General features: G+C 61.8%; 103 protein-coding genes, 1 pseudogene and 1 riboswitch (2 of these 105 cut by a window edge). Of the genes and pseudogenes, 74 read left to right on the top strand and 30 right to left on the bottom strand.

Features of this window, described 5'->3' with window-relative positions; genetic code table 11:
- Positions 1 to 1209, top strand: partial view of a DNA-directed RNA polymerase subunit beta' gene (rpoC, locus tag O0879_RS26005; protein ID WP_034753138.1) — the final stretch only. Its footprint begins 3033 nt before the window's first position; 1209 of the gene's 4242 nt are visible here — the last part of the coding sequence; the start codon falls outside the window, past its left edge; the stop codon is at positions 1207 to 1209.
- A gap of 67 nt (positions 1210 to 1276) precedes the next feature.
- Here rpoC and O0879_RS26000 read toward each other — a convergent pair whose 3' ends face one another.
- Positions 1277 to 2722, bottom strand: coding sequence for an FAD-dependent oxidoreductase (locus tag O0879_RS26000; RefSeq protein ID WP_289919509.1), 1446 nt, complete (start codon positions 2720 to 2722; stop codon positions 1277 to 1279).
- Between the two features lie 80 nt (positions 2723 to 2802).
- Here O0879_RS26000 and O0879_RS25995 point away from each other — a divergent pair, with 80 nt between their 5' ends.
- The 3 genes from O0879_RS25995 to O0879_RS25985 all read left to right on the top strand — a co-directional run bounded on the left by O0879_RS25995 (position 2803) and on the right by O0879_RS25985 (position 5271).
- Positions 2803 to 3447, top strand: coding sequence for a TetR/AcrR family transcriptional regulator C-terminal domain-containing protein (locus O0879_RS25995; RefSeq protein ID WP_289919507.1), 645 nt, complete (start codon positions 2803 to 2805; stop codon positions 3445 to 3447).
- A 149-nt stretch (positions 3448 to 3596) separates the two neighbouring features.
- A complete protein-coding gene (locus O0879_RS25990; protein ID WP_289919504.1) occupies positions 3597 to 4355 on the top strand; it encodes an ArsR family transcriptional regulator in 759 nt (252 codons plus the stop codon).
- A gap of 76 nt (positions 4356 to 4431) precedes the next feature.
- Positions 4432 to 5271, top strand: a complete 840-nt coding sequence (locus O0879_RS25985; RefSeq protein WP_099668278.1) for an HDOD domain-containing protein — start codon at positions 4432 to 4434, stop codon at positions 5269 to 5271.
- A 73-nt stretch (positions 5272 to 5344) separates the two neighbouring features.
- On the opposite strand, the gene O0879_RS25980 is transcribed toward O0879_RS25985, so the two are convergent.
- From O0879_RS25980 to O0879_RS25965, 4 genes are all read right to left on the bottom strand, one after another.
- Positions 5345 to 7156: a DUF885 domain-containing protein gene (locus O0879_RS25980; RefSeq protein ID WP_289905827.1), complete on the bottom strand. Its 1812-nt coding sequence runs from the start codon at positions 7154 to 7156 to the stop codon at positions 5345 to 5347.
- A 260-nt stretch (positions 7157 to 7416) separates the two neighbouring features.
- On the bottom strand, positions 7417 to 8514 hold the full coding sequence (locus O0879_RS25975; protein ID WP_289919501.1) for a M48 family metallopeptidase: 1098 nt from the start codon (positions 8512 to 8514) through the stop codon (positions 7417 to 7419).
- Positions 8511 to 9677 carry an HPP family protein gene (locus O0879_RS25970; RefSeq protein WP_289919499.1) on the bottom strand — a complete coding sequence of 389 codons (1167 nt, stop codon included), beginning with the start codon at positions 9675 to 9677 and terminating at the stop codon, positions 8511 to 8513. The genes O0879_RS25975 and O0879_RS25970 overlap by 4 nt, the downstream gene beginning before the upstream one ends.
- Before the next feature lie 79 nt (positions 9678 to 9756).
- On the bottom strand, positions 9757 to 10047 hold the full coding sequence (locus O0879_RS25965; RefSeq protein WP_289919497.1) for a DUF3349 domain-containing protein: 291 nt from the start codon (positions 10045 to 10047) through the stop codon (positions 9757 to 9759).
- A gap of 154 nt (positions 10048 to 10201) precedes the next feature.
- On the opposite strand from O0879_RS25965, the gene O0879_RS25960 reads away from it, so the two are divergent.
- Entirely contained in the window at positions 10202 to 10714 is a 513-nt protein-coding gene (locus O0879_RS25960; RefSeq protein WP_289919495.1) for a thioredoxin family protein, read from the top strand.
- A 16-nt stretch (positions 10715 to 10730) separates the two neighbouring features.
- Here O0879_RS25960 and O0879_RS25955 read toward each other — a convergent pair whose 3' ends face one another.
- Both O0879_RS25955 and O0879_RS25950 read right to left on the bottom strand, forming a co-directional pair.
- Positions 10731 to 12731 carry a methyl-accepting chemotaxis protein gene (locus O0879_RS25955; RefSeq protein WP_289919493.1) on the bottom strand — a complete coding sequence of 667 codons (2001 nt, stop codon included), beginning with the start codon at positions 12729 to 12731 and terminating at the stop codon, positions 10731 to 10733.
- 189 nt (positions 12732 to 12920) lie between these two features.
- Entirely contained in the window at positions 12921 to 13418 is a 498-nt protein-coding gene (locus O0879_RS25950) for an Lrp/AsnC family transcriptional regulator (protein WP_289905822.1), read from the bottom strand.
- A gap of 154 nt (positions 13419 to 13572) precedes the next feature.
- Between O0879_RS25950 and O0879_RS25945 the strand changes: the two genes are divergently transcribed.
- Together O0879_RS25945 and O0879_RS25940 are read left to right on the top strand one after the other, a co-directional pair.
- Complete coding sequence (locus O0879_RS25945; protein WP_289919491.1) at positions 13573 to 15600, top strand: aminotransferase class V-fold PLP-dependent enzyme; 2028 nt, start codon at positions 13573 to 13575, stop codon at positions 15598 to 15600.
- Positions 15601 to 15942: 342 nt separating this feature from the next.
- Positions 15943 to 24633, top strand: a complete 8691-nt coding sequence (locus tag O0879_RS25940; RefSeq protein WP_354670200.1) for a glucoamylase family protein — start codon at positions 15943 to 15945, stop codon at positions 24631 to 24633.
- On the opposite strand, the gene O0879_RS25935 is transcribed toward O0879_RS25940, so the two are convergent.
- Together O0879_RS25935 and O0879_RS25930 are read right to left on the bottom strand one after the other, a co-directional pair.
- The gene (locus O0879_RS25935) at positions 24630 to 24845 is read right to left on the bottom strand and encodes a hypothetical protein (protein ID WP_289919489.1); all 216 of its coding nucleotides are present in this window, start codon (positions 24843 to 24845) and stop codon (positions 24630 to 24632) included. The two genes, O0879_RS25940 and O0879_RS25935, sit on opposite strands and share 4 nt — an antisense overlap.
- Positions 24846 to 24958: 113 nt before the next feature.
- Complete coding sequence (locus O0879_RS25930; protein ID WP_034753160.1) at positions 24959 to 25534, bottom strand: TMEM165/GDT1 family protein; 576 nt, start codon at positions 25532 to 25534, stop codon at positions 24959 to 24961.
- A gap of 9 nt (positions 25535 to 25543) precedes the next feature.
- Positions 25544 to 25725: riboswitch (yybP-ykoY riboswitch) on the bottom strand.
- 145 nt (positions 25726 to 25870) lie between these two features.
- On the opposite strand from O0879_RS25930, the gene O0879_RS25925 reads away from it, so the two are divergent.
- From O0879_RS25925 to O0879_RS25910, 4 genes are all read left to right on the top strand, one after another.
- Positions 25871 to 28264, top strand: coding sequence for a M1 family aminopeptidase (locus O0879_RS25925; RefSeq protein WP_289919488.1), 2394 nt, complete (start codon positions 25871 to 25873; stop codon positions 28262 to 28264).
- A 118-nt stretch (positions 28265 to 28382) separates the two neighbouring features.
- Positions 28383 to 30242 (top strand): M1 family metallopeptidase, encoded by a 1860-nt coding sequence (locus O0879_RS25920; protein WP_289919487.1) that lies wholly within the window; start codon positions 28383 to 28385, stop codon positions 30240 to 30242.
- Positions 30243 to 30264: 22 nt separating this feature from the next.
- Complete coding sequence (locus tag O0879_RS25915; protein WP_289919485.1) at positions 30265 to 31902, top strand: serine hydrolase; 1638 nt, start codon at positions 30265 to 30267, stop codon at positions 31900 to 31902.
- Between the two features lie 275 nt (positions 31903 to 32177).
- Positions 32178 to 32372: a hypothetical protein gene (locus O0879_RS25910; RefSeq protein ID WP_289905813.1), complete on the top strand. Its 195-nt coding sequence runs from the start codon at positions 32178 to 32180 to the stop codon at positions 32370 to 32372.
- Positions 32373 to 32428: 56 nt separating this feature from the next.
- Here the strand turns inward: O0879_RS25910 and O0879_RS25905 are convergent, their stop codons facing one another.
- Together O0879_RS25905 and O0879_RS25900 are read right to left on the bottom strand one after the other, a co-directional pair.
- Positions 32429 to 33256, bottom strand: a complete 828-nt coding sequence (locus O0879_RS25905) for a methyltransferase (RefSeq protein WP_289919517.1) — start codon at positions 33254 to 33256, stop codon at positions 32429 to 32431.
- Between the two features lie 88 nt (positions 33257 to 33344).
- A complete protein-coding gene (locus O0879_RS25900; protein ID WP_289919483.1) occupies positions 33345 to 34004 on the bottom strand; it encodes a pyridoxamine 5'-phosphate oxidase family protein in 660 nt (219 codons plus the stop codon).
- 108 nt (positions 34005 to 34112) lie between these two features.
- On the opposite strand from O0879_RS25900, the gene O0879_RS25895 reads away from it, so the two are divergent.
- Positions 34113 to 35585 (top strand): PLP-dependent aminotransferase family protein, encoded by a 1473-nt coding sequence (locus tag O0879_RS25895; protein WP_289919481.1) that lies wholly within the window; start codon positions 34113 to 34115, stop codon positions 35583 to 35585.
- A gap of 10 nt (positions 35586 to 35595) precedes the next feature.
- On the opposite strand, the gene O0879_RS25890 is transcribed toward O0879_RS25895, so the two are convergent.
- The 8 genes from O0879_RS25890 to O0879_RS25855 form a co-directional block, all read right to left on the bottom strand.
- Positions 35596 to 36375 carry a spermidine synthase gene (locus O0879_RS25890; RefSeq protein WP_289899536.1) on the bottom strand — a complete coding sequence of 260 codons (780 nt, stop codon included), beginning with the start codon at positions 36373 to 36375 and terminating at the stop codon, positions 35596 to 35598.
- Between the two features lie 59 nt (positions 36376 to 36434).
- Positions 36435 to 36959 carry an FxDxF family PEP-CTERM protein gene (locus O0879_RS25885; RefSeq protein ID WP_099665750.1) on the bottom strand — a complete coding sequence of 175 codons (525 nt, stop codon included), beginning with the start codon at positions 36957 to 36959 and terminating at the stop codon, positions 36435 to 36437.
- 238 nt (positions 36960 to 37197) lie between these two features.
- Complete coding sequence (locus O0879_RS25880; protein WP_289919479.1) at positions 37198 to 38514, bottom strand: ATP-binding protein; 1317 nt, start codon at positions 38512 to 38514, stop codon at positions 37198 to 37200.
- 14 nt (positions 38515 to 38528) lie between these two features.
- Positions 38529 to 39881 carry a sigma-54 dependent transcriptional regulator gene (locus O0879_RS25875; RefSeq protein ID WP_289919478.1) on the bottom strand — a complete coding sequence of 451 codons (1353 nt, stop codon included), beginning with the start codon at positions 39879 to 39881 and terminating at the stop codon, positions 38529 to 38531.
- Positions 39882 to 39909: 28 nt separating this feature from the next.
- The gene (locus tag O0879_RS25870; RefSeq protein ID WP_289919476.1) at positions 39910 to 41148 is read right to left on the bottom strand and encodes an FtsX-like permease family protein; all 1239 of its coding nucleotides are present in this window, start codon (positions 41146 to 41148) and stop codon (positions 39910 to 39912) included.
- 28 nt (positions 41149 to 41176) lie between these two features.
- Entirely contained in the window at positions 41177 to 42499 is a 1323-nt protein-coding gene (locus O0879_RS25865) for an ABC transporter permease (RefSeq protein ID WP_289919475.1), read from the bottom strand.
- Positions 42500 to 42507: 8 nt separating this feature from the next.
- On the bottom strand, positions 42508 to 43221 hold the full coding sequence (locus O0879_RS25860; protein ID WP_251349402.1) for an ABC transporter ATP-binding protein: 714 nt from the start codon (positions 43219 to 43221) through the stop codon (positions 42508 to 42510).
- A gap of 24 nt (positions 43222 to 43245) precedes the next feature.
- Positions 43246 to 44511 carry an efflux RND transporter periplasmic adaptor subunit gene (locus tag O0879_RS25855; protein WP_289919474.1) on the bottom strand — a complete coding sequence of 422 codons (1266 nt, stop codon included), beginning with the start codon at positions 44509 to 44511 and terminating at the stop codon, positions 43246 to 43248.
- Between the two features lie 244 nt (positions 44512 to 44755).
- Between O0879_RS25855 and O0879_RS25850 the strand changes: the two genes are divergently transcribed.
- Entirely contained in the window at positions 44756 to 46342 is a 1587-nt protein-coding gene (locus O0879_RS25850) for a DNA mismatch repair protein MutS (RefSeq protein WP_289919473.1), read from the top strand.
- A 9-nt stretch (positions 46343 to 46351) separates the two neighbouring features.
- On the opposite strand, the gene O0879_RS25845 is transcribed toward O0879_RS25850, so the two are convergent.
- Positions 46352 to 48277: a phosphoethanolamine transferase gene (locus O0879_RS25845; RefSeq protein WP_289919472.1), complete on the bottom strand. Its 1926-nt coding sequence runs from the start codon at positions 48275 to 48277 to the stop codon at positions 46352 to 46354.
- Between the two features lie 425 nt (positions 48278 to 48702).
- Here O0879_RS25845 and rpsL point away from each other — a divergent pair, with 425 nt between their 5' ends.
- The 6 genes from rpsL to O0879_RS25815 all read left to right on the top strand — a co-directional run bounded on the left by rpsL (position 48703) and on the right by O0879_RS25815 (position 54741).
- Positions 48703 to 49086, top strand: coding sequence for a 30S ribosomal protein S12 (rpsL, locus tag O0879_RS25840; RefSeq protein WP_010394376.1), 384 nt, complete (start codon positions 48703 to 48705; stop codon positions 49084 to 49086).
- 152 nt (positions 49087 to 49238) lie between these two features.
- Complete coding sequence (gene rpsG / locus O0879_RS25835; protein WP_010394377.1) at positions 49239 to 49709, top strand: 30S ribosomal protein S7; 471 nt, start codon at positions 49239 to 49241, stop codon at positions 49707 to 49709.
- A gap of 108 nt (positions 49710 to 49817) precedes the next feature.
- Entirely contained in the window at positions 49818 to 51923 is a 2106-nt protein-coding gene (fusA, locus tag O0879_RS25830) for an elongation factor G (protein WP_077398827.1), read from the top strand.
- 72 nt (positions 51924 to 51995) lie between these two features.
- Positions 51996 to 53186: an elongation factor Tu gene (tuf, locus tag O0879_RS25825; protein WP_077398776.1), complete on the top strand. Its 1191-nt coding sequence runs from the start codon at positions 51996 to 51998 to the stop codon at positions 53184 to 53186.
- A 178-nt stretch (positions 53187 to 53364) separates the two neighbouring features.
- Positions 53365 to 53682, top strand: a complete 318-nt coding sequence (rpsJ, locus tag O0879_RS25820; RefSeq protein WP_010394389.1) for a 30S ribosomal protein S10 — start codon at positions 53365 to 53367, stop codon at positions 53680 to 53682.
- A 213-nt stretch (positions 53683 to 53895) separates the two neighbouring features.
- On the top strand, positions 53896 to 54741 hold the full coding sequence (locus O0879_RS25815) for a DUF817 domain-containing protein (protein ID WP_289919471.1): 846 nt from the start codon (positions 53896 to 53898) through the stop codon (positions 54739 to 54741).
- Between the two features lie 46 nt (positions 54742 to 54787).
- On the opposite strand, the gene O0879_RS25810 is transcribed toward O0879_RS25815, so the two are convergent.
- Positions 54788 to 55336: a tetratricopeptide repeat protein gene (locus tag O0879_RS25810; RefSeq protein ID WP_289919470.1), complete on the bottom strand. Its 549-nt coding sequence runs from the start codon at positions 55334 to 55336 to the stop codon at positions 54788 to 54790.
- A gap of 175 nt (positions 55337 to 55511) precedes the next feature.
- Between O0879_RS25810 and creB the strand changes: the two genes are divergently transcribed.
- The 33 genes from creB to dsbD all read left to right on the top strand — a co-directional run bounded on the left by creB (position 55512) and on the right by dsbD (position 76181).
- The gene (gene creB, locus O0879_RS25805; RefSeq protein WP_289905797.1) at positions 55512 to 56237 is read left to right on the top strand and encodes a two-component system response regulator CreB; all 726 of its coding nucleotides are present in this window, start codon (positions 55512 to 55514) and stop codon (positions 56235 to 56237) included.
- Complete coding sequence (gene creC / locus O0879_RS25800; protein ID WP_289919469.1) at positions 56234 to 57655, top strand: two-component system sensor histidine kinase CreC; 1422 nt, start codon at positions 56234 to 56236, stop codon at positions 57653 to 57655. Before creB ends, creC begins: the two co-directional genes overlap by 4 nt.
- A gap of 86 nt (positions 57656 to 57741) precedes the next feature.
- On the top strand, positions 57742 to 59133 hold the full coding sequence (gene creD, locus O0879_RS25795) for a cell envelope integrity protein CreD (RefSeq protein WP_289919467.1): 1392 nt from the start codon (positions 57742 to 57744) through the stop codon (positions 59131 to 59133).
- 240 nt (positions 59134 to 59373) lie between these two features.
- Positions 59374 to 59562 (top strand): hypothetical protein, encoded by a 189-nt coding sequence (locus O0879_RS25790; protein ID WP_289919466.1) that lies wholly within the window; start codon positions 59374 to 59376, stop codon positions 59560 to 59562.
- Positions 59563 to 59928: 366 nt separating this feature from the next.
- Entirely contained in the window at positions 59929 to 60585 is a 657-nt protein-coding gene (gene rplC, locus O0879_RS25785; RefSeq protein ID WP_010394393.1) for a 50S ribosomal protein L3, read from the top strand.
- A 3-nt stretch (positions 60586 to 60588) separates the two neighbouring features.
- Positions 60589 to 61209 carry a 50S ribosomal protein L4 gene (gene rplD / locus O0879_RS25780; protein WP_034753197.1) on the top strand — a complete coding sequence of 207 codons (621 nt, stop codon included), beginning with the start codon at positions 60589 to 60591 and terminating at the stop codon, positions 61207 to 61209.
- Positions 61206 to 61523 carry a 50S ribosomal protein L23 gene (rplW, locus tag O0879_RS25775; protein WP_010394398.1) on the top strand — a complete coding sequence of 106 codons (318 nt, stop codon included), beginning with the start codon at positions 61206 to 61208 and terminating at the stop codon, positions 61521 to 61523. The genes rplD and rplW overlap by 4 nt, the downstream gene beginning before the upstream one ends.
- The gene (rplB, locus tag O0879_RS25770; protein WP_034753198.1) at positions 61523 to 62350 is read left to right on the top strand and encodes a 50S ribosomal protein L2; all 828 of its coding nucleotides are present in this window, start codon (positions 61523 to 61525) and stop codon (positions 62348 to 62350) included. The genes rplW and rplB overlap by 1 nt, the downstream gene beginning before the upstream one ends.
- A gap of 10 nt (positions 62351 to 62360) precedes the next feature.
- A complete protein-coding gene (gene rpsS, locus O0879_RS25765; protein WP_008444295.1) occupies positions 62361 to 62636 on the top strand; it encodes a 30S ribosomal protein S19 in 276 nt (91 codons plus the stop codon).
- On the top strand, positions 62633 to 62965 hold the full coding sequence (rplV, locus tag O0879_RS25760; RefSeq protein WP_170840583.1) for a 50S ribosomal protein L22: 333 nt from the start codon (positions 62633 to 62635) through the stop codon (positions 62963 to 62965). The genes rpsS and rplV overlap by 4 nt, the downstream gene beginning before the upstream one ends.
- A 9-nt stretch (positions 62966 to 62974) precedes the next feature.
- Positions 62975 to 63799 (top strand): 30S ribosomal protein S3, encoded by an 825-nt coding sequence (gene rpsC / locus O0879_RS25755; RefSeq protein ID WP_034753199.1) that lies wholly within the window; start codon positions 62975 to 62977, stop codon positions 63797 to 63799.
- 2 nt (positions 63800 to 63801) lie between these two features.
- Complete coding sequence (rplP, locus tag O0879_RS25750) at positions 63802 to 64221, top strand: 50S ribosomal protein L16 (RefSeq protein WP_034753201.1); 420 nt, start codon at positions 63802 to 63804, stop codon at positions 64219 to 64221.
- Positions 64222 to 64233: 12 nt separating this feature from the next.
- Positions 64234 to 64425, top strand: coding sequence for a 50S ribosomal protein L29 (rpmC, locus tag O0879_RS25745; RefSeq protein WP_010394412.1), 192 nt, complete (start codon positions 64234 to 64236; stop codon positions 64423 to 64425).
- Positions 64422 to 64694: a 30S ribosomal protein S17 gene (gene rpsQ / locus O0879_RS25740; protein ID WP_010394415.1), complete on the top strand. Its 273-nt coding sequence runs from the start codon at positions 64422 to 64424 to the stop codon at positions 64692 to 64694. Before rpmC ends, rpsQ begins: the two co-directional genes overlap by 4 nt.
- A 253-nt stretch (positions 64695 to 64947) precedes the next feature.
- Complete coding sequence (gene rplN, locus O0879_RS25735) at positions 64948 to 65316, top strand: 50S ribosomal protein L14 (protein WP_008444317.1); 369 nt, start codon at positions 64948 to 64950, stop codon at positions 65314 to 65316.
- Between the two features lie 9 nt (positions 65317 to 65325).
- Positions 65326 to 65640: a 50S ribosomal protein L24 gene (gene rplX / locus O0879_RS25730; protein WP_034753204.1), complete on the top strand. Its 315-nt coding sequence runs from the start codon at positions 65326 to 65328 to the stop codon at positions 65638 to 65640.
- A gap of 6 nt (positions 65641 to 65646) precedes the next feature.
- The gene (rplE, locus tag O0879_RS25725; protein WP_010394421.1) at positions 65647 to 66186 is read left to right on the top strand and encodes a 50S ribosomal protein L5; all 540 of its coding nucleotides are present in this window, start codon (positions 65647 to 65649) and stop codon (positions 66184 to 66186) included.
- 2 nt (positions 66187 to 66188) lie between these two features.
- The gene (gene rpsN, locus O0879_RS25720) at positions 66189 to 66494 is read left to right on the top strand and encodes a 30S ribosomal protein S14 (protein ID WP_010394423.1); all 306 of its coding nucleotides are present in this window, start codon (positions 66189 to 66191) and stop codon (positions 66492 to 66494) included.
- Positions 66495 to 66508: 14 nt separating this feature from the next.
- Complete coding sequence (gene rpsH, locus O0879_RS25715) at positions 66509 to 66904, top strand: 30S ribosomal protein S8 (RefSeq protein WP_034753208.1); 396 nt, start codon at positions 66509 to 66511, stop codon at positions 66902 to 66904.
- Positions 66905 to 66914: 10 nt separating this feature from the next.
- Positions 66915 to 67448 carry a 50S ribosomal protein L6 gene (gene rplF, locus O0879_RS25710; RefSeq protein ID WP_034778281.1) on the top strand — a complete coding sequence of 178 codons (534 nt, stop codon included), beginning with the start codon at positions 66915 to 66917 and terminating at the stop codon, positions 67446 to 67448.
- Between the two features lie 13 nt (positions 67449 to 67461).
- On the top strand, positions 67462 to 67824 hold the full coding sequence (rplR, locus tag O0879_RS25705) for a 50S ribosomal protein L18 (RefSeq protein WP_010394431.1): 363 nt from the start codon (positions 67462 to 67464) through the stop codon (positions 67822 to 67824).
- A gap of 9 nt (positions 67825 to 67833) precedes the next feature.
- Complete coding sequence (gene rpsE, locus O0879_RS25700) at positions 67834 to 68352, top strand: 30S ribosomal protein S5 (protein WP_010394433.1); 519 nt, start codon at positions 67834 to 67836, stop codon at positions 68350 to 68352.
- Positions 68353 to 68362: 10 nt separating this feature from the next.
- A complete protein-coding gene (gene rpmD / locus O0879_RS25695; protein WP_010394435.1) occupies positions 68363 to 68542 on the top strand; it encodes a 50S ribosomal protein L30 in 180 nt (59 codons plus the stop codon).
- A 30-nt stretch (positions 68543 to 68572) separates the two neighbouring features.
- Positions 68573 to 69004 carry a 50S ribosomal protein L15 gene (rplO, locus tag O0879_RS25690; RefSeq protein ID WP_034753211.1) on the top strand — a complete coding sequence of 144 codons (432 nt, stop codon included), beginning with the start codon at positions 68573 to 68575 and terminating at the stop codon, positions 69002 to 69004.
- A 32-nt stretch (positions 69005 to 69036) separates the two neighbouring features.
- Positions 69037 to 70371, top strand: a complete 1335-nt coding sequence (gene secY / locus O0879_RS25685) for a preprotein translocase subunit SecY (RefSeq protein ID WP_010394438.1) — start codon at positions 69037 to 69039, stop codon at positions 70369 to 70371.
- An 18-nt stretch (positions 70372 to 70389) separates the two neighbouring features.
- A complete protein-coding gene (gene infA / locus O0879_RS25680; RefSeq protein ID WP_005663428.1) occupies positions 70390 to 70608 on the top strand; it encodes a translation initiation factor IF-1 in 219 nt (72 codons plus the stop codon).
- Between the two features lie 42 nt (positions 70609 to 70650).
- Entirely contained in the window at positions 70651 to 70764 is a 114-nt protein-coding gene (gene rpmJ / locus O0879_RS25675; protein WP_010394471.1) for a 50S ribosomal protein L36, read from the top strand.
- Between the two features lie 14 nt (positions 70765 to 70778).
- Positions 70779 to 71144 carry a 30S ribosomal protein S13 gene (gene rpsM / locus O0879_RS25670; protein ID WP_046681666.1) on the top strand — a complete coding sequence of 122 codons (366 nt, stop codon included), beginning with the start codon at positions 70779 to 70781 and terminating at the stop codon, positions 71142 to 71144.
- Between the two features lie 17 nt (positions 71145 to 71161).
- Positions 71162 to 71566 (top strand): 30S ribosomal protein S11, encoded by a 405-nt coding sequence (gene rpsK / locus O0879_RS25665; RefSeq protein WP_010394475.1) that lies wholly within the window; start codon positions 71162 to 71164, stop codon positions 71564 to 71566.
- A 258-nt stretch (positions 71567 to 71824) separates the two neighbouring features.
- Positions 71825 to 72448: a 30S ribosomal protein S4 gene (gene rpsD, locus O0879_RS25660; RefSeq protein ID WP_010394478.1), complete on the top strand. Its 624-nt coding sequence runs from the start codon at positions 71825 to 71827 to the stop codon at positions 72446 to 72448.
- Between the two features lie 106 nt (positions 72449 to 72554).
- Complete coding sequence (rpoA, locus tag O0879_RS25655) at positions 72555 to 73532, top strand: DNA-directed RNA polymerase subunit alpha (protein ID WP_008444343.1); 978 nt, start codon at positions 72555 to 72557, stop codon at positions 73530 to 73532.
- Between the two features lie 133 nt (positions 73533 to 73665).
- Positions 73666 to 74058 carry a 50S ribosomal protein L17 gene (gene rplQ, locus O0879_RS25650; protein WP_034753219.1) on the top strand — a complete coding sequence of 131 codons (393 nt, stop codon included), beginning with the start codon at positions 73666 to 73668 and terminating at the stop codon, positions 74056 to 74058.
- Between the two features lie 248 nt (positions 74059 to 74306).
- The gene (gene dsbD / locus O0879_RS25645; RefSeq protein ID WP_289919515.1) at positions 74307 to 76181 is read left to right on the top strand and encodes a protein-disulfide reductase DsbD; all 1875 of its coding nucleotides are present in this window, start codon (positions 74307 to 74309) and stop codon (positions 76179 to 76181) included.
- Between the two features lie 71 nt (positions 76182 to 76252).
- Here dsbD and O0879_RS25640 read toward each other — a convergent pair whose 3' ends face one another.
- Positions 76253 to 76786 (bottom strand): Spy/CpxP family protein refolding chaperone, encoded by a 534-nt coding sequence (locus tag O0879_RS25640; RefSeq protein WP_289919464.1) that lies wholly within the window; start codon positions 76784 to 76786, stop codon positions 76253 to 76255.
- A gap of 186 nt (positions 76787 to 76972) precedes the next feature.
- Between O0879_RS25640 and O0879_RS25635 the strand changes: the two genes are divergently transcribed.
- The 5 genes from O0879_RS25635 to O0879_RS25615 all read left to right on the top strand — a co-directional run bounded on the left by O0879_RS25635 (position 76973) and on the right by O0879_RS25615 (position 84595).
- Positions 76973 to 77701 carry a response regulator gene (locus tag O0879_RS25635; protein ID WP_034753223.1) on the top strand — a complete coding sequence of 243 codons (729 nt, stop codon included), beginning with the start codon at positions 76973 to 76975 and terminating at the stop codon, positions 77699 to 77701.
- Complete coding sequence (locus O0879_RS25630; RefSeq protein WP_099665736.1) at positions 77698 to 79056, top strand: ATP-binding protein; 1359 nt, start codon at positions 77698 to 77700, stop codon at positions 79054 to 79056. Before O0879_RS25635 ends, O0879_RS25630 begins: the two co-directional genes overlap by 4 nt.
- Before the next feature lie 88 nt (positions 79057 to 79144).
- Positions 79145 to 80317 carry an efflux RND transporter periplasmic adaptor subunit gene (locus O0879_RS25625; RefSeq protein ID WP_251349392.1) on the top strand — a complete coding sequence of 391 codons (1173 nt, stop codon included), beginning with the start codon at positions 79145 to 79147 and terminating at the stop codon, positions 80315 to 80317.
- A complete protein-coding gene (locus O0879_RS25620) occupies positions 80314 to 83424 on the top strand; it encodes an efflux RND transporter permease subunit (protein WP_251349391.1) in 3111 nt (1036 codons plus the stop codon). Before O0879_RS25625 ends, O0879_RS25620 begins: the two co-directional genes overlap by 4 nt.
- A 271-nt stretch (positions 83425 to 83695) precedes the next feature.
- On the top strand, positions 83696 to 84595 hold the full coding sequence (locus tag O0879_RS25615) for a hypothetical protein (RefSeq protein ID WP_289919461.1): 900 nt from the start codon (positions 83696 to 83698) through the stop codon (positions 84593 to 84595).
- Positions 84596 to 84674: 79 nt separating this feature from the next.
- Here the strand turns inward: O0879_RS25615 and yihA are convergent, their stop codons facing one another.
- The gene (gene yihA, locus O0879_RS25610; RefSeq protein WP_077398853.1) at positions 84675 to 85412 is read right to left on the bottom strand and encodes a ribosome biogenesis GTP-binding protein YihA/YsxC; all 738 of its coding nucleotides are present in this window, start codon (positions 85410 to 85412) and stop codon (positions 84675 to 84677) included.
- Positions 85413 to 85598: 186 nt separating this feature from the next.
- Between yihA and O0879_RS25605 the strand changes: the two genes are divergently transcribed.
- The 5 genes from O0879_RS25605 to O0879_RS25585 all read left to right on the top strand — a co-directional run bounded on the left by O0879_RS25605 (position 85599) and on the right by O0879_RS25585 (position 91477).
- A complete protein-coding gene (locus O0879_RS25605; protein ID WP_077398855.1) occupies positions 85599 to 86270 on the top strand; it encodes a c-type cytochrome in 672 nt (223 codons plus the stop codon).
- Positions 86271 to 86454: 184 nt separating this feature from the next.
- The gene (locus tag O0879_RS25600; protein WP_289899523.1) at positions 86455 to 88551 is read left to right on the top strand and encodes a cytochrome c biogenesis protein ResB; all 2097 of its coding nucleotides are present in this window, start codon (positions 86455 to 86457) and stop codon (positions 88549 to 88551) included.
- 49 nt (positions 88552 to 88600) lie between these two features.
- Positions 88601 to 89752: a c-type cytochrome biogenesis protein CcsB gene (gene ccsB, locus O0879_RS25595; RefSeq protein ID WP_034753239.1), complete on the top strand. Its 1152-nt coding sequence runs from the start codon at positions 88601 to 88603 to the stop codon at positions 89750 to 89752.
- Between the two features lie 84 nt (positions 89753 to 89836).
- A complete protein-coding gene (gene msrP / locus O0879_RS25590) occupies positions 89837 to 90814 on the top strand; it encodes a protein-methionine-sulfoxide reductase catalytic subunit MsrP (RefSeq protein WP_289919459.1) in 978 nt (325 codons plus the stop codon).
- A 9-nt stretch (positions 90815 to 90823) separates the two neighbouring features.
- Positions 90824 to 91477: a protein-methionine-sulfoxide reductase heme-binding subunit MsrQ gene (locus O0879_RS25585; RefSeq protein ID WP_289919457.1), complete on the top strand. Its 654-nt coding sequence runs from the start codon at positions 90824 to 90826 to the stop codon at positions 91475 to 91477.
- On the opposite strand, the gene O0879_RS25580 is transcribed toward O0879_RS25585, so the two are convergent.
- The gene (locus O0879_RS25580) at positions 91474 to 91656 is read right to left on the bottom strand and encodes a lipoprotein (protein WP_143451401.1); all 183 of its coding nucleotides are present in this window, start codon (positions 91654 to 91656) and stop codon (positions 91474 to 91476) included. The genes O0879_RS25585 and O0879_RS25580 overlap by 4 nt on opposite strands.
- Positions 91657 to 91696: 40 nt before the next feature.
- On the opposite strand from O0879_RS25580, the gene cyaY reads away from it, so the two are divergent.
- Complete coding sequence (gene cyaY / locus O0879_RS25575; protein ID WP_251349386.1) at positions 91697 to 92026, top strand: iron donor protein CyaY; 330 nt, start codon at positions 91697 to 91699, stop codon at positions 92024 to 92026.
- 66 nt (positions 92027 to 92092) lie between these two features.
- On the opposite strand, the gene O0879_RS25570 is transcribed toward cyaY, so the two are convergent.
- Entirely contained in the window at positions 92093 to 94438 is a 2346-nt protein-coding gene (locus O0879_RS25570; protein ID WP_077398866.1) for a penicillin-binding protein 1A, read from the bottom strand.
- Positions 94439 to 94739: 301 nt separating this feature from the next.
- On the opposite strand from O0879_RS25570, the gene pilM reads away from it, so the two are divergent.
- From pilM to O0879_RS25520, 10 genes and pseudogenes are all read left to right on the top strand, one after another.
- Positions 94740 to 95372, top strand: coding sequence for a pilus assembly protein PilM (gene pilM / locus O0879_RS25565; RefSeq protein WP_289919453.1), 633 nt, complete (start codon positions 94740 to 94742; stop codon positions 95370 to 95372).
- Positions 95369 to 95917 carry a PilN domain-containing protein gene (locus O0879_RS25560; RefSeq protein ID WP_289919451.1) on the top strand — a complete coding sequence of 183 codons (549 nt, stop codon included), beginning with the start codon at positions 95369 to 95371 and terminating at the stop codon, positions 95915 to 95917. Before pilM ends, O0879_RS25560 begins: the two co-directional genes overlap by 4 nt.
- Positions 95918 to 95932: 15 nt before the next feature.
- Complete coding sequence (locus tag O0879_RS25555) at positions 95933 to 96964, top strand: pilus assembly protein PilP (protein ID WP_289919447.1); 1032 nt, start codon at positions 95933 to 95935, stop codon at positions 96962 to 96964.
- Positions 96965 to 97050: 86 nt separating this feature from the next.
- A pseudogene (locus O0879_RS25550) lies at positions 97051 to 98382 on the top strand (type IV pilus secretin PilQ family protein); the annotation flags it as partial.
- 55 nt (positions 98383 to 98437) lie between these two features.
- The gene (locus O0879_RS25545) at positions 98438 to 100675 is read left to right on the top strand and encodes an Ig-like domain-containing protein (protein ID WP_289919446.1); all 2238 of its coding nucleotides are present in this window, start codon (positions 98438 to 98440) and stop codon (positions 100673 to 100675) included.
- Between the two features lie 12 nt (positions 100676 to 100687).
- Entirely contained in the window at positions 100688 to 102334 is a 1647-nt protein-coding gene (aroKB, locus tag O0879_RS25540; protein WP_289919444.1) for a bifunctional shikimate kinase/3-dehydroquinate synthase AroKB, read from the top strand.
- A 1-nt stretch (position 102335) separates the two neighbouring features.
- Positions 102336 to 103484: a deoxyguanosinetriphosphate triphosphohydrolase gene (locus O0879_RS25535; protein ID WP_289919443.1), complete on the top strand. Its 1149-nt coding sequence runs from the start codon at positions 102336 to 102338 to the stop codon at positions 103482 to 103484.
- A 145-nt stretch (positions 103485 to 103629) separates the two neighbouring features.
- Positions 103630 to 104340, top strand: coding sequence for a sulfate reduction electron transfer complex DsrMKJOP subunit DsrO (gene dsrO, locus O0879_RS25530; RefSeq protein WP_289919440.1), 711 nt, complete (start codon positions 103630 to 103632; stop codon positions 104338 to 104340).
- Positions 104341 to 104343: 3 nt separating this feature from the next.
- Positions 104344 to 105456 (top strand): NrfD/PsrC family molybdoenzyme membrane anchor subunit, encoded by a 1113-nt coding sequence (gene nrfD, locus O0879_RS25525; protein ID WP_289919439.1) that lies wholly within the window; start codon positions 104344 to 104346, stop codon positions 105454 to 105456.
- A 10-nt stretch (positions 105457 to 105466) separates the two neighbouring features.
- Entirely contained in the window at positions 105467 to 108688 is a 3222-nt protein-coding gene (locus O0879_RS25520; RefSeq protein WP_289919437.1) for a molybdopterin dinucleotide binding domain-containing protein, read from the top strand.
- On the opposite strand, the gene O0879_RS25515 is transcribed toward O0879_RS25520, so the two are convergent.
- From O0879_RS25515 to mutM, 5 genes are read right to left on the bottom strand one after another with little or no spacing between them, the layout of a single operon-like run.
- Positions 108685 to 109308: a response regulator gene (locus tag O0879_RS25515; RefSeq protein ID WP_289919434.1), complete on the bottom strand. Its 624-nt coding sequence runs from the start codon at positions 109306 to 109308 to the stop codon at positions 108685 to 108687. The genes O0879_RS25520 and O0879_RS25515 overlap by 4 nt on opposite strands.
- Positions 109305 to 111098 (bottom strand): sensor histidine kinase, encoded by a 1794-nt coding sequence (locus O0879_RS25510; RefSeq protein ID WP_289919432.1) that lies wholly within the window; start codon positions 111096 to 111098, stop codon positions 109305 to 109307. The genes O0879_RS25515 and O0879_RS25510 overlap by 4 nt, the downstream gene beginning before the upstream one ends.
- Positions 111098 to 112261, bottom strand: a complete 1164-nt coding sequence (mutY, locus tag O0879_RS25505; RefSeq protein ID WP_289919431.1) for an A/G-specific adenine glycosylase — start codon at positions 112259 to 112261, stop codon at positions 111098 to 111100. Before mutY ends, O0879_RS25510 begins: the two co-directional genes overlap by 1 nt.
- A gap of 38 nt (positions 112262 to 112299) precedes the next feature.
- Complete coding sequence (locus O0879_RS25500) at positions 112300 to 114201, bottom strand: dynamin family protein (protein ID WP_289919428.1); 1902 nt, start codon at positions 114199 to 114201, stop codon at positions 112300 to 112302.
- Between the two features lie 22 nt (positions 114202 to 114223).
- Positions 114224 to 115060: a bifunctional DNA-formamidopyrimidine glycosylase/DNA-(apurinic or apyrimidinic site) lyase gene (mutM, locus tag O0879_RS25495; RefSeq protein WP_289919427.1), complete on the bottom strand. Its 837-nt coding sequence runs from the start codon at positions 115058 to 115060 to the stop codon at positions 114224 to 114226.
- 167 nt (positions 115061 to 115227) lie between these two features.
- Between mutM and O0879_RS25490 the strand changes: the two genes are divergently transcribed.
- A protein-coding gene (locus O0879_RS25490) for a tetratricopeptide repeat protein (RefSeq protein ID WP_289919425.1) crosses the window boundary here: on the top strand, positions 115228 to 115343 show its 5' end (the start). The gene runs 1669 nt beyond the window's last position; only the first 116 of its 1785 coding nucleotides appear in the window; the start codon lies at positions 115228 to 115230; its stop codon lies beyond the right edge, outside the window.

Raw genomic sequence — 115343 nt, 5'->3', positions numbered from 1 at the left:
GTCATCAAGGCCGGTACGGCCCTGGCAACGTGGGATCCGCTGACCCGTCCGATCATTACCGAATACGCCGGTCAAGTGCGTTTCGAGAACGTCGAAGAAGGCGTCACCGTAGCCCGTCAGGTCGACGAAGTGACCGGTCTGTCCACCCTGGTGGCGATCGATGCGAAACGTCGTGGTTCGCTGACGAAAACGCTGCGTCCGCAAGTCAAGCTGATCAACGACGCGAACGAAGAAGTCAAGATCGCCGGCACCGAACACTCGGTGGCGATCGGCTTCCAGGTCGGCGCGCTGATCATGGTCAAGGACGGTCAACAGGTATCGGTTGGTGAAGTGCTGGCACGTATTCCTACCGAATCGCAAAAAACGCGCGATATTACCGGTGGTCTGCCACGCGTTGCGGAACTGTTCGAAGCGCGCTCGCCGAAAGATGCCGGTATGCTGGCGGAAGTCACGGGTACGGTTGCGTTCGGTAAAGAAACCAAGGGCAAGCAGCGTCTGGAAATCACGGACATGGACGGCAACAAGCATGAGTTCTTGATCACCAAGGACAAACAAGTGCTGGTGCATGACGGCCAAGTCGTGAACAAGGGCGAGATGATCGTGGACGGCCCGGCCGATCCGCAAGACATCCTGCGCCTGCTGGGTATCGAAGCGCTGGCACGTTACATCGTTGACGAAGTGCAAGACGTGTACCGTTTGCAAGGCGTGAAGATCAATGACAAGCACATCGAAGTGATCGTGCGTCAGATGCTGCGCCGCGTTCAGATCGTCAATGCCGGCGACACCAACTACATCGTTGGCGAGCAGGTAGAGCGTTCGGAACTGCTGGACGAGAACGATCGCATGGCCGTTGAGAACAAGATTCCAGCGACCTACGAAAACGTCTTGTTGGGTATTACCAAGGCATCGCTGTCGACCGATTCGTTCATCTCGGCCGCATCGTTCCAGGAAACCACCCGCGTGCTGACCGAAGCGGCGATCATGGGCAAGCGCGATGGTCTGCGCGGCCTGAAAGAGAACGTCATCGTCGGCCGTCTGATTCCTGGCGGTACCGGCCTGGCCTTCCACCGCGCACGCAAAGAGAAAGAAGCGTGGGAAGTGGAAGAGCGTCAAGCGCTGCTGCTGGCCGAGAAAGCCTCGATGGCTGGCGAAGCTGCCGAAGCGCTGCAGGACATCGAAACCCAGCAACACCACGGCGACGAAGCGTAATCTGCGCTGCTAGCTGACAAGAACGGCACCTTCGGGTGCCGTTTTTTTTCGTCTTGAGATAAGTCAATCAGACCGCGTGGTCCGCATAGCCGTCGGGCCGGATCAGCAGGCTTTTGATGCCGGCCAGTGGTTGGCAGCCGGGTTTGATGGTCAGCGAAGTGAGCCAGGCCGCATCGAAACGGTACGGTTGTACAGCGTGCGCGGCATTGCCAACGACCAGCCGCAGCCATTTTCCCGCGTGCAGCAGTTCATGGATGCCCACGGCCGTGCCGTCGGCCAGGCGCAGCAGCCAGTCGGGCACGCGCCGGCCGATCCAGTCTGCGCTGCCGGCGCTCGCGTCAGAGCCCAGCGAGATGGGATAGCGCACGCCAAAGCCGGACAACTCGCTGGCCAGCGCGCGGTTGACGTCTGGCTGCGCCAGCATGTCGCTGATGGTGGCGCGCAGGGCCAGGGTGTGCGCGTCAAAACGCGTCAGCATGGCCGTTTGCGCGAGGGTATTGTGCTGCAACGACACGCCAACGGGATGGCGCTCCGCATGGTAGCTGTCGAGCAGGCTGTCCGGTGCATAACCCTTGAGCACGCCGGCCAGCTTCCAGCCCAGGTTCATGGCGTCCTGCATTCCCACGTTCATGCCCTGGCCGCCTGCCGGCATGTGGATGTGGGCGGCATCGCCGGCCAGGAAGACGCGTCCCTGGCGATAGCGTCGGGCCAACCGTGTTTCGTCGCTGAAGCGCGACAGCCAGCTGGCGTCATGCAGGCCGAAATCGTAGTCCGCGATGGCCGTGCTGGCCTGCGACAACTCCGCCGCGGTGGCCGCTTCCGCCGCCGCAACCTGGGGGCGGCGGGCATTCAGGGTGATGACGCGGTAGCGGTCTTGCCCCAGCGGCACGATCATCAGGCTACCCGCTGCGTTCGTCAGGGACAGCATGGGTGACGCGGGCGGATGGCGCAGCCGCACATCTCCCATGAGCATGCTGCAAGTGGCCGCCACGCCGTCGAAGGCGATGCCCGCCTGCTGGCGCACGAGGCTGCGAGCGCCATCGGTGCCGATCAGGTAACGGGCACGCAGGCAGAATGGGGCGCCGTCGTGCGTGCCGGCCACCGTGACGCCATCGTCATCCTGCTGTGTCTGTTCCACGAGCGCGCCGCGGACAATTGCCACGCCGTCTTCCAGCAATTGCTCTTCCAGCAGGCGTTCCGTCGTGTTTTGCGGCAGGAACAAGGTGTAGGGATGGGGCGTGTCGAAGCCGGAAAAGTCGAGCCGGGTATCGAGGCCCGCATAGTGACCGCTGGACAGGGAGGTGCCCAGCGCAACAAAGCGCTGGTCCAGGCCCCGCAAGCCCAGCATTTCCAGGGTGCGGCCATGGATGGTCAGCGCACGCGAATGCGCGCCGCGTTGCGGCCGCCGTTCCAGGATGGCCACGCGGATGCCGGCCAGGCGCAATTCGCAGGCCAGGGTCAGGCCGACGGGGCCGGCTCCGACGATGATGACTTCGATATCGCTATTGTGCATGTCGCCCTCAATCTAACGTTGTTAGTCTGTGCAAAATGGTAAACTAACGACGTTAGAGTTTCAAGGGAAATGACAGGAAAATGAAAATTCAACGCGAAGCCGTGGTGGCCAGGGCGCTCGAGCTGCTGGACGAAGTGGGTATCGAAGGCTTGACCATGCGCCGCCTGGCCGACGCGATGGGCATCAAGGCCGCTTCGCTGTACTGGCATTTCGCGAACAAGCAGGCTTTGCTTGATGGCATGGCCGACGTGCTGATCGAAGACGTGGCAAGGAGCATCGATGCGGATGCGGGCTGGGAAGCGCAGTTGCGCCAGGTGGCGGCGCAAATGCGCGCGGCGTTATCGGCCCGCCGCGATGGCGTGCGCGTCTTTGGCGGTACCTATGTGATATCGGAAAACGTGTTTCGCGTCGCCGAAGCGTTAATCGGTCCGATGCGTGCAGCCGGGGCATCGGAGAAACTGGCCAGCTGGAGCGCATTTACGCTGCTCTATTATGTACTCGGTTTTGTCATGGAAGCGCAAGGCACGGGACCGGGAAGCGCCGCGATGCATGCATTATCGAACCGGCGTGCCGATTTCACCGCCATGGCGGCCGATCATTATCCGCACGTGCTCGCATCCATGGATGCCATCTTTAATGCGCAAATCGACGATCGTTTTAATGCGGGGCTCGATTTGATTATGATCGGCTTGCGGGAAAAAATTAAAACGAATCAAGGTATATAATTAATCTGTCCGGCATCCATATATTTTGATGGCCGGGCATATTCAATCACCTCCTTTTTTCTCCGTATTTTTACTGTTGCCTTGTTCGCTTTGTAGTGAGCGCTCACATTGATTTTCCTGCTCGGCGCCGTTGTGGGCTGTACCGTGGCGTGTCCGGCGATACCGAGTACTGCCAGCACGGCCGCCATTGGTCGCGGCCGGCACACGTGTTGCGCAAATGTCCGGGCATGGCGGGCCACGCCAATTATCAGTTTATTCATGCTAAGATTTGGCGCATGATTGCCCAAGCCCTGTTTACTCCCGCCCAGCAGAAATTGCTGGGATTGCTGTTTGTCCGCGTGAATGAAGGCTTTCACTTGAACGAGATCATGCGTTTGACCGGCCTTGGCAGCGCGTCGGCGCAACGGGAGCTGCGCCGCTTGCATGAGTCCGGCCTGATCACGTCGGAGCGGATCGGCAATGTGCGGCGCTTCTGGCCCAACAAGGAAAGCCTCGTGTATCCGGAATTGAGCGGACTGGTGCAGAAAACTTTCGGCATCGTTGGCGTCCTCAGCATGACTCTGGCGCCCTTGCGTGCCCAGTTGCACTTGGCATTCGTGTCGGGTGCCACGGCGAAGGGACAGGACATGCCTGGCAGCGCCATCGATTTGCTGCTGGTGGGCGAAGAAGCCAATTATGGCGATCTGTTGACGGGATTGGCGCCGGCCGAGCGAACCTTGAGGCGTAAAATCAATCCCAACTTATATACGCTGGCCGATTATCGCCGGCGTCTGCGTGAAGGCCAGCCATTTCTGCTGCAGGTATTACAGCAGCCGAAGTTGTTTGTCATCGGCGATGAATCGCAATTGCATGCGCTGGCATTGCCAGATTCTTCCATGCAGGCGAATGACACGCCATCTGTATTCTAAAGGCCGGGCCTGGTATTCAGTTTCTGACATATGAAATTTGGGGATGGAAAAATATCTGAGGCGGATTGATCGTATGATGAATAAACTACAGGCTTTCGGTTTAATTGTTTCCCAGGCAGTACGGGGAGAATTAACGTTTCCCACGAGTGTGAATTCCGCATTGCAATTGCAATTGGCCCTGGCTGAACCGGATTGCCATATCGACCATGCGATCAAGCTGGTTCTGGGCGAACCCTTGCTGGCGGCGCGCACGGTCGCGCTGGCCAACTCGGCCGTGTACAGCCGCGGCGATGCAGCGCCCGTGACCAGCGTGCGCGCCGCCGTGATGCGTATGGGGTACCGCAATCTGTACGCGCTGGTGGCGGCCATGGTGGTGCGCCAGTTCGGCAGCAAGATCATCGACCCCGTCCTGCGCCAGAAGGCGACCCAGCTGTGGGAGCACACGGCCCACGTGGCGGCGCTGGCGCACGTGCTGGCCCGCCGCGTGACGCACGTCGATGCCGACACGGCGCTGTTCGCCGGTATCGTGCATGAGGTGGGAGGTTTTTATTTGCTGTCGCGTGCCGACGAGTTCCCCGGCTTGCTCGACGATGATACGGATCACTGGATGGAGTCCGCCGAAGAGATCATTTCCCGCGAAGTCATGAAGAAGCTGCTGATCCCGCTGGCCGTGAGCGAAGCCATCGAAGGCTTGCGCGATGGCTTGCTGTCCATCCCGCCCGACTCCCTGCTCGATACTTTGTTGTTGGCCAAGCAACTGTCGCCCGTGCCGTCGCCCTTGCAGCTGACGTACGTGGAAATGCTCACGCCCTCCGATTCCGTCATCGATTTCATTATCGACAACGAGACCCTGCAAAGCATCCTGGCCGAATCGGCCGAGGAAGTACACTCGATGAGCGCCGCGCTGCTGGTGTAGCTGGAAACGCCCGCGGCGAAAAAAAACGGCAGCGCCATCGAGGTGCTGCCGTTTTGTTTTCAGGCGCCGCCGCTTACTTCTGCTGCGCGATCCAACGGTCGACCTTGGCTTCCAGCAGCTTCAGGGGCAGGGTGCCGTCGCCGAGTACCACTTCGTGGAACTTCGGCAGGCTGAACTTGTCGCCCAGCGCTTGCTGCGCGCGCTGGCGTAGTTCGACGATTTTCAGCGAACCGATCTTGTAGCCCAGCGCCTGGCCCGGCCACGCCATGTAGCGTTCCGTTTCGCTTTTCGCCACGGCGTCGTAACCGAGGGTGTCGCGCATGTACTTGATCGTCTGCTCGCGCGTCCAGCCCTTGGTGTGCAAGCCCGTGTCGACCACCAGGCGCACAGCGCGCAGCATCTCGTCGTTCAAGTGGCCGAAATACTGGGCCGGATCGTCGAACAGGCCCATTTCCTTGCCCAGGGTTTCCGCATACAGGGCCCAGCCTTCCGTGAAGGCATTGTTGCCGCCGAAACGGCGGAAGTTCGGCAAGTCCATCTCTTGCACCAGCGCCAGGTGGAAATGGTGGCCTGGCTTGCCTTCGTGCAGGAACAGCGTGGTCATGCCTGTGTCGCCATACAGTTTCGGATCCGTGACGACGGACCAGAACACGCCCGGGCGCGAACCGTCGGCGGCCGGCGCCGTGTAGTGGTCGGCGGCCGTGTCGCGGCTCAGTTCAGGTTCCAGGCGCAAGTCCAGCGGCGCCTTCGGCACCAGGGTGAACAGGGCTGGCAATTTGCTGTCCAGCAGCACGTTCAGCTTGCGGTAGACGTCGAGCACTTCCTGCTCCGTCTTGAACGGGCGGTATTTCGCCTGTTCCGACACCCACACGGGCAAGCCGGCAGCCGGGCCGTTGTAGCCCATCTTCGGGCCCACGATCGCGTATTGTTCCTGGATGCGCGCTACTTCCTTCAAGCCGATGGCGTGGATTTGCTCCGGCTTCAAATCCGTGGTGGTGCTGCTGGCCACGCGCGCCTGGTACCAGCTGGCGCCATCGGGCAGGGCGCTCCAGCCGCTGCTCGTGCGGCCGGCCGGCAGGTAATCGCGTTCCATGAAGGTGGACAGGCGCTGCAGCGCAGGCATCAGCTTGGCCTCGATGATGACGGTGTAGGTTTGCGTCAGGCGCGCCTTGTCCGCGTCGGAAAAGCTGGCCGGCAAGTTCTTGATGGGCGTGTAATAGACGCTGTCCTGCGGCGTGGCGCTGACGAGTTTCTTGAATTGCGGCAAGGCCGATTCCGTCAGCGCCTTCGGCAGCACGATGCCTTTTTGCATACCGACTTTCATATTGGCGATGGCCTGGTCTATCCAGCCCGGCAATTGGCCAATACGGCTCAGGTAAGCGTCATACTCCTTGACCGTGGTCAAAGGCTGCGATGCCTCTCCGCCCGCATAATTGGCCAGAGTGACGGGCATGCTGTCCATCTGGTTCAGGGGCAACAGGTATTCGGGGAAGCGCTCGAAGCTCAGCGCCGTGGCCAGTTCATAGTCGAGGATATCGTAATTGATCTGGTCCTGGTGCGACAGCTGCGCGCGGGCAATGCTGCGCAGGGTCTTCTGGTACTGGCGGTACAGGGCGAATTGTTTTGCGCGCGCGGCGGGCACGATGGCTGAACCGATCTGGTCGTCGAAACGGTTGTCGCCGCTCTCGGTGGCATTGATCGGTTCGAAACGGGCCAGCGCATCGTAGTATTGGTCGGCCAGCACTTTCAGCTGCTGCTTCGCTTTGGGCGCGCTGACGGCCACGGTTTTGGCTGCGGGCTGGGCCGCTTGCGCCATGGGCGCATGGGCGAGCAACAGGGAGATGGCCAGGGTGCCGAGGGTGCCGGCGGCAAAACGATGCTTCATGCGCGAGATCCTTTGTAAGGAGGGAATGAACGGAGGCTTACAACGCCTAATAAAACCGTAGCGAGCGGAAGGAAGTTGTGGTCGAGAAGCGCAACTGTACGAAGGTACAGTGAGCATCGCAGACCGCAAATTACGACGCGCAGTAGGTTTTGATAGGCGTTCTTGGCGGGGTCGGGGTGGCCGTTCAAGATGGAACAGCCGGGGCGTAAGCATACGCCATTGCCCAGTGCGTTTGGACAAATTGTGCGGGAGAAATGTTGCTATTTGTCCGCTGACGCGACCAGGGCTTTCATCGCCTGCCAGTGCTGGCTGGCCAAGGGGACGCAGGCAGGGCAGGGCGTGGCGGCGATCAGGCTGCGGATCTGCTGCGCGCGTGCCGCCGTTTGCGGGTGTGAGGAAATCCATCCCGGTACGCTGGCCTTGTCCTTGTCGTCGAGTTTCTGGAAAAAGCGCAGCATGCCGTCCGGGCGGATCTGCGCGCGCTGCAAGGCCAGCAAACCCAGGCGATCCGCCTCTTCCTCCATGTCGCGGCTGAAATACAGGGTGCCGGCCTGGTGCGCCAGCATGGCGGCCACGGCGCTGATGTCGCCGATGGTTACGGCCACCAGGGCGCCCCAGCCCAGGCTGCTGATCATTTGCCGCAGCGAATGGCGCTGCTCCACGTGCTGCACTTCATGCGCCAGCACGCCGGCCAGCTCGCCCGGATCCCCCGCCTGGCGCAGCAAGCCCATATGTACGACGATGATGCCGCCCGGCATGGCAAACGCGTTGACCGTGTCGTCCTGCTTGACGAGCCAGCGGTACTGGTAGCGCGAACCGGTCGTCAGCTGGCGGCCGATTTCCTGCACCGTTTGCTGCGCCACGCCGCTCTCGCTGATGCCGCCTTGAGCGCGCACTTGCGCCAGGGCCAATTCGCCCAGCTGCTTTTCCGTGGACAGGGGAATCAGCCCCGCCAGTGCGCCGACGGCATGGCCGCCTTGCCACCACAGCAGGGCGGCCGCAACGACGGTGGCGCCCGTCAAACCGAGCAGCCAGCCCGACACCTGCCGCCGGTTGCGCTGGCGCTCGCCCCACAAACGCTGCAGTTGCGGTTGCAGCGTCGCCGGCGCTTCGCGCAAGACGATGGCGATGTCCTGCGCGCCGAGCGGTTTCAGCGACGCTTGCCGTCCTTGTTCGTCGAGCCAGTTCAGGAACAGCTCGGGCCCATCGACGCCGCCGACGCTGACGACCACTTGCGCGATATCCATGCTGAGCCCTGGCGCGTCGATGGCCAGCTGGTTGCCGAAGAAATATGCGCTGACGGGCGTGCCGGCCGAACCACCCTCGGGGCCAGTCAGCAGTGCCTGGAAGGGCGTCATGCGGCGGCCTCGGCAAAGCGGCTTTCGTACAGGGCCGCCATCAGGTCGGACTGGCTGATGATGCCGGCCAGGCGCTCGTCCTCGTCGAGGATGGGAATATGGTGGTAGCCGGCGTCGGCCATCAGGGGCACGAGGTCGATGATGGGCGTGCCCAGGCGGGCCGTGTGCGGCGACGGCGTCATCAGCTGGCCCACCACTTCCGGCTTGTCGCCGTGGGACAGGCCGCTGCGCTGCAGCAAGCCGCGCAGCCGCTGGCGCATGCCTTGATAATCGTCGAGGCCGCCATGGCGCAGGAAATCCGTCTGCGTGATGATGCCGATGACGCGGCGCGCCCGGTTCAGCACGGGCAGGGCGCCCACCTGGTGCTCGCGCATGGTACGCCAGGCAACATCGAGCGGCGTGCCGAATTCCACGCTGAGCACATCCCTCGACATGATGTCGGCGCAGGTGACGACGCCGAAACGGCGCTGGTAGGCGCGCATTTCCGTTTGCAGGAAGATGGCTTGCAAATCGTCGCGGCTGATGTCGAGCACTTCGCTGTGCTGGCGCAAGACGGCATCGAGGTCATCCGGCGAAAAGCCCAGGCGGTTGCTGGGCACGTCATCCCGGGTGGCGTGCGGATGCGGTGCCACCAGTTGCTGGATGTGCGGGTAACGACGCCCCGTCAGATTGTTGTACAGCACGGCGCAAGCGACCAGCACGGCGGAATTGAACAGCACGGTGATGAAGACGAACTCAAAGCCGGCCGCATGCACGCTGGCGCCGCCGACCACGGTGGTGAGCGCCACGGCGCCGCCCGGCGGATGCAAACAGCGCAGGGCAAACATGGCGCCGATGGCCAGGCAGGCGGCCAGCGCCGCCACGCCCACGCTCGATCCCAGCCACTTCACGCAAGCCATGCCCACCAGGCCGGAGACGACATTACCGCCCACCACGGACCACGGTTGCGCCAGCGGGCTGGCCGGCAGGCAGAACAGCAGAACGGCCGAGGCGCCCATGGGCGCGATCAGGTAGACACTGGCGCTGTCGGGGGCCAGCAGGAAGTGGCAGATGAGTCCAGTGAGCAACAGACCGCAGATGGCGCCCGCGCAGGCGCGCAATTGTTCGCGGCGGCTGCCGTTGTTTGGTTGCGGCAGCCAGCGTGCCAGGAAAGAAGTCGTCATGGGGAGGGCGCGTTCGGGCCGCGTTGCTCTGTGTGAGCCCGATATTATCCCATGCGTTCCATTTCGCTGCCTGCGGGGATTAATCCCCGGCGCAGACGGCGTGCAGGCCGTGCCGCGCCAGTAAGTTTCTGGCCGCCGCGATGGCGGTCGGTTCCCGCTTGCTGCTGGCGCAGGCATGGATGTCCTTGAGGACCTTCGCCGCATCTTTGACCGTGACGGCGGCCATCAGCTCGGCCAGGTTGCGGTCGGAAAAGTGTTCATGCAGCAGGGCCAGCACGGCGAAATATGCCGTGTCTGGCATGCCGCTGGGATAGGCGCTGCACAGCATGCGCGCGGCGCCGGATAGCGTTGGGGGTAGGCTGTCTGGCATGTTCAAGCGGCTTATCCTTGGCGTGCTTATACGTTTTTCGCATAAGCACAGTGCAATTAAATGGTGGATATTTCCTACAGGTACGCATATTCTAGACAATCATGCCCGCTGGCAGCTGTTCAGCTGGCTTCACGATCTCTCTCAGGAGTCCCGCATGCGCGTTTCCCGTTTCGTTTCCCTTTTCTTTGCCAGCCTGCTGCTTGCCGGCACCGCCGTTGCCGCCGCCCCCACACCGGCCAACCTTGTCGCCACGCCGCATTTGCCGTACAACGCGGCGGCCGACGCCAAGGCCGACGTGGCCCGCGCGCTGGCCGAGGCCAAGGCGGCGCACGTGCCGGTCCTGCTGATCTTTGGCGCCAACTGGTGCGAGGATTGCCGCGCGCTCGACAAGGCCTTGAAGGAAGGCAAGAATGCCGAGCTGATGCAACAGCAGTTCAAGGTCGTCAAGGTCGACGTGGGTAACTTCGACCATAACCTTGACGTGGCGCAAGCCTATGGCAATCCGCTCAAGAAAGGCATTCCCGCTGCCGTGCTCGTCTCCAGCGACAACAACCAAGTGCTGTACGCCACCAAGGGCGGCGAACTGGCGAATGCGCGCCGCATGAGCGAGAGCGGCATTTATGATTTCTTCAAGCAAGCGGCAAGCGTGAAAGCGCCGGCGATTTAAGCGTTTCCCAGCACCCTTAAAACTCTTCCCACGCATCGCTGGCCGACGCCGTCGGGCGCGCTGCGGGTGCCGCTGCCTTGGCCCGTGCCGGGCGGACCGGCTTGGGCAGCGCCGGCTTGCCGGCCGGCTGCTGCGCGGCATGCGCGGTTTCTTCCAGCTTGAAGACGCTGACGACCTGCGCCAGCCGTCCCGCCTGGTCTTGCAGGGACTGGGCTGCCGCCGCCGCTTCTTCCACCAGGGCCGCATTTTGCTGGGTGGCGTCATCCATCTGCGTGACCGTGGCATTGACTTGCGCGATGCCCTGGCTTTGCTCCTGGCTGGCCGAAGCGATTTCTCCCATCAGGTCGGCGACTCTTTGCACGGAGACGACGATGTCTTGCATGGTGGCGCCGGCCGAGTCGACCAGCTTGCTGCCCGCGTCCACCTTGCTGCCCGAGTCGACGATCAAGTCCTTGATTTCCTTCGCTGCCTGGCTTGACCTCTGCGCCAGGTTGCGCACCTCGGTTGCCACCACGGCAAAGCCGCGTCCCTGTTCGCCCGCCCGCGCCGCCTCGACCGCCGCGTTCAGCGCGAGGATATTGGTTTGGAAGGCAATGCCGTCGATCACGCCGATAATATCTGCTATCTTGCGTGAACTCTCCGTAATCGCACCCATCGTCTGCACGACTTGTCCGACTACTTCGCCGCCCTTGACGGCGTGGCTTGAAGCCGACACCACCAACTGGTTGGCCTGACGCGCGTTATCCGCGTTCTGTTTCACGGTCGATGTCAGTTCTTCCATGGCCGCCGCCGTCTCTTCCAGGCTTGACGCCTGGGCTTCCGTACGCGCCGACAGGTCCAGGTTGCCCGACGCGATCTGGCTCGATGCGCTGGCAATCGCCCCGGTACTGTCGCGAACTTCGCGTATCGTCACGTTCAGCGACGCGACGAAGCGGTTGAAGGCGGCGGCCAGGGCGCCGACCTCGTCTTCGGATTCGACGGGCATGCGGCGGCTCAAGTCGCCGTTCCCGCTGGCGATCTCGCTGAGCATGTCGGCCGCGCGCGCGACGGGGGCGGCGATGGCGCGGCTGATGACATAAATGATGAGCAGGGCGATGCCGCCGCCCACCAGGCCGGCGATCAGGGCAGCGATCAGGGCCGAACGCGTGACGTTGCCCAGCACTTCCGCTTCCGGCACCTCGGCCATCACATACAGATTCAATTCCGGCACGAAGGAGGCGGCGACGAACTGGCGTCCCGCCGGCGCGTCGTAGATGGCGTACGCGTACTTGTTGCCCGTCAGCAGGCTCTTGCTCAGGGTATCGCTAAAGCCGGGCAAATCCTTGAGCAGATGCTTGCCGTCGGCCAGGGCCGTGTCGCGGTGCACCAGCAGCACGCCGTTGGCGCGCGCCAGGTAGACATGGCCCGTCTGGCCGATCTTGTAGCTGCGGATGGTGTCGGCCAGTGCATTGATGGACAGGCCCAGGCCGGCCGCGATCTGCTTGCCGCCCGCCGTCTGGCCGCGCGCATTCAGGTACAGCATCAGGTCGCTGGAGTTTTCCGCCTTGTCGATGTCGAGCGTATAGGCCTTGTCGCCGGCCAGCAAGCCATAAAACCACTGGTCGGCGGCCTGGTTCTTGTCCAAGGTGCGCAGCAAGCCTTCCGTGGTGAAATACTTGCCCGTGCTGGCCGACGCCCAGTTGATCGAGGCGGCCTTGTTCTTTTCCTTGACCACGGCGGCGTAGCGCTGGAAGGTGGCGATACCGCTGTCGGGCAAGCCGGCGTCTTCCCAGTCTTGCAGGTAGACATCGTTGGCCATGGTCTGCACCACGGACAGGGGCTGGCTGATCTGGCGCAGCACATCGTTGCGGATCTCGCCCACCTGCGCCGGCAATTCCTGGCCGACGACGCGTTCGCGCACGTAATCGCTGCTCATGCGCACGCTGAGAAAGGACGAGATCGCCATGAAGAGCAGCAGGCACAAGCCCATGCTGAACAGGAGTTTTTTCTGGATGGAGAGACGGCGGAGCAGTGACATGGAAGACCTTGAATGATGGCCTGCACAATCGGCAGAAAAGCGGGCAGGCAAGCCTGCAGTATACCGGCCGGGCCGTGCGTTTCACTGCACCATTGCTGCTTTCAGGCTATTTATGTTGCAATGCGGCAACGTAAGAGGCAGGCAATCATGCCGATTTTTCATGCTTGTTCGCCATGCGGGGAAAATGGGTCAAGCAGGCAAGCCGTGGGCGATCAATTCCAGCGGCAATTCCGTGCTGCACTTGATTTGTTCCATGGAGAAGGCGGACGACACGCCCGTCAGCTGCACCGCCTTGATGAGCTTTTTATAGAAGGTGTCGTAGCCCTTGATGTCGGTGGTAACGACTTTCAGCAGGTAGTCGATATCGCCGCTCATGCGGTGAAATTCCTGCACCTCGGGCAAGACGATGACGGCGGCGGCGAAACGGCGCAGCCATTTTTCATCGTGCTGGCCAGTGCGCACGCTGACGAAGACGGTCACGGGCAAACCCACTTTTTGCCGGTTGACGATGGCCACGCGGCTTTCGATATAGCCCTCTTCCTCCAGGCGCTTGACCCGCTTCCAGCACGGCGTGCTCGACAAGCCGATCTTCTCGCTGAGGGCGGCGATCGACAAGGTGCCATCCTGCTGCAGGGCGGCCAGGATGGCGCAGTCGAATTTGTCGAGCGGGCTGTTTGGTGAATGCATTTTACTATTCCTATTTTTATAGCATGAACATGCTACATATTACCGTGTTTGCAGTGTCTTTTGGCATATCTTCACGGACGGGTGCCGGTAGACTGTTCATACGTTCCAGCCGCCAGCGCTGCCCCTTTATTTATAGAATCCCCAGACTGCCATCATGAAAGAAATCTACCTCGACAGCAATGCCACCACTTGCGTGCTGCCCGCCGCCGTTGCCGCCGCCCGGCAAGCGATGGAGCAGGGCTATGGCAATCCCAGCAGCACCCACGCGACGGGATTGCAGGCCAAGGCCATGATGGATGGCGTGCGCCAGCGCGCCAGCGGCCTGCTGGGCGTGGGCGACGGCCGGTTTATGTTCAACAGCGGCGCCACCGAAGGCATCCAGACGGCCGTGCTGTCGGCCCTGTGCGCGCTGCGCGAACGGCGCGACGCGGGCAAGCGCATCGGCAGCCTGCTGCTGTATGGCGCGACCGAGCACAAGGCCGTGCCGGAAAGCCTGGCGCACTGGAACCGGCTCCTGGGCCTGAACCTGGAAGTGCGCAAGCTGCCTGTCGATGCGCAGGGGCGCCACGATCTGCAGGCGCTCGATGCGCTGATCGGCGATGCGGCCATGCTGTGCACGATGGCGGCGAATAATGAAACGGGCGTCGTCAGCGACTTGTCCGCCATCGCCCAGCTGCTGCAGGAACGGGGCGCCGATGCCTACTGGATGGTCGATTGCGTGCAGGCGCTGGGCAAGCTGAAGCTGAACCTGGCCGCCACGCGCATCGATTACGCGCCGTTTTCCGGCCACAAGCTGTATGCGCCCAAGGGCATCGGCATGCTGTATGTGCGCGCCGGCGCGCCGTTCACCCCTCTGATGATGGGGGGCGGCCAGGAAGCGGGCCTGCGCTCGGGCACGGAAAACATGGCCGGCATCGCCGCCCTTGGCGCCGTGCTGGCCGCGCTCGACGATGGCAAGACCTTCCGCAGCCACGCCGACCTGGCTGCTTTCCGCGAGCAGCTGGTGGCCAGCCTGGAACGCGCTTTCCCCGGCATCGTGTTCAATATGCCGTTCGACTTGTCGCTGCCGACGACGCTCAATTTTTCCGTGCCCGGCTTGTCCTCGAAAGAGCTGCTGGACCTGTTCGACGCGGCGCGCGTGCGCGTCAGCTCGGGCAGCGCCTGTTCCGCCGCCAAGGCCCTGCCCAGCTATGTGCTGGAAGCGATGCACGTGCCGCAATGGCGCGCCAGCTCGGCCATCCGTTTGTCGTTCGGCCCCCTGATCGATGCGGCGACGGTGACGGCCGCCTGCGCGCGCATCGAGCGCTGCGGCGAAGCGCTGCGCAGCAGCTGTTTGCTGCCATCGGCGCTGGCGCCATCGCCGCAGGACGGCGTGATCCAGCTGAGCGTCGATGGCCAGTGCACCTGGCTGCTCAGCGACGCTGCCAGCGCCAGTTGCGTCGTCATCGATCCCGTCGCCGCCCTGGTGCCGCGCCTGGCCGCCTACATCCGCTGCCAGCACCTGGCCTTGCGCGCCATCGTGCACACGGCCGCCCCGGCCGACCATGGCGTGGCGCGCCTGGCCTTACTGCAGGAACTCGCCATCGAACAGGTGGGCCGCATCGATATCGACGGTGAGCTGGCACTGGGCCAGCAGCGCCTGCGACGCGTCGAGTGTGGCGAAAACCATGTGTATCTGCTGGAGCAGCGCTTTGCCTTCATCGGTGCCCTGGCGCCCGAGGCGCTGACGCCCTTGCTGGATGCGGCGCTGGTGACGCAAGACACCGTGCTGTGCGCGTCAGGCGACGATGGCGGCATTTGCGGTACCGTGCGCACCGTACGGGACGGTATCGTGCCGAGCGCCGAACTGCAGCTCGATGCGGCCGCTTTGCCCGCCTTCCTGCGCCAGCATCCCGACGCCATCCTCGTCGACGTGCGCGAAGCGTATGAACACGCGGCGTGCGCCGGCACGGTATTTGAGGGCTGCGCCGTGCACAGCCTACCGCTGAGCCGCCTGGCGGGACAGGTGGCTGAATGGTTGCAGCAGCCGCAGCGCCCGCTGGTCTTTTTCTGCCGCAGCGGTAACCGCAGCGCGCGCGCCGCCGCCTGCCTGCGCCGCCTCGGTCACGGCGCGGCATGGCAGCTCAACGGCGGCATGGCGATGGCGGAGGCGACGCGTCACCCGCTGGCTATCGCTGCCTGAGCGGCTTGAACTTTCTTCCTTGAAATATTGCACCGTGTCATCATTGGCACGGTGCCGCTACTCCTTTTCCTCTGTTCATTTCCTCCAGGAATCTTTCTCCCGTTTCACTCGCTGATTTCTTTGCCGGCACGCCCCTAAAGCGCCGGGTATGTACGCTAGCGCACGGTCTTGCGCGCAGGGCGCCCCTACGATGAAGTTGAGAAAATCTCCCTACACCCTGAGATTCGTCGCAACGCTCCGGCGCTTCGCTTTCCGTCTTCGCCAGTGTCCGATCGTGTTCTTCCAGACTGGGCCAGCGTGACGGCGGCCGCTGGCTGCCTGCGCGCACCTAGCGAGGCCAAGTTGAAAGAGTACACAGCAGTTGTCACGCAGCAGATCAAGGAACAGATTTCAAAAGTTAAAGAAATCTTCCGCGACCATTCCCTTGCACCGGAGACCTTCGACGCCGCGCGCGACGATGCCTTGCCCTTGCGTTCCGAATTATTCAGCGCCATGCAGATGGCGGCCCACGGCAAGCACGTGGCCGCCGGCCATGCGGTAGGACGACACCATGGGCGCGACCGCCTGCTGGCGCGCCTGGCCGACAATGCGGCCCTGATCACGGCCACCGTCAACGAGCTGACGGCGACCGTCAAGAGCGGACGCCAGGTCACGCCCGCCTCGGAATGGCTGCTCGATAATTTCTATCTGATCGAAGAGCAGATCCGCACCACGCGGCGCCACCTGCCGAAGAACTACAGCAAGGAGTTGCCACGCCTGACTTCCGGCGCGGACGCTGGCTGCCCGCGCGTGTACAAGATCGCGCTGGAAATCATCTCGCACGGCGATGGCCGCGTCGACCTGGAAAACCTGTGCCACTTCGTCGAGGCTTACCAGGACGTGGCCACCTTGACCCTGGGTGAGCTGTGGGCCGTGCCCATCATGCTGCGCCTGGCCCTGATCGAAAACCTGCGCCGCGTCGCCGCGCGCGTGGCCGACGACCGCATGCAGCGCGACCTGGCCAATACCTGGGCCGACCAGATGACGGAGATCGCCGAGCGCAATCCCAGCGGCTTGATCCTGCTGGTGGCCGACATGGCCCGTTCGAACCCGCCCATGACCAGCGCCTTCGTGGCCGAATTGTCGCGCCGCCTGCAGGGGCAAAGTTCGTCGCTGACCCTGGCGCTGTCGTGGCTGACGCACAAGCTGGCCGAGTCGGGCCTCACCATCGAGCAGCAGATCCAGTCCGAAATCGGGCAACAGGCGGCCGACCAGGTGTCGATCGCCAACAGCATCGGCAGCCTGCGTTTTCTCGGTACCATGGATTGGCAGGAATTCGTCGAGACCATGAGCGTGGTCGAGCAGACCTTGCGCCTCGATCCGGCCGGCACCTATGGCTTGATGGATTTCGCCACGCGCGACAGCTACCGCCACGCCATCGAACGCATCGCTAGGCGCAGCGCGCGCAGCGAAGTGGAAGTGGCCGAGATGGTGGTGCAGCTGGCGCACACGCATGGCAACGGCAATGACGCGCGCCGCGGCCACATCGGCTTTTACCTGGTGGGGCGCGGCGTGCTGGTGCTGGAAAAGCAGGCCGGCGCGAAACTGCCCTTCATCGAGGCGCTGCAGCATACGGCGCGCGCGGCGCCGCTGGCCGTCTACCTGGGCGCGATCTCGTTCCTGACCCTGGCGACGAGCGCCTTGCTGCTCGAGCGCGCCGTGCGCCATGGCGTGCAGGGCTGGCCCCTGGCGGCGCTGGGCGCGCTGGCGCTGCTGGGCAGCAGCCAGCTGTCCGTGGCCGTGGTGAACTGGCTGGCGACCCTGATGACGTCGCCGCATCCGCTGCCGCGCATGGATTACCAGGCCGGCATTCCATCGGATGCGCGCGGCATCGTCGTCGTGCCGACCCTGATCTACAGCGAGGACAACGTGGCGGCTCTGTGCGAGGCGCTGGAAGTGCGCTATCTCGCCAACCGCGACCCGAACCTGCGCTTTTGCCTGCTGACGGACTTTGTCGACGCGCAGGCGCAAACGATGCCGGGCGACGACGCTCTGCTGCGCCAGGCGCAGGACATCATCCGCGGCTTGAACGAGAAATACCGCGTGGAGGGTGTCGCGTTCAAGGAAAACGGCGATCCGGCCGGCCACGAGGAGCTGGGCCATGTGGGGCCGTTCCTGCTGCTGCACCGTCCGCGCCTGTGGAATTCGCAGCAGAATACGTGGATGGGGCAGGAGCGCAAGCGCGGCAAATTGTCCGACCTGCACGCGTTTTTGCGCGGCGGCGCGCGCGACAAATTCTCGCTGGTGGAAGGCGAATTGCGCGGCCTGCGCACGATCAAATACGTGATCACGCTCGACACGGATACGCAGTTGCCGCGCGATGCGGCGCGCGAATTCATCGCCACCATGATGCACCCGCTGAACCGCCCCGTGCTGGACGCGGCCGGCACGCGCGTGGTGGCCGGTTACGGCATCCTGCAGCCGCGCGTGGCCGTGGCGCTGCCCAGCGCGAACGCTTCGCGCTACGAGCTGCTGTGCGGCGGTGAGCCGGGCATCGACCCCTACACGCGCACCGTGTCGGACCTGTACCAGGATGTGTTTTATGAAGGCTCCTTCATCGGCAAGGGCATCTATGACCTCGACATGTTCGAGCGCGTGCTGGGCCAGCGCCTGCCCGACAATAAAATCCTCAGCCACGATTTATTGGAAGGCTGTTACCTGCGCGCCGGGCTGCTCAGCGACTCGCAACTGTACGAGGAATATCCGGCCCGCTACGACGCCGACGTGAGCCGGCGCCAGCGCTGGATACGCGGCGACTGGCAGCTGCTCGGCTGGCTGCTGGGCCGGGTGCCGGGCCGCGCCGGCAAGCGCGAACGCAATCCCCTGTCGATGCTGTCGCGCTGGAAGCTGTTCGACAACCTGCGCCGCAGCGTCGTGGCGCCGGCCACCACCTTGTCGCTGCTGCTGGTGTGGGGCTTTTTGCCGCACGTGGCCTTCTGGAGCGCGGCGGTGCTGGCCATCATCTTCCTGCCGCCCGTGTTTTCCGCCCTGTACGATTTGCTGCGCAAACCGCGCGACACCCTGTGGCGCCAGCACCTGGCCGCGTTCGAGCGTCGCTGCGGCGTGCAGTTTTCGCACGCCATGCTGACCCTCGTCTTCCTGCCGTACGAAGCGTGGATCAGCCTGGACGCCATCGCGCGCACCCTGTGGCGCCTGGGCGTCTCGCACAAGCACTTGCTCGACTGGCGCGCCTCGAACCTGCACACATCGTCAGGTTCGCAGGCCGACAGCTGGCGCGCCATGTGGTGCTCGCCCGCGCTGGCGCTGGCCGCCTTTGGCGGCTTGCTGGCCTGGCGCCCGCAAGCCTTGCCGGCCGCCGCCGTGGTACTGCTGTTGTGGCTGGCCGCACCCGCCATCGCCTGGTGGATCAGCCGCCCCATCGAGCGGGCCGTGGCGCGCCTGTCGGCCGAGCAGGGACGTTTCCTGCATGGCGTGGCGCGCAAGACCTGGGCGTATTTCGATACCTTCGTCGGTCCCGATGACCACTGGCTGCCGCCCGATAACATGCAGGAGCATCCGAACCTGGTGGTGGCGCACCGCACCTCGCCGACGAATATCGGCCTGGCGCTGCTGGCGAATTTGACGGCATACGATTTCGGTTACCTCACCCTGGGGCAGTTGATCGAGCGCAGCCGCGCCACCCTGCACAGCATGGGCGAACTGGAACGCTTCCAGGGCCACTTCTATAACTGGTACGACACGCAAACGCTCAAGGCGCTGCAACCGATGTACATTTCGACGGTCGACAGCGGCAACCTGGCCGGCCATCTGCTGACCTTGCAGCCGGGACTGGTGGAACTGTACGACGCGCCCATCATCGGTGTGCAGGTGGTGCAGGGCATCCGCACGACGGCGCAGGTGCTGCAGGAATTCATCGCCGCCGAAGGCGAGGGCAAGGCCATGCGCGACAGCATGAGCCTGCTGCAGGCAGCGGCAAATCCCGCCACTCTGGGCGAATGGCATGCCTACCTGGGCACGGTGAATGGCGCGGCCGACGCGCTGCTGTCGCTGACCCTGCAAAGCGAGGATGGCGAACTGTCCATGTGGGCGGGTGCGCTGGCGCGCCAGTGCCGCGCGGCGCTGGCCGAATTGCTGCAACTGGCGCCGTGGGCGGGGCAGGCGGATGTCGATGCGGCGCTGATGCGCGTGCCGACCCTGCGCGAACTGGCTAACCTGGAAACACCGGAAGGCCTGCCTGGCGAGCTGGCCGCCTTGCTGGCGCAAGGCCGCGACCAGGCAGGACGCCACATGCGCGACATCGCCCACGCGGCGGGCCAGGCGCGCGACTTTGCGCAGATCGAATACGCGTTCCTGTACAACCCGTCGACAAAACTGCTGGCCATCGGCTACAACGTCAGCGAACGGCGCCTGGATCCCAGCTACTACGATTTATTGGCCTCCGAAGTGCGCCTGGCCAGCTTCATCGCCATCGCCCAGGGGCAGCTGCCGCAGGAGCACTGGTTCGCGCTGGGCCGCCAGCTGTGCATGGTGGCGGGGCAGCCCGTGCTGCTGTCATGGAGCGGCTCGATGTTCGAATACCTGATGCCGCTGCTGGTGATGCCGAATTATCCGAACACCCTGCTCGATCAGACGTACCACTCCGTCATCGAGGCGCAGATCGATTACGGACGCCAGCGCGATGTGCCGTGGGGGATTTCCGAGTCCGGCTACAACACGGTCGATGCCAGCCTGAATTACCAGTACCGCGCGTTTGGCGTGCCGGGGCTGGGCTTGAAGCGGGGCCTGGCCGACGACCTGGTGGTAGCGCCGTACGCCAGCATGATGGGCCTGATGGTGCAGCCGGAAGCGGCGTGCCAGAACCTGCAGCGCATGCAGGCGGCCGGCTACATGGGCCGCTACGGCTTCTTTGAAGCCATCGATTTCACCACGGCGCGCCTGCCGCGCGGGCAGGGCAGCGCCATCATCCGCTCCTTCATGGTGCACCACCAGGGCATGGGCTTTTTGGCCCTCAGTTACCTGCTGCACGACCGCCCGATGCAGCGCCGTTTCGAGTCCGATCCGCTGCTGCAATCGGCCTTGCTGGTGCTGCAGGAACGCACGCCGCAGGCCGGCGCGTTTTACTCGAACACGGCCGAACTGGCGGTGCTGCGCAGCGGCGCGCCGGAGCAGGCCATGCCGATGCGCATCCTCACGCAGGCCAACAGCGCCGTGCCGGAAACGCAGCTGCTGTCGAATGGCCGCTACCACGTCATGGTGAGCAATGCGGGCGGCAGCTACAGCCGCTGGAAAGACCTGTCCGTGACGCGCTGGCGCGAAGACAGCACGCGCGATAACTGGGGCAATTTCTGCTATCTGCGCGACCTCGACGACGGCGCCGTCTGGTCCACCATGTACCAGCCGACCCTGGCCGAACCGAAGAAATATGAAGTGATTTTTTCGGAGGGGCGGGCTGAGTTCCGCCGCGCCGATCACGGCCTGGACCTGTACACGGAAATCGTCGTCTCGCCCGAGGACGACATTGAAATCCGACGCACGCGCATCAGCAATAATTCGAACCGCCAGCGGCGCATCGAGATCACCAGTTTCTCCGAAGTGGTGATGGCGCCGGCGGCGGCCGATGCGGCCCATCCCGCGTTCAGCAAGCTGTTCGTGCAGACGGAAATCCTCGCGCATGAAAATGCGATCCTGTGTACGCGCCGGCCCCGCTCGAAAGACGAGCAGATGCCGTGGCTGCTGCACGTGATGACCGTGCACGATATCGAGCGCTACGAAGTCTCGTTCGAGACGGACCGCGCGCGCTTCATCGGCCGCGGCAACACGGCGCAATTGCCGCTGGCGCTGCAGGAAAGCGGGCCGCTCAGTGGCGGCCACGGTTCCGTACTGGACCCCATCGTGGCGATCCGCTACGTCATCACGCTGGCCCCCGATCAGGCCGTGACGGTCGACAGCGTGACGGGCATGGTCGAGCAGCGCGAGGCGGCACTGCACCTGATCGACAAATACCAGGACCGCCACCTGGCCGACCGCGTGTTCGAACTGGCCTGGACGCACAGCCAGGTGGTGCTGCGCCAGTTGAATGCCAGCGAAGCGGACGCGCAGCTGTATGCGCGCCTGGCTAATGCCGTGATCTATCCGAATGCGGCCCTGCGCGCCGAGGCCAGCATCCTGATCAAGAACCAGCGCGGCCAGTCCGGCCTGTGGGCGTATGCCATTTCCGGCGACTTGCCCATCGTGCTGCTGCAGATACGCGATTCGGCCAATATCGAGTTGGCGCGCCAGATGGTGCAGGCGCATGCCTACTGGCGCTTGAAAGGCCTGATCGTCGACCTGGTGATCTGGTATGAAGAGCAATCGGGCTACCGCCAACTGCTGCACGACCAGATCATGGGCCTGATCGCCTCGGGCATCGATGCACAGGCGATCGACCGCCCAGGCGGCATCTTCGTGCGCCTGGCCGAGCAGATCGCCAATGAAGACCGCATCTTGCTGCAATCGGTGGCGCGCGCCATCATCAGCGACTTGCGCGGCACCCTGGCCGAGCAGGTCAAGCGCCCGCCCAGCCCCGTGCTGCGCATGCCGCCGCTGCTGCAGGACCCGGCTCGCGAGCATGGCGGCGTGCCGCACCGGGCACCAAAGCGCGAGCTGATCCTGGAAAATGGCTTGGGCGGTTTCACGCCCGATGGACGTGAATATGTGATCACCACGGGAGAAAATAAACAGACGCCGGCGCCATGGTCGAACGTGCTGGCCAATGCGCAATTCGGCACCGTGGTGTCCGAAGCCGGCCAGGCGTATACCTGGAGCGAAAATGCGCATGAATTCCGCCTCACGCCATGGCAGAACGACCCAGTCTCCGACCTGTCCGGCGAAGCGTTCTATGTGCGCGATGAGCAGAGCGGCCAGTTCTGGTCGCCCTCGTCCCTGCCCGCGCGCGGCAGCGGCGACTACGTCACGCGCCACGGCTTCGGCTATAGCGTGTTCGAGCACAGCGAAGGGGGCATCGCCACCGAATTGTGCACCTATGTGGCGCTCGATGCGGCCGTCAAATACTCTGTCATCAAGGTGCGTAACGACAGCGGCGTACCGCGCCGCCTGTCCGTCACGGGCTATGTGGAATGGGTGATGGCCGACCTGCGCGCCAAGTCCGGCATGCACGTGGCCACCGAAGTCGATACGATCAGCGGCGCCCTGTTTGCGCGCAATAACTACAACACGGAGTTTTCGGGCCGGGTCGGCTTTTTCAATACGGATGCCAGCATCCGTTCCATCACTTGCGACCGCAATGAATTCATCGGCCGCAATGGCAGTCTGGCGCAGCCAGCCGCCTTGCGCCGCGTGCGCCTGTCCGGCAAGGCGGGCACGGGATTGGACCCGTGCGCAGCGATCCAGGTACCGTTTGAACTGCAGCCGGGGCAGGAGCGCGAAATCGTTTTCCTGCTCGGCGTGGGCGGGCGCCGCAATGCGGACGCCAGCACCATGGTGCAGCGCCATGCGGGCAAGGAAGCCGCCCGCATGGCGCTCGACGCCGTGCGGGCGCACTGGGACAGCACCCTGGGGGCCGTGCGCATCGAGACGCCCGATCCATCGCTCGATGTGATCGCCAATGGCTGGCTGATGTACCAGACCATCGCCTGCCGCCTGTGGGCGCGCAGCGGCTATTACCAGTCGGGTGGCGCCTACGGCTTCCGCGACCAACTGCAGGATGCGATGGCGATGATCCACACAGCGCCGCAGCTGCTGCGCAAGCACTTGCTGCTGTGCGCGGCGCACCAGTTCGTCGAGGGCGACGTGCAGCACTGGTGGCATCCACCGTCGGACCGGGGCGTGCGCACTCACTGTTCCGACGACTATCTGTGGCTGCCGCTGGCTACTTGCCGCTACGTGATCGCCACGGGCGACGTCAACGTGCTGTCGGAAGTGGCGCCCTTCATCGAGGGGCGCGCCGTCAAGCCGGAAGAGGATTCGTATTACGACCTGCCCGTGCGCTCGGGCGAGTCGGCCGACCTGTACGAACACTGCGTGCGCGCCATCCGCCACGGTTTGCGCCTGGGCGTGCACGGCTTGCCGCTGATCGGTTCCTGCGACTGGAATGACGGCATGGACAAGGTGGGCGAGCATGGCAAGGGCGAGAGCGTGTGGCTGGCCTTCTTTCTGTATGAAGTGCTGCAGCGTTTCGCCGAAGTGGCCGTGCTGCGCGGCGATGCGCCGTTTGCCCAGTTCTGCCGCGATGAAGCCGTGAAGCTGGCGGCCAACGTCGAGGAACATGCGTGGGATGGCGAATGGTACCGGCGCGCGTATTTCGACGACGGCACACCATTGGGATCGCACACGAACGAGGAATGCCAGATCGATTCGATTTCGCAAAGCTGGGGTGTGCTGTCGGGCGCGGCCAACAGGGAACGGGTCGCCGGCGCCATGCGCCAGGTCGATGCACGGCTGGTGCGCCGCGATTCGGGTGTGATCCAGCTGCTCGATCCGCCGTTCGATAAGTCCAGCCTGAATCCCGGCTATATCCGCGGCTACGTGCCGGGCGTGCGCGAGAACGGCGGCCAATACACGCATGCGGCCATCTGGACGGCGATGGCGTTTGCCCGCCTGGGCGATGGCGAAAAAGCGTGGGAACTGCTGCGCATGATCAATCCCGTGCGCCACGGCGTTGACGCGCAGGCGGTGCAGCGCTACAAGGTCGAGCCCTACGTGGTGACGGCCGACGTGTATGCCGTGGCGCCCCACGTGGGACGGGGCGGCTGGAGCTGGTACACGGGGTCGTCGGGCTGGCTGTACCGGCTGATCGTCGAATCCCTGCTCGGTTTGACGCGCGAAGCGGACGTGCTGCGCATGGTGCCGGTCATGCCCGCAGAGTGGAACAGCTTCAAGCTGCATTACCGCTTTGGCGCCAGCAGCTATGCCATCACGGTGGAACAGGCGCAGGGACGGCCTGCGGGCTTGTCGCTCGATGGCGTGGCACAGGGTGGCAACAGCATCGCCCTGCGCGACGAGGGCCGCGAGTACGCAGTGCTACTGCTGGTTTAGTCTTGCAGCCGTACATGCCACGTATCGTATTCGGGCCGGCGCCTGCCAAGCAGCAGGATCAGGCCGGCGCCCAGCAACAGCAGGTCGCGCGTGCGTACGGCGGGCTCGGATTGCGTTGCGAGCTGAGGGGGCGTAGGTGCCGCCGTGGCAGCGGGCAACTGGCTTGCGCAGGCGGCCAGGCACAGCGCTGCCATCTTTCCATTCAAATGCATAGATTCCTCAAGAAAGCGCGGTGACCACCAGGTGGCACCGCGCCAGTATTCATGTCGGCGACATTGTAATTATAGACATGAACATTGTAAATGAGAAATTATTTAAGATTGAGTCAAAACCCCAGGGCCGCGCCCGCGCCCAGCAGGGTGGCCACGCCCAGCACGGCAAAGACCAGCGCCGCGATGCCATGCACGAGGCGCAGCGGGACGCGGTTGGCGATCCTGTCGCCGAGGTACACGGCCGGCACGTTGGCCAGCATCATGCCGAAGGTGGTGCCCAGCACGACGGAAACAATGTCGTGATAGCGCGCCGCCAGCGCCACCGTGGCGACCTGCGTCTTGTCTCCCATTTCCGCCATGAAGAAGGCGATCAGGGTGGTCAGGAATACGCCGTACTTGGCCAATTTGGTTTCGTCTTCATCGAGCTTGTCGGGGATCAGGGTCCAGGCAGCCATCGCCAGGAAGGAGACGCCCAGTACCCAGCGCAGCACGTCGGGCCCCAGCATGCTGGTGATCCAGGCGCCGACGGCGGCGGCGAACGCGTGGTTGGCGATGGTGGCGACGAAAATCGCCAGCACGATGGGCAAGGGCTTGCGGAATTTGGCGGCCAGCAAAAAGGCCAGGAGTTGGGTTTTGTCGCCGATTTCAGCGAGACCGACGATGCCGGTGGAGATGAGGAATGCTTCCATGAGATTGCAAGAGGTACGCGGGCCGGACGAATTAACCAATGATCCACGGGCGACTCCGGCCCATGCGGCCGCCCTGGATCAATGGTCTCGTCAAGTTTTGCAACCACCTGCACCATGGCCTGCGGGCCAATTATGTTGATACAGGTTCCCGCGGCAGGACCGCAGGACGACTACTCCCCAATGTTCGAGGCGCATCATACGCCAATGCCTGCGCCGGCGCCAGTGCCGGCGGGGGATGTTGCGGCCTGGTGTGTGGGACTTCGACAACAATGATCGATTTGCAAACAGACTCGACTTAGAATGCAGTCTGTCCACGACTCCCAGATGGAATGCGCCATGCCGGTCCTTGTCCGCTTGCTTGCCTTGTGTTTGACCTTGTTTGCTCCCTTGTCCGGCCTGTGCGCCGCCGCGCCTTTCGACGACAAGTTCCGCCAGCTCGAAGAATTGCTGCCCACGCCGAATAGCTACCGCACGGCGTCCGGCGCGCCGGGCCACGCCTACTGGCAGCAGCGCGCCGATTACGTAATCCGCGCTACCCTGGACGAAGCGCGCCGCGAAATCACGGCCAGCGAGCAGATCACCTATCACAACCGCTCGCCCGACAGCCTTGCGTATCTGTGGCTGCAGCTGGACCAGAATGGCTTGCGCAAGGATGCCGACCAGCGCCGCGTCCTGAGCGCGCCGTCGCGCCAGGCCTGGCTCAGCAGCAGCGAAGAAGAGGCGCTGAAATTCGAGGACTTGCGCGCCATCCATGCGGGCCGCGAATTTGACGGCGGCTTCAAGCTCACGGCCGTGAAAGCGGCCAGTGGCAAGCCGCTGCCGTATGTCGTCAACCAGACCATGCTGCGCATCGATTTGCCGGTGGCGCTGACCCCAGGCCAGAGCATCACGTTCAACATCGATTGGTCGTATCAGATCAATGACCAGAAGGTGCTGGTCGAACGCTCCGGCTACGAGTATTTTGAGGACGACAAGAACGCGATTTTCCAGATCGCGCAGTGGTTTCCGCGCATGGCCGCGTATTACGACGCCGTCGGCTGGCAGCACAAGCAGTTCCTCGGCTCGGGCGAATTCACGCTGGAGTTTGGCGACTACGAGCTGTATCTGACGGTGCCGGGCGACCATGTGGTGGCCGCCACGGGCGAGCTGCAAAATCCTGCCGCCGTGTTGAGCGCGGCGCAGCGCGAGCGCCTGGCGCGGGCGAAAAACAGCGACACGCCGCTGCTGGTGATCACGCCGGAAGAGGCGCTGGCGGCGGAAAAGGGCAAAGCCACGGGCATGAAAACCTGGCACTTCAAGGCGGCCAATGTGCGCGACGTGGCGTGGGCTTCGAGCCGCAAGTTCATCTGGGATGCGCAGGGTTTGAATAGCGGCGGCAAGCGCGTGATGGCCATGTCCTACTATCCGAACGAGGGCAATCCGCTGTGGCAGCAGTACAGCACGCGCGCCGTCGTGCACGCGATCGAGCAGTACAACAAGTACAGTTTCGACTATCCGTATCCGAACGCGATGTCCGTCAACGGCGCCGTGGGCGGCATGGAGTATCCGATGATTTCGTTCAATGGTGGGCGCCCCGTGAAGGACAAGAAAACGGGGGAACGCACGTATTCAAAGACGACCAAGTATGACTTGATCGGCGTGATCATCCACGAAGTGGGCCATAATTATTTTCCCATGATCGTCAACTCGGACGAGCGCCAGTGGACATGGATGGACGAGGGTTTGAATTCCTTCCTGCAGTACCTGGCCGAGCAGGCGTGGGAAGAGCATTTTCCGTCCTGGAATGGCGAGCCGCGCAAGATCGTCGACTACATGCGCAGCCAGAACCAGGTGCCCATCATGACCAATTCCGAGTCCCTGCTGCAGTTCACGGCGAATGCCTACGACAAGCCGGCCACCGCCCTCAACATCCTGCGCGAAACCATTTTAGGGCGCGAGCTGTTCGACTTCGCCTTCAAGCAGTACGCCTTGCGCTGGAAGTTCAAACGCCCGACTCCCGCCGACTTTTTCCGCACCATGGAAGATGCGTCCGGCACCGACCTGGACTGGTTCTGGCGCGGCTGGTTCTATACCACCGACGCGGTCGACATCAGCATCGACGGCATCAGCGAATATGGCGTGAGCACGAAGAATCCGGAAGTCGAGAAAGCGTGGAAGAAGGCGCAGAAGGCCGCGCAACCGATCTCGATCTCGGACCAGCGCAACAAGGCGCTGCCGAAGAAGGTCGACCTCGACCCCGCGCTCAAGGATTTCTATAACCAGCACGATGAATTCACGGTCACCAACAAGGACCGCAACAGCTATGCAGAGGAGCAGGAAACGCTGGAGCCATGGGAGAGAAAGCTGCTGGAACAGCACAACATGGGAAAGCATCTGTACCTGGTCGATTTTTCGAATCTCGGCGGCCTGGTGATGCCGCTGATCCTGGAAATCGAACTGAAAAGCGGCAAGAAGATTGTCGAGCGCGTGCCGGCCGAAGTGTGGCGCTACTCGCCGCACAAGATTAGCAAGGTCATCATCACGGACGAGCCGATGGTGGGGCTGGTGCAGGACCCGTACTGGGAGACGGCCGACATCGACATCAGCAATAACGCCTGGCCGAGAAAAATCACGCCATCGCGCCTGGAGCTGTTCAAGCAGGACCGTGACAAGAACAACTTGATGAAGGATTTTAATGTGCCGCTGAAGGCACCCGAGGCCAAGGCCGAAGCCAGGCCGGAAGCAAAATAGGGAAACAGCGCCGGCTAGTCCGGCGCTTTTTCTGCCAGGCCTGCGCCGGAAGTGCTATTCTGCGCGACGTCCCGGCGCACACGGACCGGGGCTTTCGCAAATCATTCAAAAGACGACCATGCAAACTTTGACCTTCCTGCGCGCGCTGGGCTGTGCGCTACTTTGCCAGGTGACCCTGGCCGCGCACGCCGATCCCCTCAGCTATGCGCGCTACGACCAGGTGCGCACGCGCGACCTGCAGCTGGACCTGAAAGCGGATTTCAAGAAAAAGACGCTCTCTGGCTATGCCGAGCTGTCCTTGAACTGGATCGACCCGGCGGCGCGCACTCTGGTGCTCGATACGCGCGACCTGTCGATCGCGAAGGTGCAGGTACAGGACAAGCGCGGCGCATGGCAGATGGCGCCGTATCAGCTGGACAAGGCCGACCCGGAAAAGGGCCAGGCGCTGCGCATCACCACCACGGGCCAGCCGGGCAAAGTGCGCGTCTACTATCACACGGCCCCCAATGCCATCGCGCTGCAGTGGCTCACGCCGCAGCAGACCATGTCGGGCAAGCTGCCTTTCATGTTCAGCCAGTCGCAAAGCATCAACGCCCGCTCGTGGGTGCCGTCGCAGGATACGCCGGCCGTGCGCTTTACGTACAGCGCGCGCATCGAGGCGCCAGCGGGCATGCGCGTCGTGATGAGCGCCGAGAATGACGAAAAGGCGACGGGCAAGGGCGGCTGGAAATTCAGGATGCCGCAGCCGATTCCCTCGTACCTGCTGGCCATCGCCATCGGCGAACTGGAAGTGCGCAAACTCGGTCCCCGCTCCGCCGTGTATGCCGAGCCGCCGCGCATCAAGGCCGCCGAATACGAGCTGGCCGACACGGAAAAGATGATCCAGGCAGCCGAGGCGCTGTATGGCCCGTACGGCTGGGGACGCTATGACATGATCGTGCTGCCGCCATCGTTCCCCTACGGCGGCATGGAAAACCCGCGCCTGACCTTCCTCACGCCGACCATGATCGCGGGCGACCGCAGCCTGGTCGACCTGATCGCGCATGAACTGGCCCACTCGTGGTCGGGCAACCTGGTCACCAACGCGTCGTGGAAGCACATGTGGCTCAACGAAGGCTTTACCACCTACGTCACGACGCGCATCGTCGAGCAGCTGTATGGCAGCGAAGTGGCGCAGATGGGCGTGCAGGTCGACCAGGAAGAACTGGCTGCCTCGATCAAGGAATTACCGGCAGCGAAGACGGCGCTGATCACGCGTGATGCGGACGCCAACCCGGCGGAAACGTACACGGACGACGGCATCATCTACCCGAAAGGCGCCTGGTTCCTGGCGACCATGGAGCGCCGTGCCGGCCGCGCCGTATTCGATCCCTTCCTGCGCGGCTGGTTCGACCAGCATGCGTTCCAGAGCGTGACGACGGAGCAGTTCATCGCCTACCTGCGCAAGAACCTGCTGGCGCAGCATCCGGACGTGATGCCGGAAGCGGAACTCGATGAATGGCTGTACGGCACCGGCGTGCCGGCCAGCGCGCAGCGCGTCGTCTCGCCGCGCCTGGCGCTGCTCGACCAGCACCGCGACGCCTGGTTGAAAGGCGAGCTGGCGACGAAGGACCTGGGCATGGACAAGTGGATCGCCATCGAATCGATGCACTTCCTGAACGACATCAACAACAAGGCCAGCGCGGCGCAATTGCGTGAGCTGGACCAGGCCTACGGTGTGGGCAAGAGCGGCAACAACGAAGTGGCGTACCGCTTTTATCTGGCCTCCGTGAACGCCGGCTACGATGTACGCCAGCCATTGCAGGCATTCCTGATGAGCGTGGGCCGCCAGAAGTTCGTCGTGCCTCTGTACAGCGCCTTGATGAAGACGCCGCAGGGCCATGTCTGGGCCAAGGACGTGTATGCCAAGGCGCGCGAACGCTACCACCCGGTGACGCAGGAAAGCGTCGATAAATTGATGGCCGCGCAAGCGCATTGAACCTTATTGGGAAATCCTGACCATGCATACCATGAACCGTCTCGCCGCCGCCATCGTGCTGGCGTTTTCCAGCATCACCGTGCCGGCGCTGGCTCTTGACGCCGCACCCGTCGCTTCCGCCGCATCCGCGCCGGCGCCCGCCTTCGACCTTGACCGCGACGTCGCCACCGCCTTGAAAGTGTTCGACGTGCCCGGCATGGCGATCGCCATCGTCAAGGACGGCAAGGTCGTCACCGCCAGGGGCTTTGGCGTGCGTAAACTCGGCGAGCCGGCCGCTGTCGATGCGCAGACCCTGTTCGAGGTGGCATCGAACTCGAAGGGCTTCACGGCCGCCGCGCTGGCCATGCTGGTCGACGATGGCAAGCTGGCCTGGGACGATCCCGTCACCAAGCACCTGCCCGGCTTCCAGATGCACGATTCCTACGTGACGGGCGCCATGACCGTGCGCGACCTGCTGACGCACCGCAGCGGCCTGGGTCTGGGTGGGGGCGATTTGCTGTGGTGGCCGACCACCACCTTCAGCACCGACGAGATCATCGAGAAGCTGCGCTACATCCGCCCGGCCACGAGTTTTCGCAACAGCTATGCCTACGATAACCTGCTGTATATCGTGGCCGGCAAGATCATCGCCGACAAGGCGGGCAAGAGCTGGGGCGAGGCCATGCATGAGCGCATCCTGGCGCCGCTGGGCATGACGGGCACCACCACCAGCCTGCTTGAAAGCGCGGGCAAGTCCGACGTCGCCAGTGCGCACAGCAAGATCGACGGCAAGATCGCTGCCGTCAAGTCGATGCCTGTGCCGAACGCCGTGGGCGCCGTCGGCATCAACACGAATGCGGAAGATATCGCCAAGTGGATGATGGTGCTGCTCGACGGCGGCAAGATCGCCGGCGTGAAGGACAAGGACGGCAAGGAGGCGCGTTTGTTCAGCGAAAAGCAGGGCCGCGAAATGTGGACGGCGCAAACGCCGATCAAGATTTCCGAGCCGAAGCCGGCGCTGGCCGCGACGAAGCCGAACTTCAGCGCATATGGCCTGGGCTTCCAGCTGCGCGACTATAAGGGCATGAAAGTGGCCATGCACGGCGGTGCGCTGCAGGGATTTTATTCGCGCGTGGTGATGGTGCCGGAAGCAAAGCTGGGCGTGGCCATTCTGACCAATGCGGAAAATGGCGGTTCCATGACGGCGCTGCAATGGCGCATCCTCGACCATTATCTGCAGGCGGCGCCGTCGGATTGGCTGGCGCTGGTGGCCAAGGTGGAGCAGGACCAGCATGCCGAGGAAGTCAAGAAGCAGGGCAAGGCGTCGAGCGCGCGCGCGGCGAAATCGCAGCCATCGCTGCCGCTGGCGGCGTACGACGGCGAGTACGAGGACGCCTGGTATGGCAAGGTCGTGATCAAGCCGGAAGGAAAAAAACACATCCTCAGCTTCACGCGCACGCCGGATCTGACGGGCGAGCTGGAACACTGGCAGCACGACACCTTCATCGTGCGCTGGAAAGAGCGCAACTTCAACGCCGATGCCTACGTGACGTTCTCGCTCAATCCCGATGGCAGCATCGACCGCGTGAAGATGGCGCCCGTGTCGGCCGAGACGGATTTCAGCTATGACTTCCAGGACTTGAGCCTGGTGCCGGTGAAACCGAAGGAAGCGAAGAAATAAGGTGTCGATACAAAAACCGCAGCCTGTGCTGCGGTTTTTTTCGCCTGTTTCCATGCAAATGCGCGGCAGGAAAGCGGCGAGCCGGTTTTTATTCCCTGAAATGGAATGAAAAAGAAACGTTATCTTGTTTTCTTGTTTGTCTATTTAATAACTCCTCAAGGTGCTACTATTTCTGGGCGCCATAGAATTCGTCTGTCGACAGGCGGTTTCCGGCGGCTGAAGCCTGTGTCTTCAGTGGTTTTTATAACGACTCAACTCTTGGGAATGGGATAAAAATGATCAATGTGAAAAAAGCCGTCTTTGTCTTTTGCGCCGCCGTCGGTTTTGCCGGCGCCATCAGTTCTTCCGCGTATGCGCTGCCAACGCGCGAAACCTGCGAGGAAGCCTATACCTCGTGCGTGACGGACGGCGATGCCGGCGCCTGCACGCTGGTCAAGCGCCTGTGCGGCGTGTACGGCATCTACCTGTAAGGCGGCAGTCAACCCGGCTGGCAGGCGGCGCGCCGGATCGGCCCGCCGCCGTTTTTTTACGGCTTGACGAACTTCAGGGTCATGCGGTCGCTCTCGCCGATGGCCGTGTACTTGGCCCGATCCACATCCTTGTTGGCGTAGGTGGGCGGCAGTGCCCAGACACCGCCCTCATGGTCCGCCGTATCCTTGGGATTGGCGTTGATTTCCGACTTGGCCGCCAGTTTGAAGCCTGCGCCTTCGGCCAGCTTGATCACATACGCTTCGTGCATGTAGCCGCTGCTGGCCGTGGCATCCTGCGCCTTGTTCGCCGGCAGGCGGTGTTCGATGACGCCGAACACGCCGCCCGGTTTCAGGCTGTCATACACTTCCTTGAACAGGGTTTTCATGCCCTCGTCGCCGATGGGTATCCAGTTGTGGATATTGCGGAAGGTGAGCACCATGTCGGCCGTGCCCGCGGGCGCGATGCGGTAGGTGGTGGGGGGCGCGAAGGCGCCGAGTTCCACCTTGCCGAAAGCGCTCGGGTTGGCGTCGAGTTTTTGCTGGAAGCGCGCCGCGCCACGGCGTGCACCTTCGCTGCTTGACTGCGGGTCGTTGCCGGCGGCGATCAGCTTGCCGTGGTCGCGCAGGTAGGGCGCCAGGATTTCCGTGTACCAGCCGCCGCCGGGCGCCAGCTCCACCACCGTCATGGTCGGCTTGATGCCGAAAAACGTCAGCGTTTCATACGGGTGGCGGGCGCTGTCGCGCAGCGCGTTGGCCGGCGTGCGCGCACTGCCGGTGATGGCCGCCTTCAGGGCCGCGTCGCCCGCATCGGCGGCCAGCGCCGCGTCGCTGCCGCCGCAGGCCAGCATGACCGTCAGGGCCGCGGCCAGGGATACTCGCTTCATCATCATATGCTCCATGCGTGATTGGATCGGTTGGTCAATTGGTGGCTATCGCCATCAACGCCGATCATCGGGCAAGCACGCTGGCCGGTCAAGCGGATTCCGTACCCCAGGTTGCGGCATACGCGGGTATGTCGCAGGTGTTGAGCGCATCGGCGATGGCCGCGCCACGGCCGTGCGAAAAGGGCAGTTCGCCCGTCCAGACGGCATGCGCCATATCGCCCGCATCGTCGAGCGGGCCGCCCGTGCGCTGCTTGACGGCGCATTCGTCGAGCGCGATGCGCAGCACGGTGGTGGCCGCGTATTCCTTGGCGCTGCCGCCGCGCACGTGCGCCAGACGTCCCGGTGCCAGCTTCTCCATCAGCGCATCCATGGCCGCATGTTGCTGGCCGATGTCGCTTACTTTCTCAAACTGCCCATACACCATCGCCGAGCGGTAGTTCATGGTGTGATTGAAGGCGGAGCGCGCCAGCACCAGGCCGTCGAGATGGCTGACCGTCACGCACGCGTCGCCGTCGAGCAAGAGCTGCTTGAGCATGCGGCTGCCGTTCGAGCCATGGATGTACAGGTGGCCGCCGATGCGCCAGCAGGCGGTCGGGATGCAATGGCTGCCCTTGTCGTCGCGAAAAGCGATATGGCACAGATAGGCGGCATCGAGGATGGCGTACAGGGTGGTCTGTTCATAGCTGGCCAGTTCGGCGACGCGGCGCACGCGGGTACGGAGGCTGGGGGGCAGGGCGGTAGCGGTCATGGTGGAAGTCCCGTTGGTTGAAGAAGCAGGCCGCACTATAATCGGCATCTGGCCCTGAAAAAAGATCCAGAACCGACAAATAATTTAGAGCCACAATGAAGGGGAAGCATGGACTTCGCTTTGCTGCTGAGCGCGTTCGAGCGCACGCACCGCGGGCGGGGCTGGTCGCGCCAGCGCCTGCTGCATGAATGCCTGCGCGCGGCGATCCGCGGCGGCCAGCTGGCGCCCGGCACGCGGCTGGCCGCCACGCGCGTGCTGGCGGCCGAACTGGGACTGGCGCGCAATACCGTGCTGTATGCCTACGAGCAGCTGGCCAGCGAAGGATTTGTCTTGCCGGACCGGCGCGGCACCGTCGTCGCCGGCAGCGCCGGTGTGCCGGCGGCCGCGCCTGCGGCAGGGGGCAACGGTGGCTTGTCGCGCCGCGCGCAGCATTTGCGCGGCGTGGCGGGACAGGATGTGAATGCCTCGGTAGTGTTTCCCGCCGACGCCATGGGCGCGTTTGCGCCTGGCGTGCCGGCGCTCGATGAGTTCCCGCTGGCGCAGTGGCGGCGCATGCTGGACCGCGCCTGGCGCGCGCTGACGCCGCGCCAGCTCAATTACGGCGACCCGGCCGGCGAGCCGTCGTTGCGCATGGCCATTGCCGAGCATTTGCGCGCCGCGCGCGGCGTCGTCTGCGATGCGGGCCAGGTGTTCATCACGGACGGCACGCAAAGCAGCCTCGATGTCTGCCTGCGCGCCTTTGCCGACCAGGGCGACACCTTGTGGATCGAGCATCCAGGCTATGGCGGCGCGCTGGCGGCAGGCCGTGGCGCGGGCTTGCAGGTGACCGGTATCGCGGTCGACATGGACGGCATCGCACCGACGGAGGACGACTGGCGCGACACGCCGCCGCGCCTCATCTACACCACGCCGTCGCACCAGTATCCGACGGGCAGCGTGCTCAGTCCCGCGCGCCGCATGGCGCTGCTCGAACGGACCCGCGCGGCCGGTGCCCTGATCATCGAAGACGATTACGACAGCGAATTTCGCCATGGCGGCCCACCCCTGGCAGCGATGCAGGGACTGGTGGCCGACGCGCCCGTCGTGTACCTGGGAACCTTCAGCAAGACCATGTTTCCCGCCTTGCGCATCGCCTTTATCGTCGTGCCGGCCGCGCTGGCCGGGGCCTTCGCGCAGATGCAGGCGCAGGGCGCCGCGCGGGGGAGGGGGGCGGAACAGCTGGCGCTGGCCGAGTTCCTGCGCAGCGGCCTGTTTGCGCGCCATGTGCGGCGCATGCGCCGCCTGTATCGCCAGCGCCGCGACGCCTTGGGCGAGGCGCTGCAGCGCCATGCGTGCGGCGGCGCGGCCATCCATGGCGGCACGGCCGGCATGCACCTGGCGCTGCGTTTTCATGATCGCGCATGGGATGACCTGGCACTGAGCCGCAGCGCCGCGCAGGACGGCATCGTGGCGCTGGCGCTGTCCGCGCATGGCACGGGAGACGGGGTGGGCTGGAACGGTTTCCTGCTCGGTTATGCGCAGGTGCCGGCCGAGCACATGGATGGCCTGGCGCGCCGCCTGGGTGGGCTGCTGCCGGCGTGATGCAGCTAATTTATTGCTGGTCCTGCATCCACTGCTTCAGGCCGTTGACCCAGTTCTTGGCGGGCAGGTTGAACTGCTTCTTGATGGTGGCGGCGCGTTCGTATAAATCGCTGAAGTCGAGCGACGGCGATTTTTTGAAGGCCAGCACGACGATGTTTTCATCTTCCATTTCCGGCACCCAGACGACGGCGTCGAAAACCAGCTCCATCGCCTGCAGATTCTTGTCGTAGTTGGGGAAGTCGCCGAAGACATTCGTGCACATGATGCCGTCGTCCGTCAGGCAGTCGAAGCAAGCCTGGTAGAACTCGGGCGTGTCGAGCACGGGACCGCGCGCATCTTCGTCGTACAGGTCCACTTGCAGCGCATCGACGGTGCCGTGATTGGCCGGATCGAGCACGAAGTCGAGCGCATTCATTTCGCGCACGTCGAGGCGCGCGTCATTCGGCGGCAGCGCGAACTGGGCGCCGCAGATGGCGATCACGTTTGGATTGAGTTCGATGGCCGTGACCGTGGCGTCGGGGAAGCGGCGGTAGCTGAATTTGGTCAGCGCGGCGCTGCCCAGGCCCAGCTGCACGATGCGTTTGGGCTGCGTCTTGAACAGCATCCACATCATCATCATCTGCACGTATTCGAGCTCGATGGCGTCGGGTTTGTCCAGGCGCATGGCGCCCTGCACCCACTTGGTCCCCAGGTGCAGGTAGCGGATGCCGCGGTGTTCGGTGGTGGTGGCAGGCGGGTGGCCCGGGTGGCTGAAAGCGGTATGGCTGGTGGAGGTGAAGTCGGTCGTCATGGCGCCAGTTTAGCAGCCGGCTGAAAAAAAGACGCCGCAGCGTCTTTTTGGTGGGGAGCTCAAGATTGCTTGCGGCGTCGTGCCAGGAAGCCCAGTACGCCCAAGCCGGCCAGCAGCATGCCATAGGTTTCTGGTTCAGGAACGGGAGCCAGGTTCAGGTTGAAGGTGCCGCCATAGCTGCCGCCATTGCTGTTGCCCATCACGGTGAGGACCATCGGGCCGTTGAACAGCAGGTTGGTCGGCGCTAGCACCTCGCCCTGGGCATAGCCGAAGACGGTGGGTCCGCCAAAGCCCGTCAGGGCGATGCCGTTCAGGTTGGCACTGCTGAAGTTGATGGACGAAGCATCGCTGCCCGTGACCGACAGGTTGGCCAGGAAGGCTTGCGCGGTCGAACCGAACGTGGCGTCGGGCGTGAAGGTGAAGGTGTCGGTAAAGGCGCCGAGCGGATCGGGCGTGGCGTTGAAGCCGCCCGTCCACAGGTTGCCGGTGGTGTTGATCAGGTCCACGTTGTACGCTGTCGCCTGCGCTACGCCGATGGAAGCCGCGCTCAAGAGTGCTACTGCGATGAGTGATTTCAGTTTCATTTTTATCCCCGCGAAAAAACGATTAATGTTTCAAAAAAACCGTACCGCTCAGATAAATTATCGCCAGGACATTTCATTGTCAATGAGCTATTTTTATATCATTATGCAAACTTAAATAGCTTATTTCTAACACACGGGCATGGCGCTCGCGATGTTGCAATATTAAAAACTCTAATTGTCAATATAATACTGAAAAATAATTGCGCAGCATGTGATGGAAAAATCGTTGCGCCAGTAACTAATTTCTGTCCAGCAAGGGAAGAATTAGAGTTACCGCCAGGCCGCCGTCCTCGCGGTTGGCCAGCGTGATGCGCCCGCCATGGGCTTCGGCGATTTCGCGCGCCAGCGCCAGGCCAAGTCCCGTGCCGCTGCGTTTGGTGGAATAAAACGGCACCAGCGCGTTTTCCAGCACGGCGCCGCTCATGCCCGGCCCGCGGTCGCGCACTTCGATGCGCAACTGCCCTTGCGCCTGGCTGACGTGCAGGCCGATGTGCTCTTCCCGCGAGCCCGATTCCAGCGCATTCTTGAGCAGGTTCAGCAGTGCCTGCTGCATTTGCGCCGCATCGAACACGGCCGCCTGCGCGGGCGGCGGGCAGTCGAGCCTGAAGGGCGCTTGCGAGGCCAGGCCATCGAGGAAAGGCTGCCACTCGCACGGCGCCAGGCGCGGTGCGGGCAGCTTGGCAAAGCGCGCATAGCCGAGGATGAAGGTTTCCAGATGGCGCGTGCGCTCTTCGATGGTGGCGAGGATCTGCGGCAGGCGTTCCGTCTGGCCTCGGCGTACCAGCTCGGCACCGGAATGGGCCAGCGAGGCCAGCGGCGCCAGCGAGTTGTTGAGTTCATGGCTGATGACGCGGATGACTTTTTTCCAGGTCTGCACTTCCTGGCGGCGCAGTTCCAGGGTCAGCTGTCGCAACAGCAGCAGTTCGTGCTTGCGCCCGTTCAGGCTGAAGCTGCGCCGCGCCAGGTGATACACCTCTTCCTGTTCCCCCTCGCCGCTGGTAAACAAGCCGTCGTTGCGGCGCGCGAGCGCTTCGGCCAGGGCCGGTGCCGCCTGCTGCACGATGTCGGCCAGGTGATGCCCTTCGAGCCGGCGGCCATGGTGCAGCAACTGGCGTGCGGCCAGGTTGGCGTAGACGATGGCGCTGCCCTCGGCCACCAGCAGCATGGCCACCGGCGTGTTTTGCACCATGGTGTCGAGCAGCAGTTCGCGCTGCACCAGATCCAGGCGCTGCTTGCGCAGCACGTCGCCGAGCGCATTGTGGGCCGCCACCAGGTCGGCCAGTTCATCGTTCTGCGGCCAGCGCAAGCTGAAGCCGAAGTCGCCGTCCTGGTAGCTGGCGACCGTGCCGCTCAGGGCGCGAAACAGCGACAGCATCGCCTGCAGCTGGGCGCGGATGGTGATGACGGCGACCGGCAGCACGCACAGCAGGGTACCCGCCAGTACCAGCGGCGGCTGGTCGGGTAAAAAATGCGCGAGCAGCAGGGCGATGACGATGCCCAGCACCAGCAAGGTGACGATCAGCGCCGTCCAGCGCGTGAGCAGGGAGAGACGCATGGGACGGTAGGCCATCAGCCGCGCGCGATGCCCAAGCGTTCCATGCGCCGGTACAGCGCCTGGCGCGACAGCCCCAGTTCCTGCGCCGCCTGCGCCACCACGCCGTGTGCACGTGCGAGCGCCGCGGTGACGCTGTCGCGATCCGGTTCCGTCGCGGCGCCATCCTGCGGCGCGCGCAGCGATGGCAGTCCCGCCAGGGGCAAGCCCGTTTCCTGCGCGCGGATCAGCGGACCGGCCGTCAGCAGGCTGGCGCGCTGCATGACGTTTTTCAGTTCGCGCACATTGCCTGGCCAGCCGTGCGCCAGCAGGGTGGCCTGCGCCTGGGCGTCCAGGGTTTTTTCACTGCCCAGGAAATGCTGCGCCAGCACCAGGATGTCAAGCGGGCGCTGGGCCAGCGGCGGCAGGCGCAGTTCGATCACGTTCAGGCGGTAGAACAGGTCTTCGCGAAACGTGCCCGCCTTGATCATCGCCGGCAGGTCGGCGTTGCTGGCGCTGATGACGCGCACTTTCACTTGCCGCTCGCGGTTCGAGCCGAGGCGCTCGAAGCGTCCCGTTTCCAGCACGCGCAGCAGTTTCATTTGTCCTGCCAGCGGCAGGTTGCCGATCTCGTCGAGGAACAGCGTGCCGCCGTCGGCCGCGTCGAACTTGCCGTCGCGCGCGCGCGTGATGCCCGTGTAGGCACCGGCCTCGGCGCCGAACAGTTCCGCCTCGATCAGTTCGACCGGCACGGCGCCGCAATTGAGCACGACGAAGGGACCGCCGGCGGCCTGGGAATTGGCTTGCACGATGGCGGCGATGCGTTCCTTGCCGCTGCCGTTCGGCCCCGAAATGAGCACGGGCACGTCGGCGCGCGCCACCTGGCAGGCCAGGTGCACCACGCGTTCGGTGGCCGGGTCTTGCCACACCATGCCGCGCAGGTCGAAGTCGTGTTCCAGCACGTGGCGCTGGCGCTGCTCGGCCACCACGCGCTGGCGCAGCGCGCGGTTGGCCTGTCCCAGCTCCAGCAGGTTTTGCACGCTGGCGATCAGGCGCCGGTCATCCCATGGCTTGGCCAGGTAGTCGGCCGCGCCGGACTTGATCAGGTCGACGGCCGCGTCGAGCTGGGTCCAGGCCGTCAGCAGGACCACGGGCAGGTCCGGGTAGCGCGCGCGGATGGCGTGGAACAGCGCGCTGCCTTCCTCGCCCGAGGTGGTGTCGGCCGTGAAGTTCATGTCCTGCACCACCAGGTCGATGGCGTGGCGTTCGAGCAGCTGCAGGCCTTCCTCGGGCGAGGCGGCGCGCACGGCGTCGATCTCGTGCAGGGAGAACAGCACGTCGAGCGCGATGGCCACGGCGGCATTGTCGTCAATAATCAGTACGGTAGGCATGCGCGCAGCATATCACTCAGGTGCCGGCTCAGGTACTGCGGGTGGCAGTGGCCGGCGAAATACTGGCCGCGCGCCATGCCGGGCCGTACACGGCGCCCACGCCCAGCAGCCAGAACACCAGCGCGCCAGCCAGCAGATAGCCAGGCGGCAGGCGCGCCATTTCCAGCTGGCTTACCAGCAGCTGGTTCAAGCCCAATGCCAGCAGCACGCCGCATGCCACGCCGACGCTGGTGATCATGAAATTCTCGGTCAGGAAATAGCGCAGGATGTCGATGCGGCGCGCGCCGAGCGCGCGCCGCACGCCGATCTGCTTGCGCCGCTGCGAGACCCACAGGCTGGCGATGCCGACGATGCCGCTGGCCGTCACCAGCAGCAGCAGGGTGCTGACGGCGATGAGCATCCAGGACAAGCCCTGGTCGGCCAGATACCGTGCTTTGCGGTGCTGTTCCAGGGTATCCGTGCGCACCAGCAGGCGCTCGCTGCTGGACGTGCGGATCGCTTGTTCCGCCTCTTTCATCAGGCGGTCGCGCTGGCCTGGTTCTGCCCGCACGGCAAACAGCAGCGAATCGCGTCCGCCCGTCAGGCGCGCCGGCAGGATGATCGAATACTCGCCCTGGGCGCTGACCTGGCCGGTTTGCGTCTGCAGCCGTTCCACCACGCCGATCACGCGCATCTCGTCATCGTTGTCGCCGGTGCCATTGAACAGGGGCTTGCCGACAAAGCTGGTTTCGCCAGGCCAGATCTTTTGCGCTGCGGCGCGCGTCACGATCACCACCTTGGGGAAGATTTCATCCACGTCTTCATTGATTTCCGGGACCTCGTCGGGATGGAAATCGCGGCCTTCCACCAGCTTCAGGCCATACGTCCTGACCAGCGAATCGGGCGTGAAGTACATCGAGGTGCCGGCGCTGGCCGCAGCCTGTCCGCGTTTTGCCGCGACGTTGGTGCTGCTGCCGGAACGCGACAGCACCGCCTGCGTGGTTTGCGCTACGGAGACCACGCCCGGCACGGCGCGCAGTATCGCTGCCTGGCGCTTCTGCTCGGCTATCTGGCGCTGCGGGCTGCCTTTGTCCATGCTCTGGACTTTGACATAGAAGATGTCGTTTTCGGCCGCCACGCCGGTGGGACGGGCGGCGATGGCCTGGCGCAGGTTGACGATGTACAAGGCGTTGGCCAGGATGGCCAGGCTGATGGCGACTTGCACTGCGACGAGCACGGCGCCGGTCTTGTTGCGCATCAGCGCCGACAGGATGGGGCGGATTTCCATGTGGGGCCTCATTGTGAAAAGGTGGATGTCATTGGGATTTGAGCTGCATGGCCGGCGTGACCTGGCAGGCGCGCCAGGTAGGCAACAGCCCTGCGAGCAAGGCCGCCAGTACGGAAACGGCAAACGTCAGCAGCAGCATCGGGACATCTAGGTGCGCCACGGTGCCCAGCTCTTTCGACTGCGAACTCACCACGGCCAGGGCGGCATAGGCCAGCAACAGGCCCAGCACGCCGCCGGCCAGGCCGATGACGCCGGTTTCGATCAGGAACTGGCGGAAGATGTCGCGCTGCGTGGCGCCCAGTGCGCGGCGGATGCCGACTTCCGCCGCCCGCACGGAGAACTTGGCCAGCAGCAGGCCGATGGTGTTGACCAGGCAGAGCAGCAGGAAGCCGAAGGCCAGCCAGGTGGCCAGCTTGTTGTCGTTGTCGACAACGTTCAGGAAATCTAGCCACTGCCTGACGTCGTACAGCATGTTGGGCGCATGGCGCGGCATGCGGCCCAGCTTGCGCTGTTCTGCCGCATAGCTGTCGAGATATGCCTGCAGGTCGCTGCGTTCGCCGGCGCTGGCCATTTCGAACCAGAATTGCAGCCAGGTGCAGTCCGATGCCAGGATGCCCTGGTAACCGGGACTGCGCTCGACACCGCTGCAGGCCATGCCGCCGTCATGCCCCGTTTCGTGGCGGATGGCGCTGGCAAACGGAATGAAGAATTCATCCTCCGTGCCGAAGGCGCCCTTGCTGCCGATGATGCGGTGCACGCGCGGTACTGGGTCCCACTGAGCGAGCACGCCGCTGACCAGATAGGGACGTCCCAGCACCGTCACGCGCTGGCCCACGGGATTGACTGTGCCCAGCAGCTTTTCCGCCAGGGCGCGACTCAAGACGATGACGTCGGCGCCGCTGTCGTCGTCGGCTTCGCTCCATGGCTGGCCATACAGGAAGGGCACTTCAAACATGGCAAAGAAATCGCGCGTGGGAGCCAGGCCCTGGGCCCGGAAGGCACCGAGGTCCCTGCGCGCCGGTTCCACGGGGCCGGCCACGCCGTACATGACGCTGCGGCGGATGCCTATCTTGCTGGCCATGAAGTTCTTCGCGTCGGTATAGGCGAGTTGCGCCTGGCCGAAGCTGGGCTTGGTGCCCGGCGTATAGCCTTTCAAGGGAACCACATCGATCATCGGCACGAACAGGCGGTCGCTCTTGTGCGGCAAGGGGTCGCCCGACATGGCGTGCAGGATGGTCACGGTGGCCACGCTGGCGGCCACGCCGACAGCCAGGGTCAGCACCATCAATGCCGTCAGTGCGGGATTGCGGCGCAGGTTGCGCAGGCCCAGCTTGAAATAATAGTGGAACATGGCGGCTCCTAGGCGGTCGCGTGCTGTGGCCTGGCCGACAGCGTGGCGCCATGCTGCACCAGATCCGACACCTGGCCGTCGATGATGTGCACGTTGCGTTGCGAACGCAGCGCCAGTTCAGGATCGTGCGTCACCATCAGGATGGTCGTGCCTTGCGCGTTGATGTCCTCCAGCAGTTCCATCACGCCGCGCGCCATCTGCGTGTCCAGGTTGCCCGTCGGTTCATCGGCCAGCAGCAGTTTCGGCGAGCCGGCCAGCGCGCGTGCAATCGCCACGCGTTGTTGCTGCCCGCCCGACAGTTCGGCTGGATAATGCTTCATGCGCGAGGCCAGTCCCACCTTCGCCAGCGCATCCTCGATGCGTTCGCGGCGCTCGGCGCTGTTGAAGCCCCGGTAGCGCAGCGGCACGTCGACGTTGTCGAACAGCGACAGGTCGGGAATCAGATTAAAACCCTGGAAGATGAAGCCGAGTTTTTCATTGCGCAGGCGCGAGCGGGCATTGTCGTCCATGCCTCTGACGTTGACGCCGTCAAGGATGTATTCACCGTCGGTGAATTCCTCGAGCAGGCCGGCGATGTTCAGGAAGCTCGTCTTGCCCGAACCGGACGGCCCGGTGACGGTGACGAATTCGCCCTGGCGAACGTGGATCTCGAAGCCGCGCAGCGCGTGCGTTTCGATCATGTGGGTGCGGTAGATCTTGCTCAGGTTTTGCATGCGCAGCATGGGAAGCCTCCTTGTTGACTGAAATTAATTGAGTGCGACGCGGGCAGCGTTCGCGAAATTTTCCGTACCGGCGACCACCACCTTGTCGCCCAGCTTCAGGCCCCCCAGAATCTCGACGGCCGAGATGCTGGTGGCGCCCAGCTTGATCGGCGTGCGGATGGCCACGCCATCGCGCACCACGTAGGCAAAGCGTCCGCCTTCGGCTTCGACGAAGGACCCGCGCGCCAGCATCAGCACATTGGGCCGCTCGTCGATCAGCAGGCGTGCCGAGACGCGCTGGTTCTGGCGCAGGCCGGCCGGTTGTGCGCCGTTGAAGCGCACGCGCGCCAGCACCTGGTTTTTGACCACCTCGGGCGACAGCGCCGACAGCTTGCCGGAGGCGCGGATGGTGCCCGTTTCGATCTCGGCGCTCATGCCCAGGCCGATGTCGGCCACATACGTTTCCGGTACTTCCAGCTCCACTTCCAGCTGCGACAGGTCGACCAGGGTCATCAGGGCCGTGTTGGCCTGCACCACGCTGCGGTTGGCCACCGACAGCGTGCCGATGAAGCCATTGACGGGCGCGCGCACGGTCAGCTCGTCGACCCTGCGCTGGGCGTTGTCGCGGCTCAGACGCTGGCGTTCCAGTTCGTTGACCCGGGTCTTCAGTGCCAGGGTCACGTCCTCGCCTTCCAGGCCCGCCGCCTGCGAAGCGTGCTTGCTGCGGATATCGGCCGAATTCAAGGCATCCTTGGCCTTCTGGTAATCGATCTTGGCGATGATGCCTACCTGCGCCACGCTTTCATAGCGTTCGAGCGTGCGCTGGGCGGACAGGCGCTCGATTTCGGCCGTATCGGCTTCACGGCGCGCCAGCAGTTTCTGCTTCTTGGCCAGGATCTGCTGGCGCGCCACTTCCGCTTCCAGCTGCTGCACGCTCGACTGCTCGCGTTTCAGCGCGTCCGACAGGTCGGGCGACTCCAGCACGGCCAGGATGTCGCCCTTCTTGACGGTGTCGCCGGCCTTCGCTTTCAGCGTGACGGTGGCCACCGTGGTCGAGTACAGGGTCGGGCTGATGGCGGCGACCACGCGTCCGTTCACGGCGGCGTCGCGGATCAGGGTACCGCGCGTGACGTCGGCGATGCGCAGGCGGTCGGCATTGACGGAATGTTCGCTGTTGCGCCAGCCCGCAACGGCAGCGATGGCGGCGCCGATGACGACGGCGGCGCCGGCCAGCAGTAGGGCGCGTTGCTTGTGGCGCTGGCCCGGCGGGGCGGACAGGACGGCGTCTTGGGAGGAAGTATCGCGGATCATGGTCAGGTCTCGTGAAGGATGCCTTTTCCAATGCACGATCCGTGCCAGTTGTTAAGTCGTTGATTTGGATGGAAAAAAATTCCGGCGTCCGGCTGTCCGCCGTGTCCGCGCCGTCCAGGCGGTGTCCGCGTGCGGCGCGCCGTCGCGGCGTTTGCGCATGGATCTTGATATTCTGGCAATCGACCTGAACTGCTGCCCAGGCAGTGATGGCGCGCGGCGCCATGCTGGCCCCCTTCTTTGGAGCATGATGTCGCCTTCGCCCTCCCTTCTTGCCCGCCTGCGCCCCTGGCTGCGTCAGTTTGCCAGCCTGCCCGAACCGGCGGAACTCGACTATCCATTTGTCGCCAGCGACATCGCCATGTTGCAAGGGATCGAGGGTGGTTTGCCCCAGCTCGATAGCCAGACGTGGGATGAAATGCTGCTGGACGGCTACCATGCGCAGCTTGCCACGCAGGCCAGAATTCTCGGCCAGCAGCGATTGCATCAGCGCCTGGCGAGCGGTACGGCCGATGCCGCCTCGCGCGCGCGCATCGCGGCCCTGCTAGCCGCACCGGCCCAGCAGGCGGCGCTCGAGCAAGCCATGCTGCCGCTGCGTACGGCGGACATGGAAGTGGCCGCCTTGCTGTGCGGCGCCCCACTGCCGGCACCGCCGTGGTGGAGCCGCTGGTTGCTGCTGCCGACACTGGCGCTGCTGGCGTCGCTGCTGGCCGCGTGGCTGTTTGCGCCGCTGGCATGGGCCGTCGCGGTACCCGTCTGGTTCTTGCTGATGGCGTTGCAGATGCGTTTTCACGACCGTTGCAAACCGTGGGAGCGCAGCGTCTTTACGTTACAGCAGATACTGCTGGTGCATGGTCGACTGGGGGCGCTCGACACGGCGTTCACGGTGCACCTGCGGGAAGGCGGGCGGGCTGCCGGCTTGATCAACCGGCAGATCACGCCAGTGCGCTGGATCAAGATGATTCCCCTGTTGAGCGAATACGACGACTGGCTCATGCTGGGCAATATCCGGCGCTACTTTCACAGCCTGCGCGTGGTGCGGCGCGAACGCGCCTTCCTGCGCCAGAGTTTCTTGCTGCTGGCCGACCTGGAAGCGGACCTGGCCCTGGCGCGCCACCTGCGCGGAAGCACGCAGTTCTGCTGGGCGCAGGAAGCCGGCGGGCGGCAATTGTCGCTCGACGCCATGGTGCATCCGCTGCTCGATGGCACCAAGCCGCTGTCGTTGCACCTCGATGGCCGCGGCGCTTTCATCTCAGGCCAGAATGCGGTGGGAAAAAGTACCTTGCTGCGCGGTGTGGGGCTCAATCTGGTCAGCGCGCGCGCCTTTGGCTTTTGCTATGCGCAGGCGGCCCGGGTGCCGCTGCTGCCCCTGTATTCGAGCATGCAGAACGAGGACTCGCTCGACGGCGGCGAAAGTCTCTATATCGCCGAATTGCGGCGCGCGCGCGAACTGCTGGCGCTGGCCGAGGAAGGCGCGCCGGCGCTGTTCCTGATCGACGAGATTTTCCGCGGCACGAACCACCTCGAATCGGTGGCGGCCGCCGCCGCCGTGCTGCACAGCCTGGCGGCGCGGCACTTGGTGATCGTCTCGTCGCACAACTTGGTGCTGGGGCCGCTGCTGGAGGACTGCCTGGCGCCGTGGTGCGTGCGCCGCGATGACAAGGGCGTGTTGCAGTTGGCGCCCGGCGTGCTGCAAGCCACGAATGGCATTGCCCTGCTGGCGCAGCGCGGCTTTGACGCCCGCATCGCGGACAAGGCGGGCCGCGTCTTCGACTGGCTCAGCACGCACATGGCGCAACCGGCCGACTGCGGTGGCGTCCTCGAACAGGCCTGATGGCCGCGCTTACTTTTCCTGTTTCTCCGGCGTGCTCTTGTCGATCACTTCGCGGCAATCGCCGCGGATGATGGCGTTGTCGTAGTTGGTCCAGCCATAGCTGTCGACGTAGCGCTTGTGCTGCTTGAAGCGGGGGCTGGCGATGCTCCATTCGGGTTGTTCGCCGGCAAAACGGATGTCGCCCAGGTCGAGCAGGGTGTGGAACATGTTTTCCGTCGACAGGCGCGCCTTTTGATGACGCCGCAGTTGCGTCACCTTCTCCGGATAATGCTGCTGGAATTGCGGCGAATACCAGACGAAGGCGGGCACGTGGAATTCGAACTGCGTGTTGTGGCCATGGAAGGCCAGGCGGCAGGTGCCGTCGTACAGGGTCTGGCCGTGATCGGCCACGTAGACGAGCGAGCTGCGCAGGGCGGTGCGCTGGCCATCGTCCTTCAGCATGCCGATCACGTTCGACAGGAACCAGTCCGTGTACAGGATGGAGCTGTCGTAGCTGTTGTTCAGCTGCGGCTTGATGGCCGTGTCCGTGTAGACGGGCTTGTCGACGCCGAACAGCGACGGTTGCCACTTGTCGAATTGTTTGGGATAGCGCTGGCTGTAGTTCCAGTGGCTGCCCAGCGTGTGCAGCACGATGAGTTTTTTCGGCGCCGGGTCGGCCAGCGCGTTCTTGAACGGATCGAACAGGATCTGGTCGAAGTTCGAATTGTTGGTAAAGCCGCCCAGGTTCAGGAATTGCACCACGTCCGCTTCCTTGGCAAACACGGACACGGGCGTGTCGAACTGGCCGAACGAGATCTGGTTCGACAGCCAGTAGGTCTTGAAGCCCGCTTCCTTGTAGGCGGTGAGGAAGGATTTTTCCGAGAAGCCATCCTTGAGGCTTTGCGTGGCCGGCTTGCGCGAGATGATGACGGGCACGGACAGGCGCGTGGCGGAAACGGCCGTGATGACGTCGGCCAGCGGCACCAGGTTGCTTTCCTGTTTCAGCAGGGGATTGGTGTCGCGCTCATAGCCGTTCAGGCTCCAGCGGTCGTAGCGCGACGATTCGCCGATCACCATGACCACCACTTCCGGATGGGGATCGGGCTGTTGCTGGTGCGCGCCGAAACGGAAGCTGCTGCTTTTCTGTCCCAGTTCGGCCAGGTATTTGCGCTCCTTGTAGAAATCGAAGCCGCGCGCGGCCAGGCCGAAGGGCCAGGAATTGCTGACGGTGTCGAAGGCGTAGGGCAGGCGCGCCCAGTGGGGCAGGCTGGGCCAGCCCAGGCCCGTCTCGTCGGCGCCGGCGATGCTGGCGTTTTCCGGCTTGCTGCTTTCGTCGTCTTCCTCGGCCGTTTCGTCATCGGCCGAGCTGGCGTCGCCGAAGCCGGAGGCGCCCGCCTTGCCGCTGGCCGCCGAGTTGCCGGCCTTGGCCGATGCTGGGGCGCTGTGCAGGACTTTGGCGTCGAAACCGAATTCGTAGCCATACCACCAGAAACCGCCCAGCAGGAGCAACAGCACGAAGGCGGCCGGGCGCGTCTTGCCGCGCCAGTCGAGGTCGCGCGTGCGCGCGGCCGCAAACCAGCTGGCAGCGCACCAGGCGATCACGCCCAGCATGACGGCGCCCATCAGCCATACTTTTTGCCCGAGGAATTCCATCGCTTCCTTGGGGCTGGTTTCGAAGATGATACCCAGGTGGTGCGTGGAAATGCCCTGGCCATAGAAGATGAACAGGTAGATTTCTGTTGGCAGGGCCAGGAAGGCGGGCACCAGCAGCCAGTGGAAATATGCGGGGCGCTTGAACACGCTCCAGACGGCAAGCCAGGCCAGCAGTTCGAACGTGAGCATCTGCCAGGGATGCTCGAGCGGACGTCCCAGCAGCGCGGGGATGAAGGGCACGGCCGTCAGCAAGGCGTAGGTCAGGAGCAGAAACAGAGTGGCGGGGCGAAGCAAGGAGCGCATAAAGGAGGGCAGCGAAAAATGTCCGCTATTATCAATCCTTTTGTTGTCTTGCGGTCATACAAGAATGTGCGCGCCCGAAGCTTGGTTGCAGAGAAAGAGTGCCAAATCATCAAGCGCCGCGAGGTGCCGGCACCCGCGCGCCGCCCCCAAAGATTAGTCAAAATACCACAAAAGTGCCGCTTTTTTGCCTTTTTTTATAGCAAAAAGCGGTAAACTGATTGACCCCCTGTAACACAAGGTCTAAACTAGCGAGTTCTCGATTTTATTCTGCTCATCGTTTACGTATTGCTTGGCATTTCATGGCCGCTCCTTATCGAGTGGCTGCGGGCGCCTCCGGTGCGCAGTAGATGAAAGCGGGACGAGGTTTTAGTCGCCGGGCATCTTGCCCGGGTTATTAATCGTAGTTTTTTGTTGGATTTATAACGATGCCAACCATCAATCAATTGATTCGCAATCCACGCGTCGCTTTGACCGTGAAGAGCAAATCGCCGGCGCTGGAAAACAGCCCGCAAAAACGTGGCGTCTGCACACGTGTTTACACCACGACTCCAAAGAAGCCTAACTCGGCTCTGCGTAAAGTCGCTAAAGTTCGTCTGACCAATGGTTTCGAAGTCATTTCGTACATTGGCGGTGAAGGCCATAACCTGCAAGAGCATAGTGTTGTGCTGTTGCGCGGCGGTCGCGTTAAGGATTTGCCGGGTGTGCGTTACCACATGGTTCGCGGTGCCCTGGATACCCAAGGCGTTAAAGACCGTAAGCAATCGCGTTCGAAGTACGGTACCAAGCGCGCTAAAGCAGGCAAGAAGTAATAAGTTGTACGCAGCAAACCCAAGTTTCGCTCAGTGGCAACTAGCTAAGTGAATGTAGTCGACCGCATCTGGTCGAGTAAGTGGAGGACTATGATGGTCGTCCGCGAGTGTGCGAAGAACGCGCGCTCAACTGAAGATTGAAAGGAATTGATATGCCACGTCGTCGTGAAGTACCCAAGCGCGAAATTTTGCCAGATCCAAAATTCGGCAACACTGATGTCGCTAAATTTGTAAACGTGCTGATGCTGTCCGGTAAGAAATCGGTTGCAGAAAACATCATCTACGGTGCTTTCGAGCACATCGCAGCAAAATCGGGTAAAGATCCACTCGAAGTTTTTGCTACCGCAATCAACAACGCCAAGCCGTTGGTTGAGGTGAAATCCCGTCGCGTCGGTGGTGCAAACTACCAGGTGCCGGTCGAAGTTCGCCCAGTCCGTCGTATGGCTCTGTCCATGCGTTGGTTGCGTGAAGCTGCTAACAAGCGCAGCGAAAAATCGATGCCACAACGCCTCGGCGGTGAGCTGATGGAAGCGGCTGAAAGCCGCGGCGGCGCGATGAAAAAACGCGACGAAGTCCATCGTATGGCTGAAGCGAACAAAGCGTTCTCGCATTTCCGCTTCTAATATAAAGCCAGCTACCGCAAGGCGGCTGTCAAGCATCTGTTGTTCGAGGCCGGGCTCATTTTTGCAAAAAAATGCTGCTCGGTTTTGTCCATTCATTTAGGATTAATTATGGCCCGCAAGACCCCCATTGAGCGCTATCGTAATATCGGTATCTCCGCTCACATCGATGCAGGTAAGACGACCACGACCGAGCGCGTCCTGTTCTACACAGGCGTGAACCACAAGCTGGGCGAAGTCCATGATGGCGCTGCCACCACCGACTGGATGGCACAGGAGCAAGAGCGCGGTATCACGATTACCTCGGCTGCTGTTACGTGCTTCTGGAAAGGCATGGCTAACAACTTCCCAGCTCACCACATCAACATCATCGACACCCCAGGCCACGTTGACTTCACCATTGAAGTGGAACGTTCGATGCGCGTGTTGGATGGCGCCTGCATGGTTTACTGTGCAGTCGGCGGCGTGCAGCCACAATCGGAAACGGTATGGCGTCAGGCTAACAAGTACAAAGTGCCACGTCTGGCCTTCGTGAACAAGATGGACCGTACCGGCGCCAACTTCTTCAAGGTCTACGATCAGATGCGTTCGCGTCTGAAAGCCAACCCAGTACCTATTCAGATGCCTATCGGCGCTGAAGACGTCTTCACCGGTGTTATCGATCTGGTCAAGATGAAAGCGGTTATCTGGGACGACGCTTCGCAAGGCATGAAGTTTGAGTACGAAGACATTCCTGCACACCTGGCCGCTGATGCTGCCAAGTGGCGCGAGAACATGGTTGAAGCCGCTGCTGAAGCGTCGGAAGACCTGATGAACAAGTACCTGGAAGAAGGCGACCTGTCGGAAGCCGAGATCAAGGCTGCTCTGCGTCAACGTACCATCGCCAGCGAAATCGTTCCAATGCTGTGCGGTACCGCCTTTAAAAACAAGGGCGTACAAGCCATGTTGGACGCGGTCATCGAGTACCTGCCATCGCCAATCGACATTCCGCCAGTACCTGGTCTGGATGAAGATGAGCAGCCTGTCGAGCGTAAAGCTGACGACGACGAGAAATTCTCGGCGCTGGCATTCAAGATCGCAACCGATCCGTTCGTGGGTCAGCTGTGCTTCATCCGTTGCTACTCGGGTACCCTGAATTCGGGCGACTCGGTGTTGAACTCCGTGAAGCAGAAGAAAGAGCGTATCGGCCGTATCGTGCAGATGCAAGCGAACGAACGCGAAGAAATCAAGGAAATGCGCGCTGGCGACATCGCCGCCGTTGTGGGTCTGAAAGACACCACCACTGGCGATACGCTTTGCGACGACAAGGCAAGCGTGGTTCTGGAGCGCATGGTCTTCCCTGAGCCAGTGATTTCGCAAGCGGTTGAGCCAAAAACCAAGGCCGACCAGGAAAAAATGGGCTTGGCGCTGAACCGTCTGGCAGCAGAAGATCCATCGTTCCGCGTGCGTACCGATGAAGAATCGGGCCAGACCATCATCGCCGGTATGGGCGAGTTGCATCTGGACATCATCGTTGACCGCATGAAGCGTGAATTCAACGTTGAAGCCACCGTCGGCAAGCCACAAGTGGCTTACCGCGAAACGATCCGTAAAGTGTGCGAAGAGTCGGAAGGCAAATTCGTCAAGCAATCGGGTGGTCGTGGTCAATACGGTCACGTGGTTCTGAAGATCGAACCGCAAGAACCGGGCAAGGGCTTTGAATTCGTTGACGCGATCAAGGGCGGTACCGTTCCTCGCGAATACATCCCTGCAGTTGAAAAAGGTGTGCGCGACACGCTGACTTCGGGCGTGATGGCTGGCTACCCAGTCGTTGACGTGAAAGTCACGCTGTTCTTCGGTTCGTACCATGATGTTGACTCGAACGAAAATGCATTCCGCATGGCCGCTTCGATGGCATTCAAAGATGGCTGCCGCAAAGCATCGCCAGTCATCCTGGAGCCGATGATGGCCGTGGAAGTGGAAACGCCGGAAGACTACGCCGGTACCGTGATGGGCGATCTGTCGTCGCGTCGCGGCATGGTGCAAGGTATGGATGAAATTGCTGGCGGTGGCGGCAAGATCATCAAGGCCGAAGTGCCTCTGTCGGAAATGTTCGGCTACGCTACGTCGTTGCGTTCGTCGACCCAAGGTCGTGCGACTTACACGATGGAATTCAAGCACTATGCTGAAGCACCTAAGCATGTGACTGAAGCAATCGTAAGCTCGAAAGCTAAGTAATAGAAGTTCCGGGCCGGCTTTCACGAGAATGCCGGTCCCTACATTTAAATCATTGTTCTAAGGAAGAATAAAATGGCAAAAGGTAAATTCGAACGGACCAAGCCGCACGTCAACGTCGGCACCATCGGCCACGTCGACCACGGTAAAACCACGCTGACCGCTGCAATCGCAACGGTTCTGTCGAAGAAATTCGGCGGCGAAGCTAAAGCATACGACCAGATCGATGCAGCTCCAGAAGAAAAAGCGCGCGGTATCACGATTAACACCGCCCACGTCGAGTACGAAACGGAAACGCGTCACTACGCGCACGTTGACTGCCCAGGCCACGCCGATTACATCAAAAACATGATTACCGGTGCTGCCCAGATGGACGGCGCGATCCTGGTGTGCTCCGCAGCTGACGGCCCAATGCCACAGACCCGCGAACACATCCTGCTGGCCCGCCAAGTTGGCGTTCCATACATCATCGTGTTCCTGAACAAGTGCGACCTGGTCGACGACGCAGAGCTGCTGGAACTGGTTGAAATGGAAGTGCGCGAGCTGTTGTCGAAGTACGAATTCCCAGGCGACGACCTGCCAATCATCAAAGGTTCGGCACGTATGGCGCTGGAAGGCAAAGAAGGCGAAATGGGCGTTGACGCAGTGCTGCGTCTGGCCGATGCGCTGGATGCTTACATCCCAACGCCAGAGCGCGCTGTTGACGGTGCGTTCCTGATGCCAGTAGAAGACGTGTTCTCGATCTCGGGTCGCGGTACCGTTGTGACCGGTCGTATCGAGCGCGGCATTGTTAAGGTCGGCGAAGAGATCGAAATCGTCGGTATCACCGATACCGTCAAAACGACTTGCACCGGCGTGGAAATGTTCCGCAAACTGCTGGACCAAGGTCAAGCAGGCGACAACGTTGGTCTGCTGCTGCGCGGCACCAAGCGTGAAGACGTGCAACGTGGTCAAGTTCTGGCAAAGCCAGGCTCGATCAAGCCGCATGCTCACTTCACCGGCGAGATCTATGTTCTGTCGAAAGACGAAGGCGGCCGTCATACGCCATTCTTCAACAACTATCGTCCACAGTTCTACTTCCGCACGACGGACGTAACCGGTTCGATCGAGTTGCCAGCAGACAAAGAAATGGTCATGCCAGGCGATAACGTGTCGATCACCGTCAAGCTGATCAACCCGATCGCGATGGAAGAAGGTCTGCGCTTCGCTATCCGCGAAGGCGGCCGTACCGTCGGCGCTGGTGTTGTTGCAAAAATCATCGCTTAATTATTAAGCGATAGAAAAGAAGACGCGTCGTCGCCCGGCGCCCTTCTTTTTATTCAACTGCCGGGGTTGGCAAGCATTTTGGTGCTATCATGTCGACCCTGACGGTTGTAGCGTCAGAAATTCCCGTATGACCTCATTGCCGTGCAGACCGCGCGGTTCGTTCTTTTAAGGAAATATCATGTCGGCACCAAACCAAAAAATCCGTATCCGCCTGAAGGCTTTCGATTACAAGCTGATCGACCAGTCCGCTCTGGAAATCGTTGAAACCGCGAAGCGCACCGGCGCTGTCGTCAAAGGCCCAGTACCACTGCCTACCCGTATTCAACGTTTCGATGTGCTGCGTTCCCCGCACGTCAACAAAACTTCGCGCGATCAGTTCGAGATCCGTACGCACCAACGCCTGATGGACATCGTTGACCCAACGGACAAAACCGTTGACGCGCTGATGAAGCTGGACCTGCCAGCTGGTGTTGATGTCGAAATCAAACTGCAATAAGAGTTTCAAGGGCAGCTGACAACACCGTAGCATCAGGTATTGACAGCTGTTCCAGGCCGGCGGGGTGTCCCGCTGCCTGATGATGGGGCCGGGCCTGCTCACGATCGTGAGTACGCCCGGCCCCATTGCTATTGGTGCCTGCCCAGTACTGGCGCCACCTGCCTGCGTGCAAAATCGCTTTACAGTGCTGCAGCCCGTCGATAGAGTTGCTGCATGCTCAATGCCCTCGATACCCACCTGTTAAATGCGACTCCACGCCAGCGCCTGCGCGGCTGGCCGCGCTTCCTGACTGAATTCCTGTATTTCGGCATCAAGGAGGCGAGGTCGTGCCTGTTCGTGGGGCTGTTTTTTGCTGCCGTGTTCCTGGTGCCGCGCGCCGGCCTGTTCGGCCTGCCGCGCTATGACGTGCTGCTGCTGGTGGCGCTGGCGATCCAGGCCGCGATGGTCTGGAGCGGACTGGAAACGTGGGATGAGCTGAAAGCCATTTGCCTGTTCCATGCGGTGGGCTTTGCGCTGGAAGTATTCAAGGTATCGGGGACGATCCAGTCTTGGAGCTATCCCGACTTTGCCTATACCAAAGTGTTCGGCGTTCCCCTGTTTTCCGGCTTCATGTATGCGGCGGTCGGCAGCTACATCATCCAGACCTGGCGCCTGCTCGACATGCGGATTCGCCACCATCCGCCATACTGGATGGCGGTGCTGATCGCTATACTGATCTACGCCAACTTCTTTACTCACCATTACATCGGCGACTATCGCTGGTACCTGGCCGCCTGCGCGCTGGGCTTGTATGCGCGCACCACTGTGGTGTTCCGTCCGCTCGACCGCGACCGCAGCATGCCCTTGCTGCTCGGTTTCGTGCTGGTCGGCTTCTTTATCTGGCTGGCTGAAAACATCAGCACTTTCTGGGGCGTGTGGCGCTATCCGAACCAGCTTGGCGCCTGGTCGGTGGTGCATGTCAGCAAATGGAGCTCCTGGTCGCTGCTGGTGGTGATGACGTTCACCATCGTGGCCCACCTCAAGCACATCAAGGCCAGCATCCACGTCGCCCAGCCCTAGGCCGGCATCCACGTCGCCCAGCCCTAGGCCGGGCTCCGGGCATCTCTTATTGCAGGCTGGCCGCCACCGCGTCGAAGCGCGCGCCCAGTGCGGCCTGCGGACCGCCTTGCAACTGCCTGGCGTACTGGCGCAGCACTTCCGCCGAATACGTGCGCGACGCGGACGACAGCTTCGGCAGCAACGGCAGCACGCGTTCCAGGTAGCCTGTGCCTTCCTGCCACTTGCCTTGCGCGGCCAGGGCCGACGCCAGTTCCACCATGCGGCGGCCGACGCGCGCATCGCTGCGTGGCTGCGCCGCTTCTTCCGTGGCCAGCGCTTGCCGGTACAGTTGCTCCGCTTCGGCATTCTTGCCCTGCAAGCGCTTGATGCGGCCCAGGTTGTATTGGCGCTGCGAGAGGATGTCCGCGCTGGCCCCGGCCTGCTCGGCGCTGCGCAGCGCCTGTACGCAAGCCAGTTCCGCTTCGCCAAACTGGCCCTTGAGCTCGGCCGCGTTGCAGGCGTCTTGTTGTGCGTTGGAGGTGGTGATCGTCGCTGGCGCCGCGCAGGCGGCCAGCAGGCTGACAGCGCATAGCAGGCTGATGGTATGGGTCTTCATAGTCTCCTCGGACGGGTGTCAAACACGGTGTATCGGTGGAGTCATGCTGCGATAAATATACTATAAGTTTTTTGGGGTGGGTGGCTTTTTGCCGGCGCGCGGCAAGGTGTGCGATTGACGCCGCTTGCGTGCTTCAGGGATACTCCGGGTCTGTCCACTACTGCGTGCCGCCGCCATGTCCAAGACTGTCCTGATCGTGGAAGATGAACAGGCGATTGCCGACAGCATCGCCTATGCCTTGCGCACGGACGGCTTTGCGCCGCGCCATGTGATGTTGGGCGAGCAAGCCCTGGCCGCGCTGCGTCCAACGCCCGGCGAAGCCGCGCAGATGCCCGTTTTGGTGGTGCTCGACGTGGGCTTGCCCGACATGAGCGGGCTGGAAGTGTGCCGCCGGCTGCGCCAGTTTTCCGAGGTGCCGGTGATCTTCCTGACGGCCCGCAGCGACGAGATCGACCGTATCGTCGGCCTGGAAATCGGCGCCGACGATTACGTCACGAAACCGTTTTCGCCACGCGAACTGGTGGCACGCATCCGCGTCATCCTGCGCCGCGCAGGTGTCGCGCAAGCTCCTCGCGAGACTGGCATGACGATAGTCGCGCCTGTCGCCGCGCCGGCGCGCTTCGAATTGCGCGCGCTGGAGGCGAAGGTGCTCTTTCATGGCCAGCCGCTGGACCTGACCCGCTATGAATACCTGTTGCTGAAAACCCTGCTCGCGCATCCCGGCCACGTGCTGTCGCGCGCGCAGCTGATGGAGCGCGTGTGGAGCGGGGCGCCGGACACGCTCGAGCGTACCGTCGACGCGCACGTCAAATCGCTGCGCGCCAAGCTGCGCGCTATCGATGCGCAAGTCGACCCCATCCACACCCACCGTGGCCTCGGCTACAGCCTGGCCGGCGCATGAAGATCGGCCTGCGCATCCTGCTCGGCTACTTCCTGATCGTCGGCCTGGCCGCATGGTTCCTGCTGAACGTCTTCATGGAGCAGGTCAAGCCCGGTGTGCGCTCGACCCTGGAAGACACCCTGGTTGATACTTCGCAGCTTCTGGCCAGCCTGGTGGCGCCCGACGTGAAGGCGGGCAGCCTGGCGCAGTCGCCCGTGGCAGAACGCATGCAGGATTACGCGCGCCATGGCGTGGACGTCAATATCAACGGCGTGCGCAAGCGCACGCTCGATTACCGCATCACCATCACGGACCGGCATGGCATCGTGCTGTTCGATTCCAGCGGGCGCGACGTGGGCCGCGACTATTCGCGCTGGAATGACGTGTACCTCACCTTGCAGGGCAAGTATGGCGCGCGCAGCACGCGCAGCCGGCCAGACGACGAGATGTCGACGGTCATGCACGTGGCCGCGCCGATTCGCGACGGCAATGAGGTGATCGGCGTGCTGACGGTGGCCAAGCCGAATGCCAGCGTGCAAGCGTTTGTCGAGCGCAGCCAGCGCAAGATATTGCAGCGCGGCGCCGTGCTGTTGCTGCTGTCGCTGCTGATCGGCCTGGCATTCGCCTGGTGGCTGCACCATGCACTGGGCAAGTTGATGCATTACATCGGCGACGTGGAGGCTGGGCGCAAGGTGGCGCTGCCGGCGCTGGGCCAGAACGAGATCGGCACGCTGGGGCGGGCGCTGGAGGCGATGCGCACACGCCTGGAGGGCAAGGAGTATGTGGAGCAGCTGATGCACACGCTGGCGCATGAATTGAAAAGCCCGATCGCCGCCATCCAGGCCTCTGCCGAGCTGCTGCAGGAAGACATGCCGCCGGCCGAGCGCCGCCAGTTCCTTGCCAGCATCCTGGAACAGAATGCGCGCCAGCGGCAACTGATCGACAAGCTGCTGGCCCTGGTGCGCGTGGAAAAGCAGCAGCGCCTGGATAACCCTGAGCGCATCGCGCTGGCGCCCCTGCTGGCGCAAGTGGCGCAGGATGCGGCCGCCACCCTGGCGGCGCGCGGCGTGCGCCTGCAGCTGCAGCACGACGAGGCGAGTGTGGCGGGCGACCCCCTGTTGCTGCGCCAGGCGCTGGGCAACTTGCTCGATAACGCGGCCGGCTTTGCCCCGCCCGGCAGCTGCATCGACCTGACGGCGCGGCGCCAGGGCAGCCAGGTGGAGATTGCCGTGCGTGACCGCGGCGCGGGCATCCCCGCATATGCGCTCGAACGCATCTTCGAGCGCTTCTACTCCTTGCCGCGCCCGAGCGCCGGTAAAAGCACGGGCCTGGGCCTGCCTTTCGTGCGCGAGGTCGCTTCCCTGCATGGCGGCACGGTCGAGGTGCTCAATCATGTGGAAGGCGGTGCCTGCGCGTGCCTGTGCCTGCCGCTGGCCTAGCGCACTTTATTTACAGGCTTCACACGGACTGCATCGTCAGCGCATACAGCTTTCCTACACTGGCCGCCTTACTTCAAGGATGCGCCATGCAAAAAACTCTCTTAGTCAAAGCGTTGATCGTGTTCGGCCTGATGTTGTTGATCGGCCTGCCTTTGCTGATGATTCAGGAAACGATCAAGGAGCGGATGGAATTCCGCCAGGAAGCCGTCAACAGCATCGCCGCCGATTCGGTGCGCGAACAAACCATCATCGGCCCCATCCTCGTGATTCCCTACACGGAGCAGTACGAGGAGCGCGTGGAAGTGGCCAAGGGTGATGACAAGGAAGCGAAAGCGCCTGCGCGCACGGAGTTGCTGCGCCGCTTGGTGCAGCGTCGCCTGCTCGTGTACCCGAACGATCTGCAGATCAACGGCAACATCGAGACGGACCGCCGTTACCGCGGCATCCACCAGGTGCTGGTCTACAGCGGCCAGCATGCGTTCAAGGGCGACTTCACGGTGCCGGCCAGCAGCCAGTTGCCGCGCAAGTCGCCGGACTCGCGCGTGACCCTGGGTCAGCCTTTCGTCGCCCTCTCCATCGAGGACGTGCGCGGCATCCGCAATATCCCAAAAATCGACTGGGGCGGACAAAAGATCGAGTTCGAGCAGGGTACCGACCTGTTTGCCTTCCGCAGCGGCTTGCATGCGCCGCTGGGCGCCATGCCTCTGGCGGCACCGCAGCAGGTGCGCTTCAGCTTTGACCTGGGCCTCGATGGCATCGAACGCCAGCATTTCGTGCCGGCGGCCAAGAACAGCCACATCCAGATCAAGTCGAACTGGCCCCATCCGCAGTTTGGCGGGCGCTTCCTGCCGTCGCCGAAGAATCGCCAGATCGATGCCCAGGGTTTCAATGTAGCGTGGAATATCTCGTCGCTGGCAACCAATGCGCAAACGCAACTGAGCACGATCGAAGGGGAATTCAAGGTGCCCGACAGCGCCCCGCTGGGCCAGATCGACCGCTTCAGCGTGGGCTTCATCGAGCCGGTGAACGTGTATTCGCAGTCGGACCGGGCCACGAAATATGGCTTGCTGTTCGTGGCGCTGACCTTTGCCGCCTTCTTCATCTTTGAAATCCTGAAAAGCCTGCCGATCCACCCGGTGCAATATTTGCTGGTGGGCCTGTCGCTGGTGATCTTCTTCCTGCTGCTGGTGGGCCTGGCCGAGCATATCGCCTTCCTGGCCGCCTATCTGATCGCCAGCGCCGCCTGTATCGTGCTGACCAGCTTTTACCTGGTGCACGTGCTGCACAACGCCTGGCGCGGCATCGGCTTCGGCGTGGCGCTGACCTTGCTGTATGGCGCCCTGTATGGTTTGCTGAGCTCGGAAAACAATGCGCTGGTAATGGGCAGCATCCTGCTGTTCACCGTGCTGGCCGTCATCATGGTGGCGACGCGCAAGGTGGACTGGTATCAGATTGGCAAAGGAGCGCCGCAAGAGTAAGGACCACTCGGCGCCATGCGTTGCCTTGCAGCCGGCCCGGAAGGAGAGATGTCCGGGCTGGCTTTTTTATTTGGCGCCGGAAAAACGCGGCGCCGTTAATTGGTAGCTGGTTGGTATTGTTTACGGTATTCTATTGGCATTGCTTTTTAAGTAATGGCGGTGCCGCGGCGCCTGCCCGGGGCGGTGCGAGGGTGGCGTGTCGTCCTGGTTGTTCTTCCATCTGATAAACGGAGATGAACTATGATCAAGAAGACGATGGCTTTCCTGTTTGCGCTGGGTATGAGCGCCTCGTATGCCATGGCTGGCAATGATTGCACGCTGGAGTGCGCCGTTCGGGCCAATACGTGCTCGGGCGGCATGCCCGGTTCGGCCTCGAGCCCCATCTGCGAGATGATCTACAAGCATTGCGTCGAGCAGTGCAAGGTCTGAGCTGAGCTACCCACAAGGGGACGCCAAGCCTGATTCGTGAGGGAAAGAGGACGCGTACGCCGTGTACGCGCCCTTGTTGTTTCTGCGGCCGCCAGTGACTTGCCGCCGAGGGCACCCGGTGTGTTAGGCCGCATGCCGCCGTGCTTTGCGTCCGTTAAGTTGCCTTATGGCAGGGTTTTTCAGGCGCTCCGACAACTCCTGCAGGGGCGTCGCGCAACACTTTGACATACCTCGTGTTAACTTGTTGCGTCAAGGGTTTTTGTGCTATATACTAGCCGGCTTCGGTATGGATTCGTCTTTTTTGAGTCCTACGTTACTTTGTAGTTAAACAAGCCCCGCCCAATCGCAGGTGGGAATGGAGAAAAAATGAGCCTAGGCCTTCTCGGTCGCAAGGTTGGTATGATGCGCATTTTCACGGATGAAGGGGATTCGATTCCTGTCACCGTGTTGGACGTATCGAACAACCGTGTTGCGCAAATCAAAACCCCTGAAACAGATGGTTACTCCGCTGTTCAGGTCGCATTCGGTCAACGTCGCGCTTCCCGCGTGACCAAAGCTGTTGCTGGTCATCATGCTAAAGCTGGTGTTGAAGCTGGTACTCTGTTGAAAGAGTTCCGCGTTGACGCTGCTAAAGCCGCTGAACTGAAAGCTGGCGATGTTGTCGCTGCTTCCCTGTTCGAAGTCGGTCAAAAGATCGACGTGCAAGGCGTTACCATCGGTAAAGGCTATGCAGGCGTTATCAAACGTTACCACTTCGCTTCTGGCCGTGCAACGCACGGTAACTCGCGTTCGCATAACGTTCCAGGTTCCATCGGTATGGCACAAGATCCAGGTCGCGTTTTCCCTGGTAAGCGCATGACCGGTCATCTGGGTGACGTTAACCGTACGATCCAGAACCTCGTGATCGCCCGTATCGATGCCGACCGTCAGCTGTTGCTGGTCAAAGGCGCGATTCCAGGTGCGAAAAATGGCCAGGTAGTTGTCTCGCCAGCCATCAAAACCAAAGCCAAGAAGGGAGCTTAAACGATGGAACTCAAGCTTCTGAATGCGCAAGGTCAAGCCGCCTCGAACGTTGCTGCAGCCGATACGATTTTCGGCCGTGACTACAATGAAGCGCTGATCCACCAAGTCGTCATCGCTTATCAAGCGAATGCACGTAGTGGTAACCGCAAGCAAAAAGACCGTGAAGAAGTTCACCACACGACGAAAAAGCCATGGCGCCAAAAAGGTACCGGCCGCGCTCGTGCTGGTATGTCGTCGTCGCCACTGTGGCGCGGCGGTGGTCGGATTTTCCCGAACTCGCCTGACGAAAACTTCACCCACAAAGTGAACAAAAAAATGTATCGCGCAGGTATCTGCTCGATCCTGTCGCAGCTGGCTCGCGAAGAGCGCCTGATCGTCATCGACGATCTGACGATCGACGCGCCAAAAACCAAGCTGCTGTCGCAAAAATTGAACGGCCTGGGCTTTGATTCGGTTCTGATCATCACCGACGTTCTGAACGAAAACCTGGAACTGGCATCGCGCAACCTGCCTAACGTACTCGTCGTTGAGCCACGTCACGCAGACCCGATGTCCCTGGTGTTCTACAAGAAGATCCTGGTCACCAAAGCTGCATTGGCCAAGATTGAGGAGATGCTGGCATGAGCGCGATTTTGAAACATAGCGAAGAACGCTTGATGAAGGTGCTGTTGGCGCCCGTGATTTCCGAAAAGGCCACCATGGTCGCGGAAAAGAACGAGCAAATTGTATTCCGCGTACTGCCGGATGCAACCAAGCCTGAAATCAAGGCAGCGGTCGAACTGCTGTTCAAGGTTGAAGTTCTGTCCGTGCAAACTGCAAACCGCGAAGGTAAGCAAAAGCGCACCGGCAAGTTCAACGGTCGTCGTAACCATACCAAGCGTGCTTTCGTGTGCCTGAAGCCTGGCCAGGAAATCAACTTCTCCGAGGAGGCTGCATAATGGCACTCGTTAAGATGAAACCAACCTCGCCAGGCCGTCGCGGCATGGTAAAGGTGGTGAATGCCGACCTGTACAAAGGTCGTCCGTTCGCTGCCCTGGTTGAAAAGAAATCCAAGACCGCTGGTCGTAACAACAACGGTCACATCACCACCCGTCATATCGGTGGTGGTCATAAGCAACACTATCGCTTGATCGACTTCAAGCGCACCAAAGATGGTATTCCAGCGAAAGTGGAACGTATCGAATACGATCCAAACCGCACCGCGAATATCGCTCTGTTGTGCTACGCCGATGGCGAACGTCACTACATCATCGCAACCAAAGGCATGGCCGTTGGCGACAGCGTGATGAACGGTTCGGAAGCACCGATCAAATCGGGTAACTGCTTGCCAATCCGTAACATCCCAGTCGGTACCGTGATGCATTGCGTCGAAATGCTGCCAGGTAAAGGTGCCCAAATGGCACGTACCGCCGGCGCTGGCGTTGTGCTGATGGCACGTGAAGGTACCTACGCTCAAGTGCGTCTGCGCTCGGGTGAAGTACGTCGCGTGCACATCGAGTGCCGTGCAACGGTTGGTGAAGTCGGCAATGCCGAGCACAGCCTGCGTAAAATCGGTAAAGCTGGTGCGATGCGCTGGCGCGGTGTTCGTCCTACCGTTCGCGGTGTGGTCATGAACCCGGTCGATCACCCGCACGGTGGTGGTGAAGGTAAAACAGCAGCTGGTCGTCATCCAGTTTCGCCTTGGGGCCAACAGACTAAGGGTAAGAAGACACGCAGCAACAAGCGTACTACTTCCATGATCGTCTCGCGCCGCGGCAAGAAATAAGGGGTAGCACATGACACGTTCATTGAAAAAAGGGCCGTTCTGTGACGCCCACCTGGTGAAAAAAGTTGAAGCCGCGCAAGCAGCCAAAGACAAAAAGCCAATCAAAACCTGGTCGCGTCGTTCGACAATCATGCCTGACTTCATCGGCCTGACGATCGCGGTGCATAACGGCAAGCTGCACGTGCCGGTTTATGTTTCCGAAAACATGGTTGGTCACAAGCTCGGCGAATTCGCACTGACCCGTACGTTCAAGGGCCATGCAGCTGACAAAAAGGCTAAGAAATAATGGAAACTAAAGCTATCCTCAAAGGTGTGCGCCTGTCGGACCAAAAGGGCCGCCTGGTTGCTGACCTGATCCGTGGCAAGAAAGTTGACGCTGCACTCAACATCTTGCAATTCAGCCCGAAAAAAGGTGCTGCGATCATCAAACGCGTTCTGGAATCCGCCATTGCGAATGCCGAGCACAATGATGGCGCGGACATCGACGAATTGTTCGTGAAAACGATCTACGTCGAAAAGGGCCCCGTCCTGAAGCGCTTCACCGCGCGTGCAAAAGGCCGTGGCGACCGTATTTCGAAACAATCCTGTCACGTTTACGTGACTGTCGGTAACTAAGGAGCCACGATGGGTCAGAAAATTCATCCAACCGGTTTCCGTCTGGCGGTCACCCGTAACTGGGCTTCGCGCTGGTATGCAGGCAACGGTAATTTCGCTGCCATGCTGAACGAAGACTTGAAAGCACGTGCTTACCTGAAAAAGAAACTGAAGAACGCTTCCGTTGGCCGCATCGTTATCGAGCGCCCAGCCAAGAACGCGCGCTTCACGATCTACAGCTCGCGTCCAGGCGTGGTCATTGGTAAAAAAGGCGAAGACATCGAAGTACTGAAGTCCGCGCTGACCAAGATCATGGGCGTACCTGTTCACGTGAACATCGAAGAAATTCGCAAGCCAGAAATCGACTCGCAACTGATCGCCGACTCGATCGCTCAGCAGCTGGAAAAACGGATCATGTTCCGCCGCGCCATGAAGCGTGCAATGCAAAATGCAATGCGTCTGGGTGCTCTCGGTATCAAGATCATGTCGTCCGGCCGTCTGAACGGTATCGAAATCGCACGTAAAGAGTGGTACCGCGAAGGCCGCGTGCCTCTGCATACCCTGCGCGCCGATATCGACTACGGTACCAGCGAAGCGTCGACCACCTACGGCATCATCGGTGTCAAGGTGTGGGTATACAAAGGTGACCGCGCGCCTAACGGCGATGCACCAGTCATCGATACCCCAGCTGACGAGAAGAAAAGCCGCGGCCCACGCCGTGACGATGGCAAGCCAGCTGGCCGTCCACGTCCAGCCGGTGCCGGTGCGAAACCATCCACAGCACCAGGTGCACGTGTGCGTACCGCCGCTAAACCGGCCGCCGCAGCAGCACCAGCTGAGAAAGCAGGAGAATAATCATGCTGCAACCAGCACGCAGAAAGTATCGTAAAGAGCAGAAAGGCCGTAATACCGGTATTTCGCACAGCCGCGGCACCGCCGTGTCGTTTGGCGAATTCGGTCTGAAGGCAGTTGCGCGCGGTCGTATCACTGCGCGTCAAATTGAAGCGGCGCGTCGTGCAATGACGCGTCACATCAAGCGCGGTGGCCGTATCTGGATCCGTATTTTCCCGGACAAACCGATTTCGAACAAACCGGCTGAAGTCCGTATGGGTAACGGTAAAGGTAATCCTGAGTACTACGTCGCTGAAATTCAGCCAGGCAAAGTACTGTACGAAATGGATGGCGTTGATGAAGCGCTGGCACGGGAAGCATTCCGTCTTGCCGCCGCTAAACTGCCACTGGCGACGACGTTTGTCATCCGCCAAGTCGGCCAATAATTGGAGTTGTATATGAAAGCATCTGAACTCCGCGGCAAGGACCAGCCAGCTCTGCAAAAAGAGCTGAATGACCTGTTGAAGGCACAGTTCGGCCTGCGCATGCAAATCGCTACGCAGCAGCTGAGCAACACTTCGCAGCTCAAGAAGGTACGCCGCGATATCGCGCGTGTGAAGACGGTAATGAATCTGAAGGAAGCCAAATGAACGAACCAGTGAAACAGTCGCTCAAGCGCACGCTGATCGGTAAAGTGGTTTCGGACAAGATGGACAAGACCGTTACCGTTCTGATCGAGCGCCACGTAAAACATCCTTTGTATGGCAAGATCATCATGCGTTCGAACAAGTATCACGCGCATGACGAGACCAACCAAGTCAAGGCCGGTGACACGGTCGAGATCCAGGAAGGTCGCCCGATCTCCAAAACGAAGGCATGGACGGTGACACGTGTGGTTCAAGCCGCACCAACCGTTTAAATAAAAACCACCGTTTCGGCGGTGGCTTTTAATTAGTACTTGCAGGCCCGCAAATTGTATGTAATACTTGCGGGCTTCGTTCATGTAACGCCGCAAAGTGTCTGGCCACAGACAGTAGCATTCGCGGTCAGTTGATGTATGAAGGTCATGCACCCAAACAGTGAAGCCCAGCAGGGCGGCTCTGGCGGGACCAAGACTGACCGTGGGTCTACATTGTGTGGATTCTTCGGCTTAAGTTGGGAAAGAGAATACTATGATTCAAACTGAAAGCCGGCTCGAAGTGGCTGACAATACCGGTGCCAAAGAAGTAATGTGCATCAAGGTATTGGGCGGCTCCAAGCGCCGTTATGCTGGCATTGGCGATGTGATCAAGGTAACCGTTAAGGTTGCTGCGCCACGTGGCCGTGTCAAAAAAGGTGAAATTTATAACGCCGTGGTTGTGCGCACCGCTAAAGGTGTTCGCCGCCAAGACGGTTCCCTGGTGAAGTTCGACGGCAACGCCGCCGTTCTGTTGAACGCCAAGCTGGAACCGATCGGTACCCGTATTTTTGGACCTGTCACGCGCGAACTGCGCACTGAGAAGTTCATGAAAATCGTGTCCCTGGCACCGGAAGTCCTGTAAGGAGTCGTAATGGATAAGATTCGTAAAAACGACGAAGTCATCGTTCTGACCGGGAAAGACAAGGGCAAACGTGGTGTGGTACAGCAGCGTATCGATGCTGAACATATCGTGGTTGACGGCATTAACATCGCTAAAAAAGCGACTAAGCCAAACCCGATGACTGGCGTAACTGGTGGTATCGTCGATAAGACCATGCCAATTCACGTGTCCAACGTTGCATTGTTTAATGCAGCGACTGGCAAGGCAGATCGCGTGGGTTTCAAAGAAGTGGACGGCAAGAAAGTTCGCATCTTTAAATCCTCCGGCGAAGTAGTGAAGGCTTAAGAAATCATGGCACGTCTCCAAGAATTCTATAAAGAAAAAGTCGTTGCCGACCTGACCAGCAAGTTTGGTTACAAGTCGGTAATGGAAGTTCCACGCCTGACCAAGATCACCCTGAACATGGGTGTTGGTGAGGCTATCGCGGATAAAAAAGTTCTCGAGCACGCAGTTGCTGACTTGACCAAGATCGCCGGCCAGAAGCCAGTGACCACCAAGTCCCGCAAAGCGATCGCAGGCTTCAAAATCCGTGAAGGTTACCCGATCGGTACGATGGTCACCCTGCGCGGCGCTCGCATGTACGAGTTCCTGGATCGCTTCATTACCGTGGCTCTGCCGCGCGTACGCGATTTCCGTGGTGTGAACGGCCGTGCATTTGATGGTCGTGGCAACTACAACATCGGTGTCAAGGAACAGATCATTTTCCCTGAAATCGAATACGACAAGATTGACGCGTTGCGCGGTATGAATATCAGCATCACGACAACCGCTAAGACCGATGACGAAGCCAAAGCTTTGCTCGCCGCCTTTAAATTCCCTTTCAGGAACTGATCATGGCCAAACTGTCACTGATTAATCGTGAGATCAAGCGTGCTGACCTGGTGGCGAAATTCGCCCCTAAGCGCGAAGCTCTCAAGGCCATCGTCGATGACCAATCGAAATCGGAAGAAGAGCGCTACGAAGCTCGCCTGAAATTGCAGGCGCTGCCACGTAACTCGAACCCGACGCGTCAACGTAACCGTTGCGCCATCACTGGTCGTCCGCGCGGCACATTCCGTAAATTCGGTCTGGGTCGTATCAAGCTCCGTGAATTCGCCATGCGTGGTGAAATTCCGGGTATGACAAAAGCAAGCTGGTAATAGGAGAATATGCAATGAGTATGAGCGATCCTATCGCCGATATGCTGACCCGCATTCGCAATGCACAAGGCGTGCAAAAGACGACCGTGGCCATGCCATCGTCGAAAGTCAAAATTGCGATTGCCAGCGTCCTGAAGGACGAGGGTTACATTGAAGATTTCGCTGTTGCCGAAGCTGGTGGCAAAGCGGAACTGAAAATCGGTTTGAAGTATTATGTTGGCCGTCCCGTCATTGAGCGCTTGGAGCGCGTGTCCCGTCCGGGTCTGCGCGTCTACAAGGGTAAAGACGAGATCCCTGTTGTGATGAATGGCTTGGGTGTGGCGATCGTGTCGACTCCGCAAGGCGTCATGACTGACCGCAAAGCACGCGCTACCGGTGTCGGCGGCGAAGTTATTTGCTACGTGGCTTAAGGAGTTACACATGTCTCGAGTAGCTAAAATGCCTATCGTAGTGCCAGCTGGCGCCGAAGTCGCCATCTCCGCACAAGCGATCACCGTAAAAGGCCCGCTGGGCGTACTTTCCCAGGCCCTCACCGGCCAGGTCAAAGTGGAAAACAATGCAGGAACCCTGAGTTTCGACGTGGCGAACGACAGCCGCGAAGCCAATGCCATGTCCGGCACGCTGCGCGCACTGGTCAACAACATGGTTGTTGGCGTCACCAAGGGTTTCGAGAAAAAGCTGAACCTGGTAGGCGTGGGTTACAAGGCGCAAGCTCAAGGCGACAAGCTGAATCTGTCCCTGGGTTTCTCGCACCCTGTAGTGCATGACATGCCAGCTGGCGTTACCTGCGCAACACCAACCCCGACCGAGATCCTGATTAAAGGTATCGACCGTCAACAGGTTGGCCAGGTAGCCGCTGAAGTTCGTGCTTACCGCGCTCCTGAGCCTTATAAAGGCAAGGGCGTTCGCTATGCGGACGAAGTGGTTAAGCTTAAAGAAACCAAGAAGAAGTAATTAGGGGCTGACGATGGATAAGAAAGAATCACGGCTTCGCCGCGGACGCCAAACCCGCATCAAGATTGCGGAATTGAAAGTAAATCGCTTGTCGGTGCATCGCACCAACCTGCACATTTACGCCAACCTGATCAGCCCGGACGCTAAAGTCCTGGTTTCGGCCTCGACGGCTGAAGCGGAAGTTCGCGCTGAACTGGCAGGCCAATCCGGCAAAGGCGGCAATGCCGCTGCTGCAGCCTTGATCGGCAAGCGCGTCGCTGAAAAAGCGTTGAAAGCAGGGATTACCGAAGTTGCGTTTGACCGCTCCGGTTTCCGTTACCACGGCCGTGTGAAAGCGTTGGCAGAAGCCGCACGCGAAGCCGGTCTGAAGTTCTAAGGATCAATCATGGCAAAAATGCAAGCAAAAATGCAAAGCGACAAGCCGGATGATGGCATGCGCGAAAAAATGATCGCGATCAACCGCGTGACCAAAGTGGTCAAGGGTGGTCGTATCATGGGTTTCGCCGCGCTGACCGTAGTTGGTGATGGCGATGGCCGCGTCGGCATGGGCAAGGGCAAATCGAAAGAAGTGCCAGTTGGCGTGCAGAAGGCAATGGAAGAAGCCCGTCGCAACCTGATCAAAGTACCGCTCAAAAACGGTACCTTGCATCACACGGTTGTTGGTCGTCACGGCGCCTCCAAGGTCCTGATGAACCCAGCTAAGCCTGGTACTGGCGTTATCGCTGGTGGCGCAATGCGCGCTATCTTCGAAGTGATGGGCGTGACGGACGTGGTGGCGAAATCCACCGGTTCGAACAACCCATACAACCTGGTACGCGCTACGCTGGACGGCCTGTCGAAAATGAGCACTGCTTCCGATATCGCTGCCAAACGCGGCAAGTCGGTCGAAGACATTCTGGCTTAAGGTGGACAAAATGACAAACACAGTCAAAGTGCAATTGGTCAAGGGCTTGATCGGTACGCGCGAATCGCATCGCGCTACCGTGCGCGGTCTGGGTCTGCGTCGTGTAAATTCGGTTTCCGAATTGCAAGACACCCCATCCGTACGCGGCATGATCAATAAAGTATCGTATCTCGTTAAAGTTGTCGGGTAAGCCTTCGGGCTTACACGAACGGAGCAAATCATGGAATTGAATACTATTGCACCAGCCGAAGGCGCTAAGCACTACAAGCGTCGCGTCGGTCGCGGTATCGGCTCCGGCCTGGGTAAAACCTCGGGTCGTGGTCACAAAGGTCAGAAATCGCGTTCGGGCGGCTTTCATAAAGTCGGTTTCGAAGGCGGTCAGATGCCTCTGCAACGCCGTCTGCCTAAGCGCGGTTTCAAATCGATGCACGCAACCTTCAAAGCTGAAGTGCGCCTGTCCGATCTGAACAACCTGGCTGTTGGCGATGTCGACATTCTGGTCTTGAAGCAAGCTGGCGTTCTGGGCGTGTTGGCCCGTGACGTGCGCGTGATCTTGTCCGGCGAAATCACCAAAGCGGTGAATTTGAAGGGCTTGAAAGTGTCCGCTGGCGCGAAAGCAGCCATCGAAGCAGCCGGCGGCTCGGTAGCCTGAGTTGACCGCTAACAGCTTGATCGGAGCGAAAATTGGCGACTAATCCACAACTTGCTAAAAGTGCAGCGGCCGGTTTCCCTTGGGGACGGCTCTGGTTTTTGCTTGGCGCATTGGTGGTTTATCGTATCGGTGCTCACGTCCCGGTTCCCGGGATTGACCCGACACAATTAGCCTCGCTGTTCAAGGAGCACGAAGGCGGCGTCCTGGGCATGTTCAACATGTTCTCGGGCGGTGCCTTGTCTCGTTTTACAGTGTTTGCGCTGGGTATCATGCCTTATATCTCGGCCTCGATCATCATGCAATTGCTGTCGATCGTGTCACCGCAGATGGAAGCGTTGAAAAAAGAAGGCGAAGCAGGTCGTCGCAAGATCACCCAGTACACCCGGTATTTCACGGTTGCCCTGGCACTGTTCCAAGCGTTAGGCATTGCAGTCGCACTGGAGTCGCAAGCTGGTCTGGTGTTGGAACCTGGTCTTGCATTCCGCTTCGTGACGGTCGTCACTTTGTTGACCGGAACAATGTTTTTGATGTGGTTGGGTGAGCAAATTACCGAGCGTGGCTTGGGGAATGGCATCTCGATCATCATTTTTGCCGGGATTGCAGCAGGTCTGCCGTCGGCGTTGGGTGGCTTGTTCACTCAGGTGTCGAATGGTTCGATCGGCAGCTTCAGCGCGATTTTCATCGTGATCCTGGTAGCACTGGTAACGTACTTCGTTGTATTCGTCGAACGTGGTCAGCGCAAAATATTGGTCAATTACGCGAAGCGCCAGGTAGGCAACAAGATTTATGGCGGTCAAACCAGCCATTTGCCGTTGAAGCTGAACATGGCCGGCGTGATCCCGCCGATCTTTGCTTCTTCGATCATCTTGTTCCCGGCCACTATCGTGGACTGGTTTTCAAAGGGCGCCGACAACGCTAACCCTGCGGTGCGGTTCTTGAAAGATTTGGCAGCATCGATGGGGCCTGGTGAGCCTATCCATGCGCTGTTGTACGCAGTGGCGATCGTGTTTTTCTGTTTCTTCTATACAGCGCTGGTCTTTAACAGCAAGGAAACAGCGGATAACTTGAAGAAAAGCGGTGCGTTCATTCCCGGGATCCGTCCAGGCGAACAGACAGCCCGTTACATCGACAAGATCCTGACACGCTTGACACTTGCCGGCGCAGTCTACATCACCCTGGTGTGTTTATTGCCGGAATTTATGCAAGCCCAGTGGAAAGTACCATTCTATTTCGGCGGTACTTCTTTATTGATTATTGTAGTTGTCACCATGGATTTCATGGCGCAAGTACAGAACTACGTGATGTCGCAGCAATATGATTCACTGCTGCGCAAAGCAAATTTCAAGGGCGGAATTCCGACGCGTTAAGCGCGGTAAACATACCGAATGGCAAAAGACGACGTCATACAGATGCAGGGCGAGATTCTTGAGAATCTCCCAAATGCAACATTTCGAGTGAAGCTGGAGAACGGACACGTGGTGCTCGGGCATATTTCAGGTAAAATGCGGATGAACTATATTCGCATTCTCCCTGGAGACAAGGTGACGGTGGAGTTAACGCCGTACGACCTGAGCCGAGCCCGCATTGTGTTCCGTACCAAGTAACACACTGAATCAAACCAAAGAAGCGAAAGAAAGAGCCCAAAAATGAAAGTTCTCGCATCAGTCAAGCGGATCTGCCGCAACTGCAAGATCATCAAGCGCAAAGGCGTAGTCCGCGTTATCTGCGTGGAACCACGTCACAAGCAGCGTCAAGGTTAATCGAGGAATAACAAATGGCACGTATTGCAGGGGTTAATATCCCAAATCATCAGCATACCGTTATCGGCCTGACGGCCATCTACGGTGTGGGCCGTCCACGCGCAGAGAAAATCTGTGCATCGACCGGTGTAGCAACCAACAAAAAGATCAAAGATCTGGATGACAGCGAACTGGAAAAGCTGCGCGATGAAGTAGGTAAATTCATCGTCGAAGGCGATCTGCGTCGTGAACTGTCCATGAACATCAAGCGTTTGATGGATCTGGGTTGCTACCGCGGCATGCGTCATCGTAAGGGTCTGCCTTGCCGTGGCCAGCGTACGCGTACGAACGCACGTACCCGCAAGGGACCGCGTAAAGCCGCTCAATCGCTGAAAAAATAATCCGCTAGGGAATAATTATGGCTAAGTCGCAAAATAACGCCGCATCAGCACGCGTGCGTAAAAAAGTTAAAAAGAACGTCGCTGAAGGCATCGCACATGTCCACGCTTCGTTCAATAACACCATCATTACCATCACCGATCGTCAAGGCAATGCCTTGTCGTGGGCTACCTCCGGCGGTGCAGGCTTCAAGGGTTCGCGTAAATCGACCCCATTCGCAGCGCAGGTCGCCGCGGAAGCCGCTGGTAAAGTGGCTGTTGAGTGTGGCGTGAAGAACCTGGAAGTACGTATCAAGGGCCCAGGTCCTGGTCGTGAGTCCGCCGTTCGCGCGCTGAACAACCTGGGCATCAAGATCACCGAGATCCAGGACGTGACGCCGGTACCGCACAACGGTTGCCGTCCACCGAAACGTCGTCGTATCTAAGATAGTGTTGCAGAGGGCGCTTCGGCGCCAGCTGCTTTGCTGTCTGTTGTAACTCAGTACAGTTGTGTGAAAACGCTGGAGCAGGGAGCCGGAAACGGTTATACTGCCCGGCTGTTCTTGCCTGTCAAATTCTGTTTGACGGGTTTTTCGTTTTCAGCCACCGTCTGATTGAAACCAAATCAGACTAGCGCCTAACCGCATCAATGTGTTTGATCATGCATGTGGCTGGGGCGTTATCATTTAAAAAAAGGAAGTATCGTGGCACGTTATATCGGACCTAAAGCAAAACTTTCCCGCCGTGAAGGTACAGACCTGTTCCTGAAGAGCGCACGTCGCTCGCTGGACAGCAAGTGCAAACTGGACGTCAAGCCAGGCCAGCACGGTGTCAAATCCGGCGCCCGCACCTCGGACTACGGTAACCAACTGCGCGAAAAGCAAAAAGTCAAGCGCATGTACGGCGTGCTGGAACGTCAATTCCGCCGCTACTTCGCTGAAGCAGACCGTCGTAAAGGCAACACCGGCGAAACGCTGTTGAAGTTGCTGGAAACGCGTCTGGACAACGTTTGCTACCGCATGGGCTTTGGCTCGACCCGCGCTGAAGCGCGTCAATTGGTCAGCCACAAAGCGTTCACCGTGAACGGTATCGTTGTGAACATCGCTTCGTACGCAGTCAAAGTTGGCGACATCGTTGCTGTTCGTGAAAAATCGAAAAAGCAAGTGCGTATCGTTGAAGCACTGTCGCTGGCTGAACAAGTTGGTATGCCTAGCTGGGTTTCGGTTGATGCCAAGAAAATGGAAGGTACCTTCAAGTCCCTGCCAGAGCGTAACGAAATCGCTAACGACGTCAACGAATCGCTGATCGTCGAGCTGTACTCGCGTTAATAGTAGTTAGCAAGACTCCCGCCCACTCACTTTCTTGAGTGGGCGTTTTACTAATGCCATCAGCCTTATCGGTGTAATGAGCCGAGGGTATTGAAAAGGACATTTCATGCAAAACAGTTTGTTGAAGCCACGTATTATCGATGTTGAAGCTCTCGGTGCAGGTCACGCCAAGGTCGTGATGGAACCGTTCGAGCGCGGCTATGGCCACACATTGGGTAACGCGTTGCGCCGCGTTCTGCTGTCGTCGATGGTAGGCTACGCGCCGACCGAAGTGACGATCGCTGGCGTCGTCCACGAATATTCCTCCCTCGATGGCGTGCAAGAAGACGTCGTCGATCTGTTGCTGAACTTGAAGGGTGTGGTTTTCAAAGTCCACAACCGCGATTCGGTAACCCTGACCCTGAAAAAAGAAGGCGAAGGCGCCATCCTGGCCTCCGACATCGACCTGCCGCATGACGTCGAACTGATCAACCCTGACCACGTGATCGCCCACCTGACCGCTGGTGGCAAGCTGGACATGCAGATCAAGGTTGAAAAAGGCCGCGGCTACGTTCCTGGTAACGTGCGTCGCCTGTCGGAAGACACGAACAAGACCATCGGCCGCATCATCCTGGATGCGTCGTTCTCGCCAGTGCGCCGTGTATCGTACTTCGTTGAATCGGCCCGCGTTGAACAGCGTACCGACCTTGACAAGTTGATCATCAACATCGAAACCAACGGCGTGATCTCGCCGGAAGAAGCGATCCGCCAGTCGGCCCGCGTTCTGGTGGACCAGTTGAATGTGTTCGCTGCCCTGGAAGGCACGGAAGCTGCCGCCGAAGCGCCATCGCGCGCTCCGCTGGTCGATCCTATCCTGTTGCGTCCAGTCGACGACCTGGAGTTGACCGTGCGTTCGGCGAACTGCCTGAAAGCGGAAAACATCTACTACATCGGCGACCTGATCCAACGTTCGGAAAACGAACTGCTGAAAACGCCAAACCTGGGCCGCAAGTCCCTGAACGAAATCAAGGAAGTGCTGGCATCGCGCGGCTTGACCTTGGGCATGAAGCTGGAAAACTGGCCGCCTGCCGGCCTGGAAAAGTAATACGTAGTTGTAGCAAACTGCCTGGGACAGGTGTCCCAGGCTTTTATTTTGTAGCACCAAACCGGCCCGCGATGAAGCTTCTGCCTCATTGATCGAAGAGCTGGAATTTAAACACTCACCGAAAGGATTTATCATGCGTCACGGTCACGGCCTCCGTAAACTGAATCGTACCTCGTCCCACCGTCTGGCAATGCTGCGCAACATGACAGTATCGCTGCTGCGTCACGAAGCGATCAAAACCACCCTGCCAAAAGCAAAAGAACTGCGCCGCGTTGTCGAGCCAATTCTGACCCTGGGCAAAACCGACTCCCTGGCAAACAAGCGTCTGGCCTTCAACCGCCTGCGCGACCGTGAAATGGTCGTCAAACTGTTCGCTGAACTGGGCCCACGTTTCGCCAACCGTAACGGTGGTTATGTGCGTATCCTGAAAATGGGTTTCCGCGTCGGCGATAACGCTCCTATGGCGTTCGTTGAACTGATGGATCGTCCAGATACGACCGAAGCAGTTGAAGTTGCTGGCGAGTAATCCCAGTAATTGCATCTAAGAAAGCCAGGCCTAGCCTGGCTTTTTTGTTTTCTGCTGCAGCTATCCTTGCTGCGGTGTACTATTCTTCTTTCGCGCCGGCCCGGCACAAGCGCTGCCCGCTCCGCGCGACTCTTGTCGAATGGCACAGCTGATGCCGCAGAAAAAGGTTGTTCATGTCCCGTTTCCCTTCCAGCGCCACCGCGCGCGCCGCTCCCCTACATCAACTGCTGATCTGGCTTGCCACCTGTATGCTGCTGGCCATGGCCGTCTTTGGCAGCAATCATGCCCGCGCCGACGATGAATTCCTCGACCCCGAGCTGGCGTTTAAATTTTCCGCGCGCATGCAGGATCCGTCCACCATCGCCGTCACGTATGTGATTGCAGATGGCTACTATATGTACCACGAGCGCTTCAAGTTCGAAGCCGTGGGCGCCAAGCTGGGTACGCCCGTGTATCCGAAGGGCAAGGTCAAGTTCGACGACACTTTCCAGAAGAACGTGGAAACCTTCCGCCAGACCCTCACCATCACCATTCCCGTGGAAGCGGGTGGCGCGTTCACCCTGAAGGCGACGGGCCAGGGCTGCTCGGACAAGGGCCTGTGCTATGCGCCGCAGGATGCCACTGCCCAACTGGTGGGCGGTGGCGGCGGCCAGAGCATGGCGCCGGGCGGCTTGTCGTCGAAATTCGCCTTGCCGGTCGCGCCGGCAGTCGACACGGCGGCCGTCAACGGCCCGCAGGCGCAGGCGTCGCCTGGCGTGTCCGTGATGAGCATTCCCCCGGCCGATATCACCAGCACGCCCGAGCCGGTAGCGGCAGCGCCTGTGGCGGCTAGCCCTGCGCCCGCGCAAAGCGAGATGGGCAAGATCGAAGCGGCCCTGAAGGGCGGCAAGCTGCTCGTCATCGTGCCCCTGTTCATGCTGCTGGGCTTGGGCCTGGCATTTACGCCGTGCGTGCTGCCGATGGTGCCGATTTTGTCGTCGATCATCATCGGCGATGGCGCCAAGGTCAGCCGTTCGCGCGGCTTGCTGCTGTCGCTGACGTACGCGCTGGGCATGGCCATCGTCTACACGGCGCTGGGCGTGGCGGCCGGCCTGGCAGGCGAAGGCTTGGCGGCCCAGCTGCAAAACCCGTGGGTGCTGGGCTTCTTTGCCCTGCTGATGGCGGGCCTGGCGCTGTCGATGTTCGGCTTGTATGAGCTGCAAGTGCCGGCTTTCCTGCAAGGCAAGCTGACGTCCGTGTCGAACCAGCAATCGTCGGGCCGCTTGGCGGGCGTGTTCGTTATGGGCGCCATTTCCGCCCTGATCGTGGGGCCCTGCGTGGCCGCGCCGCTGGCCGGCGCCTTGCTGTACATCAGCCAGACGCGCGACGTCGTCATCGGCGGCAGCGCCTTGTTTGCCATGGCGGTGGGCATGAGCGTACCTCTGCTGTTGGTCGGCGTGTCGGCCGGCACCTTGCTGCCCCGCGCCGGCGCCTGGATGGATGCCGTCAAGCGCTTCTTTGGCGTACTGCAGCTGGGCGTGGCCTGGTGGCTGGTCTCGCCCGTGCTGCCGGGCGCCGTGCAGATGCTGGGCTGGACGGTGCTGTTCATCGGCTACGGCATGTATTTGCTGGTGGGCAAGAGCGGCGCGAAGAACGCCTGGATTGCCAAGGCATTCGGCCTCGTGTTTGCCGTGCTGGGCGCGATGCAACTGGTGGGCGTGGCCAGCGGTGGCCGCGATCCGCTGGCGCCGCTGGCCCACCTCGGCGGTGGGCAAGTGCACGCGCAGCCGTTTATGCGCGTAAAGACCGTGGCGCAGCTCGATGCGGCGCTGGCGCAGTTGAACGGCAAGCCGGCCCTGCTGGACTTTTATGCGGACTGGTGCGTGTCCTGCATCGAAATGGAAAAACTGACCTTCGTCGATCCCGCCGTGCGCGAGAAGATGGGGCAAGCCGTGCTGCTGCAAGTGGACGTGACGGCCAATGATGCTGACGACAAGGCCATGCTGAAACGTTTTCAGCTGTTCGGCCCGCCGGGCATCATCATGTTCAACCCGCAGGGGCAGGAAATCGCCCAGTCGCGTGTGATCGGCTTCCAGAACGCCGCCACCTTCCTGACCTCGTTGCGCAAGCTCGACGGGCAGTAAGCGGTCACTTGTCTCGCCAATAAGAAAAAGCCTGCATTGCAGGCTTTTTCTGTGTTTACACCCGCTACAACTTAGCCGGCTTTGGGATGCTGCTGCATGCCGTCGTGACCGCCATGGTGCCCACCGCGGTGGCCGCCGTGCTTGCCGCCAGGCACGCTGTCGTCAAACACCTTCTTTTGCTCCGGGGTCAGCACGGCATAAAAGGTTTTCAGCGAGGCCAGGCGGCTTTCCTGGTTCGCGATGCGCTCCTTCGACATGGCGATCCATTGCTCCATGCGTTCCGGCGCCGACAGCTTGGCCATCGCTTCGCGCTTGGCTTTCCAGTCGCCCATCGGTTTTTTCGGCGCATTGGCGGCCGTGAAAGTGGCCCAGGCCGGTTCCTGCGCGGCCGTCAGCTTCAGTTTGTCGTGCAGGCGGGCCTGGTACTTGGCCATGCGCTCGGCCGGGTTGCCGCCGCGGTGGCCTTCATGTTGCATCTTGGTGCTGGCGGCAGGCGCGCTGGCGGCCGCTTCCTGGGCGTGGACGGTCAGCGATGCCGCACCCATGCCGAGTACGCTCATGGTGATGATCAAATTCTTGCGCAAGGTTGTCATTGAGGCGTTCATCTGGATTCCTTTGTAAAAGTGAGGGATGTACATGCTGCTGCACATGAATCCATGTTGGACGCGCCATGTTTCCCCGAAGTGTCCGCTGCCAGACAGTTTGTATCTATATGTTTCTTCGGGTCTCCTATATACAAGACGATACAAATGCGCTGTGCAAGGCCGGGGGAAGTGGGGATAATTCGTACCATGGAACCCACTTCTACAATTCTCATCGTCGACGATGACCGCGATATCCGCAGCTTGCTGGCGGACTACCTGGAAACGAACGCCTACCGCACCCTGGGCGCGGCAGATGGCACTGCCATGTGGAAAATCCTCGACGAAACGCGGCCCGACTTGATCGTGCTGGACTTGAATCTGCCCGGCGACGATGGCCTGACCCTGTGCCGCAAGCTGCGCGCCCAATCGACTGTGCCGGTGATCATGTTGACGGCGCGCAATGAACCGCTGGACCGCATCCTGGGCCTGGAAATGGGCGCCGACGATTACTTGCCGAAACCGTTCGAACCGCGTGAATTGCTGGCGCGCATACGCAGCGTGCTGCGCCGCAGCCATGCCATGCCGTCGAACGTGCCATCGGACAAGGCGCAGCAAATCCGTTTTTCCGGCTGGACCCTGGACTTGACGGCGCGCCACCTGCTCAATCCCAGCGGCCTGGTGATCATGCTGTCGGGCGCGGAGTTCCGCTTGCTGCGCGTGTTCCTGGAACACCCGAACCGCGTGCTCAACCGCGACCAGCTGCTGAACCTGACGCAGGGGCGCGACGCCGACCCGTTCGACCGCTCGATCGATATCCAGATCAGCCGCCTGCGGCAAAAGCTCGGTGAAGATGCCCGCTTGCCGCAAATCATCAAGACCGTGCGCAACGGCGGCTACGTGCTGGCCGGCCAGGTCAATGTGGAGCCGCACGCGTGAAGGCCTTCCTGGGGTCGATGACGGGCCGCGTCTTCATGTTCCTGCTGATCGGCATCGTCGCGTCGGCCGCGCTGACGCAGTGGCTGGCCGTGGGCGAACGCCAGCGCGCCATCGAGCAATACCGCGACTACCACGCCGTCGAGCGGGCCGAGCAGCTGGTAATGGCGGCCGACGTGGTGCCGCTGGCCTCGCGCGCCGCCTACCTGAAAGTGGCCAACAAGGGCAGCGTGCGCCTGGAACTGCGTCCCGAAACGGAACATACGCCCGGCGCGCCGACGGAGTTTTCCACCGCGCTGCAAGCCAAGCTGGGCGAAGGTTTCAAGGTCAGCGCGCTGGCCGAACGCCCGGCCGCCTGCGTCAAACCGCGCCAGACGCCGGGCATGTTTGCCGCCAAGCCATGGGGCGGCACGTGCGAAAACCTCGACGTGCGCATGCAGGATGGCCACGTGCTGCGCCTGATGGTCTTGCCGCCGCGCCAGCAGCCGCCGTTCAACGAACACAACGACTGGATGACCTTGCTGCCTTTCCTGATCAGCATCGCCATCCTCGCCTACCTGGTCACGCGCATGACCATGCGCCCGCTCAAGCAGCTGGCGCAGGCGGCGAAAGACCTGGGCAACGATATCAACCATCCGCCGCTGACCCTGTCGGGCGCCAGCGAGATCCGCCAGGCCAGCGCCGCCTTCAATGCCATGCAGGCGCGCATTCGCCAGCATATTTCCCAGCGGACACAGATGCTGGCAGCCATCACGCACGACTTGCAGACGCCGCTGACGCGCTTGCGTTTGCGCCTGGAAAAAGTGGCCGATACGGAATTGTATGATCGCCTCGTGGGCGACCTGTCAGCCATGCAGAGCATGGTCAAGGAAGGGCTGGACCTGGCCCGCTCGATGGATAGCACGGAAGCGATGCAGGCGCTGGATCTCGATTCCCTGTTGGATAGCGTCTGTTCCGACGCGGCTGATGCCGGCCAGAAAGTCACCCTCAACGGGCAGGCAGGCATGGCCTTGATGGCGCGCCCGATCGCCATGCGGCGCTGCCTGGTGAACTTGATCGACAATGCCGTCAAATATGGCCTGTACGCGCAGGTTGCCGTCGAGCGCATCCCGGGTGCCGCGCGCATCCGCATCCGCGACGGGGGGCCAGGCATTGCGCCAGATCAATTGGCTAAAGTGTTCGAACCGTTTTACCGCATCGAGACTTCGCGTTCGCGCGAATCGGGCGGCACGGGCCTGGGCCTGACCATCGCGCGCAATATCGCCGAACAGCATGGCGCCACGGTTTCACTGCTCAATCATGTCGACGGTGGACTGGAAGTCACCCTGATCGTGCCTGAGTATTACGCAGGAAAGTGAGCATTTCCGTGCGACAATATTGTGCTTTATGCCCCCCTGGCAACTACCTTCAACCTGCAGCCCTGCGCTGCGACAGCGTGACAGAACAATGAAAAAGACTAGTCTGGCAATCCTCGTGGGTGCGGCCCTGTGTATCGGCGGCGGCATCTGGTATTTCAATCATCAGCCCGGCGCGGCGAGCGGTGGGCAGGATGGCAAAGGGGGCAAGGGCGGACAGGCGCCGACGACGGTGAGCGTGGTCGTTCCGGTGCGCCAGGATGTGCCGATGGTGCTGCAAGCCAATGGCAGCGTGATGCCGATCAGCAGCGTCGACTTGCACCCGCAGACGACCAGCACGATTACCAAGGTGCATATCCGCGAAGGCCAGTTCGTCAAGCAGGGCGAGCTGATGTTCACTCTCGATGCGCGCAGCGAACACGCGAATGTCGACAAGGCGCAGGCGCAGGTCTTGCGCGACCGCGCCTCGGTGCAGGACCTCGAGCGCCAGCTCAAGCGCAGCCAGGATTTGCTGAGCAAGAACTTTATTGCCCAGGGCGCCGTCGATACCCTGCAAAGCCAGCTCGACGCGGCACGCGCCTTGCTGGCCGCCGACCAGGCCGCCTTGCGCGCCGCCCAGGTCGACTCCAGCTACACCGTCCTGCGCGCGCCGCAGGCGGGCAGGGTAGGGGCCATCAATGTCTATGCGGGCAGCCTGGTGCAGCCGACCACGTCGCTCACCAGCATCACCCAGCTCGACCCGATCGACGTGTCGTTCACCTTGCCGGAAAGCAGCCTGTCGGGCTTGCTGGCGGCGCAAAAAGCGGGTGAGGTGCCTGTCACGGCGCTGTTGTCCGATGCGGGCGGCAAGCAGCTCGACGGCAAACTGAACTTTATCGACAATGCCGTCGATTCCGCCACCGGCGTGATCCGGATCAAGGCGCGTTTCAATAATGGCGGCACCGATTTGTGGCCAGGCCAGTACGTGAATACGCAGCTGACCGTGCGCACCCTCAAGGATGCGCTGGTGATCCCGCAAAACGCCATCATCACGAGTACTTCCGGCACCTTTGTGTACTCGATGGAGGCGGACAGCACGGCCAAGATGCGCAAGATTACCCGCGTGTACGCATTCGGGCCGAGCGCCGTCGTCACCGGCCTGGCAGGCGATGAAAAAGTCATCGTCGATGGCAAGCAGAACTTGCGTCCAGGCAGCAAGGTGCGCCTGGCGGAAAAACACAAGGCCGCCGATGGCGCCGCCGCACCGCAGGGCAAGCCAGCATGAACCTGTCCGAACTGAGCATCCGCCGCCCCGTCATGGTGGTGCTGCTGTCCCTCTCCATCATCCTGGCCGGCGTGCTGGCCTACCTGCAAATTCCCGTAGCGGCCTTGCCGAGCTACAACACGCCCGTCATCAACGTCAGCGCCGACCTGGCCGGCGCCAGCCCGGAAACCATGGCCTCGTCGGTGGCCTTGCCATTGGAAAAACAATTTTCCACCATTTCCGGCCTCAGCCTGATCACGTCCACGAGCACGCTGGGCAATACCTCGCTGACCCTGGAATTTGACGCCAGCATCAATGTCAACGAGGCGGCCGTCGACGTGCAGGCGGCCCTGCTGCGCGCGCAGCGCCAGTTGCCGACGGAAATGACTGACTTGCCATCCTACCGCAAGGTCAATCCTGCCGATGCGCCGGTGCTGTTCATCCAGATGACGTCGCCATCGCTGAACTTGTCGGATCTCAATGATTATGCGGAAAACCTGATCGCCCCAAGCCTGTCGACCCTGCCTGGCGTGGCCCAGGTGATCGTGAATGGCCAGAAGCGCTTTGCCGTGCGCGTGCGCGCCCGTGCCGACCTGATGAATGCGCGCAACCTGACGATGGACGAGCTGGCCACCGCCTTGCGCACGTCGAACACGAATTCCCCGCTGGGCATCCTTGACGGCCCGAGCCAGACCCTGACCATCCAGGGCAATCCGCAAATGATGAAAGCGGCTGATTTTGCCGAATTGATCGTCGCCAGCCGCAATGGCCAGCCCGTGCGCCTGAAAGACGTGGCCGAGGTGGAAGACAGCTTTCAATCGATCAAGGCCGTCGGCAGTTTCAACGGCGAGCGCTCGATCAGCCTGATGGTGCAGCGCCAACCGGATGCCAACACGGTGCAAGTGGTCGATGGCGTGCGCCGTTTGTTGCCTGGGTTCAAGGAACAATTGCCGCAATCGATACAGATCAGCCTGGTTAACGACCGTTCGCTGTCGATACGCGAAGCTATCCACGACGTCAATTTGACCTTGGCCCTGACGGTGGTGCTGGTGGTGCTGGTGATTTTCCTGTTCCTGCACCGCGCGGCCGCCACCTTCATTCCTGCCGTCACCATGCCGATTTCCCTGCTGGGCGCCCTGGCTCTGCTGTACTGGCTCGGCTACAGCCTCGACAACGTCTCGCTGCTGGGCATTACCCTGGCCGTCGGCTTGGTTGTCGACGATGCCATCGTGGTGCTGGAAAACATCGTGCGCCATATCGAGATGGGCAAGAAACCGATACGCGCGGCCCTGGAAGGGGCGAAAGAGATGGGCTTTACCATCATCTCGATTTCCGTCTCGCTGGTGGCCGTGTTCATCCCCATCTTCTTCATGCCGGGCGTGATCGGCTTGTTGTTCCATGAGTTCGCCGTTGTCGTCTCGCTGGCCGTGCTGGTGTCCGCCATCGTCTCGCTGACCCTGGTGCCGATGCTGGCCAGCCGCTTCCTGCCGGCCGATTCGCGCGAGCACAATGACAGCGACCCCAGCCATGGCGAAAAAACCTTCATCGGCCGCCATTTCGAAGCGGGTTTCACGAAGTTGCGCAACGGTTACGTGCACCTGCTCGACAAGGCCCTGGCGCACCGCAACGTGGTGCTGTTCATTGCCGTGTGTACCTTTGCGCTGACGGTGCTGTTGTACGCCACGATACCGAAAGGTTTCTTCCCGGAAGAAGACCTGGGCCAGATCCAGGTCAATACGGAAGCGTCGGAAGACATTTCCTCGGCGGCACTGCAGGATTTGCAAGCCCGCGTGGCGGCCGTGCTCAAGGCGGACCCCAGCGTGCAGGATGTGACCTCGTTCGTCGGCGGCGGCAATACGGGACGCATGTTCATGGTCTTGAAACCGCGCAACGAGCGGCCGAAAATGCCCGTGGTGCTGGAAAACCTGCGCCGCGCGACGAGTACCGTGCCCGGCATGGCCGTGTATTTCCGGCCCGTGCAAAACTTGCAGCTGGGCGGACGCCAGAGCAAGAGCCGCTACCAGTACACCTTGCAAAGCGTCAGTCCCGACGCCTTGAATGATTGGGCGGAAAAGTTTATTGCCGGAATGCGCACGGATCCGGCCTTCCGCGACGTCACCAGCGATTCCCAGATCAAGGGCTTGCAGGCGTCGCTCAGGATCGACCGCGACAAGGCCAATTTGCTGGGCGTGCAAATGTCCGACATCCGCACGGCCCTGTACAGCGCCTTTGGCGAGCGGCAAGTGTCGACCATCTACTCGTCGGCAGCCAGCTATTACGTGATCCTGGAGGCGGCCACGGCAGACCGCCAGTACGACGATGCGCTCACGCGCGTGTCCGTGCGCAGCAAGACGGGCGAACTGGTGAAACTGTCGAGTATTGCCTACGTGGAACGCACGATCGGGCCCACGTCCGTGAATCACCAGGGGCAGTTGCAGGCTGTTACCATCGCCTTCAACCTGGCGCCGGACGTGCCGCTGGGCATCGCCACGGGCAAGATCGACGCGATGGCCAAGGACATGAGCTTGCCGGCCTCCATCATCACGCGCTACGGCGGCGACGCGGCCGTGTTCCAGAGCTCGCAGTCCAGCCAGATCATCCTCATCATTGCCGCGCTGGCCGTGATCTACGTGCTGCTCGGCGTGTTGTATGAGAGCTATATCCACCCGCTGACCATCCTGGCCGGCTTGCCATCGGCAGCCGTGGGGGCGCTATTGACCTTGCGCCTGTTCGGCATGGACCTGACCATGATCGCCATCATCGGCATTTTGATGCTGATCGGCATCGTCAAGAAAAACGCCATCATGATGATCGACTTCGCCCTGCATGCGCAGCGCAACGACGGTCTGGCGCCGGCGGAGGCCATCCGCCAGGCTTGCATCCTGCGTTTCCGCCCCATCATGATGACGTCGGCGGCGGCCTTGATGGGCGCCTTGCCGATCGCCCTGGGCCTGGGCGCCGGCGCCGAGCTGCGCCAGCCGCTGGGCCTGGCCGTGGTCGGCGGCTTGCTCTTTTCGCAAGTGATTACCCTGTTCATCACTCCCGTGATCTATCTGTTCCTGGACAAGTACAGCGGCACGGGACCGTTGACGGACGAGCAATTGGTGGCGCTCGACAACAAGGCCTGATCCGCCATACGGCCAGCACCGGCGCCCCGTTCCTGAGTGAATGCGGCGCCGGTTTTGTATGGGCCGTGATACATACGGTAACAACCGTCAAGGGACGGCTAGGGTACGCTGATACCGCTGCAAGGAAAGTCGCTATCCTGTACGCTTCGGGTTGGAAATGCCGAGGAAGTGTTCCCAAAAGCAAGGGACTCTGGCACTATGGCTGCCCTGTAAGATTACTTTTGTCGCTACACAGAAAGCACGATTCATTTTGCATGACACGACCCATTTGATGGCTGCCGATTCCGATGTTTGCCCCACCTGCGGGCAAGTCATCCAGCCACCACCGGCCTACGGGTCCAGGACCAGCACCATGCGCAAGGTGGCGCTCGGCGTGTCCGTCTTGCTGCACGTGCTGCTGGCGGCGTATGTCTTGTTGCGTAGCGACAAGATCGAAAAAATCCCGCCGCCGAAGAAGGAAAGCGCGATGGTCTACATTGCGCCGCTGAAAGACAAGCCGCAACCGAAGCCGCAACCGAAGCCGCAACCGAAACCCACGCCGAAACCGAAGGACACGAAAGTGGCCAAGGTCAAACCGCCACCGGCGCCGAGCAAGCGCGTGGTCACGAAAGACGTGCCGCGTGACAAGCCGAAACTGGAAACCTTCACGCCGCCGCTGGTGTCGAAAGTGCCGTTGCCGCCGCCGCCCGCTGAAGACATGAGTTCGATGATCGAGCAGCGCCGCAAGCAGCGTCAGGCGCAAAATCCCGCGCCGCCGGCCGAGGAAAGCGAAAACGACCGCGCCATGCGCGTGGCCAAGGCGAATATCGCCGGCGCCCAGGGACGCAATTCCGGCAGCGACCGCGAGGATTCGGGCGGCGTGTTTTCCATCGTCAACCAGACCTCGTTCAGCGCGGAAGTCAAGTTCAAGGGTTGGAACGGCAACTTCAAGCGCAACTGGCTGAAGCAGGAAAAAGTGGAGCTGGGCAATGAGCCCGATATCGAAACGGCCATCCTGAAGAAGATGATCCAGCTGATCCGTGCCGAAAAACCGGGCGACTTCGTGTGGGAATCGCGCCGTCTGGGGCGTAACGTCAACCTCAGCGCCCGCGTGGAAGACACGGCCGAGCTGATGGCTTTCCTGCGCCAGGAATTCTTTTCCGAGAAGCGGCCAGGGCCGGGACGGCGCTAGGCGCCCGTCAAACTGACGGCAATAAAAAAGGCTGCACCGTGTGAACGGGCAGCCTTTTTTTACGCAGCGTTGATCTCGATCAAGCCGGTTTGTCCGATTCCGGCTCGACGTCGTCTTCCATGTCGATCAATTCGACCATCTGGGCCGCGCCGTCTTCGCTGATGCCGGCCAGTTCCATGATCTTGTCGTTGGCTTCGTCGATGCCGACTCTTTTCAGGGCCGAGAACAGTTGCACGGTGAACGGGAAGCCGACGCCGTCTTCATCCACATAGCTGTCGAGCTTGGCTTTCGCCTGGCGCAAGGCATTCACGGATTCATTACGGTTCAGCTTATCGACCTTGGTCAGGATGCAGTGGATCGGCTTGCCCGTCGGGGCGAACCATTCCAGCATTTGAATGTCCAGGTCGGTGAACGGGCGGCGCGAATCCATGATCAGGATCAAACCCGCCAATTGCTCGCGGCGCTGCACATAGTCGCCCAGCAGGCGCTGCCAGTGCAATTTGGCCGAGCCCGATACTTCCGCGTAGCCGTAGCCCGGCAAGTCGACCAGCAGGCATTCGATCTCTTCGACGATGGTGGCATCCTTGCGGTGCTGCGCCACGTGGGCGCCGCCGATGGAGAAGTAGTTGATGTGCTGGGTACGGCCAGGTGTCTTGGAGGCGAACGCCAAGCCTTTCTGATTACACAAGATGTTGATGGCGGTCGATTTACCGGCATTGGAGCGGCCGGCAAAGGCGATTTCCGGCACCGTGGTATCGGGCAGGTCACGCAATTGGTTGACGGTCGTAAAGAAGCGGGCTTGCCAGAGTTTTGACATGGGAGTAGTAAAGCAACAAAAGGGAGCGATAAGGGAGCGATAACGCCAAGAAGCTATTGTACAATAAGGGGTTGTTTATTGTTGCCGGCGTAGCAGCGATGCGGCTTGCGGCCCTGAAAATAAAGCAAAAATCCACAGGGCGCGGCAATGTCCACCACTAATTTCTCACTGTCTCAGGGTGCCTGAATGAATCGTGCGTTTTCACCGTTTATCAAATCCATGCTGCTCGCATTGCTGGCTGTATCGGCAACTGCCTCCGCGGTCGAAGCAGCGAAACCGGCCGTCAAGGCCGACGCCGCCAAGGGCGCCACCCTGTACGCCGATGGCGATGCGGCGCGCGGCTTGCCTGCCTGCGTCTCCTGCCATGGCGCGGCCGGCAATTCGACCATCACGGTCAATCCGAAACTGGCCGGTCAGCACGAAAGCTATATCTACAAGCAATTGGTCGACTTCACCACGCCGGAACGCAGCCAGCCCGTCATGACGACGTACGCGAAGATGCTCAGCGACGCCGACAAGAAGAATATCGCCGCCTACCTGGGCGCGCAGCTGTCCAAACCGGGCGCCGCGAAAAACAAGGATACGATCGACCTGGGCAAGAAAATCTACCGTGGTGGCATTGCTTCCAAGCAAGTTGCCGCCTGCGCCAGCTGTCATGGCGCGACGGGCAATGGCATTCCCGTCCAGTACCCGCGCATCGCCGGCCAGCACCAGGATTACACGGTGGCCCAGCTGACCATGTTCCGCAGCACCAAGGCTGATGCCCGCAAGAACAGCGCGCAAATGCACACCATCGCCGCCCGCATGTCGGATGACGAGATCGCCGCCGTTGCCGATTACATCGCGGGCCTGAAGTAAGTTTTCATCGTGGCAAGAGATTGCCAGGCGCACCAGCGCGCATGAACCAGGGCGGCCGTCTCAACAGGCTGCCCTTTTTTATGGCAGGGGCCAAACAGGAGTATGCTGCCGCCTTGCGCGGAGAAACTATCAGCTCCATGCCACATTTTCTTGAAGATTGCATATCCCGTATGAGTATCCACGTATGAGCACAGGCACGACCGGAATCGAGTTAAAGACCCAACGCCGCAGCCTGGCTGAATTCGTCGAGCTGGTCTCGTCGATGCGCTTTGCCATCAGCCTGCTGACCCTGATCGCCGTCGCCTCCATCATCGGCACCGTGCTCAAGCAAAACGAGCCCATGCCCAATTATGTCAACCAGTTCGGGCCGTTCTGGTTCACCGTCTTCGACAAGCTGAGCCTGTATTCCGTGTATTCGGCCTGGTGGTTCCTCGTGATCATGGGTTTCCTCGTCGCCTCGACCTCGCTGTGCATCGTGCGCAATGCGCCGAAGATGCTCAAGGACATGCGCAGCTGGCGCGACAATGTGCGCGAGCAATCCCTGCGCAATTTCCACCACAAGCTGGAATGGCAGGCGCCGCTGCCGCGCGCCGTGCTGGCGCAGCAGATGGTGATGCGCCTGAAAGACGCCGGCTACGGGGCCAAGGTGGTCGAGAAGGACAACGCCACCCTGGTGGCCGCCAAGCGGGGCGCCGCCAATAAATGGGGCTATATCTTTGCCCACGGCGCCATCGTCATCATCTGCGTGGGCGGCTTGCTCGACTCGGAAATGCCGATCCGCGTACAGCAATGGTTCTTTGGCAAGACGCCGTTTGCCGGCAGCGGCGTGATCGCCGACATTCCCGCCCAGCACCGCCTGAGCCTGTCGAACCCCACTTTCCGCGGCAATACCATGATCCCGGAAGGCTCGTCGAGCAACACGGCCATCATTCCCCAGGCCGATGGCGTGCTGATCCAGGATTTGCCCATCACGATCTTGTTGAAGAAATTCCACATCGATTTTTACAGCACGGGCATGCCGAAGCTGTTTGCCAGCGACGTGGTCGTCACCGACCATGCGACGGGGGAAAGTTTCCCAGCAACCATCAAAGTCAACCAGCCGCTGCTGTACAAGGGCCTGGCCCTGTACCAGTCCAGCTTTGAGGATGGTGGCAGCAAGCTCAAGTTGACGGGTTATCCGATGACGGGCAAGACGACGAAACGCTTCGATATCGGCGGCGAAGTGGGCGGCAGCACGCCGCTCGAGCGCAGCGATGGCAATTCCTACACGGTGGAATGGTCGGGTTTCCGTCCCTTCAACGTGGAAAACCTCAGCGCTGGCCAGGATGTGCGCGCCGTCAACAAGGCGGAAAGTTTTAACGATAAATTCGCCGTCGGCCTGGACAAGCGCCTCGGTTCGGCCGCGAAGAACGCGAACAACAAGGATCTCAAGAACGTGGGCCCCTCGGTGCAATACAAATTGCGCGACAAGACGGGCCAGGCGCGCGAATACCAGAACTACATGCAGCCGGTCGCCGTGGATGGCACGACGGTGTTTCTGGCAGGCATGCGCGTCAACCCCAGCGATCCGTTCAGCTATCTGCGCATTCCCGCCGATGACAATTACAGCGTGAACGAATGGATGCGCTTGCGTGCCGCGCTGCAAGATCCCGCGCTGCGCCAGCAAGCCGCCACGCGCTATGCGGCGCGCGCCATGCCGCAGGCGGGCGCGGAAGCCTTGCGCAGCCAGTTGCAGGAATCGGCGGCGAAAAGCCTGGGCATCTTTGCCGGCAATGGGCAAGAGGGCGGTTTCCTCGCCATTTCGCGTTTCCTGGAGAAAATTCCTGCCGCTGAGCAAGAAAAAGCGGCCGATATCTTCATGAAGATCCTGAATGGCAGCCTGTGGGACTTGTGGCAGGCGGCGCGCGCCCAGGATGGCTTGAAGGCCATCGAGGCCGATGACAAGCACGGCCGCTTCCTGCAGCTGGCCACGAATGCGCTGTCCGACAGCTTCTTCTATGGCGCGCCCGTGTATCTGCAACTCGACGACTTTACGGAAATCAAGGCGTCCGTGCTGCAAGTGACGCGTTCGCCGGGCAAGAGCGTCGTCTACCTCGGTTGCTTGTTCCTCGTGATCGGCGTATTTTCCATGTTTTATATCCGCGAGCGTCGCCTGTGGGTGTGGATCAAGGATGGCGAGGGAGGCAGCGAGGCCTTGATGGCCATGAGCACGCAACGCAAGACCCTGGATTTTGAAAAAGAATTTGAGAACTTGAAGGCAAAGCTGCCGCAATCGGCGTAAGCTGCGCTGTGTCCGGGACGCTTGCGCGTCGCCGGGAATGGAGAAAATGATGGAATTGGCAAACAAGCAAATATATACGCAGGAACCGGGATTCTTCAAGCGCCTGAGCCTGATCGATTGGCTGTACGGCGCCGGCTTGCTGGCAGCCTCCCTGTTCGGTCTGATGCGCTTTGGCGCCTTCATGGATATCTATGAAAAAGCCATCTTGCTGGCCGCGGCGCCCACGTTCGCGTGGCTGGGCTGGTACTGGAAGCCCGTGCGCTGGCTGATCCCCGTGGCAGCCGTGCTGTCGCTGTTCGCCATCGAGCTGTACGCGGGCCACCTGGAGATGGCGAATCAGAAATTCTTCCTGAAATACATCTTGTCGAGCCAGTCCGCCATCCTGTGGATGGGCACCCTGTTCGTGCTGTCGACCCTGTTCTACTGGATCGGCCTGGTGGCGCGTTCGGAATTCGGCTCGTCCGTCGGTTCCCTGCTGTGCTGGGCCGGCGTGGTGCTGGGCCTGACGGGCATGCTGGTGCGCTGGTACGAGTCTTACCTGATCGGCGCCGACGTGGGCCATATTCCCGTGTCGAACCTGTATGAAGTGTTCATCCTGTTTTCCTTGATCACGGCCATGTTCTACCTGTATTACGAGCAGCATTACGCGACGCGCCAGCTGGGCGCCTTCGTCATGCTGGTCATTTCGGCGGCCGTCGTGTTCCTGATGTGGTACACGGTCACGCGCGACGCGGCCGAAATCCAGCCGCTGGTGCCGGCCCTGCAAAGCTGGTGGATGAAGATCCACGTACCGGCCAACTTCATCGGCTACGGCACCTTCGCCCTGTCGGCCATGGTGGCGGCGGCTTACCTGCTCAAATCGAGCGGCTACCTGGTCGACCGCCTGCCGTCGCTGGAAGTGCTCGACGACGTCATGTACAAGGCCATTTCCGTGGGCTTCGCTTTCTTCACGGTAGCGACCATCCTGGGCGCCCTGTGGGCGGCCGAAGCATGGGGCGGCTACTGGTCGTGGGACCCGAAAGAAACGTGGGCGCTGATCGTCTGGCTCAACTATGCAGCCTGGCTGCACATGCGCCTGATGACAGGCTTGCGCGGCCGCGTCGCCTCGTGGTGGGCGCTGGTGGGCTTGCTGGTGACGACGTTTGCCTTCCTGGGCGTGAATATGTTCCTTTCTGGTTTGCATTCTTACGGCAAGCTTTAATTGTTTTTTGCATGACAGAAGCGTCATGAACGGCCCGGGAAAACTGGTGTAAGGTACAAATAATCACCTTTTCCCGGAGCCGCCATGTTGATCAAGCGCAGTCCCAACGGCATTGAGTTGCCGTATTCTTCCGAAATCACGCCGCGCGCCGTGTTTGAATCGCGCCGCAGTTTCATCAAGCAAGTGGCGCTGGGCACGATGTCCAGTGCGGCCTTGCTGGAAATGGCCAGCCGCGAAGCCTTCGCGCAAGGCACCAATCCCAAGCTGGCTGCCAAACTGAATCCCGCCTATTTGGCGCTGGAAAAGCAGACGGCCTATAAAGACGCCACCAGCTACAACAATTTCTACGAATTCGGCACGGACAAGAGCGATCCGGCGCAAAACGCGGGCACCCTGCGCACGCGTCCGTGGACGGTCAGCATCGAAGGCGAAGTCAAGAAACCCATGACCCTGGACCTGGACGCGCTGCTGAAGCTGGCGCCGCTGGAAGAGCGCGTCTACCGGCTGCGCTGCGTGGAAGGCTGGTCGATGGTCATCCCGTGGGTCGGTTATTCCTTCTCGGAAATCATCAAGAAGGTCGAACCGACGGGCAATGCCAAGTACGTGGAATTCATCACCCTGGCCGACAAGAAACAGATGCCGGGCGTGGGCAGCCGCGTGCTGCAATGGCCGTATACGGAAGGCTTGCGCATCGATGAAGCGAACCATCCGCTGGCGCTGCTGACCCTGGGCATGTATGGCGAAACATTGCCGAACCAGAATGGCGCGCCCGTGCGCATGGTCTTGCCGTGGAAATATGGTTTCAAGTCCGCCAAATCCATCGTCAAGATCCGTTTCGTCAAGGAACAGCCGCGCACGTCCTGGAACCTGTCGGCGCCGTCCGAATACGGTTTTTACTCGAATGTGAACCCGAACGTCGATCATCCGCGCTGGTCGCAGGCTTCCGAGCGGCGCATCGGCGAAGACGGTTTTCTCACGCGCAAGCGCAAGACCCTGATGTTCAATGGCTACAACGATGTCGCTTCCTTGTACGCGGGCATGGATCTGAAGAAGTTCTTTTAAGGAAAGACCATGGCCTTCAACCCCACGCCGAGACAATTGTCGCTATTCAAAAGCCTGATCTTCTTGCTGGCGCTGCTGCCGTTTGCCCGCATGGTCTGGCTGACGTACACGGGGCAACTGGTGGAGCCGCTGGAATTCATCACGCGCGGCACGGGCGACTGGACCCTGTATTTCCTGTGCATCAGCCTGGCGGTCACGCCCTTGCGGCGCTTCACGCAATGGAATTGGCTGATCAAGCTGCGGCGCATGCTGGGCCTGTTCGCGTTTTTCTACGCGACACTGCACTTCACCACCTTTTTATGGTTCGATCACTTTTTTGATGTGCAGGAAATGTGGAAGGATGTACTCAAGCGGCCGTTCATCACCGTGGGTTTCATCGCTTTTGTACTGCTGATCCCGCTGGCCGTCACGAGCACGAACGGCATGGTGAAACGCCTGGGGGGCAAGCGCTGGCAGTGGCTGCACCGCTTGATCTACATCATCGCGCCGCTGGGCATCCTGCACTTCTGGTGGATGAAGGCGGGCAAGCACAATTTCGCGCAACCGATACTGTTCGGCTCCATCGTCGCGCTACTGCTGCTAATTCGCGTGTATTTCGCCTGGAGCAAGCGAGTCAAAAGCGCCAGGGCGGCCAACGCAGCCACCCCGGTGCGTGCCGTTTAGGCGGCTGGCACGATGACCGGTGGCGGCGGCACGGGCGCCGGTTCGACCGGGCCTTTGGCTGGCGCGCCCTTGGCCGCTGGCGGCTTGGGCAGGTACAGGGGGCCGGGCTGGCCGCAGCCGGCCAGGACGCTAGAAACCACAATGGCGGTGCCGATATAAAACGCTGAGGATGACTTCACGATTAGAATCACGGTTTGATTAAGATCTTTGGAGTGTAGCATGAGCGAATCGGAATTCCTGGCCCTGGCCGAAGCCACCCTGACCCAGATCGAGGCGGCGCTGGACCGGCTGAACGATGAAGACGTGCTCGACGTCGAATGCAGCCGCAGCGGCAATGTGCTGGAAATCGAATTCATCGATAACGGCACGAAAATCATCGTCAACAGCCAGGCCCCCATGCGCGAGATGTGGGTAGCGGCCCGTTCCGGCGGTTTCCACTACAAGCGCGTGGATGGCGAATGGCGCAACACGCGCGACGGCTCGGAATTGTTTGCGGCCCTGTCGGCCATGGCCAGCGAGCAGGCAGGCACGGCAGTTGTATTGAAGTAATTGTCTTAGCCGTGTGTCATAAAAAAGGGCAGCCTCTTCAGGCTGCCCTTTTTGTATCAAACGATCTTAAAACAGTTCGTTCTTGACGGCTTCTTTCGCCTTTTCTTCCTCCGGCGTGCCGCGCGCCGCGCCTTCCAGGCTGCCTACGCCCGTGCCCGGTGGATTTTCCGCATAGTAATACTCGTCGCCCACGTGGATCAGGCCTTCCGGCACGGCGCGTTCCTCGACGGGTATGCTTTTCAGGGCTTTCGCCATGTAGCTGATCCAGATCGGCAAGGCCAGGCCGCCGCCCGTTTCCCGGTTGCCCAGGTTGCGCGGCTGGTCGTAGCCGATCCAGGCGATGCCCACCAGCTTGGCCTGGTAGCCGGCGAACCAGGCGTCGATGGAATCGTTGGTCGTGCCCGTCTTGCCGGCCAGGTCGGGGCGCTTCAAGGCCATGGCCTTGTTGGCCGTGCCGAAGCGCACGACGTCGTTGAGCATGCTGTTCATCATGAAGGCATTGCGCTCGTCGATGACGCGGTTGGCTTCCTCGCCCGCCAGGTCCGGCTTGGCTTGCGACAAGACATTGCCGTCGCTATCGGTCACCTTGGCGATCAGATACGGGTTGATCTTGTAGCCGCCATTGGCGAACACGGCATACGCGCCCGCCATCTGCAGCGGCGTCACGTTGCCGGCGCCCAGGGCCAGGGTCAGGTAGGGCGGGTTCTTGTCCGCGTCAAAGCCGAAGCGCGTCGCGTATTCCTGGCCATACTTGGCGCCGATCTTGTGCAGAATACGAATGGAAATCATGTTTTTCGATTTCATCAAGCCTTTGCGCATGGTCATCGGGCCATCGTATTTGCTGTCGTAGTTCTTCGGTTCCCACGCCTGGCCGCCCGTCTGGCCCGCGTCGAACGAGATCGGCGCATCGTTGATGATGGTGGCCGGCGACAGGCCCCGTTCCAGCGACGCGGAGTAGATGAAGGGCTTGAAGGCCGAACCGGGCTGGCGCCACGCCTGCGTGACGTGGTTGAACTTGTTGCGGTTGTAATCGAAGCCGCCCACCATGGCGCGGATGGCGCCGTCCGTGGTGCTGGCCGAGACGAACGCCGATTGCACTTCCGGCATCTGCGTCAAGACCCAGGTATTGCCTTCCTGCATGACGCGGATCACGGCGCCGCGCTTGATGCGGCGGTTCGGCGCCGCTTTTTCCGACAGCCAAGCCGCGCCGAAGGTCAGGCCCGGGCCGGTAATCGTGATTTCCTCGCCGGCCGAGGTGACGGCCTGCAAGGATTTGGGCGACGCTTGCAGCACCATGGCGGCGATGATGTCGTCGCTGTCCGGATGGTCGGCCAGTTCCGTCTCGATCGCGTCATCGGCTTCTGCCTTGGTTTTTGGAATCTCGATATACGCTTCCGGGCCGCGGTAGCCGTGGCGTTTCTCGTAATCCATCACGCCCTTGCGCAAGGCGATGTAGGCGGCGTCCTGGTCGGCCTTGGTGATGGTGGTGTAGACGTTCAGGCCGCGCGTATAGGTATCTTCCTTGAATTGCTCGTAGACCAGCTGGCGCGCCATTTCCGACACGTATTCCGCATGCACGCCGAAGGCGCTGCTGTCGGTTTTCACTTTCAGCTCTTCATTTTTCGCTTCTTCGTACTGCGCCGGCGTGATGTAGCCCAGCTGGGCCATGCGTTGCAGGATGTATTGCTGGCGCATGCGCGCGCGTTTCGGATTGACGACGGGGTTGTAGGCCGACGGCGCTTTCGGCAAGCCGGCCAGCATGGCCGCTTCCGCCACGGTGAGATCCTGGATGTTCTTGCCGAAATAGATTTGTGCGGCCGAGGCGAAGCCGTAAGCACGCTGTCCCAGATAAATCTGGTTCATATACACTTCGAGGATCTGGTCCTTGCTGAGGTTTTTCTCGATCTTCCAGGCCAGCAAGACTTCATACGCCTTGCGTTTCAGGGTCTGTTCGCTGGACAGGAAGAAATTGCGCGCCACCTGCTGCGTGATGGTCGACGCGCCTTGCTTGGCGCCGCCCGTCAGGTTGTGCAGGGCCGCACGCGTGATGCCCAGGTAATCGACGCCGCCATGCTCATAGAAGCGGTCATCCTCGATGGCCAGCACGGCTTTCTTCATGACATCGGGAATATCCTTGATGTGCACCATGTTGCGGCGCTCTTCGCCGAATTCGCCGATCAGCACACTGTCGGACGTGAACACGCGCAGCGGCATCTTTGGCTTGTAATCGGTCAAGGTATCGAGCGCCGGCAGGTTCGGATACGCCATGGCCAGGCCAAAGACCACCAGCAAGACGCCGACGATGCCCAGGCCCAGCAGCGATACCAGGGCCATCAGCAGGAAACGTTTGGGTTTGCTGCCCTTGGTGGGCGGCTTCGAGCCAGCGGGGCCAGCGGATTTTGAAGATGTCATGCGTCGTATGTCTTTCGGTTAATTATGCCGGCCAATTATAAGCGAGCTTGCCGGGGTGGCAGCGCGCCGTGGCGCTGGCCGGGGGGAGTGTCGAAACTTGCCGATACTCTATATAAGCGTGTATTGGCCCGCTGGCAACCAGGATTTGGTAACAATTATTCTGCGCCAGATCACGGCTTGGCCAGATAGGCGTCGCGCGCCGCAGACTCCGGCCTGAAATCCATTTACAAGCCAGCGCCGCCGGGACTAGGCTGTCGGATGGCAGGAACCTCTCCCACGCTGACGTTTCTCTATGAAAAACATGTCCATCAGCAATTTTCTTGGCATCGGCTTGCTGGGCGTCGACATCGCAGACGATGCCGTACGCGTGGTCGAGTTGAGGCGCAGGCGGGGAAGACTGTCGTGCCGGCATTGCGGCGCCGCCGCGCTGACGCCCGGCGTGATACTGGAAGGCAATGTCGAGGACACGGAGGGCCTGGCCGATGCCTTGCGCCAGGCCCACCGCGACAGTGGCAGCGCCTGCACGCGGGTGGCGCTGGCCATGCCGGCCACGGCCCTGATCACGCATGCGATCCGCCTGCCCGCCGGATTGCCGGAGGAACAGCAGGAAATCCTCGTGGAACTGGAAGCGGCCCAATACATGCCGTTTGCGCTGGAAGACGCCAGCCTGGATTTTTTCATACTCGGCCCCGCGCCGCCGCTGGCTGGCGCAACAGGCAAGGAGGTCGACGTGTTGCTGGTGGCGGCGCGGCGCGCCAGCGTGCAGCGCCGTCTCGATGCGGCCACGGCGGCGGGCTTGCAGGCCGTCGTCATGGATAGCGAGGCAATGGCCTTGCAGGCGGCGCTCGCGCAGGGTGGCTGGCAAGCTCTGCCCGACGGTGGCGTGGCCTACCAGCTGGCCTGGGGCCTGGCTCTGCACAGGTACGCCCGATGACGGTCCGGGCGCAAGTGCAGCGCATCAACCTGTTGCCGTATCGCCCCGCGGCGCGGCGCAGGCGTATTCAGTTGCTGCTGTGGCAACTGGCGGGCGGAGCGCTGCTGGGACTGCTGCTGGCCGTGGCGACGGGCGCCTGGCTGCGGTACCAGCTCGACGCGCAACAGCGCCGCCAGGAGGGCTGGCGTAGTGCCATGCAGCAAGTCGATGCCGTGCTTGTCGCGGGTCAGCGGGTGCAGGGCGAGACGGCCGCGCTGCTGCTGCGCCAGCAAGCCATGGCCAGTTTGCAACAGCAACGCAATGCCTGGGTGCGCATGCTGGACGCGCTGGCGCGGGCGATGCCGGCTGGCGTAGCCTTGCACAGTGTGCGCCAGGAAACAGCGATGGTGCGCTTGCAGGGGCAGGCTGCGTCGCAGGACAAGGTCGCGGCATTGCTGCTGGGGCTAGAACAGGCGGCGCCCTGGTCCCGGCCGGAATTGGTGGAAGTGCGCGGCGCGGCCGATGGCGCCGTGGAATGGACGGTACGGCTGGCTTTGGCACCCTAGTCCTGGAGGTTGATCATGCTGAGCTTGAAGATCGCGTCGCTGTGGCCGCTACCCGCGCGCCTCGCTTGCGCTGCCTTGGCCGCGACGCTGGTGGCGGCCCTGCTGCACCTTGCGTGGCTGGATGGACTGTTTGCGGCCATGCAGGCGGGGCAAGACGAGGAGGTCCGCTTGCGTGCCGCGTATCTGTCGGCGCAAGCCAGGGCGCAGCAGTTGCCGCATTGGCGCGCACAGCAGCGCCAGGCCGGCGCCGAGCTGGCCTTGCTGGAACAGCAGCTGCCCGACCAGCAGGCGATGGCGCTGCTGTTGACGCAGATCAATGCCGCAGGCCAGTCGCGCGGCCTGCAATTTTCCCTGTTCAAGCCCGGTGCGGCCCAGCCGCAAGCGCCGTATGTCGCCTTGCCGATCGCCATACAGTTGCGCGGCGGCTACCACGCCATGGGCGCGCTGCTGGCGGACCTGGCGCGCCTGCCGCGCATCGTCACGGTGCATGGGCTGGCCTTGACCCTCGGCAAGGATCGTCTGCTGACCCTCGATGCCGTGCTGCACGCGTATCGCTTGCCTGCAGCGGGGGAGCGGACCCCGCAAGAGGCCTTGGCGCCCAAGGCGGGCGCAGCCGCTGCGGCATGGCGTCCGCTTGCCGCTGTCGCGCCGCAGCCGTACGCGGCCGCCGCCCTGGCCGATCCTTTTGGCGCCTTGCCGTCGGCCGGCGCGCCGGGGCAGCGGGGCGCCGTGGCGGGGCCCGACCCGCGGCGCGTGCGCGAACCGCTGGAAAGCGTGGCCTTGCCGGCCATCAGCATGGTCGGCAGCGTGCAACAGGACGGACGCCTGAGCGCACTGCTGCTGGCGGGCCAGCGCGTGTACCGGGTAGCGGTGGGCCAGTATCTGGGGCAAGACCACGGCGTGGTGACGGATATCAGTGAACAGGCGCTGCAGTACCGTGAACTGCTGCGCGAGGCGGGTGGTCCCTGGCGCGAGCGGCGCGGCAGCCTGGCCTTGCAGGCGGCGGGGGTGGGTGCGAAGGCCAGCCTGCCCGAGGCGGCGCCATGAGGCCGCGCCGCGTGCTGCTGGCCGCCATGCTGTGTCTGCATGCCAGCAGTCTTGCCCAGGAAGCCGTGGTGCACGTGTCGGCGCCGCGTTTATATGCTGGCGAGAAAATCTCCGTCGACTTCCAGAACGTGGGCGTGCGCGCGGCCCTGCACATCCTGGCTGATGCGTCGGGGCAAAATATCGTCGCCAGCGATAGCGTGGCGGGCAACGTGACCCTGCGCCTGCGCGACTTACCGTGGGACCAGGCGCTCGACGTGCTGCTGCAGGCGAAAGGGCTGGACATGCGGCGCAATGGCAACGTGCTGTGGATCGCGCCGCGCGAGGAAATGCTGGCGCGCGAAAAGCTGGAGCTCGAAACGCGGGCGCAGATCGCCGAACTGGAACCCTTGCAGTCAGCCATCTTCCAGCTCAATTACCAGAAGGCCGAAGCGTTCCGCACGGTGTTCGCCCTGGACGCGGGAGAAGGGCGCAGCCGCCTGCTGTCGCGCCGCGGCAGCGTGCTGATCGAGCCGCGCACGAATCAATTGTTCGTCACCGACGTGCCGGCGCGCCTGGAACAGATCCGTCAACTGATCGCGAAGACAGATATTGCCACGCGGCAGGTGATGATCGAGGCGCGCATCGTCGAGGCGAATGACAGTTTCAGCCGCAATCTGGGCGCGCGCCTCGGTTTTACGGACCAGCGCCTGGCGGCAGGCCAGGTGCCCGGATTTTCCCTGGGCGGCAGCGGGCGCCGCGCGGCCATCGGCGGCAGTTACCAGGGCGTGGGCGAGGCGACGGGGCAAACGGTGGCCGGCGCCGGCGCCTTCGTGCCGAACACGCAGTTTGTCAACTTGCCGGCCGCCAGTATCAATGGCTTGCAGCCGGCCAGTTTCGCCCTGAGCCTGTTTTCGGCGGCCGCCAACCGTTTTCTGAACCTGGAATTGTCCGCGCTGGAAGCGGACGGCAGGGGCAAGATCATTTCCAGCCCCCGCGTGGTGACGGCCGACAAGGTGCTGGCGCTGATCGAACAGGGCATCGAGCTGCCGTACCAGGTGGCCACCAGCAGCGGCGCCACGTCGATCACCTTCCGCAAGGCGAATCTGCGCCTGGAAGTGACGCCGCAGATCACGCCGGACGGCAACGTGGTGCTGGAAGTGGATGTCAACAAGGATAGCGTGGGCCAGGAAACCCGCTCCGGCTTCGCCATCGACACCAAGCACGTGCGCACGCAAGTGATGGTGGAAGATGGCGGCACGGTGGTACTGGGCGGCATTTATCATCAATCCGAGCGGGGCACGGACAGCAAGGTGCCGCTGCTGGGCGACATCCCCGTACTTGGTGTTTTTTTCCGCAGCACGGGCCGCAGTCAAGAAAAAACCGAACTGATGGTGTTTATTACGCCGAAAATAGTGGCAGATCGGCCAGCAACACGTTAATGTCACATCTTTACGTTTAAGTAACAATGCAAACGAAAGCGGACTGATGGCGACTATGCGGAATGTATCTTGGAGCAACACTTATTGGAGTCGGGTATCGAATTGGCTGGTCTTGCTGGCGCTGGGCGCCTTGCTGGCCGCCTGTGGCGGCGGTGGCGGTGATCCGACCCTGGGCGTCAAGGATGGCGCGAATGCCGGCGTTGGCAGTGTGGTATTGGTTGCTGGCGCAACAACGATTGTTGCCTCGGGCGCGGATGGCACGGAAGTCGTACTGACTGCCGTGGTAAAAAATCCTGGTAATAATGCCATGACAGGCCAGACGGTGACCTTCACTGCCAGTTCCGGCACCATCAGCAATACCAACCGCGTGACGGATGCCAATGGCACGGTGACGGAAAAACTCAGCGTGAAAGGCGATGCGAGCTTGCGCGACATTACCATCAAGGCCAGCAGCGGCGGTGTTGAATCGGCCCCCGTGGTGGTGAAAGTGGTGCCCGTCACCTCCGGCATTGCCAGCTTGCTGCTGACCTCTTCCGGTGGCACCCTCGCTTCATCGGGCGGTACCGCCGTCAACATGATCGCCTTTGTCAAGGATGCCAACAATGCCATTGTGCCCAATGCCAGCGTGACGTTCAGCGCCGACTCGGGCGCGCTGGGCGCGACCAAGGTCAATACCAATGCGCTGGGACAGGCGCAGGTCAGCCTGAATACGGGGGGCGATGCCAGCTTGCGCACGATCAAGGTCACGGCCAGCGCAGGCGCGCAAACGGCCAGCACGGACATCGGCGTCAGCGGCACCCGGCTGGTCATCAATGCCTTTTCGACGGTGAACCTGAAGACGAGCACCGACATGGTGGTCAAGCTGGTCGATTCGAGCGGCAATCCCCTCGTCGGCAAGCCGGTGACCTTTAGCGCCCGCAGCAATGCCCTCACGGTCAAGGGCGGCGGCGCCAGTCCCGCACTGACCGACAACAACGGCCAGTTGGTGTTGAGCTACAATGCCCAGGTGGGCAGCAGCGACAGCATCAGCGTCAAGGCGCAGGGGGATAGCGTCGTGTTGCCAATTGCAATTAATGCATCAAATTTCACGATCAATGCCGTGTCGGGTAGCAATGTTGCGTTGAGCACCTTGAACACGAACACCTGCTATGCGGTGACGGTGCATAGCGATGTGGCGGGCGTGCCACAAACGGGCAATGTGCGTTTCAGTACATCGCGCGGCGCCATCTATCAGGATGCCGCCTGCGGCACGCCATTGCAGGCGCCGCTGGCGCTGGTGGGAGGCAATGCCATCGCCTACGTACAGGCCAGCGGCGCCGGCCTGACCGCCCTGACGGCGAAGTACGAAGGCAGCGGCGCCTTGGTGCAGTCGGAAGTGGAGTTCGTTGCGCCATTGACGGCCCAGGCCACGATCAGCTTGCAAGCCGACCCGGCAGTCATCGGCGCCAATACGGCCGGCAGTACGGCGCAGCGCAGCGCCTTGCGCGCCGTCGTACGCGATGGCTCGGTGGAAAACAACCTGGTCAAGAATGCACAGGTGAGCTTCTCGATCCAGGCCGACGCCAGCAATGGTTCCCTGAGTTCGCCTTCGCTGGTCACCACTGACAGCGATGGCGTGGCCACGGTCAGCTACATCGCGGGGCAGGGGACTACCGGTGTCGATGGCGTCGTTGTCAAGGCGCAACTGCAGGGCGTATCGAGCAATGCCGCCGCGGTCAAGCTGACGGTGACGAAGAAATCGCTGTTCATCAGCGCCGGCAGCGGCAATGCGCTTGACGCCTCCGACAGCAGCACCTATCGCAAGACGTATAGCGTGTTTGTGACGGACGCCGCCGGTAACCCCGTGCCGGACGTGATCATCACGGCCGCTGCCTGGCCCCGCTATTATTACAAAGGCTATCTGCAATATTCCCAGATTGCCGAGTCGTGGATAGTCGTGAGGACAGCGAACGCCTGTGACAATGAAGACCGGGACCGCAGCGGCACCTTCAATCCGAATAACGACTTCAACCTCAATGGCCGTCTCGACCCGGGCATTCCGCTCAATCTGTCGACCGGTGGCAAGACCGACAGCTCGGGAACGGCGATCGTTACCCTGACTTATCCGCGCGACAGGGCCAACTGGCTGGACGTCGAATTGACGATTCGTGGCAATAGTTCCGGGACGGAGGCAACTTATGTCGGTTACACTTTGCTTCCGGGGCTGGCTACGGACTTTAACCGCGTGGATGTTTCACCTCCAGGCGTCCTGAGTCCGTATGGGCAAGCCACTGATTGTCGTAATCCAAATTAACTGTCGCAGCACATGCAAAATCTGTTTTTAGTAGGCCTCATGGGCGCAGGCAAAACCACGATCGGGCGCATCCTGGCCCGCAAGCTGGGCTTGCGCTTTGTCGATTCCGACCACGAGATCGAGGCACGCACGGGAGCGACCATCCCGTGGATCTTTGAAATCGAGGGCGAGGCCAGCTTTCGCCGGCGCGAGGCCGAAGTCATCCGCGACCTGAGCGCCCAGGAAGGCATCGTCATGGCCACCGGCGGCGGGGCCATCCTCAACGCCGACAGTCGCGCCTACCTGAAGGAGCGGGGCACGGTCGTCTACCTGCGCGCCAGCGTCAGCAACATCCTTGCGCGTACCAGCCATGACAAGAACCGCCCCCTGCTGCAGACGGCCGACCCGCGCCGCAAGCTGGAGGAATTGACGTCGCAGCGCGAGCCCCATTACATGGAAGTGGCCGACATTGTGATCGACACGGGCCGTCCTAACGTACAATCGATGGTTCAGACCATCCTGATGCAGCTGGCCAGCCTCGAATGCGAGGCCTCGCCCAATTGCGTCATTCATGCAGAGCCTTCGATGAACGAGCAATCCAAAATGTTGTTGAGCGTAGACCTCGACGAGCGCAGTTATCCGATCGCCATCGGTCCCGGCCTGCTGGCCGACGCCGATGCGCTGCTGCGCCATATCAGCGGCCACAAGGTGGCCATCGTCACCAATACCACTGTCGCGCCCTTGTATCTGGGCCGCCTGCAAGCGGCGCTGGCCAGCGATGGCCGCGAAGTGATCAGCATCGTCCTGCCGGACGGCGAAGAATATAAAAACTGGGCCAGCCTGATGCAGATCTTCGACGCGCTGCTGGCCAATAAATGCGACCGCAAGACCACCCTGGTGGCCCTGGGCGGCGGCGTGATCGGCGACCTGACCGGCTATGCGGCGGCCAGCTACATGCGCGGCATCGGTTTCGTGCAAGTGCCCACCACCTTGCTGGCGCAGGTCGATTCCTCCGTCGGCGGCAAGACGGGCATCAACCACCCGCTGGGCAAGAACATGATCGGCGCCTTCTACCAGCCGCGCGCCGTGATCGCCGACACCTCGACCCTGGAAACCCTGCCGGCGCGCGAGCTGTCGGCGGGCCTGGCCGAAGTGATCAAGCATGGCGCCATCATCGATGCGGCCTTCTTCGACTGGATCGAGGCGAACATGGCCAAGCTGATGGCGCGCGACAAGGGTGCGCTGGCTTACGCGATCGCCCGCTCGTGCGAAATCAAGGCCGACGTGGTGCGCCAGGACGAGCGCGAAGGCGGCTTGCGCGCCATTCTGAACTTCGGCCACACCTTTGGCCACGCCATCGAGGCGGGCCTCGGTTACGGCCACTGGCTGCACGGCGAAGCCGTCGGCTGCGGCATGGTGATGGCGGCCGACCTGTCGTGCCGCATGGGCTATATCGACCAGGCGGCCGTCGAGCGCGTGCGCGCGCTGGTCGCCGCCGCCGGCCTGCCGGTGAAGGCGCCGGACCTCGGTGTCGAGCGCTGGCTGGAGCTGATGGAAGTGGACAAGAAGAACGAGGGCGGCGCCATCAAGTTCATCCTGTTGAAACCCTTGGGAAGCCCGAACATCACGTCCGCGCCGCACGAACTGGTGCTGGCCACCCTGGCCGCCGGAGTGCAATAACATGCTGCCAGAAGACTTCCTCGCCCCGTATGCGGCCCACTCGGCACAGGGGCAGGGACGTCGCTTTGCCGAGGCGCCGCACGCCTCGCGCAGCCAGTTCCAGCGCGACCGCGACCGCATCATCCATTCCTCGGCCTTCCGCCGCCTCGAATACAAGACCCAGGTGTTCCTCAATCACGAGGGCGACCTGTTCCGCACGCGTTTGACGCACAGCCTGGAAGTGGCGCAGGTGGGGCGCTCGATTGCGCGCAACCTGCGCCTGAACGAAGACCTGGTGGAAGCCATCGCGCTCGCGCATGACCTGGGCCATACGCCGTTTGGCCACGTGGGCCAGGACGTGCTCAACGAGTGCATGCAGGCGCACGGCGGCTTCGAGCACAACCTGCAAAGCCTGCGCGTGGTCGACACCTTGGAAGAGCATTACGGTGCCTTCGATGGCTTGAACCTGATGTTCGAGACGCGCGAAGGCATATTGAAACACTGCTCCCTGGCGCATGCGCGCGAACTCGGTCCCGTCGCCCAGCGCTTCATCGACCGCACGCAACCGACCCTGGAAGCGCAGCTGACGAACCTGGCCGATGAAATCGCCTACAACAGCCACGATATCGATGACGGCCTGCGTTCCGGCCTGATCACCATCGCCCAGCTGGAAGAGGTGGAATTCTTCGGTCGCCTGTGGCGCGAGGTGCAGCAGGCGTTCCCCGGCCTGTCGGGCCGGCGCGCCATCTACGAAACCCTGCGCCGCCTGATCACGGCCCTGGCCGACGATCTGATCGTCACGTCGACGTCCCTGATTGCGGACGCCGCTCCCCGCGACGTCAGCGAAGTGCGCGCCAGTCCTCCGCTGATCCGTTTTTCGGACGCCATGCGCAAGGATGCGACGGAGCTCAAGCGCTTTTTGCGCGCAAACCTGTACCGCCACTACCAGGTCAACCGCATGCGCGTGAAGGCCAGCCGCATCGTGCGCGAACTGTATGACAGCTTCATGGACGAACCGGCCCTGCTGCCGCCCGACTATCAGCTTATTGGTCATAACAGGGATGGCACGGTCACGCAGCAGGCGCGCAAGATCGCCGACTACATCGCCGGCATGACAGACCGCTACGCGATTCGCGAGCATCGCCGGCTGTATTCGCTCGACGAGTTGTAAGGCCATTACCCCCATTCCTCTCCCCTGTCAATTGGCATGATCATCTAGGTCCCCACCCGATCACCCCAATACCCCCGTAGCGCCTTCTTTTCTATCATGGCAGCAAGTCAACAAGGGCTTGCCGCCCATAGTCAAGGAGAGTGTCATGATTGAATCGCGCCGCAGTTTCTTGCGCGCCTTGCCAGCCGTAACCATCGGGGCGGCCATCGCGCCGCTGCCAGGCAAGGCGGCCACCAAGGGCGAAGGCGGCCAGCGCTGGGCGATGGTGGTCGATGTGCAGAAATGCATCGGCTGCCAGGCTTGCACGGTCTCCTGCATCATGGAAAACGCCGTGCCGGAAAACAGCTTCCGCACCATCGTCTCGACCTATGAAGTCAAGGAAGAGAACCGCTGCGGCACCTACATGCTGCCGCGCCTGTGTAACCACTGCGCCAATCCCCCCTGCATTCCCGTCTGTCCCGTGGGCGCTACGTTCCAGCGCAAGGACGGCGTCGTCGTCGTCGATGGCGACCGCTGCGTGGGCTGTGCCTACTGCGTGCAAGCTTGCCCGTACGACGCGCGCTTCATCAACCACGAAACGGGCAAGGCCGACAAATGCACGTTCTGCGCGCACCGGGTCGACGAAGGCTTGCTGCCCGCCTGCGTGGAAACCTGCGTGGGCGGCGCGCGCATCTTCGGCGACCTGAATGATCCGGACAGCGTGGTGCACCAGCTGCTGACCGAGAACAAGGTGAAGGTGCTGAAACCCGAGCAGGGCACCCAGCCCCACGTGTTTTACCTGGGACTGGACACGCACTTCGCCGGCCACGTCGAGGGCGAAGCGACTCTTTGGCAACCGAGCAAACACGGGAAATAAACCATGGACAGCCACATCACCGAAATTCTCAACGTCACGCGCGAAGCGGCATGGCTGCCGTGGGCGGTGCAGTATTTTTTCCTCATCGGCCTCAGTTATGGCAGTTTCATGCTGACCCTGCCGTACTTCGTCTTTGGCCGCAAGGCGTATGAACGCCTGGGACGCATCGCGCTGCTGGCATCCCTCGTGTGCGGCATGACGGCGCCCGTGGCGCTGCTGGCCGATTTGCACGGGCCGGGCCGCTTCTATCACTTCTACATTTATTTCCAGCCGCAGTCGTGGATGTCGTGGGGTTCGTTCTTCATTCCTCTGTATCTGGGCTGTCTGATGCTGTACGCGTGGCTGGCGCTGCGCGTGGATTTCGCCACGCGGGGACAGGGCCAGGACCGCCTGGCCCTCGCCTACCGTTTGCTGGGGCGCGGCGGCGCCGCATCCTTGCGGGCCATTCGCGTCGCCGCTGCCTTCACCTTGTTGGCCGCCTTCGTCGTGGGCCTGTACACGGGCATGGAAGTGATGGTGGTGCGTGCCCGTCCCCTGTGGTTCACGCCTTTCCTTCCGGCGCAATTTGCCGCCACGGCCTTTGTCGGGGCCGTGGGCCTGGCGCTGCTGTTCAACCGCTTCCTGCCGGGTCGCGACCAGGCCCTGGAAGTGTCCTTGAACCGCGCGCTGGCCCTGTCGCTGGCGCTGGTGCTGGCACTGGGCGGCGGCTGGCTGTTCGTCAGTCTCTCCGGCGTGAGCGCCAGCCACAGCATGGCCTTTACGCAGGTGGCGGGTATGCCGCAATGGCAGTTCACGGCCGTCTGGGCCGTGCTGTCGGCCATCGTGCCGATGGCGCTGGCCATCTGGCGTCCGGCCACGAGTGGCCTGGCCAATGGCCTGATCGCGCTGCATAGCGCCTGGATGATGCGCTGGACGATTTTTATCGGCGGCCAGACGATTCCGAAGACGGGCGCAGGCCTGTACGACTACCACCTGCCGATGGGGAACGATGGCTTGCTGGGCATTATTGGCACGGCCGGCCTGTGGATCGCGCTGCTGTTGCTGATGCTGGAATTTTTGCCATGGGCGGGACGCGTCGTCGCTGGTCGCAGCCGTCCCGTCATGGCCACGCACTGAGGAGTCAAAAATGAACGATCAAATACACAACAACGCACACAACGACGTCCCTGACGACGAAAACGAAAAACGCCGCAAGCTGTTGCGCTACGGCGCCATCGGCGGCGGCCTGGCCGCGTTTGCCGCCAGCTTTTCCACCACGGCCGGCCGCATGGTCGACCATGCGCTGGGCAAGGATAAACCCGTGCAGAAACTGCATGGCAATTCCCTGCCGCCCGAGTTTTCCGTCGATACGGCCACGGGCAAGCTGACGGTCAATCCCGACCAGCAAGTGAGCTACACCATGTGCATGGGCTGCACCACGTTTTGCGGCGTGCGCGTGCGCCTCGATAAAAAAGGCGGCAAGGTGCTGCGCGTGGCCGGCAATCCCTACAGCCCCCTGTCGGCCGACCCGGCGCTGCCGTATCAAACCTCGATCCGTGACAGTTTTGTCTCGCTGTCGCGCTTCCAGGAAAAGGGGCTGAAGGGCCGTTCGACGGCTTGCGGCCGCGGCAACGGCGTGCTGGAACAGATGGAGTCGCCGTTCCGCGTGCTGGCGCCCATGAAGCGTGTAGGGCCGCGCGGCGGCGGCCAGTGGGAACCGATCGCCTTCGACCAGTTGGTGAAGGAAGTGACGGAAGGCGGCGACCTGTTTGGCGAAGGCCACGTGCAGGGACTGCGCGCCTTGCGCGAGCTGGAAAAGCCGATCGATCCGGCGCAGCCGGAACTGGGCCCGCAAGTGAATCAGGTGGGCCTGATGTGCAGTACCGACGATGGCCGTCTGGCGTTCGGCACGCGCTTTTTCAAGCAGTCGTACGGCAGTTTGAACCTGGTCAACCACGGCTCGTATTGCGGCGGCGCCTACCGCAGCGGCTCGGGTGCCATGTTCGGCGACATGAAGAAGATGCCGCACGCGAAAGTGGACCTGGAAAATACGGAATTCTGCATGTTCGTCGGCACGGCGCCGGGCAATGCGGGCAACCCGTTCAAGCGCCAGGGCACCCTGATCGCGAAAGCAAGGTCGGGCAAGCGCGAATTCAGCTACGTCGTCGTCGACCCCGTGCTGACGAACGCGGACAGCCTGGCCGCGGGCGACCGCAGCCGCTGGGTACCGATCAAGCCGGGCACGGATGGCGCGCTGGCCATGGGCATGATCCGCTGGATCATCGAGCACGAACGCTATGACCGCAACTTCCTCGTGCAGCCGAACCTGAAGGTGGCGGAAGCGGCGGGCGAAGCCGCCTGGTGCAATGCCACGCATTTGATCATTAACGAGAAGGGCCATCCGCGCGATGGCCGCTACCTGCGCGCGTCGGATATGGGCGCGGTGGAGTTGTCGGAAGAAGAGCGCTACAAGGATGGCGACGCCTTTTGCGTGATCGACTCCGCCACGCAAGCGATCGTGCCGCACAATGCCGCCAAGGGTGAGGCGCGCCTGTTCTTCGACGGTCCGCTGGACGTGGCGGGCGCACCGCTGCACCTGAAGACGGCCATGACGATGCTCAACGAGGAAGCGCAGCGCCACAGCATGGATGATTACGCGGCCGCCTGCGGCATTTCACGCGACATCATCGAAGGGCTGGCGCAGGAACTCACCAGCCATGGCAAGCGCGCCGCCGTCAATGCGCACGGCGGCATGATGTCGGGTGCGGGATTCTATAACGCGTATGCGCTGGTCATGCTCAATACCCTGATCGGTAACCTGAATCGCAAGGGCGGCACCCTGGTCAACGGCGGCAGCTTCAAGGATGCGGGACCCGGTCCGCGCTATAACCTCGAGAGTTTCGACGGCGAGATCAAGGCGGCCGGCATGCCGATCGGGCGCAATGTGCCGTATGAAAAAACCTCGGAATTCAAGCTGAAGAAAGAAGCGGGCAAGGCGTATCCGGCGAAGGCGCCGTGGTATCCGAATGCGCCCGCGCTGGCCACCGAGTGGCTGACCAGCGCCATGAACGGCTACCCGTACACCCTGAAGGCGCTGATTCTGTGGAGCTGCAATCCCGTCTACGGCATCACGGGCTTGCGCGCGCAGATCGGCAAGGAGCTGGCCGATCCGAAGAAGATTCCCCTGATCGTCGCCATCGACCCCTTCATCAATGAAAGCTCGGCGTTTGCCGACTACCTGCTGCCCGATACCTTGCTGTATGAAAGCTGGGGCTGGGCTGGCGCCTGGGGCGGCATGCCAGTCAAAATGAGCACGGCGCGCTGGCCCGTGGTCGAACCGCGCGTGCAAAAGACGCCGGACGGCCAGACCATCTGCATGGAATCGTTCTTCATCGCGCTGGCGAAAACGATGGACTTGCCCGGTTTCGGTCCGGAAGCCTTGCAGGACATGGATGGCCAGCGCTTCCCCTTGCAGCGCGCGGAAGACTGGTATCTGCGGGGCGGCGCCAACATCGCCTGGCAAGGGAAAACGTCCGTGCCAGAAGCTAGCGACGACGATATCGAACTGTCCGGCGTGGCGCGCATCCGCCCCGAACTGGAGCGCACCTTGAAGCCGGAAGAGTGGCGCAAGGTGGCCTTCATGCTGGCGCGGGGAGGGCGCTACCAGAGCTATGGCGAGATGTTCGGCCTGCGCCTGCCGCCACCGGCGAATCCCAAGGCACCGGCAGCTCCTGCACCCGTGATCGACGAGACGCCGTATCCGCAGGACTGGTCCACGCACCGCTATCTGAAACCGATGATGCTGTACAACGAAGGTCTGGGCGTGAGCAAGAACAGCTTGAGCGGCAAGCGTTTTCCCGGCACGCCCGCCTGGCGAGTGGCGGCGTTTGCCGACGGTACGCCCGTGCGCAAAACCTATCCGGCCAGCGAGTGGCCGTTCGAGTTGATCAGCTTTAAATCGGCGCTGCAGAATTCCTACAGCATCGGTGCGCGGCGCTTGCGCGGCATCCATCCCGACAACCCGGTCGCCGTGCATCCCGACGATGCGGCCCGCTTGAAGCTGGAAAATGGCGATGCCATTTACCTGGAAACGCCGGGCGGCAGGGCCAGGGCCACGGTGATGCTGCGCCATGGCGTGCAGCGGGGCGTGATCGCCGTCGAACACGGTTTCGGCCACAAGGAGCACGGTGCGCGCGCCCACCGCATCGGCAAGCTGCGCCAGCCCGATGAACCGGCCATCGGCGCTGGCATCAACCTGAACGACCTGGGATTGACGGACCCGAGCCGCGGCGACAAGAACGTGTTCGTCGATCCCGTCTCGGGCACGTCGGTGCGGCAGGGGCTGCCGGCGCGTATCGTGCGGGCTTAAATCTCGCCGCTGGCCATCAGCAGCCGGGCTACCTCGGCTGCTGAATGCAGGCCCAGTTTTTCCATCGTGTTATGGCGGTGCACCTGCACCGTCTTGTCGCTGATGCCCAGCTCGCGGGCGATGACTTTCGAGGCTTTGCCTTCGGCCATCAGCAACGCCACCTCGCGCTCGCGCGCGGTGAGCCTGGCCAGCGCCGATTGCGCCGTATTCGCGCTGGCGGCGCTACGGCTTTCTTCCACGCTGCGGGCCACGGCCCGGCTGACGGCGTCCAGCAGCACCTGGTCCTTACACGGCTTTTCCAAAAAATCGCAGGCGCCCGCCTTCATCGTCTGCACGGCCATGGCCAGGTCGCCGTGACCGCTGAGGAAAATCACTGGCAGGGAGATGGCGTGCCCGGTCCTATTGTTTAACTCTTGTTGCAGTTCCAGTCCGCTCATCAAAGGCATGCGCACGTCGAGCAGCAGGCAGCCGGGCACATGGCCAGCGTAGCGCTGCAGGAAGTCGCGCGCCGACTCGAACGTCTGCACTTGCCAGCCGGCCGAATCGAACAGATAGGCCAGCGAGCGGCGCATGGCGGCGTCGTCGTCGACGACAAAGATGATCGCATCGCTTTCATTCATGGTGTGTCCTTGTTTGCTTCCAGGCCGGTATCTTCGGGCAGGCGGAACCAGACCGTCAAGCCTGGCGCATCGGCGTTGGCGTGCGCCGACAGGCTGCCGCCGAACGATTCGATGATGCTTTTGCTGAGCGACATGCCCAGGCCCAGGCCTTCGGCCTTGGTGGTAAAGAAGGGTTCGAACAGACGCGCCATCTGCGCCGCTTCCAGGCCGCAGCCGGCGTCGCGCACGGCCACCGTGCAGGCGCCGTTTTCGCGGTGCAGCAGCACGCCGATGGCATGTTGCGGATTGTCGTTTTCCACCTGTGCATCGAGCGCATTCTTGAGCAGATTGAGCAGCACCTGCTGCACTTGCTGCGGGTCGGCCAGCACGCGCGGTGCCGCACTGACCGCCTCGTGGCGCCAGCTGATATTGGCTTGCGGATGGGCTGCGCGGAACAGGGCCACGGCTTGCTCCACGGCGTCGGCCAGGGCGAAGGCCGTGCTGTGCGCGGGATGCTTTTGTGCCATCGCGCGAATGTGACGGATGATGGCGCCCGCGCGTTCGCTTTGCGTGGCGATTTCTTGCGCGCCGTCGAGCAGGGGCGCCGCATCGAGCCGACCCGCCGTGATGCGGCGCGCCATGCCGCGCGCGAAATTGCCGATGGCGGCCAGCGGCTGGTTCAATTCATGCGCGATGGCGCTGGCCATTTCGCCCAGAATCGCCAGGCGCGCCGTGTGGTCTAGCGTGGCCTGGCGCTGGCGCGCCTGCTCTTCCAGCGCGCGCTGCTGGTGCTGGGCGGCGCGCAATTGCTCCGTGCGCCGGCTGACCAGGTATTCCACGCGCACCGTGTGCACGGCCCAGGCGACGAGCAAGGCCAGCACCAGCAGCATCCAGCCCCAGTAGCGGCGCAACGCCGTCTCGAACGTCAGCTTGTCCAGATAGGCGTAGGGACCGATGCGCAGGTCGCGGAACAGCTCATCGACGATCTGGTAATCGCTGGGTACCGTCCAGCTGTAGCCTTCGTCGGTGCGCGGCATGGCCAGCAGGGCTTGCGCCACTTTTTTCGCCAGCGCGGGCGGCGTCTGGCGCAGGGCCACGAAGGGCCAGTCCGGATACAGCCGCGACGAGCTGGCGCAGCGAAAACCGGGAATCGGGCGCGTGGTGATCACGCGCAGTTCCTCGGCGCGTACTTCGCCGCGCGCCACCATCTGTTCGAGCAGACAGGTGCGCACGATGCCCGCATCCATGCGGCCTGACCGCACGGCGTCGACGATCTGCTGCGAGGGAAAACCGCTGTAGCGCAGGCTGGCAAAATCATGCGCGGGATCGATGCCCGCTTCGCGCAGTTCGCGCGCGGCGATCTGGTAGCCGCCAAAGGCGTCGGGCGCCACGGCCATCACGTTCTTGCCCGCCAGGTCGGCCAGGTCATGCAGTGGCGACGCGCTGCGCACGACGATGGCCGAGCCGATGGCCTGGCGCGGTGACTCCGTCCATGGCGATTCCAGGGTAGCGATGCGGCTGGCACCATCGCTGTGTTCGAGCGCCACGTAATGGCCGCTGCTGGTGATGGCAAAGGCGATGGCTTGCGACTGCACGGCGCGCGTCAGGCCCGCCTGATCGTAGTCGGCCAGGATGAAACGGATGCCGGGAATGCTCGCCTGCAGGTGGCGCGTCACATACGACCAGTCCTGCTGCACGGCGTCGCCGCCCTTGTAGGCCAGTACGCCAATTCTTACCTCGGGCAGGTCGTTCGCCGCATGGGCGCCGTGCAGACACAGCGCCGCCAGCGCGAGCAGTACAAAACGCCGCACTAGAACATGCTGCGCTGCGCCGAACGCGCATCGCCGAACAGGTCCAGCAGCAGTTTCTTGATGGGCGCGGGCAGCGGCGCATCGGCGATCTTCGCGCCGTCGTACCAGACGTGCGTGCCTTCCCCGGCCAGCGCCAGGCGCCGCGCCAGGGTGATTCGGCAGGGGACGATGTGCAGCTTGTAGTGGGTGAAGACGTGTACGATGGGCAGCAGCCGTTCCTGCGTCTCGATTGCGCCAAACGGCGCCACGGCGCGCGTCAGCGCATCCTGATCGATGTCGCGCGGACAGTCGTCGCCGGCCAGCACGTGGCCATCGAGTTCGGGCAAGGACAGCAAGCCGCCCCAGATGCCGGAACCTGGGCGCTGCTCCAGCAGCACCTGGCCATCGTCGATGATGACCAGCATGACGGCGTGTTTTTCGGGGCTGGTTTTCTTTGGTTTGCGCACCGGCAGATCCTTGGTGCGGCCGGTGGCGTAGGCCACGCAGCGCGGCTGCAGCGGGCAGCGGCCGCAATCGGGGCTGCTGCGCGTGCACAGGGTGGCGCCGAAGTCCATCAGGCCCTGCGTGTAGGCTTCGATACCTGTCTCCGGCAGCAGCGCTTCGGCACGGCGCCACATGGCTTCCTCGACCCGTTTTTCGCCGGGATAGGCAGCGATGCCGAAGGTGCGCGCGAAGACGCGTTTGACGTTGCCATCCATGATGGCCGCGCGCGTGCCGCTGGAGAACGCGGAGATGGCGGCCGCCGTCGAGCGGCCGATGCCGGGCAGGTCGGCCAGCAAGGCCGGGTCGCTGGGGAAGACGCCGTCGTATTCGGCCACCACGCGCTGCGCGCACTTGTGCAGGTTGCGCGCCCGCGTGTAGTAACCGAGGCCGCTCCACTGCGCCATCACGTCTTCCACCGGGGCGCTGGCCAAATCGCGCAGGGTAGGGAAGCGTTCGAGGAAGCGCGCATAGTAGCCGAGTACCGCGGTGACCTGCGTTTGCTGCAGCATGATTTCGGACAGCCAGATCAGGTAGGCGTCGCGCGTGTTTTGCCACGGCAGCGCATGGCGGCCATGCTGCTTTTGCCAGGCGATGACGGTGGCGGAAAAAGTCGGGTCGATATAATCTTCAATGGGGGCCACGCCCGTGGCGGGCGAGAGCGGATGCAGCAGACGTTTCATGCAGAGTTCCAGTATCTTGTGGCGTGTTGTTGCGTGTTTTATGTGGCGCTGACGGTGCGCAAGGCAGCGAGCAATTGCGCCAGCTGCGCCTTGTCGCGTTCGAGCGCCGCCAGGCTGGCCTCGAAGCCGGCGATTTTCTGTTCCAGGCTGCCCGTGGCGTCGTGGATGCGCTGGATCGAGGCAAAGCGCAGTTTCAGCTGCGCCTTGTACTCGACGATCTGCGCTTCGAGCGGCGCCATGATGACTTTCAGCCAGGCGCTGGCGTCGTCGTTGGCGTTGGTGAAACTGCGGCGCACGCGCGAGGCGATGGTGTCGAAGAATTTCTCCATCAGCACGACCCGGCTGGTGGTGAGCAGGGTGGCCGTGCCAAACTGCTTGTGGTACACGGCTTCGATATCGGCGATCTCCTGGCGGTAGCGGGCCAGCGAAAACGGCATCGGCAAGGCCAGCGCCAGGCCATGTTCGGTGGCGAATTTTCGGTACATCACGTTCATCATTTCCGTGATCTCGGCCGTCTTGCCTTCCGAGCGATCCAGGTTCCGGGTGATGCGCTCGAAATACTGGCGCACGGCTTCGCGCAGGCCCGTGAAAAAGCGGCTGCGCTGCATGGCGGCGCGCACGCCATCGATATCGTCGCGCACGATGTCCATGCCCAGGCTCGTATAGAGTTCCGTCGACAGGCGGGTAAACACGGCGCGCGTGGCCTGCAGCTTGAACAGGCTGCTGTCGAATTCCTTCTTCTCGATATCGACGCGGCGCATCATGTGCGCGATCACGCTCTGGTTCTTGCCGCGCAGGCTGTGCAGCTCGTGCAGCTGCTCGGCGATGCCGCGCGCGCGGGCCGCCGCCTGCACCTGCTGCGCCGCCTCGATGGCGTCCAGGTCGAACGCCAGCTGGCGCCGGATGATGTCCTTGCGCGCGGGGATCAGCTCCTCGAACAGGGCCGTCTCCAGCGGCAGCAAACGGCTCTTGTCCAGAAGCGCCGCATCGTGGTTGATCTTGCCCACCAGGGCCTTTTGCGCCGAGACGGGAAACACCTGGCCGGCGTCCAGCGTCAACAGATGTGCCACGCTGGCCTGCTGGCGTTCGATGGCTTGCGCCACTTCGGCATCGCCGCGCAATTCATCCCACATGCTGTCGATCTTGTTGAGCACCACCAGGCGCCCCGCGCCGGCGCCGATATGGTTGCGCCATACTTCGATATCGCTGCGCGTGACGCCCGTGTCGGCCGCCAGGATGAACAGCACCGCGTGCGCATTCGGGATCAGGTTCAGGGTCAGTTCCGGTTCCGTGCCGATGGCGTTCAGGCCGGGCGTGTCGAGAATCACCAGGCCCTGTTTCAGCAGCGGATGGGGGAAGTTGATGATGGCGTGGCGCCACATGGAAATTTCCACCTGGCCGTCCTCGTCGAGCATGGCGGGGGCATCCGCGTCGTCGGCGTCGTACAGGCCGTAGCGCGCCGCTTCTTCCACGCTGACTTTTTTCGTCAGGCTGACCTGGCGGATGGCTTCCTGCATGTCGCCGCCCGCCTCGATGTTCAGGGGCAGGACGGCCCAGGCGGCGGGCAGGTCGCGGTAGTCGCTGGTCGACAGGTTCTGCGCGCGCGTCTCGATGGGCAGCAGCCGGATCGATGGCGGCCAGGCCGCGTCGTACAGCAGCTCGGTGGGGCACATGGTGGTGCGGCCCGCGCCCGAGGGCAGGATGCGCTGGCCATAGCCGGCAAAGAAGATGGCGTTGATCAGCTCGGATTTTCCGCGCGAGAATTCCGCCACGAAGGCTACGGACAGGCGGTCGTCAGTCAGGCGGGAGCCACAGCGTGCCAGGCGCAGCGCGGAGGCGCCGTCGACCAGACCCGCCGCGCTGGCGGCTTGCCGGTATGCCTGCAAGGCGGCCTGCACGTCCTGCCGCCATGCGCTGTATTGTTCCAAGTCTCTGACCATCTGGCTCCCTCTGTGAGTGTGGCTATTTCTGGCAATTCACGCAGTAAAACGTGGAACGCTGTCCCTGCACGATTTGCCGGATCGGCGCGCCGCACACGCGGCATGGCTTGCCCGCGCGGTTGTACGTGAAATACGTCTGCTGGAAGTAGCCGGACTGGCCGTTGACGCCGATGAAGTCGCGCAGGGTGCTGCCGCCCTGCACGATGGCTTCGGCCAGCACGTCGCGGATCGATTGCGCCAGTTTCTCATAGCGGACCAGGCCGATGCGCCGGGCTGGCGTCTTCGGGTTGATCCCCGCGCGGAACAGGCTTTCGGAACAGTAGATATTGCCCACGCCGACGACGATGTCGCCCGCCATCAGCACCTGCTTGATGTTGGTGCCCTTGTTGCGCGTTTTCTCGAACAGCAACTGCCCCGTGAAGCCGCCTTCCAGCGGTTCCGTGCCCAGGCCGCGCAGCAGCGCGTGGCCATCCAGCGGGCCGTCGGCCTCGTCATGCCACAGCACGGCGCCGAAGCGGCGCGGATCCGTCATGCGCAGCACCTGGCTGCTGCCGTCCGCGTCTTCCACGACGAGGTCGAAATGGTCGTGCTTTTGCGCCTCCGTCCCTGTGGGCAGCACGCGCAAATGGCCCGACATGCCCAGGTGGATGATCAGGGTGCCGTGGCGGAAGTGGATCAGCAGGTATTTGCCGCGCCGCCCCGTCAGGCCGATGGTTTGCCCCGACAATTGTTCGCCCAGGGCAGGGGGGAAGGGCCAGCGCAGGCCATCGCGGCGCAGCACGACGGCACGCACGGCGCGCCCTTCGATGTGGGGCGCGACACCGCGCCGTGTGACTTCGACTTCTGGCAATTCTGGCATAGGGCTCGAATGGTGGAAAACCGGGTAAAAAACAGGCGGGTCGCCGGCCGATGGCTGGCCCGGGCACGCTACGCCGCCACGACGTATATATTTCGTTACATACGTGAAGTACGCGATAGCCGCGTTGGGCGTAGAATCAAACTTTGCCGTTTAGCCAGGATCAGCCTTTGAAAAACGCTTTCGCCATTGTAACCTTGTCCGCCCTGATGGCCACGCATGCCATGGCACAGACGCCTGTTGCCCCCGCCGATGGGGCGGCCAGTCCCGCTGCGGCCGCTGCGCC

This window comes from Janthinobacterium sp. SUN120, from assembly GCF_030397735.1.
GTDB lineage: Bacteria > Pseudomonadota > Gammaproteobacteria > Burkholderiales > Burkholderiaceae_D > Janthinobacterium > Janthinobacterium kumbetense.
This window is presented reverse-complemented; position numbering and strand designations above follow the sequence as displayed.

Bases quoted from the DNA above. Each gene is read 5' to 3' on its own strand.
- O0879_RS26000 (WP_289919509.1), bottom strand. From the start codon at position 2,722: ATGCACAATAGCGATATCGAAGTCATCATCGTCGGAGCCGGCCCCGTC.
- O0879_RS25995 (WP_289919507.1), top strand. From the start codon at position 2,803: ATGAAAATTCAACGCGAAGCCGTGGTGGCCAGGGCGCTCGAGCTGCTG.
- O0879_RS25985 (WP_099668278.1), top strand. From the start codon at position 4,432: ATGAATAAACTACAGGCTTTCGGTTTAATTGTTTCCCAGGCAGTACGG.
- O0879_RS25980 (WP_289905827.1), bottom strand. From the start codon at position 7,156: ATGAAGCATCGTTTTGCCGCCGGCACCCTCGGCACCCTGGCCATCTCC.
- O0879_RS25975 (WP_289919501.1), bottom strand. From the start codon at position 8,514: ATGACGCCCTTCCAGGCACTGCTGACTGGCCCCGAGGGTGGTTCGGCC.
- O0879_RS25970 (WP_289919499.1), bottom strand. From the start codon at position 9,677: ATGACGACTTCTTTCCTGGCACGCTGGCTGCCGCAACCAAACAACGGC.
- O0879_RS25965 (WP_289919497.1), bottom strand. From the start codon at position 10,047: ATGCCAGACAGCCTACCCCCAACGCTATCCGGCGCCGCGCGCATGCTG.
- O0879_RS25960 (WP_289919495.1), top strand. From the start codon at position 10,202: ATGCGCGTTTCCCGTTTCGTTTCCCTTTTCTTTGCCAGCCTGCTGCTT.
- O0879_RS25955 (WP_289919493.1), bottom strand. From the start codon at position 12,731: ATGTCACTGCTCCGCCGTCTCTCCATCCAGAAAAAACTCCTGTTCAGC.
- O0879_RS25950 (WP_289905822.1), bottom strand. From the start codon at position 13,418: ATGCATTCACCAAACAGCCCGCTCGACAAATTCGACTGCGCCATCCTG.
- O0879_RS25945 (WP_289919491.1), top strand. From the start codon at position 13,573: ATGAAAGAAATCTACCTCGACAGCAATGCCACCACTTGCGTGCTGCCC.
- O0879_RS25935 (WP_289919489.1), bottom strand. From the start codon at position 24,845: ATGCATTTGAATGGAAAGATGGCAGCGCTGTGCCTGGCCGCCTGCGCA.
- O0879_RS25930 (WP_034753160.1), bottom strand. From the start codon at position 25,534: ATGGAAGCATTCCTCATCTCCACCGGCATCGTCGGTCTCGCTGAAATC.
- O0879_RS25925 (WP_289919488.1), top strand. From the start codon at position 25,871: ATGCCGGTCCTTGTCCGCTTGCTTGCCTTGTGTTTGACCTTGTTTGCT.
- O0879_RS25920 (WP_289919487.1), top strand. From the start codon at position 28,383: ATGCAAACTTTGACCTTCCTGCGCGCGCTGGGCTGTGCGCTACTTTGC.
- O0879_RS25915 (WP_289919485.1), top strand. From the start codon at position 30,265: ATGCATACCATGAACCGTCTCGCCGCCGCCATCGTGCTGGCGTTTTCC.
- O0879_RS25910 (WP_289905813.1), top strand. From the start codon at position 32,178: ATGATCAATGTGAAAAAAGCCGTCTTTGTCTTTTGCGCCGCCGTCGGT.
- O0879_RS25905 (WP_289919517.1), bottom strand. From the start codon at position 33,256: ATGAAGCGAGTATCCCTGGCCGCGGCCCTGACGGTCATGCTGGCCTGC.
- O0879_RS25900 (WP_289919483.1), bottom strand. From the start codon at position 34,004: ATGACCGCTACCGCCCTGCCCCCCAGCCTCCGTACCCGCGTGCGCCGC.
- O0879_RS25895 (WP_289919481.1), top strand. From the start codon at position 34,113: ATGGACTTCGCTTTGCTGCTGAGCGCGTTCGAGCGCACGCACCGCGGG.
- O0879_RS25890 (WP_289899536.1), bottom strand. From the start codon at position 36,375: ATGACGACCGACTTCACCTCCACCAGCCATACCGCTTTCAGCCACCCG.
- O0879_RS25885 (WP_099665750.1), bottom strand. From the start codon at position 36,959: ATGAAACTGAAATCACTCATCGCAGTAGCACTCTTGAGCGCGGCTTCC.
- O0879_RS25880 (WP_289919479.1), bottom strand. From the start codon at position 38,514: ATGCGTCTCTCCCTGCTCACGCGCTGGACGGCGCTGATCGTCACCTTG.
- O0879_RS25875 (WP_289919478.1), bottom strand. From the start codon at position 39,881: ATGCCTACCGTACTGATTATTGACGACAATGCCGCCGTGGCCATCGCG.
- O0879_RS25870 (WP_289919476.1), bottom strand. From the start codon at position 41,148: ATGGAAATCCGCCCCATCCTGTCGGCGCTGATGCGCAACAAGACCGGC.
- O0879_RS25865 (WP_289919475.1), bottom strand. From the start codon at position 42,499: ATGTTCCACTATTATTTCAAGCTGGGCCTGCGCAACCTGCGCCGCAAT.
- O0879_RS25860 (WP_251349402.1), bottom strand. From the start codon at position 43,221: ATGCTGCGCATGCAAAACCTGAGCAAGATCTACCGCACCCACATGATC.
- O0879_RS25855 (WP_289919474.1), bottom strand. From the start codon at position 44,511: ATGATCCGCGATACTTCCTCCCAAGACGCCGTCCTGTCCGCCCCGCCG.
- O0879_RS25850 (WP_289919473.1), top strand. From the start codon at position 44,756: ATGATGTCGCCTTCGCCCTCCCTTCTTGCCCGCCTGCGCCCCTGGCTG.
- O0879_RS25845 (WP_289919472.1), bottom strand. From the start codon at position 48,277: ATGCGCTCCTTGCTTCGCCCCGCCACTCTGTTTCTGCTCCTGACCTAC.
- rpsL (WP_010394376.1), top strand. From the start codon at position 48,703: ATGCCAACCATCAATCAATTGATTCGCAATCCACGCGTCGCTTTGACC.
- rpsG (WP_010394377.1), top strand. From the start codon at position 49,239: ATGCCACGTCGTCGTGAAGTACCCAAGCGCGAAATTTTGCCAGATCCA.
- fusA (WP_077398827.1), top strand. From the start codon at position 49,818: ATGGCCCGCAAGACCCCCATTGAGCGCTATCGTAATATCGGTATCTCC.
- tuf (WP_077398776.1), top strand. From the start codon at position 51,996: ATGGCAAAAGGTAAATTCGAACGGACCAAGCCGCACGTCAACGTCGGC.
- rpsJ (WP_010394389.1), top strand. From the start codon at position 53,365: ATGTCGGCACCAAACCAAAAAATCCGTATCCGCCTGAAGGCTTTCGAT.
- O0879_RS25815 (WP_289919471.1), top strand. From the start codon at position 53,896: ATGCTCAATGCCCTCGATACCCACCTGTTAAATGCGACTCCACGCCAG.
- O0879_RS25810 (WP_289919470.1), bottom strand. From the start codon at position 55,336: ATGAAGACCCATACCATCAGCCTGCTATGCGCTGTCAGCCTGCTGGCC.
- creB (WP_289905797.1), top strand. From the start codon at position 55,512: ATGTCCAAGACTGTCCTGATCGTGGAAGATGAACAGGCGATTGCCGAC.
- creC (WP_289919469.1), top strand. From the start codon at position 56,234: ATGAAGATCGGCCTGCGCATCCTGCTCGGCTACTTCCTGATCGTCGGC.
- creD (WP_289919467.1), top strand. From the start codon at position 57,742: ATGCAAAAAACTCTCTTAGTCAAAGCGTTGATCGTGTTCGGCCTGATG.
- O0879_RS25790 (WP_289919466.1), top strand. From the start codon at position 59,374: ATGATCAAGAAGACGATGGCTTTCCTGTTTGCGCTGGGTATGAGCGCC.
- rplC (WP_010394393.1), top strand. From the start codon at position 59,929: ATGAGCCTAGGCCTTCTCGGTCGCAAGGTTGGTATGATGCGCATTTTC.
- rplD (WP_034753197.1), top strand. From the start codon at position 60,589: ATGGAACTCAAGCTTCTGAATGCGCAAGGTCAAGCCGCCTCGAACGTT.
- rplW (WP_010394398.1), top strand. From the start codon at position 61,206: ATGAGCGCGATTTTGAAACATAGCGAAGAACGCTTGATGAAGGTGCTG.
- rplB (WP_034753198.1), top strand. From the start codon at position 61,523: ATGGCACTCGTTAAGATGAAACCAACCTCGCCAGGCCGTCGCGGCATG.
- rpsS (WP_008444295.1), top strand. From the start codon at position 62,361: ATGACACGTTCATTGAAAAAAGGGCCGTTCTGTGACGCCCACCTGGTG.
- rpsC (WP_034753199.1), top strand. From the start codon at position 62,975: ATGGGTCAGAAAATTCATCCAACCGGTTTCCGTCTGGCGGTCACCCGT.
- rplP (WP_034753201.1), top strand. From the start codon at position 63,802: ATGCTGCAACCAGCACGCAGAAAGTATCGTAAAGAGCAGAAAGGCCGT.
- rpmC (WP_010394412.1), top strand. From the start codon at position 64,234: ATGAAAGCATCTGAACTCCGCGGCAAGGACCAGCCAGCTCTGCAAAAA.
- rpsQ (WP_010394415.1), top strand. From the start codon at position 64,422: ATGAACGAACCAGTGAAACAGTCGCTCAAGCGCACGCTGATCGGTAAA.
- rplN (WP_008444317.1), top strand. From the start codon at position 64,948: ATGATTCAAACTGAAAGCCGGCTCGAAGTGGCTGACAATACCGGTGCC.
- rplX (WP_034753204.1), top strand. From the start codon at position 65,326: ATGGATAAGATTCGTAAAAACGACGAAGTCATCGTTCTGACCGGGAAA.
- rplE (WP_010394421.1), top strand. From the start codon at position 65,647: ATGGCACGTCTCCAAGAATTCTATAAAGAAAAAGTCGTTGCCGACCTG.
- rpsN (WP_010394423.1), top strand. From the start codon at position 66,189: ATGGCCAAACTGTCACTGATTAATCGTGAGATCAAGCGTGCTGACCTG.
- rpsH (WP_034753208.1), top strand. From the start codon at position 66,509: ATGAGTATGAGCGATCCTATCGCCGATATGCTGACCCGCATTCGCAAT.
- rplF (WP_034778281.1), top strand. From the start codon at position 66,915: ATGTCTCGAGTAGCTAAAATGCCTATCGTAGTGCCAGCTGGCGCCGAA.
- rplR (WP_010394431.1), top strand. From the start codon at position 67,462: ATGGATAAGAAAGAATCACGGCTTCGCCGCGGACGCCAAACCCGCATC.
- rpsE (WP_010394433.1), top strand. From the start codon at position 67,834: ATGGCAAAAATGCAAGCAAAAATGCAAAGCGACAAGCCGGATGATGGC.
- rpmD (WP_010394435.1), top strand. From the start codon at position 68,363: ATGACAAACACAGTCAAAGTGCAATTGGTCAAGGGCTTGATCGGTACG.
- rplO (WP_034753211.1), top strand. From the start codon at position 68,573: ATGGAATTGAATACTATTGCACCAGCCGAAGGCGCTAAGCACTACAAG.
- infA (WP_005663428.1), top strand. From the start codon at position 70,390: ATGGCAAAAGACGACGTCATACAGATGCAGGGCGAGATTCTTGAGAAT.
- rpmJ (WP_010394471.1), top strand. From the start codon at position 70,651: ATGAAAGTTCTCGCATCAGTCAAGCGGATCTGCCGCAACTGCAAGATC.
- rpsM (WP_046681666.1), top strand. From the start codon at position 70,779: ATGGCACGTATTGCAGGGGTTAATATCCCAAATCATCAGCATACCGTT.
- rpsK (WP_010394475.1), top strand. From the start codon at position 71,162: ATGGCTAAGTCGCAAAATAACGCCGCATCAGCACGCGTGCGTAAAAAA.
- rpoA (WP_008444343.1), top strand. From the start codon at position 72,555: ATGCAAAACAGTTTGTTGAAGCCACGTATTATCGATGTTGAAGCTCTC.
- rplQ (WP_034753219.1), top strand. From the start codon at position 73,666: ATGCGTCACGGTCACGGCCTCCGTAAACTGAATCGTACCTCGTCCCAC.
- dsbD (WP_289919515.1), top strand. From the start codon at position 74,307: ATGCTGCTGGCCATGGCCGTCTTTGGCAGCAATCATGCCCGCGCCGAC.
- O0879_RS25640 (WP_289919464.1), bottom strand. From the start codon at position 76,786: ATGAACGCCTCAATGACAACCTTGCGCAAGAATTTGATCATCACCATG.
- O0879_RS25635 (WP_034753223.1), top strand. From the start codon at position 76,973: ATGGAACCCACTTCTACAATTCTCATCGTCGACGATGACCGCGATATC.
- O0879_RS25625 (WP_251349392.1), top strand. From the start codon at position 79,145: ATGAAAAAGACTAGTCTGGCAATCCTCGTGGGTGCGGCCCTGTGTATC.
- O0879_RS25620 (WP_251349391.1), top strand. From the start codon at position 80,314: ATGAACCTGTCCGAACTGAGCATCCGCCGCCCCGTCATGGTGGTGCTG.
- O0879_RS25615 (WP_289919461.1), top strand. From the start codon at position 83,696: ATGGCTGCCGATTCCGATGTTTGCCCCACCTGCGGGCAAGTCATCCAG.
- yihA (WP_077398853.1), bottom strand. From the start codon at position 85,412: ATGTCAAAACTCTGGCAAGCCCGCTTCTTTACGACCGTCAACCAATTG.
- O0879_RS25605 (WP_077398855.1), top strand. From the start codon at position 85,599: ATGAATCGTGCGTTTTCACCGTTTATCAAATCCATGCTGCTCGCATTG.
- O0879_RS25600 (WP_289899523.1), top strand. From the start codon at position 86,455: ATGAGCACAGGCACGACCGGAATCGAGTTAAAGACCCAACGCCGCAGC.
- ccsB (WP_034753239.1), top strand. From the start codon at position 88,601: ATGGAATTGGCAAACAAGCAAATATATACGCAGGAACCGGGATTCTTC.
- msrP (WP_289919459.1), top strand. From the start codon at position 89,837: ATGTTGATCAAGCGCAGTCCCAACGGCATTGAGTTGCCGTATTCTTCC.
- O0879_RS25585 (WP_289919457.1), top strand. From the start codon at position 90,824: ATGGCCTTCAACCCCACGCCGAGACAATTGTCGCTATTCAAAAGCCTG.
- cyaY (WP_251349386.1), top strand. From the start codon at position 91,697: ATGAGCGAATCGGAATTCCTGGCCCTGGCCGAAGCCACCCTGACCCAG.
- O0879_RS25570 (WP_077398866.1), bottom strand. From the start codon at position 94,438: ATGACATCTTCAAAATCCGCTGGCCCCGCTGGCTCGAAGCCGCCCACC.
- pilM (WP_289919453.1), top strand. From the start codon at position 94,740: ATGTCCATCAGCAATTTTCTTGGCATCGGCTTGCTGGGCGTCGACATC.
- O0879_RS25560 (WP_289919451.1), top strand. From the start codon at position 95,369: ATGACGGTCCGGGCGCAAGTGCAGCGCATCAACCTGTTGCCGTATCGC.
- O0879_RS25555 (WP_289919447.1), top strand. From the start codon at position 95,933: ATGCTGAGCTTGAAGATCGCGTCGCTGTGGCCGCTACCCGCGCGCCTC.
- O0879_RS25545 (WP_289919446.1), top strand. From the start codon at position 98,438: ATGCGGAATGTATCTTGGAGCAACACTTATTGGAGTCGGGTATCGAAT.
- aroKB (WP_289919444.1), top strand. From the start codon at position 100,688: ATGCAAAATCTGTTTTTAGTAGGCCTCATGGGCGCAGGCAAAACCACG.
- O0879_RS25535 (WP_289919443.1), top strand. From the start codon at position 102,336: ATGCTGCCAGAAGACTTCCTCGCCCCGTATGCGGCCCACTCGGCACAG.
- dsrO (WP_289919440.1), top strand. From the start codon at position 103,630: ATGATTGAATCGCGCCGCAGTTTCTTGCGCGCCTTGCCAGCCGTAACC.
- nrfD (WP_289919439.1), top strand. From the start codon at position 104,344: ATGGACAGCCACATCACCGAAATTCTCAACGTCACGCGCGAAGCGGCA.
- O0879_RS25520 (WP_289919437.1), top strand. From the start codon at position 105,467: ATGAACGATCAAATACACAACAACGCACACAACGACGTCCCTGACGAC.
- O0879_RS25515 (WP_289919434.1), bottom strand. From the start codon at position 109,308: ATGAATGAAAGCGATGCGATCATCTTTGTCGTCGACGACGACGCCGCC.
- mutY (WP_289919431.1), bottom strand. From the start codon at position 112,261: ATGAAACGTCTGCTGCATCCGCTCTCGCCCGCCACGGGCGTGGCCCCC.
- O0879_RS25500 (WP_289919428.1), bottom strand. From the start codon at position 114,201: ATGGTCAGAGACTTGGAACAATACAGCGCATGGCGGCAGGACGTGCAG.
- mutM (WP_289919427.1), bottom strand. From the start codon at position 115,060: ATGCCAGAATTGCCAGAAGTCGAAGTCACACGGCGCGGTGTCGCGCCC.